The organism is Bacillus sp. BB081 (assembly GCF_008368895.1).
GTDB lineage: Bacteria > Bacillota > Bacilli > Bacillales > Bacillaceae_G > Bacillus_A > Bacillus_A wiedmannii.
In genome coordinates, this window is sequence record NZ_QOZX01000019.1 from 1 (window position 1) to 86,586 (window position 86,586).

At 35.6% G+C, this 86,586-nt stretch carries 100 protein-coding genes, 1 pseudogene, 3 riboswitches and 3 other annotated features; of the genes and pseudogenes, 70 read left to right on the forward strand and 31 right to left on the reverse strand.

All coding sequences use genetic code 11. From position 1 onward, the window contains the following. Positions 1 to 177: 177 nt before the first annotated feature. The 6 genes from DN394_RS11000 to DN394_RS11025 all read left to right on the forward strand — a co-directional run bounded on the left by DN394_RS11000 (position 178) and on the right by DN394_RS11025 (position 4,978). Entirely contained in the window at positions 178 to 558 is a 381-nt protein-coding gene (locus DN394_RS11000) for a GntR family transcriptional regulator (RefSeq protein ID WP_097918466.1), read from the forward strand. Then, positions 555 to 1,253, forward strand: coding sequence for an ABC transporter ATP-binding protein (locus tag DN394_RS11005; protein ID WP_046958220.1), 699 nt, complete (start codon positions 555 to 557; stop codon positions 1,251 to 1,253). Before DN394_RS11000 ends, DN394_RS11005 begins: the two co-directional genes overlap by 4 nt. Continuing rightward, on the forward strand, positions 1,250 to 2,044 hold the full coding sequence (locus DN394_RS11010) for an ABC transporter permease (RefSeq protein WP_149293792.1): 795 nt from the start codon (positions 1,250 to 1,252) through the stop codon (positions 2,042 to 2,044). The genes DN394_RS11005 and DN394_RS11010 overlap by 4 nt, the downstream gene beginning before the upstream one ends. A gap of 14 nt (positions 2,045 to 2,058) precedes the next feature. Continuing rightward, entirely contained in the window at positions 2,059 to 2,961 is a 903-nt protein-coding gene (locus DN394_RS11015) for an ABC transporter ATP-binding protein (protein WP_046958218.1), read from the forward strand. Next, a complete protein-coding gene (locus DN394_RS11020) occupies positions 2,961 to 3,737 on the forward strand; it encodes an ABC transporter permease (protein WP_097918465.1) in 777 nt (258 codons plus the stop codon). The genes DN394_RS11015 and DN394_RS11020 overlap by 1 nt, the downstream gene beginning before the upstream one ends. A gap of 227 nt (positions 3,738 to 3,964) precedes the next feature. Then, positions 3,965 to 4,978: a CPBP family intramembrane glutamic endopeptidase gene (locus DN394_RS11025; RefSeq protein WP_097993816.1), complete on the forward strand. Its 1,014-nt coding sequence runs from the start codon at positions 3,965 to 3,967 to the stop codon at positions 4,976 to 4,978. Between the two features lie 29 nt (positions 4,979 to 5,007). On the opposite strand, the gene DN394_RS11030 is transcribed toward DN394_RS11025, so the two are convergent. Continuing rightward, positions 5,008 to 5,190 (reverse strand): DUF3913 family protein, encoded by a 183-nt coding sequence (locus tag DN394_RS11030; protein ID WP_000707107.1) that lies wholly within the window; start codon positions 5,188 to 5,190, stop codon positions 5,008 to 5,010. 100 nt (positions 5,191 to 5,290) lie between these two features. After that, complete coding sequence (locus DN394_RS11035) at positions 5,291 to 5,743, reverse strand: Lrp/AsnC family transcriptional regulator (RefSeq protein ID WP_001175493.1); 453 nt, start codon at positions 5,741 to 5,743, stop codon at positions 5,291 to 5,293. Between the two features lie 63 nt (positions 5,744 to 5,806). Between DN394_RS11035 and DN394_RS11040 the strand changes: the two genes are divergently transcribed. After that, the gene (locus DN394_RS11040) at positions 5,807 to 6,298 is read left to right on the forward strand and encodes a carboxymuconolactone decarboxylase family protein (RefSeq protein WP_097993817.1); all 492 of its coding nucleotides are present in this window, start codon (positions 5,807 to 5,809) and stop codon (positions 6,296 to 6,298) included. Between the two features lie 182 nt (positions 6,299 to 6,480). Continuing rightward, positions 6,481 to 6,879, forward strand: a complete 399-nt coding sequence (locus tag DN394_RS11045; protein ID WP_000435198.1) for an SseB family protein — start codon at positions 6,481 to 6,483, stop codon at positions 6,877 to 6,879. A 27-nt stretch (positions 6,880 to 6,906) separates the two neighbouring features. Here DN394_RS11045 and DN394_RS11050 read toward each other — a convergent pair whose 3' ends face one another. Next, a complete protein-coding gene (locus DN394_RS11050; RefSeq protein ID WP_046957089.1) occupies positions 6,907 to 7,827 on the reverse strand; it encodes a S66 peptidase family protein in 921 nt (306 codons plus the stop codon). Between the two features lie 115 nt (positions 7,828 to 7,942). Here DN394_RS11050 and DN394_RS11055 point away from each other — a divergent pair, with 115 nt between their 5' ends. Next, positions 7,943 to 9,037: an NAD(P)H-dependent flavin oxidoreductase gene (locus tag DN394_RS11055; RefSeq protein ID WP_097993820.1), complete on the forward strand. Its 1,095-nt coding sequence runs from the start codon at positions 7,943 to 7,945 to the stop codon at positions 9,035 to 9,037. Between the two features lie 17 nt (positions 9,038 to 9,054). Here DN394_RS11055 and dltD read toward each other — a convergent pair whose 3' ends face one another. From dltD to DN394_RS11080, 5 genes are all read right to left on the reverse strand, one after another. After that, positions 9,055 to 10,230, reverse strand: a complete 1,176-nt coding sequence (gene dltD, locus DN394_RS11060; RefSeq protein WP_097993822.1) for a D-alanyl-lipoteichoic acid biosynthesis protein DltD — start codon at positions 10,228 to 10,230, stop codon at positions 9,055 to 9,057. After that, entirely contained in the window at positions 10,227 to 10,466 is a 240-nt protein-coding gene (dltC, locus tag DN394_RS11065; protein ID WP_000807310.1) for a D-alanine--poly(phosphoribitol) ligase subunit DltC, read from the reverse strand. Before dltC ends, dltD begins: the two co-directional genes overlap by 4 nt. 68 nt (positions 10,467 to 10,534) lie before the next feature. Then, positions 10,535 to 11,701, reverse strand: a complete 1,167-nt coding sequence (gene dltB, locus DN394_RS11070) for a D-alanyl-lipoteichoic acid biosynthesis protein DltB (RefSeq protein WP_000127922.1) — start codon at positions 11,699 to 11,701, stop codon at positions 10,535 to 10,537. Beyond that, positions 11,698 to 13,212: a D-alanine--poly(phosphoribitol) ligase subunit DltA gene (dltA, locus tag DN394_RS11075; RefSeq protein WP_097993824.1), complete on the reverse strand. Its 1,515-nt coding sequence runs from the start codon at positions 13,210 to 13,212 to the stop codon at positions 11,698 to 11,700. Before dltA ends, dltB begins: the two co-directional genes overlap by 4 nt. A gap of 12 nt (positions 13,213 to 13,224) precedes the next feature. After that, positions 13,225 to 13,371 (reverse strand): teichoic acid D-Ala incorporation-associated protein DltX, encoded by a 147-nt coding sequence (locus DN394_RS11080; RefSeq protein ID WP_000440293.1) that lies wholly within the window; start codon positions 13,369 to 13,371, stop codon positions 13,225 to 13,227. 328 nt (positions 13,372 to 13,699) lie between these two features. On the opposite strand from DN394_RS11080, the gene amaA reads away from it, so the two are divergent. From amaA to DN394_RS28930, 5 genes are all read left to right on the forward strand, one after another. Then, a complete protein-coding gene (gene amaA / locus DN394_RS11085) occupies positions 13,700 to 14,869 on the forward strand; it encodes an N-acyl-aliphatic-L-amino acid amidohydrolase (RefSeq protein ID WP_046958211.1) in 1,170 nt (389 codons plus the stop codon). Positions 14,870 to 15,101: 232 nt separating this feature from the next. After that, positions 15,102 to 15,272 (forward strand): hypothetical protein, encoded by a 171-nt coding sequence (locus tag DN394_RS28925; protein ID WP_165761941.1) that lies wholly within the window; start codon positions 15,102 to 15,104, stop codon positions 15,270 to 15,272. After that, a complete protein-coding gene (locus DN394_RS11090; protein ID WP_000041145.1) occupies positions 15,265 to 15,711 on the forward strand; it encodes a flavodoxin in 447 nt (148 codons plus the stop codon). Before DN394_RS28925 ends, DN394_RS11090 begins: the two co-directional genes overlap by 8 nt. A gap of 24 nt (positions 15,712 to 15,735) precedes the next feature. Next, complete coding sequence (locus DN394_RS11095) at positions 15,736 to 16,509, forward strand: hypothetical protein (RefSeq protein WP_064448970.1); 774 nt, start codon at positions 15,736 to 15,738, stop codon at positions 16,507 to 16,509. Positions 16,510 to 16,607: 98 nt separating this feature from the next. Continuing rightward, on the forward strand, positions 16,608 to 16,769 hold the full coding sequence (locus DN394_RS28930; protein WP_046958209.1) for a hypothetical protein: 162 nt from the start codon (positions 16,608 to 16,610) through the stop codon (positions 16,767 to 16,769). Here the strand turns inward: DN394_RS28930 and DN394_RS11100 are convergent. Beyond that, positions 16,766 to 17,674 carry an aminoglycoside phosphotransferase family protein gene (locus DN394_RS11100; RefSeq protein WP_046958208.1) on the reverse strand — a complete coding sequence of 303 codons (909 nt, stop codon included), beginning with the start codon at positions 17,672 to 17,674 and terminating at the stop codon, positions 16,766 to 16,768. The two genes, DN394_RS28930 and DN394_RS11100, sit on opposite strands and share 4 nt — an antisense overlap. A gap of 83 nt (positions 17,675 to 17,757) precedes the next feature. On the opposite strand from DN394_RS11100, the gene DN394_RS11105 reads away from it, so the two are divergent. Next, positions 17,758 to 18,276, forward strand: coding sequence for a hypothetical protein (locus DN394_RS11105; protein WP_046958207.1), 519 nt, complete (start codon positions 17,758 to 17,760; stop codon positions 18,274 to 18,276). 63 nt (positions 18,277 to 18,339) lie between these two features. Here the strand turns inward: DN394_RS11105 and DN394_RS28935 are convergent, their stop codons facing one another. The 3 genes from DN394_RS28935 to DN394_RS11115 all read right to left on the reverse strand — a co-directional run bounded on the left by DN394_RS28935 (position 18,340) and on the right by DN394_RS11115 (position 20,116). Then, entirely contained in the window at positions 18,340 to 18,489 is a 150-nt protein-coding gene (locus tag DN394_RS28935) for a hypothetical protein (protein ID WP_000743739.1), read from the reverse strand. An 18-nt stretch (positions 18,490 to 18,507) separates the two neighbouring features. Continuing rightward, complete coding sequence (locus tag DN394_RS11110; protein WP_046958206.1) at positions 18,508 to 18,681, reverse strand: 2-isopropylmalate synthase; 174 nt, start codon at positions 18,679 to 18,681, stop codon at positions 18,508 to 18,510. Between the two features lie 76 nt (positions 18,682 to 18,757). Next, on the reverse strand, positions 18,758 to 20,116 hold the full coding sequence (locus DN394_RS11115) for an MATE family efflux transporter (RefSeq protein WP_000665400.1): 1,359 nt from the start codon (positions 20,114 to 20,116) through the stop codon (positions 18,758 to 18,760). 180 nt (positions 20,117 to 20,296) lie between these two features. Here DN394_RS11115 and uppP point away from each other — a divergent pair, with 180 nt between their 5' ends. Continuing rightward, the gene (uppP, locus tag DN394_RS11120) at positions 20,297 to 21,091 is read left to right on the forward strand and encodes a bacitracin resistance undecaprenyl-diphosphatase (RefSeq protein ID WP_087979915.1); all 795 of its coding nucleotides are present in this window, start codon (positions 20,297 to 20,299) and stop codon (positions 21,089 to 21,091) included. Between the two features lie 28 nt (positions 21,092 to 21,119). Here the strand turns inward: uppP and DN394_RS11125 are convergent, their stop codons facing one another. Together DN394_RS11125 and DN394_RS11130 are read right to left on the reverse strand one after the other, a co-directional pair. Beyond that, positions 21,120 to 21,707 carry a thioredoxin family protein gene (locus DN394_RS11125; RefSeq protein ID WP_002070995.1) on the reverse strand — a complete coding sequence of 196 codons (588 nt, stop codon included), beginning with the start codon at positions 21,705 to 21,707 and terminating at the stop codon, positions 21,120 to 21,122. Positions 21,708 to 21,740: 33 nt separating this feature from the next. Then, entirely contained in the window at positions 21,741 to 22,172 is a 432-nt protein-coding gene (locus tag DN394_RS11130; protein WP_046958205.1) for a regulatory YrvL family protein, read from the reverse strand. Positions 22,173 to 22,334: 162 nt separating this feature from the next. Here DN394_RS11130 and DN394_RS11135 point away from each other — a divergent pair, with 162 nt between their 5' ends. Beyond that, a complete protein-coding gene (locus tag DN394_RS11135) occupies positions 22,335 to 22,754 on the forward strand; it encodes a MarR family winged helix-turn-helix transcriptional regulator (RefSeq protein WP_000081442.1) in 420 nt (139 codons plus the stop codon). A 136-nt stretch (positions 22,755 to 22,890) separates the two neighbouring features. Further along, entirely contained in the window at positions 22,891 to 23,046 is a 156-nt protein-coding gene (locus DN394_RS11140; RefSeq protein WP_000184933.1) for a hypothetical protein, read from the forward strand. A 22-nt stretch (positions 23,047 to 23,068) separates the two neighbouring features. Here DN394_RS11140 and DN394_RS11145 read toward each other — a convergent pair whose 3' ends face one another. Then, complete coding sequence (locus DN394_RS11145) at positions 23,069 to 24,304, reverse strand: dicarboxylate/amino acid:cation symporter (RefSeq protein WP_097993825.1); 1,236 nt, start codon at positions 24,302 to 24,304, stop codon at positions 23,069 to 23,071. A gap of 1,209 nt (positions 24,305 to 25,513) precedes the next feature. On the opposite strand from DN394_RS11145, the gene DN394_RS11150 reads away from it, so the two are divergent. Next, a complete protein-coding gene (locus tag DN394_RS11150) occupies positions 25,514 to 26,857 on the forward strand; it encodes a TrkH family potassium uptake protein (protein WP_000454122.1) in 1,344 nt (447 codons plus the stop codon). Positions 26,858 to 26,890: 33 nt separating this feature from the next. Here the strand turns inward: DN394_RS11150 and DN394_RS11155 are convergent, their stop codons facing one another. Next, positions 26,891 to 27,283, reverse strand: a complete 393-nt coding sequence (locus DN394_RS11155; RefSeq protein WP_002007169.1) for a hypothetical protein — start codon at positions 27,281 to 27,283, stop codon at positions 26,891 to 26,893. A 202-nt stretch (positions 27,284 to 27,485) separates the two neighbouring features. On the opposite strand from DN394_RS11155, the gene ytfJ reads away from it, so the two are divergent. Further along, the gene (gene ytfJ / locus DN394_RS11160) at positions 27,486 to 27,953 is read left to right on the forward strand and encodes a GerW family sporulation protein (protein WP_052767434.1); all 468 of its coding nucleotides are present in this window, start codon (positions 27,486 to 27,488) and stop codon (positions 27,951 to 27,953) included. Positions 27,954 to 28,061: 108 nt separating this feature from the next. Then, positions 28,062 to 28,151 (forward strand): hypothetical protein, encoded by a 90-nt coding sequence (locus DN394_RS11165; RefSeq protein WP_000608225.1) that lies wholly within the window; start codon positions 28,062 to 28,064, stop codon positions 28,149 to 28,151. A 363-nt stretch (positions 28,152 to 28,514) separates the two neighbouring features. Here DN394_RS11165 and DN394_RS11170 read toward each other — a convergent pair whose 3' ends face one another. Further along, positions 28,515 to 28,754, reverse strand: a complete 240-nt coding sequence (locus tag DN394_RS11170) for a YkuS family protein (protein WP_000101010.1) — start codon at positions 28,752 to 28,754, stop codon at positions 28,515 to 28,517. An 86-nt stretch (positions 28,755 to 28,840) separates the two neighbouring features. Further along, positions 28,841 to 29,080: a DUF3911 family protein gene (locus DN394_RS11175; RefSeq protein ID WP_000752504.1), complete on the reverse strand. Its 240-nt coding sequence runs from the start codon at positions 29,078 to 29,080 to the stop codon at positions 28,841 to 28,843. Positions 29,081 to 29,148: 68 nt separating this feature from the next. Here DN394_RS11175 and DN394_RS29795 point away from each other — a divergent pair. From DN394_RS29795 to DN394_RS11280, 21 genes and pseudogenes are all read left to right on the forward strand, one after another. Next, positions 29,149 to 29,377, forward strand: a pseudogene (locus DN394_RS29795) (hypothetical protein). A gap of 119 nt (positions 29,378 to 29,496) precedes the next feature. Next, on the forward strand, positions 29,497 to 30,393 hold the full coding sequence (gene ilvE / locus DN394_RS11185) for a branched-chain-amino-acid transaminase (RefSeq protein WP_001005497.1): 897 nt from the start codon (positions 29,497 to 29,499) through the stop codon (positions 30,391 to 30,393). A gap of 16 nt (positions 30,394 to 30,409) precedes the next feature. Next, positions 30,410 to 30,637 (forward strand) — a binding site (T-box leader). Between the two features lie 73 nt (positions 30,638 to 30,710). Continuing rightward, the gene (gene ilvB, locus DN394_RS11190; RefSeq protein WP_046958202.1) at positions 30,711 to 32,411 is read left to right on the forward strand and encodes an acetolactate synthase large subunit; all 1,701 of its coding nucleotides are present in this window, start codon (positions 30,711 to 30,713) and stop codon (positions 32,409 to 32,411) included. Further along, positions 32,408 to 32,917, forward strand: coding sequence for an acetolactate synthase small subunit (ilvN, locus tag DN394_RS11195; RefSeq protein WP_000822948.1), 510 nt, complete (start codon positions 32,408 to 32,410; stop codon positions 32,915 to 32,917). Before ilvB ends, ilvN begins: the two co-directional genes overlap by 4 nt. 20 nt (positions 32,918 to 32,937) lie before the next feature. Then, positions 32,938 to 33,954: a ketol-acid reductoisomerase gene (gene ilvC / locus DN394_RS11200; protein ID WP_002007167.1), complete on the forward strand. Its 1,017-nt coding sequence runs from the start codon at positions 32,938 to 32,940 to the stop codon at positions 33,952 to 33,954. Position 33,955: 1 nt separating this feature from the next. Then, positions 33,956 to 35,476 carry a 2-isopropylmalate synthase gene (gene leuA, locus DN394_RS11205; RefSeq protein WP_088091288.1) on the forward strand — a complete coding sequence of 507 codons (1,521 nt, stop codon included), beginning with the start codon at positions 33,956 to 33,958 and terminating at the stop codon, positions 35,474 to 35,476. 77 nt (positions 35,477 to 35,553) lie between these two features. Next, positions 35,554 to 36,618, forward strand: a complete 1,065-nt coding sequence (leuB, locus tag DN394_RS11210) for a 3-isopropylmalate dehydrogenase (protein ID WP_149293798.1) — start codon at positions 35,554 to 35,556, stop codon at positions 36,616 to 36,618. Next, positions 36,618 to 38,012 carry a 3-isopropylmalate dehydratase large subunit gene (leuC, locus tag DN394_RS11215; RefSeq protein WP_097917516.1) on the forward strand — a complete coding sequence of 465 codons (1,395 nt, stop codon included), beginning with the start codon at positions 36,618 to 36,620 and terminating at the stop codon, positions 38,010 to 38,012. The genes leuB and leuC overlap by 1 nt, the downstream gene beginning before the upstream one ends. Continuing rightward, positions 37,990 to 38,571: a 3-isopropylmalate dehydratase small subunit gene (gene leuD / locus DN394_RS11220; RefSeq protein WP_046958198.1), complete on the forward strand. Its 582-nt coding sequence runs from the start codon at positions 37,990 to 37,992 to the stop codon at positions 38,569 to 38,571. Before leuC ends, leuD begins: the two co-directional genes overlap by 23 nt. 308 nt (positions 38,572 to 38,879) lie before the next feature. Continuing rightward, positions 38,880 to 40,142, forward strand: a complete 1,263-nt coding sequence (gene hisZ / locus DN394_RS11225; protein ID WP_097993829.1) for an ATP phosphoribosyltransferase regulatory subunit — start codon at positions 38,880 to 38,882, stop codon at positions 40,140 to 40,142. Next, a complete protein-coding gene (hisG, locus tag DN394_RS11230) occupies positions 40,118 to 40,753 on the forward strand; it encodes an ATP phosphoribosyltransferase (RefSeq protein ID WP_001244476.1) in 636 nt (211 codons plus the stop codon). The genes hisZ and hisG overlap by 25 nt, the downstream gene beginning before the upstream one ends. Positions 40,754 to 40,764: 11 nt before the next feature. Then, positions 40,765 to 42,054: a histidinol dehydrogenase gene (gene hisD / locus DN394_RS11235; protein ID WP_097917514.1), complete on the forward strand. Its 1,290-nt coding sequence runs from the start codon at positions 40,765 to 40,767 to the stop codon at positions 42,052 to 42,054. After that, positions 42,054 to 42,638 (forward strand): imidazoleglycerol-phosphate dehydratase HisB, encoded by a 585-nt coding sequence (hisB, locus tag DN394_RS11240; protein ID WP_046958195.1) that lies wholly within the window; start codon positions 42,054 to 42,056, stop codon positions 42,636 to 42,638. The genes hisD and hisB overlap by 1 nt, the downstream gene beginning before the upstream one ends. Then, positions 42,639 to 43,268 (forward strand): imidazole glycerol phosphate synthase subunit HisH, encoded by a 630-nt coding sequence (hisH, locus tag DN394_RS11245; RefSeq protein WP_000560363.1) that lies wholly within the window; start codon positions 42,639 to 42,641, stop codon positions 43,266 to 43,268. It abuts the gene before it with no gap. Continuing rightward, positions 43,241 to 43,960 carry a 1-(5-phosphoribosyl)-5-[(5-phosphoribosylamino)methylideneamino]imidazole-4-carboxamide isomerase gene (hisA, locus tag DN394_RS11250; RefSeq protein WP_000402305.1) on the forward strand — a complete coding sequence of 240 codons (720 nt, stop codon included), beginning with the start codon at positions 43,241 to 43,243 and terminating at the stop codon, positions 43,958 to 43,960. Before hisH ends, hisA begins: the two co-directional genes overlap by 28 nt. Continuing rightward, positions 43,954 to 44,712 carry an imidazoleglycerol phosphate synthase cyclase subunit gene (gene hisF, locus DN394_RS11255; protein WP_046955256.1) on the forward strand — a complete coding sequence of 253 codons (759 nt, stop codon included), beginning with the start codon at positions 43,954 to 43,956 and terminating at the stop codon, positions 44,710 to 44,712. Before hisA ends, hisF begins: the two co-directional genes overlap by 7 nt. Further along, a complete protein-coding gene (gene hisI, locus DN394_RS11260) occupies positions 44,709 to 45,014 on the forward strand; it encodes a phosphoribosyl-AMP cyclohydrolase (RefSeq protein ID WP_000803982.1) in 306 nt (101 codons plus the stop codon). The genes hisF and hisI (DN394_RS11260) overlap by 4 nt, the downstream gene beginning before the upstream one ends. Positions 45,015 to 45,024: 10 nt before the next feature. Further along, a complete protein-coding gene (gene hisI, locus DN394_RS11265) occupies positions 45,025 to 45,348 on the forward strand; it encodes a phosphoribosyl-ATP pyrophosphatase (RefSeq protein WP_000426349.1) in 324 nt (107 codons plus the stop codon). A gap of 13 nt (positions 45,349 to 45,361) precedes the next feature. Further along, entirely contained in the window at positions 45,362 to 46,381 is a 1,020-nt protein-coding gene (locus tag DN394_RS11270; protein ID WP_098953626.1) for a histidinol phosphate phosphatase domain-containing protein, read from the forward strand. Positions 46,382 to 46,448: 67 nt separating this feature from the next. Further along, positions 46,449 to 46,616: a DUF4025 domain-containing protein gene (locus DN394_RS11275; protein WP_001118875.1), complete on the forward strand. Its 168-nt coding sequence runs from the start codon at positions 46,449 to 46,451 to the stop codon at positions 46,614 to 46,616. Positions 46,617 to 46,763: 147 nt separating this feature from the next. Beyond that, positions 46,764 to 47,735, forward strand: coding sequence for an NAD(P)-dependent oxidoreductase (locus DN394_RS11280; protein ID WP_001062817.1), 972 nt, complete (start codon positions 46,764 to 46,766; stop codon positions 47,733 to 47,735). A gap of 29 nt (positions 47,736 to 47,764) precedes the next feature. On the opposite strand, the gene pssA is transcribed toward DN394_RS11280, so the two are convergent. Next, complete coding sequence (gene pssA, locus DN394_RS11285; RefSeq protein WP_000285422.1) at positions 47,765 to 48,466, reverse strand: CDP-diacylglycerol--serine O-phosphatidyltransferase; 702 nt, start codon at positions 48,464 to 48,466, stop codon at positions 47,765 to 47,767. 182 nt (positions 48,467 to 48,648) lie between these two features. Beyond that, the gene (locus tag DN394_RS11290) at positions 48,649 to 50,535 is read right to left on the reverse strand and encodes an LTA synthase family protein (protein ID WP_046955254.1); all 1,887 of its coding nucleotides are present in this window, start codon (positions 50,533 to 50,535) and stop codon (positions 48,649 to 48,651) included. 254 nt (positions 50,536 to 50,789) lie between these two features. Between DN394_RS11290 and DN394_RS11295 the strand changes: the two genes are divergently transcribed. From DN394_RS11295 to DN394_RS11350, 12 genes are all read left to right on the forward strand, one after another. Continuing rightward, positions 50,790 to 51,185, forward strand: a complete 396-nt coding sequence (locus DN394_RS11295; RefSeq protein WP_046958193.1) for a DUF3888 domain-containing protein — start codon at positions 50,790 to 50,792, stop codon at positions 51,183 to 51,185. A gap of 89 nt (positions 51,186 to 51,274) precedes the next feature. Continuing rightward, positions 51,275 to 51,456: riboswitch (Lysine riboswitch) on the forward strand. Positions 51,457 to 51,636: 180 nt separating this feature from the next. After that, entirely contained in the window at positions 51,637 to 52,953 is a 1,317-nt protein-coding gene (lysA, locus tag DN394_RS11300; protein WP_000280662.1) for a diaminopimelate decarboxylase, read from the forward strand. Between the two features lie 116 nt (positions 52,954 to 53,069). Beyond that, positions 53,070 to 53,178: riboswitch (SAM riboswitch) on the forward strand. A 72-nt stretch (positions 53,179 to 53,250) separates the two neighbouring features. Beyond that, positions 53,251 to 53,394 carry a YezD family protein gene (locus DN394_RS11305; protein WP_000116163.1) on the forward strand — a complete coding sequence of 48 codons (144 nt, stop codon included), beginning with the start codon at positions 53,251 to 53,253 and terminating at the stop codon, positions 53,392 to 53,394. An 86-nt stretch (positions 53,395 to 53,480) separates the two neighbouring features. Then, on the forward strand, positions 53,481 to 54,185 hold the full coding sequence (locus DN394_RS11310) for a phosphoadenylyl-sulfate reductase (protein WP_098210500.1): 705 nt from the start codon (positions 53,481 to 53,483) through the stop codon (positions 54,183 to 54,185). Positions 54,186 to 54,223: 38 nt separating this feature from the next. Next, on the forward strand, positions 54,224 to 55,360 hold the full coding sequence (gene sat, locus DN394_RS11315) for a sulfate adenylyltransferase (RefSeq protein ID WP_046955252.1): 1,137 nt from the start codon (positions 54,224 to 54,226) through the stop codon (positions 55,358 to 55,360). Between the two features lie 12 nt (positions 55,361 to 55,372). Beyond that, positions 55,373 to 55,984 carry an adenylyl-sulfate kinase gene (gene cysC, locus DN394_RS11320; RefSeq protein WP_000380518.1) on the forward strand — a complete coding sequence of 204 codons (612 nt, stop codon included), beginning with the start codon at positions 55,373 to 55,375 and terminating at the stop codon, positions 55,982 to 55,984. 145 nt (positions 55,985 to 56,129) lie between these two features. Then, positions 56,130 to 57,752, forward strand: coding sequence for a nitrite/sulfite reductase (locus tag DN394_RS11325; protein ID WP_097993836.1), 1,623 nt, complete (start codon positions 56,130 to 56,132; stop codon positions 57,750 to 57,752). A gap of 10 nt (positions 57,753 to 57,762) precedes the next feature. Continuing rightward, positions 57,763 to 57,963 (forward strand): DUF3906 family protein, encoded by a 201-nt coding sequence (locus DN394_RS11330; RefSeq protein ID WP_000366913.1) that lies wholly within the window; start codon positions 57,763 to 57,765, stop codon positions 57,961 to 57,963. Positions 57,964 to 58,048: 85 nt separating this feature from the next. After that, positions 58,049 to 58,825, forward strand: coding sequence for a uroporphyrinogen-III C-methyltransferase (gene cobA, locus DN394_RS11335; RefSeq protein ID WP_000521292.1), 777 nt, complete (start codon positions 58,049 to 58,051; stop codon positions 58,823 to 58,825). Between the two features lies 1 nt (position 58,826). Further along, on the forward strand, positions 58,827 to 59,582 hold the full coding sequence (locus tag DN394_RS11340) for a sirohydrochlorin chelatase (RefSeq protein ID WP_097917504.1): 756 nt from the start codon (positions 58,827 to 58,829) through the stop codon (positions 59,580 to 59,582). Continuing rightward, on the forward strand, positions 59,557 to 60,174 hold the full coding sequence (locus DN394_RS11345; protein ID WP_149293793.1) for an NAD(P)-binding protein: 618 nt from the start codon (positions 59,557 to 59,559) through the stop codon (positions 60,172 to 60,174). Before DN394_RS11340 ends, DN394_RS11345 begins: the two co-directional genes overlap by 26 nt. Positions 60,175 to 60,235: 61 nt before the next feature. Beyond that, positions 60,236 to 60,483 (forward strand) — a binding site (T-box leader). Positions 60,484 to 60,594: 111 nt separating this feature from the next. Continuing rightward, positions 60,595 to 61,950: a sodium-dependent transporter gene (locus tag DN394_RS11350; protein WP_046958187.1), complete on the forward strand. Its 1,356-nt coding sequence runs from the start codon at positions 60,595 to 60,597 to the stop codon at positions 61,948 to 61,950. A gap of 30 nt (positions 61,951 to 61,980) precedes the next feature. On the opposite strand, the gene DN394_RS28940 is transcribed toward DN394_RS11350, so the two are convergent. Beyond that, the gene (locus DN394_RS28940; RefSeq protein ID WP_001096004.1) at positions 61,981 to 62,142 is read right to left on the reverse strand and encodes a hypothetical protein; all 162 of its coding nucleotides are present in this window, start codon (positions 62,140 to 62,142) and stop codon (positions 61,981 to 61,983) included. A gap of 102 nt (positions 62,143 to 62,244) precedes the next feature. Further along, entirely contained in the window at positions 62,245 to 63,516 is a 1,272-nt protein-coding gene (locus tag DN394_RS11355) for a murein hydrolase activator EnvC family protein (RefSeq protein WP_046955248.1), read from the reverse strand. 493 nt (positions 63,517 to 64,009) lie between these two features. Between DN394_RS11355 and gltP the strand changes: the two genes are divergently transcribed. From gltP to DN394_RS11400, 9 genes are all read left to right on the forward strand, one after another. Beyond that, complete coding sequence (gltP, locus tag DN394_RS11360; protein ID WP_000821144.1) at positions 64,010 to 65,284, forward strand: glutamate/aspartate:proton symporter GltP; 1,275 nt, start codon at positions 64,010 to 64,012, stop codon at positions 65,282 to 65,284. A gap of 66 nt (positions 65,285 to 65,350) precedes the next feature. Then, positions 65,351 to 65,869 (forward strand): ribonuclease FAU-1 family protein, encoded by a 519-nt coding sequence (locus DN394_RS11365; protein ID WP_149293794.1) that lies wholly within the window; start codon positions 65,351 to 65,353, stop codon positions 65,867 to 65,869. A gap of 120 nt (positions 65,870 to 65,989) precedes the next feature. Beyond that, positions 65,990 to 66,095, forward strand: a riboswitch (SAM riboswitch). A 94-nt stretch (positions 66,096 to 66,189) separates the two neighbouring features. After that, a complete protein-coding gene (locus DN394_RS11370; RefSeq protein WP_149293795.1) occupies positions 66,190 to 67,506 on the forward strand; it encodes a Na+/H+ antiporter NhaC family protein in 1,317 nt (438 codons plus the stop codon). A 230-nt stretch (positions 67,507 to 67,736) separates the two neighbouring features. After that, entirely contained in the window at positions 67,737 to 68,093 is a 357-nt protein-coding gene (locus DN394_RS11375; protein ID WP_000808634.1) for a lmo0954 family membrane protein, read from the forward strand. 56 nt (positions 68,094 to 68,149) lie between these two features. Then, positions 68,150 to 68,812: a PspA/IM30 family protein gene (locus tag DN394_RS11380; protein WP_098705359.1), complete on the forward strand. Its 663-nt coding sequence runs from the start codon at positions 68,150 to 68,152 to the stop codon at positions 68,810 to 68,812. 106 nt (positions 68,813 to 68,918) lie between these two features. Continuing rightward, positions 68,919 to 69,659 (forward strand): cell wall-active antibiotics response protein LiaF, encoded by a 741-nt coding sequence (gene liaF, locus DN394_RS11385; protein WP_000743885.1) that lies wholly within the window; start codon positions 68,919 to 68,921, stop codon positions 69,657 to 69,659. After that, the gene (locus DN394_RS11390) at positions 69,659 to 70,714 is read left to right on the forward strand and encodes a sensor histidine kinase (RefSeq protein WP_000744323.1); all 1,056 of its coding nucleotides are present in this window, start codon (positions 69,659 to 69,661) and stop codon (positions 70,712 to 70,714) included. Before liaF ends, DN394_RS11390 begins: the two co-directional genes overlap by 1 nt. Further along, a complete protein-coding gene (locus DN394_RS11395; RefSeq protein WP_000598709.1) occupies positions 70,711 to 71,343 on the forward strand; it encodes a response regulator in 633 nt (210 codons plus the stop codon). Before DN394_RS11390 ends, DN394_RS11395 begins: the two co-directional genes overlap by 4 nt. 56 nt (positions 71,344 to 71,399) lie before the next feature. Continuing rightward, positions 71,400 to 71,738: a DUF3922 domain-containing protein gene (locus DN394_RS11400; protein WP_149293796.1), complete on the forward strand. Its 339-nt coding sequence runs from the start codon at positions 71,400 to 71,402 to the stop codon at positions 71,736 to 71,738. Between the two features lie 22 nt (positions 71,739 to 71,760). On the opposite strand, the gene brnQ3 is transcribed toward DN394_RS11400, so the two are convergent. Further along, a complete protein-coding gene (gene brnQ3 / locus DN394_RS11405) occupies positions 71,761 to 73,116 on the reverse strand; it encodes a branched-chain amino acid transport system II carrier protein BrnQ3 (protein ID WP_097917500.1) in 1,356 nt (451 codons plus the stop codon). Positions 73,117 to 73,172: 56 nt separating this feature from the next. Continuing rightward, positions 73,173 to 73,431, reverse strand: a binding site (T-box leader). A gap of 271 nt (positions 73,432 to 73,702) precedes the next feature. On the opposite strand from brnQ3, the gene DN394_RS11410 reads away from it, so the two are divergent. Further along, on the forward strand, positions 73,703 to 73,912 hold the full coding sequence (locus DN394_RS11410) for a hypothetical protein (RefSeq protein ID WP_000880630.1): 210 nt from the start codon (positions 73,703 to 73,705) through the stop codon (positions 73,910 to 73,912). A 39-nt stretch (positions 73,913 to 73,951) separates the two neighbouring features. Here DN394_RS11410 and DN394_RS11415 read toward each other — a convergent pair whose 3' ends face one another. Beyond that, positions 73,952 to 74,728 (reverse strand): class I SAM-dependent methyltransferase, encoded by a 777-nt coding sequence (locus tag DN394_RS11415; protein WP_088083032.1) that lies wholly within the window; start codon positions 74,726 to 74,728, stop codon positions 73,952 to 73,954. 108 nt (positions 74,729 to 74,836) lie between these two features. On the opposite strand from DN394_RS11415, the gene DN394_RS11420 reads away from it, so the two are divergent. Continuing rightward, on the forward strand, positions 74,837 to 75,688 hold the full coding sequence (locus DN394_RS11420; RefSeq protein WP_000824712.1) for a YhfM domain-containing protein: 852 nt from the start codon (positions 74,837 to 74,839) through the stop codon (positions 75,686 to 75,688). A 107-nt stretch (positions 75,689 to 75,795) separates the two neighbouring features. Here DN394_RS11420 and DN394_RS11425 read toward each other — a convergent pair whose 3' ends face one another. Beyond that, positions 75,796 to 75,993 carry a hypothetical protein gene (locus tag DN394_RS11425; protein WP_001053356.1) on the reverse strand — a complete coding sequence of 66 codons (198 nt, stop codon included), beginning with the start codon at positions 75,991 to 75,993 and terminating at the stop codon, positions 75,796 to 75,798. Positions 75,994 to 76,149: 156 nt separating this feature from the next. Between DN394_RS11425 and DN394_RS11430 the strand changes: the two genes are divergently transcribed. From DN394_RS11430 to hmpA, 3 genes are all read left to right on the forward strand, one after another. Next, positions 76,150 to 77,247 carry a site-2 protease family protein gene (locus DN394_RS11430; protein WP_046958183.1) on the forward strand — a complete coding sequence of 366 codons (1,098 nt, stop codon included), beginning with the start codon at positions 76,150 to 76,152 and terminating at the stop codon, positions 77,245 to 77,247. A 114-nt stretch (positions 77,248 to 77,361) separates the two neighbouring features. Then, positions 77,362 to 77,880, forward strand: coding sequence for a hypothetical protein (locus DN394_RS11435; protein ID WP_000734814.1), 519 nt, complete (start codon positions 77,362 to 77,364; stop codon positions 77,878 to 77,880). Between the two features lie 159 nt (positions 77,881 to 78,039). Next, positions 78,040 to 79,248, forward strand: coding sequence for an NO-inducible flavohemoprotein (hmpA, locus tag DN394_RS11440; protein ID WP_046958182.1), 1,209 nt, complete (start codon positions 78,040 to 78,042; stop codon positions 79,246 to 79,248). A 31-nt stretch (positions 79,249 to 79,279) separates the two neighbouring features. Here hmpA and DN394_RS11445 read toward each other — a convergent pair whose 3' ends face one another. Next, positions 79,280 to 79,792: a Crp/Fnr family transcriptional regulator gene (locus DN394_RS11445; protein WP_000600574.1), complete on the reverse strand. Its 513-nt coding sequence runs from the start codon at positions 79,790 to 79,792 to the stop codon at positions 79,280 to 79,282. 169 nt (positions 79,793 to 79,961) lie between these two features. Between DN394_RS11445 and DN394_RS11450 the strand changes: the two genes are divergently transcribed. After that, the gene (locus tag DN394_RS11450) at positions 79,962 to 80,189 is read left to right on the forward strand and encodes a hypothetical protein (protein ID WP_000882907.1); all 228 of its coding nucleotides are present in this window, start codon (positions 79,962 to 79,964) and stop codon (positions 80,187 to 80,189) included. Positions 80,190 to 80,482: 293 nt separating this feature from the next. On the opposite strand, the gene DN394_RS11455 is transcribed toward DN394_RS11450, so the two are convergent. The 3 genes from DN394_RS11455 to DN394_RS11465 form a co-directional block, all read right to left on the reverse strand. Continuing rightward, complete coding sequence (locus tag DN394_RS11455; protein WP_000455764.1) at positions 80,483 to 81,283, reverse strand: sulfite exporter TauE/SafE family protein; 801 nt, start codon at positions 81,281 to 81,283, stop codon at positions 80,483 to 80,485. A gap of 117 nt (positions 81,284 to 81,400) precedes the next feature. Beyond that, positions 81,401 to 82,399: an inorganic phosphate transporter gene (locus DN394_RS11460; RefSeq protein WP_000380278.1), complete on the reverse strand. Its 999-nt coding sequence runs from the start codon at positions 82,397 to 82,399 to the stop codon at positions 81,401 to 81,403. 11 nt (positions 82,400 to 82,410) lie between these two features. Continuing rightward, positions 82,411 to 83,031 (reverse strand): DUF47 domain-containing protein, encoded by a 621-nt coding sequence (locus DN394_RS11465; RefSeq protein WP_000231446.1) that lies wholly within the window; start codon positions 83,029 to 83,031, stop codon positions 82,411 to 82,413. 312 nt (positions 83,032 to 83,343) lie between these two features. Here DN394_RS11465 and DN394_RS11470 point away from each other — a divergent pair, with 312 nt between their 5' ends. Beyond that, a complete protein-coding gene (locus tag DN394_RS11470) occupies positions 83,344 to 85,386 on the forward strand; it encodes a transglycosylase domain-containing protein (protein ID WP_097917496.1) in 2,043 nt (680 codons plus the stop codon). A 127-nt stretch (positions 85,387 to 85,513) separates the two neighbouring features. Here the strand turns inward: DN394_RS11470 and DN394_RS11475 are convergent, their stop codons facing one another. Further along, positions 85,514 to 85,942 carry a hypothetical protein gene (locus tag DN394_RS11475; protein WP_149293799.1) on the reverse strand — a complete coding sequence of 143 codons (429 nt, stop codon included), beginning with the start codon at positions 85,940 to 85,942 and terminating at the stop codon, positions 85,514 to 85,516. Positions 85,943 to 86,137: 195 nt separating this feature from the next. Then, positions 86,138 to 86,586, reverse strand: a 449-nt coding sequence (locus DN394_RS11480; RefSeq protein WP_149293797.1) for a Gly-Xaa-Xaa repeat protein, incomplete at its 5' end; no start/stop codon positions are given.

Sequence of the window (86,586 nt, forward strand, 5' to 3'; positions counted from 1 at the left end):
GACAGCTTTTCTTTATGAGTTTGTTTACATAACACTATTATTTTTGTATAACGATTTCTGTTTGGAAAGTTCTATCTGGCTAATGGATAGAACTTTTTTGTAATTAAATGGGTATTTACAATCCTTTTGTATCAGTGTATTATTTAACTAGTACACCAATACAAAAGGAGGGAAGAAATGAAAATAGAGTTTTCTCCAAATACACCAATTTACATTCAGGTAATGGAATACATAAAGAAAGAAATTGTAACAGGAAGTTTATTGCCTGGTGATAAAATTCCCTCTGTACGTGAATTAGCGAGTGAATTACAAGTAAATCCAAATACGATTCAGCGTACATTTCAAGAGTTAGAACGGGATGGGGTTGTTGTAACGCGTAGAGGAATGGGACGATATGTAACGAATGAAGGGGAGAAAATTATGGAGCTGCGAAAAGAGATGGCGAAAGAATTACTTCATTCTTTTATAGATGGAATGGACAATTTAGGTTTTTCAGAAGAAGAAATTCTTACAATCCTTCGCTCTTCATTACATGAGAAGAGGGAGGAGAGCGAATGACAGAGTTATTAAAAATAGAAAACTTATGGAAGAGATACGGGTTAAAAGCAGTGATCCGTGAATTAAACATAGAGATTACGGAAGGGAAAATTATAGGACTCGTTGGAGATAACGGGAGCGGGAAAACGACGTTATTGAAAATGATTGCCGGTCTGCAGCATCCTTCCGAAGGTAGTATTACAATCGCTGGTAAAAAGGTAGGATTAGAAACGAAAGAAATTGTTTCTTTTATGTCGGATAAACCAGTATTTGATGATTGGATGACGGTAAAAGATTCTTTATTTTTCTATCGAGATTTCTATAAAGACTTTGATATTCAAAAAGCGGTAGATACGATTGCGGAATTTAAAATACCGTTAGAAGAAAAAATTACAGCTTTATCAAAAGGTATGGTTGAAAAGCTACAAATTATTTTAACATTTTCGAGGAAAGCGAAGTTATACGTACTAGATGAACCGCTGGGTGGAATTGATCTTGTTTCTAGAGAACACGTATTAGAACTTATTTTACAGTTTTATCGCGAAGATTGTACCATTTTAATTGCAACACATTTAATTGGAGAAGTGGAAAATATTTTTGACGAAGTAATCTTTTTAAAAGATGGTGAAAGTGTACTGCATGAAAATGTAGAGGAATTACGTTTCCAACGAGGAAAAGCTGTTACGGATTTGTTTAAGGAGGTGTTTAGTAGATGAAGGCCAGTTTAATATATATGTACAATGCGAATAAAAAACAAATTTTTATTTCGTTATTGTCATTCATATTTATTGCAGCTGTCGCTTTTGTAAGTATGGGGAATTATATTAAACAAGAATCAGGAGAAGTAAGGCAAATGATTACAATTGCTTTAGTATTCTTAGTTTATTTAATTTTTGCGGTATTAGTATTTCTGCAGGCGATGTCTGCGTTTGGGAAAATGACTGAAAGTAAATTATTTCGGTTAACACCGATATCTGGTAAAAAAATTGTTTTAGCAATATTGTCATATGCAGCAATTAGCTTAATGTGTTTTGAATTAATAGGTGTTATGTTTTTCTATAGTATTTCGATGAAAGTAATAAAAGGTACAGAACTTTATGAATTGTTATTTACCGAAAGTACACTTACACTAGATATGGTAAAGCAGTTATTTAGTAGCGTGTTATATGTATTTAATTTATCAAGTGTATTGTTAGTTTTACTTTTTACAGTAGTTGGCGTTAAAGTATTTTCTTTGAAAAAGAAAAAAATGGAGTATGTAATTATTTTCTTCTTATTTTTACTAGTAACGAAAGTAATCAATATGATATATGAAATGCTGGGCCGACTTGCGCCTATACCTACTTTTATTAAAAAATTAGTTTATATAGATGAATCAGCGGATATGAATCTCATACTATATCCAGAAAGACTTATGAATTTATATAGTCTTACTTTTTCAATCGGTATATTTGTTCTACTTGTTTATATAACAGGTCGCATAATCGATAAAAAACTAGAAGTCTAAAGGAGGAATCAGAATTGGGAAATGTAGTAGTAAAGTTAGAGAATGTTCGAAAAAAGATTGGTGGGACGGAAATTATCCGTGGTTTATCATTTGAAGTTCGTGAAGGGGAAGTGTACGGGTTTCTTGGACCGAATGGTAGTGGTAAAACGACGACAATTCGTATGATGACAGGTCTTATATCAATGACAGAGGGCGATATTACAATTTGTGGTCATAGTATTCGCACGGAGCGTGAAAAGGCGCTAGAGCAAATTGGAGCGATTGTAGAAAATCCTGAACTATATGATTATATGACTGGAATGCAAAACTTAAAGCATTTTGCGAATATGGCAATTACACCAATTAGTAAAGAGCGCATTGCTGAGATTGTAAAGCTTGTTGAATTAGAACATGCAATTCATAAAAAGGTGAAAACATATTCACTTGGTATGAAACAACGTCTAGGAATTGCACAGGCATTACTTCATCAGCCGAAAATCTTAATTTTAGATGAGCCGACAAATGGATTAGATCCAGCTGGTATTCGCCAAATTCGTGATTATTTACAACGTTTAGCGAAAGAAGAGAATATTGCTGTAATCGTATCAAGTCACTTATTAAGTGAAATTGAACTAATGTGTGATCGCGTCGTTATTATTAAGCAAGGTGAGTTTGTGCAAGAGTACAACTTACATGAACAAGCGAAACACGATGAGACAGTAGTTGTAGCGTTTGAAGTAGATCAAGTACAGAAAGCAAATGAAATCATTAAAGGTAAGACGCAAGGAAATGTAATTGCAGTATCTGTAATGAAAGAAGAAATCCCACAACTTGTAAAAAAACTTGTAAATGACGATGTGCTTGTATACGGAGTTACTGTTCAAACTAAAACGTTAGAAGATGAGTTCTTAGCGATTACAGGGGGAGTGAAAGCGTAATGTTTAAATTAATTCAAAATGAATTTTTAAAGTTACATGCGAAAAAAGGTATGTATATTTTAATTGGTGTCATTGCAGTATTGGAGATTTTGGGAGTTTTAGCGATGCTGAAATGGGGAGACGGAAGTGAATTTAAAGGATCATATTTAGATTTTGCAAGTTCAGAGATTGGTTTAATTACTTTGTTTGCAACAATTTTTGGGATTACGATTGCTTCTCGTATGATTACTGATGAGTTCCAAAAAGGTACAATTAAGCAGTTATTAATCCGTCCAAGAAAACGAATGACAGTTTTATTCTCTAAATATATTACAGTGTTACTTACTATAGTATTTATCATATTTGCTAGCACGTTAATTGCAATGATTATTGGCGGCATTGTAATGGATGGTAGTAAAACAGAATTAACGGTAGGAATCGTAATGAAATCTACTTTATATCAAGTACTTTCGCCGTTCTTCTTTGCGACGCTTGCATTTTTCTTAGCAAACGTATTTAGAAAATCTGTATTACCATTAATTATTACGATGTTCCTCTTCTTTTTACAAGGACCAATTAATATGGTACTGATGATGTTTGCAAAAGGTGTAGCTAAATTTGTAGTGTTTTTCCATTTAAATTTAAGTGTGTACGATAGCAATAAACTAGTAAGTGGCGGAACGGAACCAACATTTACAGAGTTTACATTTACAACTTCATTATTACTTGTAGCTGCATACTTTGTTGTATTACTTGTAGCATCAAGTGCATTATTCCAAAAACGTGACGTATTATAATAAAAGAAATCCCCGCTTGTATAAACGGGGATTTTTATTACATAACTTTCTCCTATCTTTCAGCTTAAAGAAAAGCGATACGGTATATTAAATAAAATGATTACTATATATTTTAAGAGATATGCTATTTGAAAGTATATGAGAGAAATAGGAAGATTTTCAACTATATTCATATTATAATTTAGCTATCCAATCATTTATTTTTATTATCTTTGGGGGTGTTCTATATGCACTATGCATTTTCACGTATAAGGCTACGTAGCTTTTTTGGATGGATGATTATAGGATTGTTCCTTACGATGATCCCATTAGGTCTATCAAATGTTTCTGAGAATACGATGGAGGTTATTTCACAAATAACTGTATTTTTTGTATTTCCATTATTTTGGTTATACGTAAAAACCAATAAAAATAATGTTGTATTTAATAGTTTTTTTGATAAGCCAGGACGTTTACCGTGGGGATTAATTGTATTAGCAACGATAATGGGAATGATTTTTTCAGTCGGTATATCTCATATTCAATTTTACATATTAGCACATACGTTACCGAATTTCTTAGTTACTATGCTAGAAGACGGAAATGTTATTAATACGAGTAACATATATATGACGATATTTACTTTCATTTCAGCATGTGTATTAGCACCTATTATGGAAGAGGTTATTTTTAGGGGATTCTTTTTACAGCGAATGGCTCATAAATGGGGAATTAAAAAAGCTGTAATCATATCTTCACTTATTTTTGGTCTAGGACATTTTGATGTTATTGGTGCGTTCATGTTTGGTGTTGTAATGTGTCTTTTATACATAAAGACAAAAAATATATGGACGAATATCGCTGTACACGCTCTAAATAATTTGATTGCAACAAGTATGCAATTTGTCGGTGGAGAAGAGAGTAGTGCAATTTCAATTCTTGAATTACAAGCGCAAAGTAATTTATGGATCGGTATCGGTCTGACAGTTGTTGGATTACTTTGGTTAATTCCTTACGTTTGGAAGCAATGGCGTACAGTAAAAGAAGTAGGTGTGCCACCAGTACGTTTTTTAAATGAGGAAAAAGTGGTGAGTGCATTACAAGAAAATGAAGTGTATAGTCAAGTGATCGTAACAGATAGACTGATGGCTGTAGAGCTACCAGATGAAGCAGTAAATAAGCTTCGGTTAGAAGAAAATGATTATGTAACAGTATCTGTAGAAGAAGATAAAATCGTTATAAAGAAAGTGCATGATAGGTAATTAAAAAGTAGCTCCTTAAGAGCTACTTTTTAATTTGTAATAATTTCTACACGAAAATTATTACCGTTCTTTACATATTTAATATCTGTAACAGTGCGGACTGTTTTTAAAATCTCCACTTTTTCACCAATTCGAGGGATAGTGGGAACATTATCCCAAATGCCAAGTAAGTCATCTAATTGTGCCGTTTTTTCATAAAACCAGATTTTCAATGTAAAGCCCCTTTCCCGAACTTTATGTATTTTAATACATGATATATTATTTTTATTCTTAATGTAAGGGGTTTTTAAATGTTTTTTGAATAAAAATAAATTAATTTTCTGGGAATATATGTTCAATGTCCGGAGTAAGAGATACTTCTGATAATACGATATGAGAAACTGTCGTTGCATATGAAGAAACATCATTGATAAAATCTTCAAGTTCAACGAGTGAAGGAACAGAAATTTTTACAATGTAGCATAAGCTTCCTGTTACTCGGTAACAAAAACTTGCAGATGGATAAGACTGAATAAACTGTTGCATACGTGTTGTATCACCATTTTTTAAAGTGATTTCTAAAATACAATCTAAAACAAGTCCTGCTTTTTTATAATCGATATCAATTGTGTACTTTTGAATCACGCCTTCACTTTCAAGTTTGCGAACACGTTCTGCAGTAGACGGAGCAGATAAGTTTACTCGTTTCGCCAATTCACGCATGGAAAGGCGACTATCATTATATAATTCATTTAAAATCTTTCGATCGACACGGTCTAGTTGCATTTGTAAATATACCTCCAGTAAAATAATAATTTTTGTAAAGGAAAAATATAAATTAAGATTCATATGAAATGTAAAGTGAACTTTATTTATTTTACAATAAAACGGAAGGAAATAGGAGGGGAAATGATGGAGAGAATTTCATTATCAAATGTAGGAGTTACAAAGTTTCAAAAGTTATTAGGGTATAATCCAGATCTATTACATTCATGGAGTATGGTAGAGAATACACTGTATAGTAAAGGAACTCTGTCGGCAGAGCTAAAGGAGCAAGTAAGAAGAACATTAGCGTACGGGAATGAATGTCCGTACTGTATGGCAAAGGGAAGACCTGATGATATGCAAAAGGTAGAAGAAATGAGTGTAGCAGTTACTTTTGCACATACATTTGTTCATGATAAAAAGGCAATAGATGATAATATGTTTCATGCATTGAAACAATATTGGACGGAAAAAGAAATTGTAGAGCTTTGCGCTTATATTTGTTTTATCACTGCATCGCAACAACTTGGTTTTCTGTTTCAATTACAGCCGAATGAAGGAGAAAATGATGACTAATCAAATAGCACTTATTATAATTGATGTACAAAAGGCGTTTCAACATGAAGAATTTGCTACGATTGTGACGACAAAAGAAGCATTAAAATTATTTTAAGAAAATAATTGCGAATTATGTAGAAAAAAATAAGAATATTTCGTATAATCTAAGTACAATCATTTTGAAATAGGGGTGGCATCATATGGAGCAAATTCCGTTAAAGAGAATAGAAGAAGTACTTGTTGTAGCAGGGGACGATAAACAGAAGCAAAAGGAATTTTATGAATTGCTCTTATCTACTGAGTTTTATGTTGCTGGTTCACTAGAAGCAGAGGACGGGGCAACAGAAGGAATACTTCGTTTGCGTCATTTCCAAGGAGAGGGTAGATGGATTGTTCCGTTCTTTACGCAAATGGAATTTGTAAAAGACGTGTTGCCAGAAGGAACGCCCCTTATTACGATACGTGGAAAAGAATTATTTGGTAGCATTGAGAAAGATGCTACAGCAGTATTAAATGTTGGCACTGATATAAGTAAAACATTTATTCCAGAAGAAGTTGCAGATATCGCATCTGGACGAATTTTTAATTATTATAAATAAAAGGAAAAGCGGAATCGCTTTTCCTTTTTAATTTGAATACGGATTGGCTACGCCAGAAGAAATAGAGAGTGTTTTATTATTTGTATTTATTGTCGCTGTAGCTCCAAGAGGAATCCCGATGTTTGGGCTTATATGTCCAATCGGTAAACCGAATAGGACAGGTATATGATATGGTGCGAAATATTCATATAGTATTGTTTGCAATGATTGAGATGGTTTAGAAGGAGTGCAGTCGTGACAACTTGTAAAAATAACACCGCTACATTCATTAAACTTGCCAGATAAAAGCAGCTGATTTAACATACGGTCAATGCGATACGGTTCTTCCCCAATGTCTTCAAGCAATAAAAGTTTATTAGCCGTATTTATCTCATAGGGTGAGCCAATTATACTCGTTAATACAGTTAAATTTCCTCCCGCCAATGTGCCTGTAACTGTACATGGAGAGGTAGGTACGATACATTCTGAAGCAGATAAGATGGTTGAATACGGATGGAATAGTTGATTGAAAGAAGATAAAGAAAGAGAATCTACACCTTTACCTAGTTCTTCAACCATTGGACCATGAAAAGTAACAAGCTTTGCATAACGTGAAAAGGCCGTATGTAAAGCTGTAATATCGCTATATCCCCAAAAGATTTTTGGATTCTGCTGAATGATTTCATATTGAATGTGAGGGAGGAGACGAGCACTTCCGTAACCACCTCGTGCACAGAAAATGGCCTTTACTTCATTATTTGTAAATGCTTCATGTATATCATCGAGCCGAACTTGATCACTTCCAGCTAAATATCCATATTTCTCATAAACACTCTTCCCGATTACTACAGATAAACCCATTTCTTGTAATAGGGTTACCCCTTTTAATACATTTTCAATTGTTGGTGGGCCGGACGGTGCAATAACCATTACTGTATCACCTTGTTGTAACGCATTTGGATATATCATTGTTTTTAGCCTCCTTCCCTTTCAATATATTCGCTTCCTATGAAGTTCAACCCTTGTAAAAGAAGGGGAAAGTTTGTCAAATAAAGAAGATATAAGGGGAATAGGAGGGGAAATGATGTTTACAAGTCGCGTAATAGATCTATTACAAATTAAGTATCCCATCATTCAAGCAGGTATGGCAGGTGCAATTACGACGCCTGAGCTTGTTGCAGCTGTAAGTAATAGCGGAGGACTAGGAACGCTTGGAGCAGGCTATATGAGCCCTGAGCAAATTCGTGAAGCAATTAATAAAATAAGGGAACGAACTGATAAGCCTTTCGGTGTTAATTTACTGTTAACGAAAGAGATACAGATAGAAGAAGAGAAAGTAAACTTGGCAAAGGTATTACTTAGCGGAGTGAATAGAGAATTCGGTATAGAGGCAGAAGAGGCGATAAAGCTCCCCAAAAGCTATAAAGAACAATTACAAGTGTTAATAGAAGAAAACGTACCAGTCGTTAGCTTTGCATTTCAAACGTTAGAAAAAGAAGAAATAGGTGACTTAAAAAGAAGAGGAATAAAAGTCATCGGAACAGCTACTCATGTGAGAGAGGCGAGGGTGCTTGCTGAATTAGGAGTAGACATTATTGTTGGTCAAGGTAGTGAGGCAGGAGGGCATAGAGGAACGTTTATTGGGAAAGAACAGGACGCTATGATTGGGACGTTTGCATTAATTCCGCAGTTAGTAGCAGCAGTCCCGCATATCCCAATTGTTGCAGCAGGTGGTGTAATGAACGGACAAGGGCTTGTTGCGGCATTTACACTGGGGGCAGAAGCTGTTCAAATGGGATCAGCCTTTTTAACGAGTAAAGAAAGTATTACGCATGATGTGTATAAAGAAGCTGTGTTACATAGTACAGATACGAGTACAACTGTGACCCGTGCGTTTTCCGGGAAATATGCGCGGGGTATTCGTAATGAATTTATAGAGAGACATGAAGGGAAAGAAGAAGGGCTTCCGATGTATCCAGTGCAAAATGTATTAACCTCTAAAATACGCCAAGAAGCAGCAAAACAAAATAAAGGAGAATACATGTCGCTTTGGGCAGGGCAAGCGTCATCGTTAGCACGAATAGAATCAGCTCAGCATGTAGTGGAGCGAGTTATGAAAGAAGCAGAGAACGTAATCGAACAATTACAAAATATTTATAGAAAAAGACCACTTGAATAATTCAAGTGGTCTTTTCATTAGTTTGCTTTATAAAATTGTTGGATGGCCTCATCGATATAAACCCAGCCTTTCCAACCTAAGTGCATATGATCTTTTAAGAAGTATTTATCATACTCATGATTTGAGAAGTCGGCAATTGGATAGCCAGCTTTCTCAATTTGCTCATGAACTTTCTTGTAGTACAATTCGCGACGTTCTTTCGGGAAGCCAGCGTAATCGTACCAAGGACCTTTTACAGGAACAGAAATGAAGAGTGGTTTAGCGCCAGATTGTTTTAATAAATCAAGTACAATTTGTAAATCTTCATATTCTGGCGATTGATCATAAGCATCATTTTTTAAGTAGCCTTCACGTTGCTTCAATTTCTTCTTAATTTTGCTGTTGAAGTAATTATCTTCGATACCATATTCGTTAGAACCTGATTCTACTGTACCAGTTTGATCTGCATGTTTACGAGCTTCGTCCCAATTCATTTGTTTTAATGAAGGGTCAAGTTTTTCTTTATGCGGTTTAATATCAAACATTGCTGTAAATAAATCTTTACGATCTAAAATGTTACGATAAATATAAGCGAAAGGTTTAGCAGCAAGTGCTTTTACTTTATGCTTTGTATCATCATAAACGATACCTTCAAGCGAAATTTTTAGTAAAGTTTCTTTCTTGACGATTTCAAAGTTTAATAAACGTTTTGCAATTTGCTTTTTCATTTCAGGCTTTAAATCATCGTTGAAAATGAAGTGATAACCTTGTTGTTTTGAAAAGTTAGGTGCAAAGTGTGTTTCATCAATACCTTGTGGTACAAACCATTGCGGAGAAAGAACGAATACCATTTTCTTATCCTTCAATTGATCCATAGTAGATGCAAAGTTTAACACATGTACAAGGTCTTGTGTTCCTCCGCGTCCAAGTAAGAATGGTGTGAACCCTTCAGGCTTTACTTTGAAATAATTTGATGGATGGAAAGCATCCATACGTGCGAATTCCGATGAACCGTACATCGGAAGGTATTTCGGGTCTGCTAACATCTTTTGCTGTAATATCATACTTTGAATCTTTTCTTCTTTTAAAGAAGTCGCAGCTTGCTCTACTTTTTCATCACTTAAAAGTGGAAGTAGGAAGCGCGTTGGAATAAGTAAGAATACAGCAAAAAGGGCCAATGCTAAAAGCATCGGACCAAATTTTGCTTTGTTCATCGGATTTCTTCCAACTTCTTAATAACCATGTTTGGTGTAGCCCACTCGTCACGGTCAAAATCAGAAATAGAAACTTCAATATCTAAACGCTCTTGGAATTCAACTAATAAAGATACTACAGCGAAAGAATCAAGAATACCTTCTTCAAATAATTGAACATCTAAGTTTTCTTTCACAATATCGTTTTCACATACTTCTTCTAAAATATCTAATACTTGCTCTTTAAATTCTGCCATTTTTAAAATCTCCTTTATATCCGAAATATATTATATGTGCAACTTCTTAATAGTATAAGAAGGGTGCATTAAAAGTATCTGTTAAGGTGTCCAGAGAAAATTAGGAAACCGAAACATACAACGTGGAACGTAATTACAATCGCAAGGACATGTGTAAATTTATTGTTTGGCCAAAACTTATGCTTCTTGTTTTTTCGCTCGAAAATATCGAATAAAATAAACAGTGCGGCATGATATAGACCATAAATAACATACTGCGCAACAGCGCTTCCTTGGATGTGCCAAATTCCCATGATGAAGAAGTTTAAAAATGCACCGATATACGAAATTGTGTAGCGGTTTTTAATTAACTTTTTCTTCGTTGCAAAAAAGACGAAACGCATGTAAATAAAATCACGGAACCAGAATGATAAACTCATGTGCCAGCGGTTCCAGAAGTCTTTAATGTTACGACTAAGGAATGGCTTATTAAAGTTTTCAGGAGTTTTAATTCCCATCATGTAACTGATACCAATTACGAACGCACTATAACCTGCAAAGTCAAAGAATAATTGCATGCTAGTAGCGTACATAAAAATCGCATTAGATAAAAGTGTATCTTGATTGGCGAATACTGCCTTTACAAGATATGTTGTTATCAAGTGCGCAATTATAAATTTATACAGAAAACCTTGGAAAATACGGTTAAGCCCTGTATATAGTAACTTTTGATATTCCTCAGCGCTAGGTGGCTTTTGGATATCTTTTTGGAATCTACGGTAACGATCGATAGGTCCACTTGAAATCGCAGGGAAGAATAAAACGAATTCCCAGAAATTAAAGAAGGAAAGTTCTTTAATTAAATTATCACGAACCTCAAAGACCATTTGTACTGCTCTAAATGTTACGTAAGACATACCTGCGAAAACAATAAAATGTAATTCAGGCACAAATGGTGCGATTTTTGCCAAAATAAGTGGCAAAATCGATAAAATAACAGCTATACAAAACATGAATGTACTATTATTTTGTTTTCTTAAAATTAAATAGCCTTTAATTAGGGCATATTGCCAAATAATAAATGCGGCTAACATAATCGCTTGCTTCGGTTTATCCGAGAAGATAATAGCAATCATTACTAATGTTAAAACGGCATTATATTTACGCAACATTTTACCTTTTAATCCAGCTATGATAGTAGGTATTAATAAAATGCCCACTATAGCGAAAAAATAAAATGATCCATATGCGGTCATGCTGTAACCTCACTCAATAATTTTTTGCGATCTACCTTTCCATTTGGTGTCATTGGAATAGAAGATTGATACATGAATTTACGTGGAATCATGTAGTTTGGTAATCGCTCATTGAGTTCTTTTTTAATTGCAGATGTTAGTTTGAATTCTTTTTCAAATGAATGTTCGCCAGGAACAACAACCGCTAATAAATAATCGTATTTCTCACCTTTTTTAATTGGAACGATAACTGCACCTTCTACGTAAGAACACGCACGAAGGTGATGCTCAATTTCTTCTAATTCCATTCGATAACCATGCAGCTTAATTTGGAAATCAAGACGACCATTATAGAATAGAAGACCATTTTCAACATAGCCAGCATCACCTGTTTTATAGGCGCGCTCACCGTCAATCATAGTAAATGCTTTTTCTGTTAATTCAGGGCTTCCTAAATATCCAACGCTTACGCTTGGACCGACAATTACGATTTCACCTTTTTCACCATCAGGTGCAATCGTACCATCTTCTTTCATAATAAGAAGGCGGCAATCTGATTTACAGTAGCCAACTGGAAGTGATTTGTATTGATCAAGCACTTCTTCTGTAACGTGAATACCTGTTACAGCGACAGTAGCTTCTGTTGGACCGTACGTATTCATAATTGTCGCTTTCGGGAAACGCTCAATTAATTTTCTAGCTACTTCATTTGGTAACACTTCACCGCAGAATAAGAATGTTTTCATGTTCGGTAGCATAGTCTCAGAGAAAGATGCTTCCATTAAACACATTTCTGCGAAAGATGGTGTCGAAGTCCATACTTGTATATCCGATTGCTCTAAAGAAGCAAACAAGTCTTTTGGACGTGCAATCATATCTTTATCGATTGCCCAAAGTGTACCACCTGTTACTAATGATGGGTAAATATCCATGACAGATAAATCGAATGAGAAAGGTGCTTGGTTTAAGAATACTTGCCCTGTTTGTAAGTTGAAATCTTCTATAGCCCATTTTGTAAAGCTTACAAGGCAGTTATAAGTAATCTGAACCCCTTTCGGATTACCTGTGCTTCCTGATGTGTAAATAATGTAGAAGTTCTCATCACCTTTTACCGCATGTTCAGGATTTGGAGTGTTCCCTTTATGAGTAAAGAAAATATCTTTTAAGTTGTCTTCACTTACAATGCGAACTGGTAAATCAGTTACAGTTACTTCAGTTCCTGATAAAAGTAGTTTCGCACCAGAATTTTCAGCGATACGTTGTACACGATCAGCTGGGATAGATAAATCTACAGGAATATAAGCATGTCCAGCTTTTACACATCCTAAAAAGTTAATAATCATTTCAGGTTGCATATGGCCATACACCATAATTGGTGAACGATCATCTGGATACGCAGAAGAAATCCAATGTGCTAACGCATCAGAATCTTCCTTTAATTGTTTGTACGTAATTTTCGCATCTCGCCAAACAAAAGCAGTTTGATCAGGCGTTTCAATAGCCCACTTTTCAATTTGTTCTAATAACTTCATAACGTTCCCACCCTAAAATTCGTTGTAAATAAATGTACTTGTGTTTGTATCATGGAATCCATACAACCAAAGCAATGCAAATAAAATTGCAAGGTAATAAACCGTCTTTGCAACCCATTGTGTGAGTGGTCGAGACCATATCTCTTTTAATCTTTCCATGTCTTTCCCTCTCTTAATGAAATGATAGCTCTTTGTAGGTATCATGTCCTACATTATTGTGAAAAAAACAAAATTCCACATTTTAGGTAAAAATAAGTCAAAAGGCTCTTTTCTGATATTAGCACTAAATACTAAAAAAGAAAATCCCTAACTTAGCAATTATATTACATTCAGCATGAATTTGTAATGGGTTTGACATGTAAATAGGAAGTGGATTGTGTGAATGTATAAAAGTGATCTGGGAGAATGTATAGAAATGTAATATTTGTTTGAGTTTTTCATAGTTAATGTATGAATTGTTAAAGTTTCATAAGAGGAGGAATTTCTGATGAAGAGGATGTGGAAGGATCTTATTTCAGAAGAAAACATTATTAAATGGAGACAGCATTTTCATAAATATCCGGAATTATCATTTCATGAAAAAGAAACTTCACAATTTATATATGATACATTATGTTCATTTTCTTCTTTTGAAGTAACGAGACCGACGAAGTATAGTGTACTAGCAATTAAAAGAGGGACGGGACAAGGGAAAGTAGTTGCGATTCGAGCTGATATAGATGCTTTACCAATTCAAGAGGAGACAAGGAAATCTTATACGTCTGTGAATAAAGGAATGATGCATGCATGTGGGCATGATGCTCACGCAGCTATTTTGTTAAGTACAGCAGAGGTGCTATCAAATATAAAGGAAGATTTTGTAGGTGAGATTCGTCTCTTCTTTCAGCACGCAGAAGAGGTGTATCCTGGCGGGGGACAAGAAATGGTTGAGGCAGGCGTGATGGATGGTGTTGATTATGTAATAGGCTTACATGTTATGTCTGGATTGGAGAGCGGGAAAATCGGAATTGCGTATGGACCGATGATGGCGGCACCGGACGTATTTACAGTTGAAATTCAAGGGAAAGGAGGGCATGCGGCGAGGCCAGAAGAAACGATAGATCCTATTGCTATCGGAGCACAGATTATTACAAATTTACAACATATCGTATCAAGAAATACAAGTGCTTTCATGCAAAGGGTCGTTTCAGTTACGCAGTTTCATGGGGGAATAGCTGATAATATTATTCCTAGTGCAGCAACTTTAATGGGAACTGTGCGTTCTTTTAATCAAGCGTTAAGAATAGAAGCAGAAGAGAAAATTGAGCAAATCGTGAAAGGAATTACAAAGGCACATGGAGGAAAGTATACATATACGTATCGATATGGATATGATCCGGTTATTAATGATGAATATATTACGAAAGTAGTAGAAGAAAGTGCACTACATTTGTTTGGGAATGAGCGTGTTGTAAAGCTGGAACCTTCTATGGGAGGAGAAGATTTTTCAGCATATTTAAGAAAGGCACCGGGTTGCTTCATTAAATTGGGGACGGGGAATGAAAAGATAGATACTTGTTATCCACATCATCATCCAAAATTTGATGTAGACGAATCAGCTTTAATTTATGGAGTGGAATTATTTGTAGAGACAGCAATAAGACTACTAAAATCATAGAAAAGTATAAAAAAAGGCAACTGCGCTCTATCGCAGTTGCTTTTATTTCTTTCCGTCAGAGAGGGCTGAGAAAGAACTATGCTCATTTATAGTATATGAATAGCTAACGGACAAGCTTGTACATTTTAATCATTTTTTAAAAAATAGTTATTGACATTGATAATCACTGTCAATTAATCTAAAAGTAGTTGAAATTGATAATTATTATCAATAGAATGGATGCGACATGTTAATGAGAAAAAAATTTCACCTTCTGCGGAGGGGATTAAAAGATAAAAATAAAGATGTTGATCAGCATATGGAATGGCAACGAAATGTAATTCGATCTGAATATGTAGATGAGAAGAGTACACTTCCAACAGAAAAAGAGATACAAGGTAAAAGGAGAGATTCAGTTGAGTAAGTTAGTAATGATTTTTGCAAGTATGAGTGGAAATACAGAGGAAATGGCTGATCATATTGCGGGTGCAATTCGTGAAACAGAAAATGAAATTGAAGTGATCGATATTATGGACTCACCAGAAGCTTCTATACTAGAACAGTATGATGGAATTATTTTAGGTGCTTACACGTGGGGAGATGGTGACCTTCCTGATGATTTCTTAGATTTTTATGACGCAATGGATTCTATTGATTTAAATGGGAAAAAGGCCGCAGTATTCGGGTCATGTGATTCAGCTTATCCGAAATACGGCGTGGCGGTTGACATTTTAATCGAAAAGCTACAAGAGCGCGGAGCTGCAGTTGTGTTAGAAGGACTAAAAGTAGAATTAACGCCAGAAGATGAAGATGTAGAAAAATGTTTACAGTTTGGAGCTGAATTCGTGAAACACCTTTCTTAATGGCAGAAGGGAGATGAAGAGCAAGTGCACGAGAAAATCGCAATCAAAACGATGACAGATTATCATTTGTATGATTTTATGCGTTGTCCGCATAAATTTTATTTTCGTCATATAAAAAGAAGAGCACCTTCTTCATTTGAATGGCAACAAATTGCACAAATGATTGTGAATCAAATTATTAACGAGTATTACACACTACCCGCAGGCCAACAAACGAAAATCGTACTTTTAATATTAATAGAAAAGTATTGGAAAAGAGTAAGGATTAATATGTTCGCTTCGAAGACGGAGTATTATATTGTGTTAGCGAAGTTAACGGATCACTTATTACAGTTTGTTGAAAGAGATGATAGTCAGACACCGCCGTTATTTTTATATGAAAAATTTCAAACATATATGGAAGAGTTAGGCGTCCACATGTCATTGACATTAGAAGTTGGTGAGTGGAGTACTGAGTCGTTTGTAATTAAAAAGTATGTTGTCGATGCGGATGAGGAAATGCTTGCTCTTTGTCAAAAGTTAATGACAGTATTCAGTTATAAAGCTTTCGATATTCTTCCAGGAAAAATTGAAGTTATTAATTTAATAGAAGGAACTAAGTATGAGTACATTCCGAAACAGGAAGATATTATAACTGGCATGGCTGATTTATCTAGAATGAAAGAAATGTTGCAACAACCTGAGCATTATACAGAGCGTCATTTTCGTTCTGAGTGTATGAGTTGTGCGTTTCGTAGTGAATGCCAAAGGGAAGAAGTAAAGAAAGAAGCGAAGCAGAAGAAAAATATCGTACATTAAAGGATGCAATTTTGCATCCTTTTTTGTTATTGACATGAAAAGCTTTTCATCATTTAACGTATATTTATAGCAGATTTTAATAAAGGGAGGAATAATCAATGAAAGATGAAACGAAAGTATTTCAATGGTTAAAAGAACAGAATGCTCCTTTTGGAATTCAACTGCAAATTTTACAAGCGTTTCAACTGTATCAAATCATTGTTGAAATGGATAAAAAGTTAATGATGTATGAAGAGAGAGAATATCGGGAGAGAATTTAATCTCGGCCCTGTAGTATTACTTTCAGTTTTTCTGTACCTGCTAGAAATTCAAGTTCATTCTTTGTTTCAAAGTTATAAATCATATTATGTAATAAAGGACTGTATTGATAAAAGGTCGTGATGCGGTGAATGAGTAATGGATCATGGTGTGAAATAAGCGTACTGTATTGTTCATATACTGATGTAGTAAATTCATGTCCGAAATCATAATATAGCCCAGCAAAATCAAAAGCAGGATCACCAATTTGAGCATCACCGAAATCAATAACTCCTGAAATGGTTTTATTTTGGTTATCGAATAAAATATGATGATGTGTAAAATCAGCGTGAATAATTGTATTTTGAAAAATGGCTGTATCGATACATGTAAAGAAATTTTCGAATAAACGATTTAAAGATGATTGCTGGAACGAAGTAAGATTGTTAGTAACATACTGATTTAACTTAGCTTGTAGCTCTTTCCAGTAGGTAAGTGTTTTTTCTATAGGGAATTCTAATGCTTTCACACGCTTTAAAGGAATACTATGTAGAGCCACAAGGAAAGTTGCTAATTGTGTAATAAGTGCTTTTAGTTCTTTTTTCTCTAGCGTATTAACTATTTCTGTTTTTAACGGTTCACCATGAATGAGAGTATAGTAACTGCAAAGGGGGATAGTATCAGTATCCTTTTCATAGAATAGGTGGTACTTTGGAACCTCAATTTCATGTAGTGAACAAGAGAGAAGTGTGCATAGTTCTTTTTCTAACGGAATTCGCGTTGCATATTCCTGTTTTCGAGGGAAACGAAACAGTAGCTCCTCATTTACTATAACCGCTACATTGTCCCAGCCTTCTTCATTTTGTTTATATGAATGTATAGAAAGATTAGGCAAAGCTTCTTTTATATACTGTTTGTAAGAGTCCATAATTGTTCCTCGTTTCTAAGTTAAGTTGTTCTACCTTATGATATCAGAATTTTCTTTCTATATGTTAAAATATAACTATCATTATGGAGAAGGGTGGGAGTATTACGAAGAAAAGACTATTAATCATTGCTCTATGTATCGCTTTTGGCTTGTTTTGGTCATATAAAGAGGAGGTTTTTGCTACCTTTAAACTGATTGATCAGTACGGGTTAAATAAGGAATTAAAGAATAAAAGTATAGAAACTTTAACTCATAATGAAATGAAAAAGGTAGGAGAACATTTTGTGACAGAGCAATTATCAGTGTTTGAGTTTAATAATAAAGAAGATGTGAAACGAAAAGGTGAAGAACTATTTGTAAATAGAGAGTGTGAACAATTAATGAGAAATTATTATCCAAATCGCTTTCGGGATTTAGAGTATAAATTTACAGACGAGGAGATACGTGAAGAGACAGATGAGAGTTTTCGTTATCATGCTGTAGCGTACGTTGCGGGTACTGAAAATGGTAAGAGAAGCGAAATGAAATTGGATTATGAAATAAAAATTGTAAAGGTTAATAATATATTTAAGGTGTTAGAACAAAAACAGTATGTACAATAAAGTGAAACATGAATCAGTGCTACAAATAGCGGGTAAAAAAATCCCCCAGTTCTTTGAGGGATTCTAAAGGTTTTCATTTTGTTGACCAAGTTCTTTTTGAGCAATATATAAATTTCCTTGCTCGACTTGTTTCTGAGTAAGAACAGAATCACCTGCATACCCTTTTTCTGTTTTCACAGTTCTTTTTGAACGATTGGAATCTTGTTTCTTCATATAATATGTCACCTTTCCTTAAAAATAAACGAAAATGATGAGTACGAGTAACACGGCAGCAAAAATGGTAATGCCCATTAAAAACGAGGTGTTTTTATATTTAGGTGGCTTATGTACATCTTGCCGATATCCAGGTGAAATTTCAGGGGCGAATTCTTCATTGAATGCTTGCTTTTTTTCTTTTTCGTCCATATGTATCCACCTTTCTTTTTCATTATGTTATACGTTCAAAGAAAAAATATGCATGAAGAAAACAGCCGCTATATCATTAGCGGCTGTTTTGCGTTGTATATTTTCTCTGGACTTGAAAGAGACGGATAAGTAGGAAGCTAGCTCCAAATGCTAGACCGATAATAAGACCGATCCAATAACCTTTCGCTGCCCATTCCGTATAAGTTGCTAATATGTAGCCAAGAGGAAGACCGATTACCCAATAAGCAATTAGCGTCATAATTAAGGCGACATTGACATCTTTATAACCACGCAGTGCCCCTTGTACGGGAGTTGCAATTGCATCTGAAATTTGAAATAAAATCGCAAATATAAGAAATTCTTTTGCTAAATGATGAACTTGTATATCTGTCGTATAAATAGAAGCAATTTCATCATCAAAGAAGTAGAGAAGAATTGAATATAATAGGGCAAATGCAAGTGCTAAGCCAATCCCGATAAATCCATATTGTTTTGCGTTATTGTATCGCTTTGCTCCAACTTCAAATCCAACAGCGATGGTCATTGCCATTGCTAAACTTAAAGGAGTCATATATAACAAGGAAGCGAAGTTCATAGCTGCTTGATGAGCTGCGATTGTTGTCGTACTAAAATTACTCATCATAAGTGTCACTGCAGCAAAAATACTCGTTTCAAAAAAGATAGCAAATCCGATAGGGACGCCAAGTTTTAAGAATTCAGTCCAACTTGAAAGAGAAGGACGATATAATTGTTTAAATATATTGAAAGATGCGAAAGGCTCTTTCGTACGAATAATAATAACGGTAATAATTAAAATGCACCAATAGGTTGCTGCAGAAGCAATTGCCGCTCCAACACCACCGAGCTTTGGAAAACCGAAATGACCGAAAATTAATACATAATTTAATACTACGTTAATTGGTAATGATAGTAATGTAATAATCATCGTTGTGCGAGTTTTTCCTAATGCATCAATAAACCCGCGCAAAACAGTGTAAGTAAATAAAGGGATAATTCCAATTGCAATAATACTTAAAAATTGTGCCGCAATACGTTCCACAGGTTCTTCCAGGCGCATGCCGTTTAAAATAGGTGAAACAGCGAAGAAACCGATAAGGATGACCACGAAACTAGCACAAATTGCTAAATATACTGCTTGTATGACAACTTGGGGAACATCCTCTTTTTTCTTTGATCCAACGAGCTGCGCAACAATTGGAGTAGTAGCCATTAAAATTCCTGTTAATCCGGTACTAACGGGAAGCCATATACTTGTTCCGATAGCAACACCAGCTAAATCAATAGGACTTGCGTGCCCTGACATTGTCGTATCGAAAAAACTCATTGCAAATAATGACATTTGCGTTACGAAAATCGGGAAAAATAGTAATACAAATTGCTTTAATTTTTGTGAGAATGAATTAGTTTCCTTCATAAAATCCCCTTTCCGCTAAAAAAACAAACTCTTACTATCATACAATTTAATCAAAAAATAGAAAAGAAATACGCGCATACAACATGTACAATCAATAAAAAAAGATGCACTTTAAAAGGGGATAAGGTATTATGATAAGGTGTGAAAAATTACATATTCGTTATTAAGGAGGCACTACTCGTGGCTGATTGGTTAATTGGAATAATCATGGGGGCTGTTGAAGGTTTAACAGAGTTTTTACCAGTTTCATCAACAGGACATATGATTTTAACAGGTCATTTACTTGGATTTGACGACGAGAGAGCGAAAGTTTTCGAAGTTGTTATTCAATTGGGATCGATTTTAGCAGTTGTTGTTATATTTTGGAAGCGCCTATGGTCTTTAGTAGGTATAGGGAAAGTAACAGACGGACCATCGTTAAATTTATTACATATTATTATCGGGATGATTCCTGCCGGCGTACTTGGCGTATTGTTCCATAGTGCGATTAAAGAAGTTTTATTTGGGCCAGGCCCAGTTGTCATCAGTTTAGTGGCTGGTGGTATTTTAATGATTGTTGCTGAGAAGTTTTCGAAACCAAGTACAGCAAGAACATTAGATGAAATCACATATAAGCAAGCTTTTACAATTGGAATGTTCCAATGTTTAGCGCTTTGGCCAGGATTTTCTCGTTCTGGTTCTACAATAAGTGGTGGTTTATTAGCTCGCGTGTCACATACAGCGGCGGCTGAATATACATTTATTTTAGCAGTACCAATGATGGTAGCTGCAAGTGGTTTAGATTTAATTAAAAGCTGGGATATATTAAGTACGGCTGATATCCCATTATTTGCAACAGGATTTATTACAGCATTCGTTGTTGCGATGCTTGCAATTGTTTCATTCTTAAAATTATTAGCTCGTGTAAAACTAACACCGTTCGCTTACTACCGTTTCATTTTAGCTGCGGTATTCTATTTCTTCTTCATTATGTAATAAAAAAACTGCCGAGTTCGGCAGTTTTTTATTTTACTACTTTTTCCATCATGCTTTCCATTACATGTTCCCAAAGAGAAGTATCATCAGCTAATGTAGCACGGAAATTAGCGTACATTTCTTTTTGTTTCTCTTCGAATGTTGGATCTTCTTTTTCAGGCAATGTAGCGCGCATTGAAGTTACTAACTCTTGTACTTTTGGAGCGCGTGGTCCCCAAACGGCTTGTTCATTTCCATCTTTATCAATGAAAATAAAAATTGGAATGGCACGTGCTGTTCCATTTGTTAAATATTGATCCATTAATTCTAAGTTTTCATCGCGAATTAATAATCTCATATCAATATTTGCAACTTCAGAAATTCGTTTCATAACAGGTACGCATAAAAGAGCGTCACCACACCAATCAGCTGTTAATACGATAACACGCCAGCCATCATTTTGGCGTTCTTCTAATACAGGAAGTAATTCATTTGGAATTAAAAAGTTATTGTAAATGTGCAGTAGCTCGTATTGATTTACTTTCATTTCATTCACATATGTATCAAAGGACATACCTTTATCAGCCCATTGTTGTAAGTTCATAAGTAACACCTCTTTAGTATGATTTGTTTTCATTGTACCAATTTTTATATAGAAAAGCTTGTATTCTTACTCTTTCTTGTCACTTAATAATTGATTTAATAGGAAAAAGAATAGTACGACACATAATTCAGTAAGATTGGACAGTTGTACGCTCTCTATCCAATCATCGGCAGTATGAATGACGAACCAATCTAGCGTAATTTCAATGATTGCAAAAAGAGTAATAGCCAGCCAATTTGGCATGTTTTTTGTCATTGGATATAGCAACGCCTTGAGGAAACCGAAGATAAAGAATGTAATACCGTCTAAGAAAGTGATTAATAAAAAAAATAGAAGTAAAGCAGTGCGTGATCTATACTCTATACCTGTAATATGAAAGATTCCTACATATACAAAGAATATAAATGCAAAAGTTATAATGAGAAACAGAATAACAAAACCAATAATCAAAGTCTTATCTTTTAGATTGAGATTAGAAAATTTGTCTTCTTCACTCACTATTCCATCCCCTTTTTCTGGAAAATAAACTTTATTGTATCATGAAATATCTATTTAAAAACTACGAATTATGGGAAAATAAGGTGACAAAAAGTAAGATTTCATGTAAAATTATTAATAAGGTTTTTATTTAACTAAATGAAATAAAAGGGGCTGTCAAAGTTGTCTCAAAATCGAGAGCAATTAATGGAAGAACTATCGACAAATGTTTTTGCTATGTTCCGCACGTTGCGTAATGATATTGGAAAGATATTTGGTGGTTACATACCGTGGAATGAGTTCATTGTCCTTAGAATATTGAATCGTACGAATAAAGAAATGGTATCACGTGTAGCCAATGAGTTAAATGTGTCGAATAGTCATATTACAGCTGTTACAGAAAAATTAATTAATAAAGGTTTTGTAACTCGTTCACGTTCTACGTCAGATCGCAGAGTTGTATATTTGGAGATTACAGAACAAGGAAAAGATTTAGTTGCGAAAATGGAAGGGGAGAAAAAGAAATATTTACAAGAAAGATTCTCCGCGCTTTCAGAAGAAGAAATGAATATAATGATATCAATTTCTAAAAAACTTATTTAATTCATTACAAGTAAGAAAACGCTTACGTAATAAAGGAGAAGACCTTCCCTATGTGAGGAAGGTCTTCTTTCGTATGTAAAAGATTATAAAAAAGAAAATATGTAACATACTACTAGTAAAGGAAGGGGGCAGACATATGACAAATCGAAATGGTAGTAAAGGGAGCGGAAATCAAGGCTCACCGAAATCAGGGCAATTTCAGCAAGAGTTTAGTACTGAATTTGAGACTGGTAATGATAACAAAGGAAAAGAATATCGTTCGAAAAAAGGAAGTAAATCAAAAAAGGAGTGAAATAATTCACTCCTTTTTTGATTTAAGATGCTGCGGATTGATCCGTATTATATTTTTCTTCTGATTTTGCGACGATCATTGCGCAAATTGCATCACCGGAAATATTTACAGCTGTTCTTGACATATCTAAAATGCGATCAATACCGATAATTAAGGCAATACCTTCTACGGGTAGATTTACTTGATTTAAAACCATCGTAAGCATTACAAGTCCAACACCTGGTACACCAGCAGTACCGATACTAGCTAGTACAGCAGTTAATACGACGACAGCTAATTGGGACATAGTAAGCTCAACTCCGTATACTTGAGCGATAAATACAGTTGCTACACCTTGCATAATGGCAGTGCCATCCATATTGATAGTTGCCCCCAGTGGTTGTACAAAAGAACTTATCGCTTTTGGAACACCCAGTTTTTCTTGTGCTGTTTTCATTGCAAATGGAAGAGATGCATTAGAGCTAGATGTACTAAACCCAATTACCATTACCGGTCCGAAATGTTTAAAGAAACGGACAATACTTTCTTTTGCTAATACCTTTAATAATCCGCCATACACGAAGACGCCGTGAATAATAAGTACTAGCATAACGACAATCATATACTTGAACATCGCAGCGACGCCTGCAAGACCCATTTTACCAACGGATGAAGCAAGCAATCCAAATGTTCCGATTGGAGCTAATTTCATAACGAGATTAACAAGATACATCATTAATTCGTTGCCCTGTTCAAGTAATGAATGGATACCTTGAACCCGTTTTCCTAAAATAGCTATACCGAGTCCGATTAATACGGCAAAGGCAATAATTTGTAACATGTTTCCATCAGCCATCGCTTTTGCTGGGTTATCTGGTACGATATTTAGCAATGTATCGACGAAAGATGTTTCGGTTTTTGCCCCTTCATATTTAAGCCCTTCGGTTTTAAAGTTACCGCCAGATCCTGGTTGTATAATCAGTGCAAATGTAACTGCAATAGAGATGGCAACGGCTGTAGTTACAAGAAAGAATGAAATTGATTTTAAGCCGATTCTTCCAAGTTGTTTCGGGTCTCCAAGCCCAGCAGAACCAAGCACGATAGAAATGAATACAACAGGAACAACTAGCATTTTAATGAGGCGAATAAACAATTGACCAAGTGGATTGAACACATATTGATTTAATGGTTCAAAAATGGATGGTGCAGCTAAATTTAAAGTGAGTCCGACAACTAAACCGAGAAATAATGCGATTAAGATTGCTTTTGTTTGTTTCAATAAAACCCCCCCTTTATTTTTGTGAAATTACTTTCTACATTAATTGTACAAAAAAAACTACCTATTTTGACAGTGTTTTCTGAATATTTTGTATAAAAATATGTATTTAAATATAGATTGCTTTTGCTAAAGTAAGCAAAAAAGTTGGGGAATCTAGTTAGAAAACAAAGTAGACCATCACATAGGATGGTCTAGGGAAGGGGACAATTTATGTCAATTTAATTAGGGATGGAAGCTATTCAAAGACACTGGGGAATGTCTTATAAATTAGGGAGGAACAGCTTCGATACATATACTATAAAAGTTGGATGTGACCTTGGTGTGAATATAGAGTGAAAGAGAGAGGGAGTTTTAAATAAGAGGTAGAGTAAACAAAAAATAAGACCATCACAAATGATGGCCTAAGGAAGGGGACAATTTATGTCAATTTAATTAGGGATGGAAGTTGTTCAAGACACTGGGGAATGTCTTATAAATTAGGGAGGAACAACTTCGATACATATACTATAAAAGTTGGATGTGACCTTGGTGTGAACATAGAGTGAAAGAGAGAGGGAGTTTTACATAAAGGATAAAGTAAACAAAAAAATAAGACCATCACAAATGATGGCCTAAGGAAGGGGACAATTTATGTCAATTTAATTAGGGATGGAAGTTGTTCAAGACACTGGGGAATGTCTTATAAATTAGGGAGGAACAACTTCGATACATATACTATAAAAGTTGGATGTGACCCTGGTGTGAACATAGAGTGAAAGAGAGAGGGAGTTTTAAATAGAAGATAGAGTAAATAAAAAAATAAGACCATCGCATATGAGATGGTCAAAGGAAGGGGACAATTTATGTCAATTTAATTAGGGATGGAAAGCTGTTCAAGACACTGGGGAATGTCTTATAAATTAGGGAGGAACAGCTCCGATACATATACTATAAAAGTTGGATGTGACCTTGATGTGAACATAGAGTGAAAGGTATGAGAATTTGAGAAATGGTACATATAAAATGATTGTTGCGAGAGTTGTAGAGTACGAATAAATATAATAGAAAGTTTCTTGTCATAAAATGAAGTGGAGTTCGAGTATAAATAAAAGTTGAAATCTTTAAAAAAAAGGATTATGCTCAACTATATTATAAGAATATAAGGTTTATCCCGCTATGTAAGGTTTCTTATAAGCCTTTAGTTATGAGGGGAAAAGGGAGTTAGTGAATATGGAAGTAACAAAAAGACAAGGGCTGTATAATCGTTTTATACGATTAAATCCACCACAAATATTAGCACTAGGTTTTTTCTGCTTAATTGTGGTTGGCGGTTTGTTATTAAAGTTACCATTCGCAACGAAAGTACATATTAGTTGGGTAGATGCTTTCTTTACGGCAACGTCAGCAGCAACTGTAACGGGATTAGGAGTAGTAGATACTGCAAGTACGTTTACGATGTTTGGCGAGATTGTTATTATGTTTTTAATTCAAACAGGTGGTTTAGGTCTTATGACAATTGCCATTTTAATTGTTTGGGTATTAGGTAAAAAAATCGGGTTACGCCATCGATTATTAATCGGAGAGGCATTTAATCAGACAAATATAGGTGGTCTCGTAAAATTAGTAAAACGTGTCTTTATATTTTCAATTTGTATTGAGCTTATTGGAGTCATCTTTTTATCGTTTCGCTTTGTTCCAGAGTTTGGCTTTGGAAAAGGTGTATACTATAGTATTTTTCACGTTATTGCATCTTATAATAATGCTGGATTTGCTCTATGGCCGGATAATTTAACAAGGTATGTAGGAGATCCTATTATTAATATTGGGATTTGCTCTTTAATCGTAATAGGTGGTCTCGGTTTTACCGTAGTAATTGATATATGGTATAGTCGTAGCTTTCGAAAATTATCACTTCATTCTAAAATCATGATTGTTGGAACAGTAGCGTTAAATGTTATAGCAATGATTGTGATTTTTGTATTGGAATATAATAATGTGAAGACGTTAGGGAATTTACCTTTAAATGAAAAGTTATGGGCTTCTTTCTTCCAAGGAATTACTCCTCGTACTGCTGGATTTAATACAGTTGACTACGGGGGGATGGAAGAATCATCTATATTATTTACGATGGTTTTAATGTATATTGGTGCAGGAAGTGTATCAACAGGTGGAGGTATTAAATTAACAACGTTTGTTATTTTAGTTACATCCGTCCTTTCTTTCTTTAGAAAAAAAGAGGAAATCGTTTTATTTCAGCGCACGATAAAAATGTCAACAGTAACGAGAGCGTTAGCCATTGCTGTTGCCAGTCAAATCCTCATTTTTGCAGCAGTGTTTGTATTAATGCTTACAGAAAACTTTAGTTTTATTCAGTTGCTATTTGAAACAATTTCAGCATTCGGTACAGTAGGTTTAACGATGGGAATTACTGCTAAGTTATCAGCGTTTGGAAAATGTATTATTATGTTTGTTATGTTTTGTGGATTAATTGGACCGTTAACACTTGTGTTTTCTTTAGCGCGACCAGCAAAACAAAAAATTAAATATCCATCGGAAGATGTATTTACAGGATAAGGTATCCCGCATAAGCGAGATACCTTTTTCTTTTTAAAAAAGGGAGAACAATAATCCGACGAGTGCTACTCGGAATAAAATTGCAATGAGTGCAGCAATTCCGCCGACAATTGCAGCAATACCACCAGTTACAGTAGCTCCGCGATTATAAGCGTAAATTCCTAGTAATACAGAAACAAGACCAAATAATGTTGGGAAGGTAAAGAGTGATAAGATAGATAAGGCAAGAGCGATAAAGCCAGCAGTTGATCCAGCGGCGGACGATCTTACATCATCTTTATTATCTTTCTCATCGTAATCATAATCAATGCGCTGTGGTGCAACCTCAGCTGCATATTCTTCTTTATAGTCACTATAATCACTATCTATTCTATCTCTTTTTTTATACTCATCAAATTTCTCAGTCAAAGTCATGACTCCTTTCATAACAAGGTTCAATAGTAGTATGCATCTCTTTTTCTTTTTTATCCTGCTATTGTAGGCCGTAAACATCTGATTGCGGATGGCTAATAATCAGTGGGTGATGAACAAAGCCCTGCTGATTAAAGTTTCACTTTATCCGAGCGAGTACAAGGCGTAATTCCACTTAGAAGAGTAGAATTGTTTTTTTGAAATAGGAAAAGTTAGTATGACTTCCTCTATTTTGGAAAGTATAAAAAAGAATAATGAGGAAAGGGTGCAATACATAATGGAACATCCAATTGAAGATTTAATGAAAACAGCAATGACAAATTTAAAAGAGATGGTAGATGTAAATACGATTGTCGGAAGTCCAGTTTCAACAGCTGATGGAAATGTAGTATTAACAGTATCTCAAGTGGCTTTTGGTTTTGGTGCCGGCGGAAGTGACTTTAAAGGTGATTTTATTTCCGAAAAGCATAATAACGGACAAGGGAAGCATAAAGAGAACAAGCAAAGCCATCCATTTGGAGGCGGAAGCGGGGCTGGGGTTTCTATTAGCCCAGTTGCTTTTTTAGTAGTCGGTTCTAACGGTGTGCAAGTATTACACCTCAATAGTAGTACACATTTAATTGAAAAGGCTTTAAATACGGTACCAAGCACTGTAGATAAATTTGTAAATGGTCGCCAAAAGTGAACTTGCATTTTTTAGGAATTATGATATATTAGAAAAAGTGCGCTTTAAGATGATCGGAATAATTGAACTGTAAATATATATGATGTGTGGAATAAGGGAGAGGAATTTATGATTAATATCAAAAACTTAGTAGTTGGCTTATGTATGTTAGTAAGCGGTTTTGTTGTATATGTAATAAAAGAAAAAGCTCCATTCTAAAACAGACAAACCGTTACTGTCTGTTTTTAATTTGTGAAAAATGTTGACAAGTTATTGTATTGGTGTTAAAATTTTAATTCGTGTCTCGGTTACAGCTAGTGTAAAGTAAATAAATCTTATAAATATAATACGAAAAGTTTGCAAAAGATCGGGTAGTCTTACCAACAACTTTTGTGAACAAACCCTATAAATTATTATTGTAGGCTTTATATGTATACTAGTGAATCAAGGAGCGGTCAGTGGAACCGTAATGATGAGAGAGAGGTAGGGCTTTCATCCAGTATATGTTACTTTCCCGTTAGGTGAATATAAAAAAGAGGACTCCTTTTCAAAAGGAGTCCTCTTTCTTTTTGTATAATACATTTAAGTGCGGCTCTCAACTTGCTGACAAATTTCATCTGTTGTTAAACCATGAGCTGCAATTACCGATCCCTTAATTGATGCATCTGCAATACCCATCATATTAGAATCTTGCCCAGTTACAACACAACAATCGCACCCTTGTGCATCATGTTCGGAGCCCAGGGTAACAACTTCATGTCCCTGTTGCTGAAGAGCTTGTTGAACATCTGTTAATGAGTTTTCAACGCCAATTCTAGCCATAATTCTCACCTCCTACCATCTAGTTGCTAGTATGCCCAAGTCCACTGCATATATTTATGAAAAGACGGTAGGAAGTAAATCTTTGTTTAGTCGTTATATACACCAGTAAGCATTTGACTTACGAATTGATCGTTTAAAGTATCTTGGGCAGAAGAAGTATTTGAATGAATGTCAATTGAAGCAATAAAATTATTATGTTCTTTATTATTTGGTTCTACCTCTACATAATTATCGAATTTACAAAAACCTTTCGTATCCATTAGATCAAATAGTTGAAGCATTTCTACTACCTCTTGTCTCGTTCCTTTAATTTGTACACATGCCATATTGATTTCCTCCTTCATTTTGACAAATTGTTTTTTAAAAATAGGATTATGATTACGAAACGAAAAATATGAATGTTATTTTTAGACAGCTTTATTTTTATTATTTTCCCCCTTTTTCAGCAAAAGTCGTTGTATATTCCTGAATTTATAAAAACGGACGTCCGTTTATTGAATACAATAGATTCGTATCAATTGATGAAAATCCTTCTTTTAAACAAATATTTTTTTTAGTGAAAATTGGCGAAAAAAAAATTTTGACTTTTTGTAAACGTTAACAATGCTGTTAAATCAGTATAATCAAAGATGTACGTACGATTAAAAATTATAAATTTTCTAAAAATTCACTTGATTTATTTAGAAAGGAGAGTAAACTAGGAAACAATAAAAAATTCATAGAACATAGGAGGCGCTTTCCAGTGAACGAGCAATGGATTTTCTTAAATGGAGAATTTGTTCCAAAAGACGAGGCAAAAGTTTCAGTATATGATCATGGTTATTTATATGGCGATGGAGTATTTGAAGGAATTAGAGTATATAGCGGTAATGTTTTCCGTTTGAGAGAGCATCTTGTCCGGTTATATGAATCAGCAAAATCCATCATGTTAGAAATTCCATATTCTTTAGATGAAGTAACGAATATTGTTGTTGAGACGATTCGACAAAATAAATTATCTAATGGATACATTCGCCTTGTTGTATCGAGAGGAGCAGGAAATCTTGGATTAGATCCTGATTCTTGTAAGAAACCGAATGTAGTAGTAATTGCAGAACAACTATCTTTATTCCCGCAAGAATATTATGAAAAGGGGATTCCGGTTGTAACAGTTGCAACGCGCCGAAACCGTCCAGATGTTTTGTCGCCTCAAGTAAAATCTTTAAATTACTTAAACAATATTTTAGTTCGTATTGAAGCGAAATTAGCTGGAGTACAAGAAGCACTTATGTTAAATGATCAAGGATACGTAGCTGAAGGCTCAGGAGATAACGTGTTTATTGTAAAAGGAAATAAATTAATTACACCACCAAGTTCTGCTGGAGCGTTAGAAGGTATTACACGAAACGCTATTTTAGAAATCGGTGAAAAACTTGGATATGACGTTAGAGAAGAGTTATTTACAAGACATGATGTATATGTAGCTGATGAAGTATTTTTAACAGGAACGGCTGCTGAAGTAATTGCTGTTACGACAGTAGATGGTAGAACGATTGGTTTAGGGCAAACAGGTCCACATACGAATCGTTTATTAGAAGAATTCCGAAAGTTAGTTATAGAAGATGGAGAGAAGATTTACGAAGAAAATAAAGTTGGATAACAACTCTTTATAATATACGAAAGCGTTGAGAGGGAGGAGTAGTTGATTGTGAAGCCTCACAGAGAGTCGGTGGCTGCTGAAAACCGATGGTTCACGTCGACGAACATCGTCCTTGAGTGCTAAGCTGAAGCATTTGTCTAGGCTTAGACGGTAGCTCCGTTATTAGCTAGACTCATTTATGGGTCACTGAGGCAAGAGTATTCTTGCGAAGAAGGGTGGTACCGCGAAATCTTTCGTCCCTTCAGCACATAGCTGGAGTGTGGACGTAGGATTTTTTTTATTGATAAAAGTTTTCAAAAAGGGGGCTTATAAGAACAATGTCTTCAAAAACGGAAGAGAAACTGGCAACTGGTGCACAGCTATTGTTAGAAGCGTTAGAAAAGGAAGGAGTAGAAGTGATTTTCGGTTATCCTGGTGGTGCTGTTTTACCTCTTTATGATGCACTCTATGACTGTGAAATTCCGCATATTTTAACAAGGCATGAGCAAGGAGCTATTCACGCCGCGGAAGGGTATGCCAGAATTACTGGCAATCCAGGGGTTGTCATTGCAACGAGTGGGCCAGGTGCTACAAATGTTATTACTGGTCTAGCAGATGCGATGATTGATTCATTACCACTTGTTGTATTTACAGGGCAAGTAGCAACGACGTTAATTGGAAGTGATGCTTTCCAAGAAGCGGATATTATGGGGCTTACGATGCCTGTGACAAAACATAACTATCAAGTGCGAAAGGCTTCAGATTTACCTCGAATTATTAAAGAAGCATTTCATATTGCTAGAACAGGAAGACCAGGCCCAGTCGTTATTGACCTTCCGAAAGATATGGTAGTAGAGCAAGGAGAACGATGTAATGACGTACAAATGGATTTACCAGGATACAACCCTAATTATGAACCGAATTTACTCCAAATAAACAAATTATTACAAGCAATTAAGGCTGCAAACAAGCCGTTAATTTTAGCTGGAGCAGGTGTATTGCATGCGAAAGCTTCGAAAGAGTTAACAAGTTTTGCTCGTAAATATGAAATTCCTGTTGTGCATACATTACTTGGTCTTGGTGGGTTTCCGCCAGATGATGAACTTTTTCTAGGGATGGGAGGAATGCACGGTTCTTACACAGCCAATATGGCGTTATATGAATGCGACTTACTTATTAATATAGGTGCAAGATTTGATGATCGCCTTACTGGAAATTTGGCTTATTTTGCTAAAGAGGCGACTGTTGCGCATATTGATATTGATCCAGCAGAAATCGGAAAAAATGTGCCGACTGAAATTCCAATTGTTGCAAGTGCTAAGCGAGCGCTGGAAGTATTACTTCAACCAGAAGGAAGGAAAGAAAATCATCATAATTGGCTCTCTTTATTAAAGAGTAGAAAAGAAAAGTATCCACTATCTTATAAAAGGAATTCGGAAAGTATTAAGCCTCAATACGCAATTGACATGTTATATGAAATTACGAAAGGAGAAGCGATTGTAACAACAGATGTTGGGCAACATCAAATGTGGGCAGCCCAATATTATCCGCTCAAAACTCCTGATAAATGGGTAACTTCAGGAGGATTAGGAACGATGGGCTTCGGATTTCCAGCAGCAATTGGTGCGCAAATTGCAAAGCCTGAGGAACTAGTTATTGCAATTGTAGGTGACGCTGGATTTCAAATGACCTTGCAAGAATTAAGTGTGTTAAAAGAACACTCATTGCCTGTTAAAGTATTTATTTTAAATAATGAAGCTTTAGGAATGGTAAGACAATGGCAAGATGAATTTTATAATCAAAGATACTCGCATTCTTTACTGTCGTGTCAACCAGATTTCGTCGCTCTTGCGAATGCGTATGGCATAAAAGGAGTTCGTATAGATGATCCACTTCTTGCAAAGAAGCAAATACAGCAGGCGATTGAATTACAAGAACCAGTCGTAATTGATTGCCGTGTACTTCAATCAGAAAAGGTAATGCCGATGGTTGCGCCAGGGAAAGGTGTTCACCAAATGGAGGGAGTGGAAAAAAGGTGAAGAGAATTGTTACAGCGACAGTTCGAAATCAAAGTGGTGTGTTAAACCGAATTACGGGTGTTATGACACGAAGACATTTTAATATTGAAAGTATTTCAGTAGGTCATACGGAATCATCGGACATATCGCGGATGACGATTGTTGTACACGTTGAAAATGAACAGCAAGTGGAGCAGTTAATTAAACAACTTCATAAGCAAATTGATGTTCTGAAAGTATCAGATATTACAGAAGAAGCGATGATCGCAAGAGAACTTGCACTTATTAAAGTAGCAACATCAGTAGCAAGAGCAGAATTATATAGTTTAATTGAACCGTTTCGAGCCGCTGTAATAGATGTTGGGAAGGATTCCATAGTTGTGCAAGTAACTGGTACGCAGGAGAAAGTAGAAGCATTAATTGAATTACTTCGTCCGTATGGTTTGAAAGAGATTGCTAGAACAGGTGTAACAGCATTTACGCGTAGTATGAAAAAACAAGATAAGCAAGTTATGTTAATTCAATAATCATTTAAATATAGGGGGAAATGAAAATGACAAAAGTTTATTATGAAAAAGATGTAACGGTAAATGTATTAAAAGAAAAGAAAGTAGCAATCATTGGATATGGCTCGCAAGGTCATGCGCATGCGCAAAACTTACGTGATAACGGATTTGATGTAGTAGTAGGTTTAAGAAAAGGGAAGTCTTGGGATAAAGCGAAAGAAGATGGGTTTTCTGTATATACAGTAGCAGAAGCAGCGGAAAAAGCTGATGTAGTAATGATTCTACTACCAGATGAACTCCAGCCAGAAGTATATGAAGCGGAAATTGCGCCAAATTTAAAGGCAGGAAATTCTCTCGTTTTTGCACACGGATTTAATGTTCACTTTGATCAAGTGAAACCACCAGCTAATGTAGATGTATTTCTAGTAGCGCCAAAAGGTCCAGGGCATCTTGTGCGCCGTACATTTGCTGAAGGCGGAGCTGTTCCTGCATTATTTGCAGTATACCAAGATGCAACAGGAGTTGCGACTGAAAAGGCACTTTCTTATGCCGATGGAATTGGAGCGACGAGAGCTGGTGTACTAGAAACGACATTTAAAGAAGAAACAGAAACAGATTTATTTGGAGAGCAAGCTGTACTTTGCGGCGGAGTAACTGCGCTAGTAAAAGCTGGATTTGAAACGTTAGTTGAAGCTGGTTATCAACCGGAACTTGCATATTTTGAATGTTTACATGAACTAAAACTAATCGTTGACCTTATGTATGAAGGCGGACTTGAAAATATGAGATATTCAGTTTCAGATACAGCGCAGTGGGGCGACTTCGTATCAGGACCACGCGTTGTAACGGAAGATACGAAGAAAGCGATGGGTGCAGTGCTAGCAGAAATTCAAGATGGTACATTTGCAAGAGGCTGGATTGCAGAGCATAAAGCAGGAAAACCAAATTTCCATGCGACAAATGAGAAAGAGAATGAACACGAAATTGAAGTAGTTGGACGTAAATTACGTGAAATGATGCCGTTTGTACAGCCGCGAGTAAAGGCAGGGGTCAAATAATATGAAGCAGATTTTGTTCATGGATACAACGCTACGTGATGGCGAACAATCACCAGGAGTAAATTTAAATGAACAAGAGAAATTGCAAATTGCAAGGCAATTAGAGAGACTAGGTATTAATGTCATGGAAGCTGGTTTTGCAGCAGCTTCCGAAGGGGATTTTCAATCGGTAAAACGCATCGCAAATACCATTCAAAATGCTACAGTTATGAGTTTAGCTAGAGCGAAAGAAAGTGATATTCGAAGAGCATATGAAGCGGTGAAAGGTGCTGTATCTCCTCGTCTACACGTATTTTTAGCTACAAGTGATATTCATATGAAATATAAACTTTGTATGTCAAAAGAAGATGTATTAGATAGTATTCACCGCTCGGTTACACTCGGGAAATCATTATTTCCGACAGTACAATTTTCTGCAGAAGATGCGACAAGAACAGCAAGAGATTTTTTAGCTGAAGCAGTTGAAGTTGCGATTCGTGCAGGAGCGAATGTAATTAATATTCCAGATACAGTTGGATATACGAATCCAGAAGAATATTATTCTCTTTTTAAATACTTACAAGAATCCGTTCCTTCATATGAAAAAGCAATTTTCTCTTGTCATTGTCACGATGATCTTGGGATGGCAGTAGCAAATTCATTAGCTGCGGTTGAAGGCGGAGCGTTGCAAGTAGAAGGAACAATTAATGGAATTGGAGAAAGAGCAGGGAATGCGGCGCTAGAAGAGGTCGCAGTTGCTCTTCATATTAGAAAAGATCTCTATAAAGCGGAGTCTTCTATGACGCTAAAAGAGATTAAAGCGACGAGTACATTAGTAAGCAGATTAACAGGTATGGTTGTACCGAAAAATAAAGCGATTGTTGGAGCGAATGCATTTGCTCATGAATCCGGAATTCATCAAGATGGTGTTTTAAAAGAAGTGACAACATATGAAATTATTGAACCAGCGCTAATAGGCGAATCTCAAAATCTATTCGTACTTGGAAAACATTCTGGACGTCACGCGTTTACAGAAAAAATGAAAGAGCTTGGCTATGAATTTACAAAGGAAGAACGAGATGCGGTGTTTGAAGCCTTTAAAAAATTAGCTGATCGTAAGAAGGAAATTACTGAGGAAGATTTACGTGCACTTATGCTTGGGGAATCAGCATTTGCGGCTCAGCAATATAACATTACGCAACTACAAGTACATTTTGTCTCAAATAGTACACAATGCGCGACAGTTGTGCTAAAAGACGAAGAAGGAAATGTATACGAAGATGCAGCCACTGGTTCTGGTAGTATTGAAGCGATTTATAATGCAATCCAAAGAATTTTAGGATTAGAATGTGAATTGGCGGATTATCGCATACAATCTATTACACAAGGTCAAGATGCACTGGCTCATGTTCATGTTGAATTAAAAGAAGGAACGCATCAAGTATCAGGTTTTGGTGTTGCACAAGACGTATTGGAAGCTTCGGCGAGAGCATATGTCCATGCAGCAGGGAAATTGAAATCTTTTATCCAGCTTGTGAAATAAGTGTTTGATAGGTGAGAGAAGCTTTCCTCACCTATCAAAATAAAGTTATGAAAATTCAGTTAAAAGGAGTGTTGAAATTGGAAAAACGTATCGTTTGTTTAGCTGGTGATGGTGTTGGCCCGGAAGTTATGGAAAGTGCGAAGGAAGTATTGCATATGGTAGAGAGGTTATATGGGCATCATTTTCATTTGCAAGATGAGTATTTTGGCGGGAGTGCTATCGATTTAAATGGGCAACCATTACCGCAACGAACGCTTGCCGCTTGTTTAGCAAGTGATGCGGTTTTACTTGGAGCGGTTGGTGGACCAAGGTGGGATAGCGCGAAAGAAAGACCGGAGAAAGGATTATTAGCTCTAAGAAGAGGACTTGGAGTATTTGCAAATGTTCGCCCTGTAACGGTAGAAAGTGCAACGGCACATTTATCGCCATTAAAAAACGCTGATGAAATTGATTTCGTTGTTGTACGTGAATTAACAGGCGGAATTTATTTTTCTTATCCGAAAGAACGAACGGACGAAGTAGCAACAGATACACTTACGTATCATCGTCATGAAATTGAACGGATCGTTTCTTATGCCTTTCAATTAGCGAGTAAGCGGAAGAAAAAAGTAACATCTATTGATAAGGCGAATGTTTTAGAATCTAGTAAACTATGGAGAACTGTTACGGAAGAAGTAGCACTTCGTTATCCAGACGTTGAACTAGAACATATTTTAGTAGATGCAGCTGCGATGGAGTTAATTCGGAATCCAGGACGGTTTGATGTAATTGTAACGGAAAATTTATTTGGGGATATTTTGAGTGACGAGGCTTCAGTATTAGCGGGATCATTAGGAATGCTTCCATCAGCAAGTCACGCGGAAAAGGGGCCTTCATTATACGAACCTATTCACGGATCAGCACCGGATATTGCCGGGAAAAATAAGGCGAATCCAATTGCAATGATGCGCTCTGTTGCAATGATGCTTGGGCAATCATTTGAATTAACGAGAGAAGGGAATGCAATTGAATCTGCGATATCTGCAGTTCTTAAATTAGGAAAATGTACAGCAGATATCGGAGGAGATGAGACGACAACTTCATTTACGAAGGCAGTTATACAAGAGATGGAAGAGCAAGCGTTAGTAGGGAGAGGGAGATAATGGGAAAAAGGCTGCTAGATAAACTGTGGGAAAGACACGTAGTTACGACAAACGAAAATGGATTAGATTTATTATATATCGATCTTCATCTTGTTCATGAAGTAACGTCACCGCAAGCCTTTGAAGGCTTGCGGCTTACAAATCGAACGGTTCGCAGATCTGATTTAACATTCGCAACGATGGATCATAATATTCCGACGAAAGATGTTTGGAATATTACCGATCGCATTGCGAAGCAGCAACTAGATACACTCCGGGAAAATTGTAAACAATTTCAGGTGCCGTTAGCGGATATCGGAGATGAAGAGCAAGGGATTGTTCATGTTATCGGACCAGAACTTGGACTTACACAACCAGGAAAAACAATTGTTTGTGGTGATAGTCATACAGCAACGCATGGTGCGTTTGGCGCGCTAGCATTTGGCATTGGTACGAGTGAAGTGGAGCACGTATTGGCAACGCAAACGTTATGGCAACGAAAGCCGAAAGCGATGGGTATTGAGTTAAAAGGAAAATTACAGAAAGGTGTTTACGCAAAAGATATTATTTTGCATTTCCTTTCAAAGTATGGTGTAGCAGTTGGAACTGGATATGTAATGGAATTTTACGGAGATACGATTGAGGCTATGGAGATAGAAGAGAGAATGACGCTTTGTAATATGGCAATTGAAGGAGGAGCGAAGGCTGGTATTATAGCACCAGATGAAAAGACATTTGCTTATGTAAAAGGACGTAAATATGCACCGAAAGACTTTGAAACATTCGAGAAGAAATGGTCTGAACTTTATACAGATTCAGATGCAATTTATGATTTGCATATTTCGATAGATGTGACGGATTTAGCACCGTACGTTACATGGGGAACAAACCCGAGTATGGGTGTTCGTATTGATGAAAAATTGCCTGAAAAGCAGGATGCAAATGACGAAAGAGCATTTTCTTATATGGGATTAAGCCCTGGACAAAGCACGTATGACATTCCTGTTCAGCATGTTTTCATTGGATCTTGTACAAATTCCAGGCTTTCTGATTTAGAAATTGCTGCATCTGTTGTGAAAGGGAGAAAGGTAAAAGAAGGTGTGCGAGCGCTCGTTGTGCCTGGATCGAAAAGAGTAAGAGAAGCTGCGATGCAAAAAGGGCTACATCACATATTTGAAGAAGCTGGATTTGAATGGAGAGAACCTGGATGTTCAATGTGTCTTGGAATGAATCCAGATCAAGTACCTGAAGGAGAACATTGTGCTTCGACTTCAAATCGTAATTTTGAAGGAAGACAAGGAAAAGGGGCACGAACACATTTAGTTAGCCCAGCAATGGCGGCAGCAGCTGCGTTATACGGTCATTTTGTTGATACTAGAAAGGAGAGTTATGATGGAGCCATTTCGTATTCATAAAGGTACTGCTGCAGTACTGATGAATAATAACATTGATACAGATCAAATTATTCCGAAGCAATACTTAAAGAGAATTGAAAGGACGGGATTTGGAAAATATTTATTCGATGAATGGCGTTATGATAATAACCGCCATGAAAACCCTAATTTTCCGCTTAATGCACAAAATAGAAAAGGAGCAAGTATATTAATTACAGGTGATAATTTTGGTTGTGGTTCTTCAAGAGAACATGCTCCGTGGGCGCTTGCTGATTATGGTTTTCGCGTTATTATCGCCGGCGGGTTTGCAGATATTTTTTATATGAATTGTATGAAAAATGGTATGTTACCAATTGTAATGGATAAAGAAATGCGAGAACAACTTGCCAAAACGGATGCGAGAGAACAAATAGAAGTAGATTTAGAGAATGAGGTAATTAAAACAAGTACGCACAGATTTTATTTTACAATCGAGAAAATGTGGAAAGAGAAATTATTAAATGGTCTAGACGAAATTAGTATTACGATGCAATATCATCAAGAAATTGTAGAGTATGAAAGGAAAGTAGCTTTATATTAAGAAATAACGGAATGTTCAAAAAGTATTTACATTCAGAATTAAGTATTATATACTATGTAAAAATCAGAGGAGAAAGGGAGTAAGTATTATGAATATCATGCAATCTATTAAAATGCTTACACAATTACATCATCATACATAATGCCCTTGAACCTAGCGTGAAAACGTGTAGGCACAAGGGTTATTCCCGTTGTACCTACACTCTACTAAAGAGCCTTGTAGGTATTTTGTCTACAAGGCTCTTTTTATTTTCGGTTTAGGTGAATGAAATGGGCATACATTAGAAAGGGAAAGGTGTGAGAATTTAGATGACAAAATGGAAACGGGCAAACCCAAATGGAACGAGAGACTATTTATTCGAAGAATGTACGTTAATTGAAGAAGTGGAGCAAAAATTAAGACGTACTTTTTTAGGGCGAGGTTATGAGGAAATAAGGACACCTACAATTGAATTTTATGATGTTTTTGCCTTTCAAAATAGACCGATAGATGAAGAAAAGATGTATAAATTTTTTGATGAAAAGGGACGGATTATCGTGTTACGTCCAGATATGACAATTCCTTTAGCGAGAGTGATGGGAACGCAGAGGTGGGATACGCCGCTTAAACTGACGTATGGCGGGAATGTATTTCGGGCGAATGAGTCCCTTACTGGAAAATATAATGAAATTGTACAAAGTGGTATTGAAATTATAGGTATTGATAATGTAAGAGCTGAAATTGAATGCGTCATAAGCGTCATTCAATCACTTCAAAAGGTGGAGGTACAATCTTTTACAATAGAGATTGGGCAAGTGCAATTATATAAATGTATTGTAAAAAAACTCTCCATTCATGAGGAAGAAGAGAGAGTACTTAGGACATACATTGAAAGTAAAAATTATGCGGCTCTATCAAATTTTATTAGAGAAAAGAAATTAGATCGATGTGATGAAACAGTAAGATTACTTGAGAAGTTACCAAGGCTATTTGGGAACTTAGAAGTGATTGAGGAAGCAGAAAAACTCGCCTCAAGTAATGAAATGAAAATGGCGATTGCAAGAGTGAAAGAAATATATGAAGCAATTGAAAAACTAGGCTATGGATCTTACATATCAATTGATTTAGGTATGATCCAACATTTAGATTACTATACGGGAGTTATTTTCAAAGGGTATATATATGAAATAGGAGAAGAAATTGTTAGTGGCGGAAGATATGATGAGTTAATTGGAAATTTTGGAGAGATGCTGCCAGCTGTTGGACTCGCGGTGCAAGTCAATCAAATTGTGAAGGCGCTGCAAGAGCAACAAGAACCATATGAACGAAAGGGAATAGATATTATTATTCATTATGAGTTAAATAGATTAGCAGAAGCGGAAAGATTACGAAATTTACTTCAAAAGGAAGGGAAAAAAGTAGAGCTATCCTTATTCTCTAATGTAAAAGACACCTTTCAATTTGCAAGAAAAAATCAAATAGTAACGGTCGTTGAGGCAAAGAACGAATCATTAGTGGAATATGTATGGAAAGAGAAATGGGTAGTCCAGAAAGAAGGAGAAAATTCATGCGTAACATTCAAATTGCGTTAACGAAAGGAAGATTAGAAAAACATGTGATTCCGCTCTTTGAGCAGATTGGAATTGATTGTTCGGAGCTCAAAAATAAAGGACGAAAGCTTGTCTTTCAAAGTAAAAATACAGATATCTCATTTATTTTAGTGAAAGCAGTAGATGTTGCTACTTATGTAGAACATGGAGTAGCTGATATTGGGGTCGTTGGAAAAGATATTTTAATGGAAAACGAGAAAGATATTTATGAAATGTTAGATTTAGGAGTAGGTGTGTGTAAGTTTTGTGTTGCTTCTATTCCTACTTATAATCCGAAGAGCTACCGGAAGAAACGCATTGCGACGAAATATCCACATATTACTTCTAACTATTTTCATGATAAAGGGGAGGATGTAGAAATTATAAAAATAGAAGGTTCTGTAGAAATCGCTCCTATTCTTGGATTGGCAGATGCGATTGTTGATATTGTGGAAACAGGAAAAACATTACAAGAAAATGGGCTCATTGTATTTGAGGAAATGTGTTCTATATCTGCTCGAATGATTGTAAATAAGGCTGCATTAAAAACTAAAAAAGACGAAATATTCAGTATTGTAAATATGATGGAGCAAGAAATTTTGTCAGGAAAATAGGGGGACTTGTAATGGAGATAGTTTTTGAAGATTTTCAAAAGGCGTTATCGAAAATAAAATTGCTACGAGAAAACGCTAATATAATAGAAGAAACTGTTCAAAGAAGTGTAAGCGAAATTGTTCGTAATGTAAGGGAGAGTAGGGATGAGGCTCTATCTTTTTATACAAAAAAGTTTGATGGTGTGGAGATTAAAGAGTTTCGTGTAAGTGAGGAAGAAATAAAACGAGCGGGTATGTTTGTAGAGAATTCATTTTTAGAAGCGTTACAAGAGGCGAAGAAAAACATTATTTCTTATCACGAAAAGCAAAAAAGGCAATCCATGTTCGATTGCACGAGTGAAGGCATTATTAGAGGGCAAATCATTCGGCCGTTAGAAAATATAGGGGTATATGTGCCGGGTGGAACTGCTTCGTATCCTTCGTCAGTATTAATGAATGTATTGCCAGCAAAACTCGCTGGTGTGAAAAAGATTGTAATGGTAACACCACCAAGGCAAGGGGGGATTGATCCACATATTTTAGTTGCTGCAAGCCTTGCAGGGGTAGATGAAATTTATAAGATAGGTGGTGCGCAAGCAATTGCTGCTTTAGCATATGGGACGGAATCGATTCCAAAAGTGGATAAAATAGTTGGACCAGGAAATTTGTACGTCGCTCTGGCGAAACGAGAAGTATACGGAATAGTAAATATCGATATGATTGCTGGACCGTCAGAAATTGTAGTTATTGCTGATGAAACCGGTAATGCAAAATATATCGCTGCTGATTTATTATCACAAGCAGAACATGACGAGAGAGCAACAGCAATTTGTATTACAACGAATATAGAGTTAGCAAAAGAAGTAGAAAGAGAGATAGAAAGACAGTTAGAAACATTACCAAGAAGCGAAATTGCACGTGAATCGATAAATAGAAATGGAGCTATCTTTATCGTTCCTTCTTTAGATGAGGCGCTACAATTATCGAATGAAATCGCTCCAGAACATTTAGAGTTACATATAAAAGAACCGATGAATGCTCTAGCTTATGTGAAACATGCAGGATCTATCTTTCTTGGTCCATATGCACCGGAACCGCTCGGTGATTATTTAGCAGGACCGAATCACGTGTTACCGACAAGTGGAACGGCAAGGTTTTTCTCACCGTTATCAGTCGATGATTTCGTGAAAAAATCAAGCTTTCTGTCTTATACGGAGGAAGCGTTAAGAGATGTACAACATCATATTGTAGAACTTGCCAATAAAGAAGGGTTACATGCGCATGCGAGAGCAATTCAAATAAGATTTGAGGAGGAAGAATAATGCGTGAGTGCAGTCAAATACGCGAGACGACAGAAACAAAAATTAAATTAAATTTGCAGCTTGATGAAGGTAAGAACGTTTCTGTACAAACGGGAGTTGGATTTTTTGATCATATGCTAACTTTATTTGCAAGGCATGGAAGATTCGGTTTACAAGTGGAGGCGGAAGGCGACGTATTCGTTGATGCGCATCATACAGTTGAAGATGTTGGAATTGTACTCGGAAATTGTTTGAAAGAAGCATTGCAAAATAAAGAGGGGATTAACCGTTATGGCTCCGCATATGTACCGATGGATGAATCTTTAGGTTTTGTCGCAATTGATATTAGCGGGCGCTCATATATTGTATTTCAAGGAGAATTAACGAATCCGAAGCTAGGGGATTTTGATACAGAACTAACAGAAGAATTTTTTAGAGCAGTTGCTCATGCTGCCAATATTACATTACACGCTCGCATTTTATACGGAAGCAATACACATCACAAAGTTGAAGCGTTATTTAAAGCGTTTGGTAGAGCGCTTAGAGAAGCAGTCGAAAGAAATGCCAGCATTACTGGTGTAAATTCCACGAAAGGGATGTTGTAATTGATTGCTATTATAGATTATGGAATGGGAAATATTCGCAGTGTGGAACAAGCATTACAATATATTGGAGCAGAGTACATCGTAACGGGTGATAAAGAAAAGATTTTTAGAAGTGATGGAGTAATCTTACCAGGAGTAGGTGCATTTCCGAAAGCGATGGATGTATTGGAAGAAAAAAATTTAGTGCGTGTGTTAAAAGAAGTCGGGCGTTCAGGAAAACCGCTTCTGGGCATTTGCCTAGGGATGCAGCTTTTATTTGAAAAAAGTGAGGAACTACAAGACTGTAACGGATTAAGTTTATTGCCAGGTGTTATTCGAAAGTTAAAGGTTCCTTATAAAATTCCACATATGGGATGGAATGAGTTAAAGAAAGAGGGAGAAATAGCACTTTGGAATGGAGTAGAGGACGGTTCTTTCGTATATTATGTTCACTCTTATTATGCAGATTGTCCAAATGAAATTGTGTATGGGATAAGTGAATATGGAGTGAAAGTACCTGGTTTTGTAGCAAAAGGAAATATATACGGCGCACAGTTTCATCCTGAAAAAAGCGGTGACATTGGAATGCAAATGTTGAAAAATTTCAAAGGGGTGGTAGAGGCATGGAAATCTTCCCAGCTATCGATTTAAAAGAGGGGCGATGCGTTAGACTTTATCAAGGAGAGTTTAGTAAAGAAACAGTAATGAATGAAGATCCGGTTGCGCAAGCGATTATATTCGAAAAATTGGGAGCGAAAAAGTTGCACATTGTTGATTTAGATGGCGCAATTGCTGGCGAGTCAGTAAATTTGCTCGTTATTGAAAGAATTTGCAAGGCAGTACGTATTCCTGTGCAAGTTGGAGGAGGAATTCGATCACTTGTAGCGGTAGAGAAGTTATTGTCAGTAGGTGTAGATAAAGTGATTTTAGGAACAGCTGCTCTTTATGATAAGGAATTTTTAGAAGAAGCAGTTCTTCTATATAAAGAGAAAATCATTGTTGGAATTGATGCGAAAAATGGTTTCGTAGCAACGAGAGGCTGGCTTGATGTGTCTGAAATTTCTTACATTTATTTAGCAAAGCAAATGGAGAATGTAGGTGTTCAAACGATTGTGTTTACAGACATTTCGAAAGACGGGACACTTGCAGGACCGAATTTAGAGCAATTGGAGTTACTACAAAAAAGCGTGAGCATTCGTCTTATTGCTTCTGGAGGAGTGGCATCTATTCAAGATGTGAAAAAATTAAATGATATGAATATATACGGCGTCATAATTGGTAAGGCTCTTTATGAGAAAACGATTGATTTAGAAGAAGTGTTAGAGGTAACAAAGTTATGTTAGCGAAACGCATTATTCCATGTCTAGATGTGAAAGAGGGCCGAGTCGTAAAGGGTGTAAATTTTATAGGGTTACAAGACGTCGGTGATCCTGTTGAAATAGCCGCTTTATATAATGAAGCGGGAGCAGATGAGATTGTATTTTTAGATATTACAGCAACGCATGAAGGACGAAAAACAATTATAGATGTTGTAGAAAAAACAGCTTCGAAAGTATTTATTCCTCTTACAGTTGGCGGGGGGATTTCAAGTGTTAAAGATATGTACAATTTACTAAGAGCTGGAGCGGATAAAGTTTCAATCAACTCAGCGGCAGTGCGAAATCCAAAGCTAATTGAAGAAGGGGCAGAACACTTTGGCTCACAATGTATTGTCGTAGCAATTGATGCTAGAAAAGTAGCAGAAGAAAAGTGGAATGTTTATGTGAACGGCGGAAGAGTTGATACGGGTATGGATGCAATCGGGTGGGCAAAACGCGTTGCCGAGCTAGGGGCAGGCGAAATTTTGTTAACGAGTATGGATGCAGATGGAACGAAAAACGGGTATGATCTTCGTTTAACAGAAGAAATTTCAAAAAGCGTTTCCGTACCAGTCATCGCGTCAGGCGGATGTGGTCACGTTGATCACATTATAGAAGTTTTTCAAAAGACAACAGTTGATGCAGCACTTGCGGCATCCATCTTTCATTATGGTGAGGCGACAGTGCAGGACGTAAAGAGAAAATTAAGAAATGCAAATGTTGAGGTGCGGTTATGAAACCTAACTTTTCAAAAGGATTATTACCAGCAGTTGTAATTGAAGAAGGGACAAAAGAAGTTTTAATGCTAGCTTATATGAATGAAGGAGCATATGAAAAAACGCTAGAAACGAAAAGAACATGGTTTTATTCTCGTTCAAGACAATCGTTATGGAATAAAGGAGAAACATCAGGAAATGTCCAATATGTGCAATCTCTTTATTTAGATTGTGATCAAGATGCAATTGTTGTTGTCGTAAAGCAAGTGGGACCTGCTTGTCATACAGGAGAGAAAACATGTTTTCACTACCAAATTATATAGGGGGATACATATGGAAAATGCCTTTAAATTACTATTTGAAACAATTGAAGAACGAAAGGGAAATCCACTTCCTGAATCGTATACAAATTATTTATTTTCAAAAGGAGAAGATAAAATTTTAAAGAAAATTGGTGAAGAATGCACGGAAGTAATTATCGCATCTAAAAATAATGACAAAGAAGAATTAGTGAAAGAAATGGTTGATGTATTGTATCACTGCTTTGTTTTATTAGCTGAAAAAAATATATCATTAGAAGATGTTATGGAGGAAGTGACAGAAAGAAATGGGAAGCTTTCGCGAGTAGGGGACAGAAGTGAAATAGATACGTTATAAGGGGGAAATGTAGATGAAGGTGGATTATCACATTCATTTAGAAGAAGGGCCATATTCAATAGGATGGCTAGCTAAAATAAATGAAGTGTTACAACATTATGAACCACTTAAAGAAGAAAAACATTCTATGGAATGGCTTGTGAAAACACAAGAACGCCTGCAAAGACGTGTGAAAGAAGGGCCATTTACAACGAAATGGATTGATTTATATTTAGAAGAAGCTTTGCGAAAAGGTATAAAAGAAGTTGGTATTGTCGATCATTTATACCGTTTTTATGAAGCGAAAGAATACTATGAAAGATATGTCGATATAAGTGATTCAGGGCTTGGTCGTTTACAGAAGGGATGGTTAGACCAAGTAAGGGTAACGTCACTGCATGATTTTACAAAGGCAATTGAAGAGGCGAAAGAACGATGGAGTAAACGAGGCGTGACGCTAAAACTTGGAATTGAAGCGGATTATTTTATTGGTGGTGAACAAGAATTACAATCTTTACTCGCATTAGGAGATTTTGATTATGTAATTGGTTCTGTTCATTTTTTAAATGGATGGGGATTTGATAATCCAGATACGAAAGAATATTTTAAGGAACATGACTTATATGCTTTATATGATACGTTTTTCAAAACGGTTGAGTGTGCAGTTCGCTCTAATTTATTTGATATTATAGCTCATCTTGATAACATAAAAGTATTTAATTATCGATTAGATGAAAATGAACAACTTTCTTATTATAATGAAATTGCGCGTGCGTTAGTAGAAACAAATACGGCAACGGAAATAAATGCGGGATTGTACTATCGCTATCCTGTGCGCGAAATGTGTCCGAGTCCGCTATATTTACAAGTACTAGCTAAGCATGGCGTTCCGGTTACTCTCTCCTCAGATGCTCATTATCCAAATGATTTAGGAAAATATGTGGCAGAGAATATAAAGACGTTACGTAATCATGATATTTCTCACGTAGCTACATTTACGAAACGAGTAAGAACGATGAGATTACTGGAAGAAGAAGTAAGAATTTCAAAATGATCACGATTTTTTGATGAAAACCACCCTTTTTGTTCAAAATAAGAAAGAATAAAAAGGAGGGTAAGAAATGGCGAAACAACAAAATAAACAAAATGTACAAGATGCACAGCAACAAGCTTATACTTCTGAAACGAATGCTACATCTCAATCAGTTATTGAGGAACAAATTAGCGATACAGTTGCAGAAGGAACGATCGATGCAAAGCTTGGACAAGAATCGCAAGAGAAAGCGTAAGAAAAGGGGAGAGATGAATCTCCTCTTTTCTTATGGGGAAAAAATGTCGATTTTCAAAACTATGATCAAATTCCTTGGTTTTTATAGGTGGATTTCTTACAATGAAAGATAAGAGATATCTTATTTTTTATAGAAGAGGTGTTAGTAGTGGCAAAAATATTAGTAGCAGGGAAAATTCCAGCAATCGGATTAGAACTATTAAAGGATCATGATGTAGAAATGTACGATAAAGATGCGTTAATTTCTTTAGATGAATTAACAGATCGTGTAAAAGATAAAGATGCATTGTTAAGTCTACTTTCTACAAAGGTGACAAAAGAAGTTATTGATGCGGCACCTAATTTGAAAATTGTTGCAAACTACGGTGCTGGTTACGATAATATTGATTACTCGTATGCCGGAGAAAAAGGGATTGCGGTAACGAATACACCGAAAGTATCAACTGAAGCGACAGCAGAATTAACATTTGCACTTCTTTTAGCAGCTGCACGTAGAATTCCTGAAGGCGATACATTATGTCGTACAACTGGATTTAATGGATGGGCGCCATTATTTTTCTTAGGCCGTGAAGTACATGGTAAAACAATTGGAATTATTGGCCTTGGAGAAATCGGAAAGGCAGTTGCAAAGCGTGCGAAAGCGTTTGGAATGAATGTTTTATATACAGGTCCAAATCGAAAGCCTGAAGCTGAAAGTGAACTGGAAGCAACATATGTAACATTGGAAGAATTATTACAAACAGCAGACTTTATTACAATTAACTGTGCTTATAATCCGAAATTGCATCATATGATTGATGATGAACAGTTTAAAATGATGAAGAAAACAGCGTATATTGTAAATGCTTCACGTGGACCAATTATGAATGAAGCGGCACTTGCTCATGCATTAAAAACGAATGAAATTGAAGGAGCAGCTCTTGACGTGTTTGAATTTGAACCGAAAATTACAGAAGAGCTAAAAGGATTAAAGAATGTAGTACTTGCTCCTCACGTAGGAAATGCAACATTCGAAACTCGTGATGCGATGGCTGAAATGGCAGTAAGAAATATTTTAGCCGTATTAAACGGTGAAGAGCCTGTAACACCTGTAAATCAAAAAGTAGTAGTTACAAAATAAAAAGAAACCTTCCGGAATCGGAAGGTTTCTTATTTTTCTTTATTTGCTCTTTTAGATGGTCTTTGTCTAAGAAATTGAGATAGCATATACAAAATATATAGTGGAATAGCAATGAATAAGAAAACAGAAAAATTACCGAACCCTGTTTGGTACATTGTGATAATGATTCCGACTAGAAATAGTGTAATAATGATGCTATATCGTGGAATTGGTACATCTTTTAAACTTGGGATACGAATGCGGCTCACCATTAAAAATGCGAACGTTACAAATACTGTAATAAGAACGATTTTGGGAATGGTATGTGAAAATAATGTTAAGAAAGCAACAAGCCCTCCCGCTGCTGTAATCGGTACCCCAGTGAAATATTTCATTGAAGTAGAAGATGGTGTTACATTAAATCGTGCTAAACGGTATGCTCCGAAAAGAGGGAATAGTCCCGCTATGTATAGTCCGATGATTCCGTAATTGGAGAAAGATGTGTAATACATGAGAACAGCAGGTGCTGCACCAAATGTTACGACATCCGCCAGCGAGTCAAGCTCTTTTCCCATTTGTGAATCAACACGTAATAAACGAGCAACACGCCCATCAAGACTATCTAACATCATCCCGATAAGTACTAAAATAGCAGCTGATTTATAATATCCTAAAGATGCATAGCCGATTGACAAGAATCCACTATATAAATTTCCGAGCGTAAATAAGTTTGGAATAGCTGCTCTATACAAAATCTGATCCCTTGCTTTCTGTAATAAATTCTTAATTAGTTTATGAAATTTTACTTATTTTATCATACCATAAATTTCTTCTTCATACGAAAAAAATTCCCAATTTGTGAAAGATTTCATAGCGGAATGATTTGAAAAATAAGTAAAAAAAGAAGCAACTTTTATAAAAGTTGCTTCTGGCGCTATTCAAATTTCGTTGTCATTGTTCCGGTTTTATAACGATTGTTAGGGTCGAAACGTAATAAGTCTCCATAAATGAGTTTATCGGAGAGTTTCAATTCAGTTTTTGCTTTTTCAATATTTGGTTGACATAATGAAATGTCCGCTTCTTCACCTGTATTTCGTTTATAGCACATGTTTTTTGTATAAACATAGTTTTCCGAAACGAAGCTACCATCACGCATTACCATAAGTGGATCTTCTTCTTTAATAAATAGGTCAGTCCCAAATTCAACTGATTGATTTGTTTTAATACCAAGTAAATGAAGTAGCGTCGGTTTAATATCAATTTGACCAGATACTTTAGAAATGACTTTTCCTTCTTGACCAGGTACATGAATAATGAGAGGGACGCGTTGTAATTGCATAGAATCAAACGGTGTAATAGCGTCTTTCCCAAGGAACTGAGCCATAGCTGCATTATGGTTTTCAGAAATACCGTAATGATCTCCATAAATGACAATAACGGAATTATCATACAGTCCTTCCTCTTTTAATTGTTTAATAAATAGTTTAAGAGCTTCATCCGTGTAACGAACGGTTGGGAAGTAGCGGTTTACAACACCACTTTCCGAATTAAACTCATCAACATATTGATCTTCTGGATTTAGAAGAAATGGAAAATGATTTGTTAAAGTAATAAATTTTGTATAGAACGGTTGTGGTAAAGATTTTAGCTTTGGAATTGATTGTTCAAAGAACCCTTTATCTTTTAATCCCCAACCGACAGACATTTGTTCTGTGCCTACGTAATCATTTAAATTAAAGTAACGATCATATCCAAGTGCAGGATACATTACATCACGATTCCAAAACGTTTTATCGTTTGAATGGAAGACAGCAGAAGAATATCCGTATTTTTTTAATTGTTCTGGTGTAGCTGTATATTCATTTGTTGCGTGAGTAAAGAATACAGAACCGCGGTCTAGCGGATAAAGTGAATTTTCAACGATAAATTCAGCATCAGAAGTTTTACCTTGTCCCGTTTGATGATAGAAGTTATCGAAATAAAAACTATCTTTAATAAATTCATTTAAAAATGGAGTGATTTCTTTTCCATTTATTTTTTTATTAATAACAAAACTTTGTGTAGATTCCATTGAAATCAAAATTACATTTTTACCTTTTGCAGCTCCAAATAAGTTTTTATCAACTTGCTTATCTTTTGAGTCTGTATAGTTTTTAATTTCAGAGAACCCGTCACCACTTGCAAATACACGTTCAGCCGAAGATTTAGATTGAAGTGTAATATCAAATAGATGATATGTGTATAAACCTAAATTTTTCACGACAGTTTGACGATCAAATGAGCGTGAGAACATTTGTGGCTTATAAATAACTGAAACGACAATTTGTAATGCTAATAGAGCTGTTACACCGCTAAAGAAAGTTCGCTTCTCAGAGCGAGAAAGTGGCGTCTTGTCGCAAAATGCTGGGAATTTACGTGAAAGAAACATTAAAATAATTGCATCTGCAAATAAAAGTAATGTTTTGTACGTAAAGAGTTCTTTTATACTTGTCCCTAAATCAGCCATATTATTTGTTTGAAATAAAACTGGGAACGTAACGAAATCGTTATAAAACCCATAAAACATTGCATTTCCAAATAAAATAAAGGACAGTATAAAACTGATTCCAACTATAATGCGGTTTCGGTGTTTAGATGCAAGTAAAGCAAAACCGAAAAATAAAAGTAACGCAGCTAGTGGATTAATAAAAAGCATAAATTCTTCAAAGAAGTTATCAATTTTAATATCAAATGCTAGCTTGTACACAATATATGTTTTTATCCATAATAAAACGACTGCAACGAGTGCAAATCGCAGTTTTGGAAACAGACGTTGTAGCATAATATACTCCTCTCCTAAAAAGCATGACAGTTCTTGTGAGCCGGTTTGATTAGCGCCTCATTTTATATATACGAACAGTCCTTTGTTATTATGTTTATTATACTATGAGTATCATTATACGAAAATAAAAGAGAGTTGTGGACTTTTTTATAATAATTGAGTAGAAAAAGGGCAGTGGGAGACAATAAAACGGAGTTTCTATGTATGATAATTATCGTGCGCAGAAAGAATCGTGTAATAATACGGAGGTTATAATGCGAAAATTATTATATTTTATAGTATGCAGTAGTGTTATACTTTTTGCTTCACCGAGTGTGTCGGTAGCCCAATATGATGCACCTCTTATGGAAGATGCCCTTTATTCTGTTTTATTTCCGAAAATAAATAAAGCAATTGAAAAACAATATGGGAGCTTGAAGCCTTATCAATGTCCTAAAATTATTAGTTTAAAAAAAGTGTATAGCGGTACATATTTATTTCAAGCAAGTATTGAAGTAACGAAGTATGAACGAGTTGCTGGGAAAATTGCTCCACCATTTGAGAAGGTAACGATTACATTTAATAATGAAGAAGGGGAATGGGAAGTGTCAAAGATTTCAGTAAAGCGCTTACCAAGTGATACGAAATTAAACTGTAAAAAAACAATATAAAAAATTGTTTGACAAATAAAATGGTCCTTTGGTATTGTTAATAGCAACAATTAGATGTTTGAAAATTAAATAGACTTACCTCATCTACTCTCAAAGGTAGAGGCCGCGATAGGAAAGAGTAAGCTATGGGAGATTTAATGGAATCTGTGATCATAGGTTGAAAGGGACTATTGCCGAAATATACGAATAACCATCTTATTCATATATTGGGACTGCATTGAATAAATGTAGTACTGTCATAATATTTATTTTATGGAGAGCTATTTGGAGATGTTGATGCGGTTTCTTATTTTGAGGAGATAACAACTCGTTTATTTTTTCAATATATATTTTTCCTAATAAGAAACGCGTGTGAACATTGTTCCGCGCGTTTTTTGTCTATCTAAAAGCGTGCTGCAATGAATAGAAGATTGGGGTTATGAGTTTTAGAGGAAATAAGGGAGGAATTCAAATGTATTTACACGGCACAAGCCGAATCAATGGGCAAGGACACTTAGAAATTGGAGGGTGCGATACGACGCAGCTAGCAAAACAATACGGAACACCACTTTATGTATACGATGAAGAGTCAATTCGAGGAAAGTGTCGCGCGTTTCATCGTGCGTTTAAAGAAAGTGGTTTCTCTTATCAAGTAGCATATGCAAGCAAGGCGTTCTTGTGCATGGAGATGTGCCGAGTGGCTCGTGAAGAGAATATGTCATTAGATGTTGTTTCTGGAGGAGAATTATATACTGCGCTGCAAGCAGGATTTCCGGCATCACGCATTCATTTTCACGGCAATAATAAAACAGAAGAAGAAATTGTGATGGCTCTTCAGGCGAATATTGGTTGTTTTGTCGTAGATAATTTCTTGGAATTAGAAATTTTGCATGATTTAGCAGTGCAACATGGGAAATTTGTGAACATATTAATTCGTGTAACGCCCGGAGTAGAGGCGCACACACATGAATATATTACAACAGGCCAAGATGATTCGAAATTTGGATTTGGCGTGTCAAATGGTCAAGCGATGCAAGTGATTGAGATTGCTTTACAAAAATCAAATTATAATGTGTTAGGAATTCATTCACATATCGGATCACAAATATTTGAAACGGCCGGCTTTGTGCGAGCGATTGAAGTTCTTCGTCAATTTTTAGAACAAGTGAGAGAGCGAACAAACTATGTAGTAAAAGTGCTAAATGTAGGCGGAGGATTCGGAATACGCTACACAGAGTCAGATACACCATTAACTCTTGAGACATATGTGCGAGCTGTAACAAGTGCTGTGAGGGAACAATTTACAGTATGTAATTATCCCCTGCCAGAAATATGGGTTGAACCAGGCCGTAGTATTGTAGGGGATGCTGGAACAACAATTTATACAGTCGGATCTGTGAAAGACATTCCTGGTATTCGGAAATATGTATCAGTGGATGGTGGGATGACTGATAATTTAAGACCTGCTTTATATAACGCTCGTTATGAAGCGATGTTAGCGAATCGAGGGAATGATGAGAATGAGGAACTTGTTTCGATTGCTGGGAAGTGCTGTGAGAGTGGAGATATGTTAATTTGGGATATTACTCTACCGAAAGTTGCTTCTGCCGATTTACTAGCAATTTCTTGTACAGGGGCATACGGGTACTCGATGGCGAATAATTATAATCGGATTCGTAGACCAGCTGTCGTCTTCGCGAAAGGCGGCACATCACAAATTGTTGTAGAACGCGAAACATATGAAAATATTATTGGGAACGATCGCATACGTATTAAAGAACTTGTTTAAATAGAGAAAAGGAGTTGTTCGGATGGGCAATTCCTTTTTTATAAAATAAAATAATTAAAATATATCGGAAAACTAGGATTGAAAAAAATCAGAATTGTGATAAAATACAAATACAAAGCTTATCAAGAGAAGCGGAGGGAACTGGCCCGAAGAAGCTCGGCAACCTGCTTATAGAAAGCAAGGTGCTAAATCCAGCAAAATGGAATCCATTTTGAAAGATAAGGTAAAATATATTACCGAACAGTCTTTTCGAAATGGGAAAGATTTTTTTTATGAATAAAAAGGGGGGCTGTTCGCGTGAGTGTACGGGAACATTTTGAGGAAGTATCTGAGAAAATTCAAGCGATGCTTGCTGATATGAAATATGGTTCAATTACAATTGTTGTGCAAGATGGGAAAGTCATTCAATTAGAGAAAAGTGAAAAGGTACGTTTAAAGTAAAAAGCGCTGACTAGAAAAACTAGAGGCGGTTTTAACCTATTATATTAGGTTAAAACCGTCTTTTTGCTTTTACAGGGGGAAAGAACATGTTGACGTATGAAACGTGGGAAGAAAATAATGTTTCATTTTCAGAAGAAGATGAAACGAAAGGCGCGCTATCAGTATTAAGTTGGGCTTATAAAGAATATAAAAGTGAAATTGTATACGCATGTAGCTTCGGAGTGGAAGGGATGGTATTGCTGCATCTTATAAACCAAGTAAATCCATCTGCTAAAGTTGTATTTTTAGATACGAATGTTCATTTTCAAGAAACGTATGAATTAATTCAAAAAGTGCGGAAACGATTTCCTTCATTAAATATTATAGAAAAACAGCCGGAACTTACGCTTGATGAACAAGCGAAGTTGCATGGTGAGAAATTATGGGAAAGTAATCCGAACCTTTGTTGTAAAATTAGAAAAATTTTACCGTTAGAAAAATCATTAGCAGCAGAAAAAGCGTGGATATCGGGCTTAAGGAGGGAACAATCAGAAACGCGTAAGCATACAAAGTTTATAAATCAAGATCATCGCTTTCAATCTATTAAAGTTTGTCCACTTATTCATTGGACGTGGAAAGAAGTGTGGCGATATGTATACAAACATAGCTTGCCGTATAACCCGCTGCATGATGTTGGATATCCAAGTATTGGGTGTGAGAAATGTACGTTACCTGTAGGTGAGGGTGGCAATTCGAGAGATGGTAGGTGGTCTGGGAAAGTGAAAACAGAATGTGGTCTTCATTACCAATAAGATGAATTTGAAAATAAAGCTAAGAGAGGAAATAGAAAATGAGTACAAGAAACGAATTAATAAATCGTATAGACGAGACATACGACGTATCACAAATCGAAAAAGAAATTGAACTAGACAACATTGCGTTAAGTGATTTAGAGCTATTAGCGACAGGGGCATATAGCCCACTTACTGGTTTTTTAGGAAAGAAAGATTATGATTCGGTCGTAGAAACGCTTCGCTTAGCAAACGGGAGCGTATGGAGTATACCGATTACATTACCAGTAACAGAAGAAGTAGCAGAGAGTTTGAAAGCTGGAGAGGAAGTAAAACTTGTTAATGCTGAAAATGTATATGGTGTCATTCAAATAGAAGATATTTTTGTACCTGACAAGGAAAAAGAAGCGTTACTTGTGTATAAAACGACGGATGAGGCTCATCCAGGAGTGAAAAAATTATATGAACGACCGAACGTTTATGTCGGGGGAGCCATTATTCTTACAAAACGCTTTGAAAATAATCCGTTTCCTTCTTATCATTTAGATCCAATTGAAACGAGAGAAGAATTTAAAAAGCGTGGTTGGAAAACAGTGGTTGGATTTCAAACGAGAAATCCGGTACATCGTGCCCATGAATACATTCAAAAATCTGCCCTTGAAATTGTAGATGGTCTCTTTTTAAATCCACTCGTTGGGGAAACGAAGTCGGACGATATTCCTGCTGATGTAAGGATGGAAAGCTATGAAGTATTACTTCAAAACTATTATCCGAAAGATCGTGTCTTTTTAGGTGTATTTCCTGCAGCAATGCGTTACGCAGGACCGAGGGAAGCGATATTCCATGCATTAGTCAGAAAGAATTTTGGATGCACCCACTTTATTGTAGGGCGCGATCATGCAGGAGTAGGAGATTATTACGGGACTTATGAAGCACAAGAAATTTTTACAAACTTTACAGTGGAAGAGTTAGGGATTACACCGTTATTTTTTGAACATAGTTTTTACTGCACGAAATGTGAAGCGATGGCTTCGACGAAAACATGCCCACACGGAAAAGAGGATCATGTCATTTTATCAGGTACGAAAGTAAGAGAACTATTAAGAAACGGTGAGGTTCCGCCGAGTACATTTAGTCGTAAAGAAGTAGTGGAAGTGCTAATTAAAGGTTTGAAAAAAGAAGTAGTAACAGAATAGGGAGAGAATGACATGGATACGAATATTACTTGGCATACAGCATCTGTTTCAAAAGATGAGAGAAGAGTAAGAAATGGGCATCATAGTTTTGTAGTTTGGTTTACTGGTCTATCAGCTTCAGGTAAATCTACGGTGGCGAACGCGGTTGCTCGTAAACTATTTGAAAAGAATATTGGAAACTATGTACTAGATGGAGATAATGTACGCCACGGTTTAAATAAAGACTTAGGTTTTTCTGAAAGTGATCGTATGGAAAACATAAGACGGATTGGTGAAGTGGCGAAGCTATTTGTAGATCAAGGTACTGTTGTTCTTACAGCGTTTATTTCACCGTTTCGAGTAGACCGAAAACAAGTTAGAGATCTATTAGCAGCAGATGAGTTTATAGAAGTGTTTGTAAAATGTCCAATTGAAGAGTGTGAAAAACGTGATCCAAAAGGGTTATACAAAAAGGCAAGACAGGGTGATATTAAAGAGTTTACTGGTGTTGATTCACCGTATGAGGAGCCAGAGAAAGCAGAGTTAATTGTAGAAACGCACAAGTATTCTATTGAAGAATGTGCAGAACAAATCGTGAAGTACTTACAAGAGCGTAGTTTTACCCCGCTATTTGCCGGGAAGTAGAACTCCCATCTCAAAATTTGGCTAGGGCAAAGAAGTTAGGTGGGAGATGAACTGCCCGTTAATGCCCGATTGGTTCAACTAATAATCAGTGGGTATGGACACTTCCCACTGATTAAAGCTTCACTTTATATAGGGGGATTAAAAAATGAGTTATGAAAAAGTATGGGCTAACAATGAAAAATTAAATCAGACTGAGAAAAATAAATTAAAAAAAGATGGATTGGAAATCTTTAATGATATTCCTTACTATGCAGAAAATGGCTTCGAATCTATTCCGAAAGAAGAGTGGGACGCATTCAAATGGGCAGGGTTATATTTACAAAGACCGAAAGAAGCTGGATATTTTATGATGCGTGTAAATATTCCTTCAGGGATTATTACGAATGCACAGGCAGAAGTGCTTGCTTCTATCGCTGAGGATTATGGGCGTGACGTAATAGATATTACGACAAGACAGGCGATTCAGTTTCATTGGTTAGAAATTCATCAAATTCCAGATATTTTTAAAAGATTAGCAAGAGTTGGGTTATCTTCAGCGGGGGCGTGTGGTGATATAACGCGTAATATTACAGGGAATCCACTTGCTGGTATTGATGCAAATGAACTGTTTGATACAACGGGTATTGTGAAAGAGGTATATGATTATTTCCAACATAATGAAGAGTTTTCTAACTTACCGCGTAAATTTAAAATGTCTATTAGTTCTAACATTTATAATTCAGCAAACGCAGAGATTAACTGTGTTGCATTTACACCTGCTACGAAAGAAATAGATGGTGAGAAAAAAGTTGGTTTTCATATAAAAGTAGGCGGTGGATTATCAGCTCGTCCATATTTAGCTGATGAATTAGATGTATTCGTTTTACCAGAAGAAGTGAAGGGGGTAGCAATTGCGATTGCTACGATATTCCGTGATTTTGGATACCGCGAAAAACGTCATTTAGCCCGTTTGAAATTTCTAGTTGCAGAATGGGGAGCAGAGAAATTTAAAGAAAAACTAATAGAGTATATAGGACCATTGCAAAGTAAAGGAGAAAGTGCTCTCAAAGGATGGAATGCGGGATACTTTTATGGTGTTCAAGATCAAAAACAAGATGGACTAAAATATGTAGGTTTTAATGTGCCGGTAGGACGTCTACATGCAGAAGAAATGTTTGAGATTGCAAGAATTGCTAAGCAGTATGGAAATGGACAGATTCGTACATGTAATTCGCAAAACTTCATTATTCCGAATGTTCCGCCAGAAAATGTGACGGGTTTACTAAATGAGCCGTTGTTTGAAGCCATATCAGCAAGTCCAAAATCGTTTATTGGTCATGCAGTTTCCTGCACCGGTATTGAATATTGCAATCTTGCTTTAGTAGAAACGAAAGAAAGATTGCGAAAAATTGCCGAATACTTAGATACACAAATTGCACTCGATGTTCCGGTTCGTATTCATATGGTAGGGTGCCCGAATTCATGTGGTCAACGTCAAATTGCTGACATTGGATTACAAGGGGTGAAAATGAAAACGAAGGAAAAAGGAATTGTTGAAGCATTTGAAATATATGTAGGGGGAACGCTGTTAGATGGTGGTGCTTATAACCAAAAGTTAAAAGGGAAAATAGATGGCGAGGATCTACCTGATGTACTTGCATCATTTATAGGCTATTTCAAAGAGAATAAATTACCAGCTGAAACGTTTTATGATTTTGTCGGCCGTGTTGGTATAGAGACATTACAAATAGCGTTAAATACTGTGTTAGAAGAAGTAATAGCGTCTTAGGAGGGACAATATGGATTTATATCGATTTGAAGCTGTGTTAGTAAATAGTATTGTTCCGATTGTTGTTGTTGCTCAAAGTGAAGAACAGGCATTTAAGCTCGCGGAGATAGAGCTTGAAAAGCATTTTTTACCGTTACCAGAAGTAAAGGAGATTTCCCTATTTGAAAAAAAGAAGATTCGAAAAGGTGCAGCATTTGTTATTCATGAGTAGGGAAAAGGTAATACGAAATAATGAAAACTTCCATTCGTATATAAGGATGGAAGTTTCACTTTAATAGTAGAAATGAGGAGAGATGATGGGGAAGGTTTATATCGTTGGTGCAGGTCCTGGTGATCCAGAGTTAATTACTGTGAAAGGGTTGAAATGTATTGAGAAGGCAGACGTTATTTTATACGACCGTCTCGTGAATAAAGAGTTACTTTCATACGCAAAGCCTGAAGCAGATTTAATTTATTGCGGAAAACTACCAAATTATCACACGATGAAGCAAGAGACGATTAACACGTTTCTTATTAAATATGCGAAAAAGGGAAAAGTTGTAACGAGACTTAAGGGCGGCGATCCATTTGTATTTGGTAGAGGAGGAGAAGAAGCTGAAGCGTTAGCAAAGCAAGGTGTACCATTTGAAATCGTTCCTGGTATTTCAGCTGGAATAGCTGCTCCTGCTTATGCTGGCATTCCAGTGACACATCGTGATGCAAGTGCAAGTTTTGCTATTGTGACAGGGCATAGGAAAGAAGGTGCTGAAGAAGAAGTGAAGTGGGAAAATTTAGCGAAAGGTGTAGAGACTTTAGCTGTATATATGGGGGTTAGCAATTTACCCTACATAAGTGAACAACTGATGAAGCATGGAAAAGACAAAAGTACACCTGCTGCTATTATTGAACGGGGAACGACATCAATGCAGCGCACAGTTGTTGGGACGTTAGGAACAATTGTGGATGTTGCAAAAAAAGAACAAATTCAAAATCCGAGCATGATTGTAATTGGAGAAGTGGTCCGTTTTAGAGAAAAAATTCATTGGTTTGAGAAACAGACAGAAAGTACCTATCAAGTAAGTGGAGTGTTATAAAATGAAAGCCATCTTATATATATGCCATGGAAGTCGTTTGAAAGCAGCTAAAGAAGAAGCGGTTGCATTTATTACGTCATGCATGAACCGTGTAGAGGCAAGTATTCAAGAAGTTTGTTTTTTAGAGTTAGCGAGTCCAACGATTGATGAAGGGTTCCGTACATGTGTGAAGCGTGGTGCTACAGAGATTATTGTTATTCCAGTTTTTTTATTAGCGGCAGGTCATGTGAAAAAAGATATACCGTTTGAATTGGAAAAGTTAAATAATCAATTTTCGAATGTTAAAGTGACCTACGATAACCCGTTTGGTGTATCAGAAACACTTGTGAAATCGGTGTATAGCGGAAGTGGCATTGAACAGGAAGATAAGAATGAAGTGACGCTACTTCTCGTTGCAAGAGGGAGTAGTGATCCTGAAGTATTAAGAGATATAAACTGGATTGCTTCTTTATTTCAACATGAAGAGAAAATTAAAAAAGTAGAGGTTTGTTATTTAGCGGCTGCCGAGCCGAAATTTGAGGAGAAGTTAAAGGAAGTTGTTGAACGAAAAGAAAAGAATATCGTTGTACTGCCTTACTTATTATTTACAGGTTTACTTATGAAACATATTGAAAAAGAAGTGCGCCAATATGAGTTGGATGAGATAAAAATAAGTCCGTATTTAGGAAAGAATGAAGCATTTCAATATATGTTAATTCAGAAAACGAAGAAATTATTGAAGGGAGATCAATATGTATCCACTTACAGTGCGAGTTGAGAAGAAACGTGTTGTTGTCATTGGTGGAGGAAAAGTCGCGGGATTCAAAATTATTCCTTTACTAAAACAAGGTGCGGATATAGTTGTGATAAGTCCTGAATTGGATGCGAATTTAGTGAAACTAGTGGAAGAAAAGCAAATTCGTTGGTATCAAAGGGATTATGAAAAAAGTGATATTCAAGGTGCTTTTTTAGTTGTTGCAGCGAGTAGTGATGCCTTATTAAATGAACAAATTGCTGAAGATAGCACAGAGAATCAATTAGTAAATGTTATTACGAACCCGGAAAGTGGCAATGTTCATTTTCCGGCGGCGATTCATCGTGGATTATTGAATGTGGCTGTTTCTACTGGAGGAGCAAGTCCGAAACTGGCAAAAAAAATTCGTGATGATATCGCAAATAAATATGATGAGGCGTATGGATCGTATCTTGATTTTTTATACGAAGTTAGAATAAAAGTGAAAGAATTACAAATAGAGAAAAGAGAGAGAAATATATTGTTGCAAGAAGTATTAAAGTCGATATATGTTCAAAATGAACAAAAAAGAGAATTGTTTTTACAAGAATTAGAGAGAAGAGTTCATATAGGATAATGAATAAATTGTACTTTACAACTATAAAAATATAATTTATAATCACAAGTAACTTCAATAAATGAAATCGATGAGCAAGAAGAGTATGTATATTTGATACGTTCAGAGAGCTGGGGGAAGGTGTGAGCCCGGTACGATAAAATATACAGAATGGGCTTGCGAGAGGTATGTTGAACATTGTAGTAGGCAACCCGGGTTCCGCCGTTAAAAGGATAGAGTATCGGAATTTTCCTGTACTTGAACAAGTGGGATTTATCAATCCAATTGAGGTGGTACCACGGTATTTACATTACATATATCGTCCTCTACATGCATATTTGCGTGTAGGGGACTTTTTTATTTTCTAAAGGAGGTGTGCGAGTATGAAATGAAAGTGTATAATTAACAAAAGTTTAAATATTCAGAAAAGGAGAATTTATGATGAAAGAAACACAGCAATGGACGTCGAAAATAGGCTTTGTACTCGCAGCAGCCGGAGCCGCAGTAGGTCTTGGTGCCATATGGAAATTTCCGTATGTTGCAGGTAATGGTGGGGGAGGCGCATTCTTCCTTGTATTTTTACTATTAACTTTATTTATAGGTATGCCTCTTCTAATAGCGGAATTTGTCATTGGACGTAGCACCCAAAAAGAGGCAGTTACAGCTTATAAAGTACTAGTACCAAATAGTAAATTATATCCTTGGATTGGTCGTATGGGAGTTGTAACTTGTTTTAGTGTACTCTCTTTTTATAGTGTTGTAGGTGGATGGATTTTATTGTACTTATACTATAGTGTTACAGGAAGCTTTTGGAATGGTGTTGTTGATTATGGAAAATTATTTGGTGAAACGATTTCAAATCCAGTAAGTGCGATTGGAGCGCAATTTATCTTTATGCTTTGTACTATTTTTGTAGTAAGTAAAGGTGTAGAGAAGGGAATAGAAAAGGCAAGTAAGTATATGATGCCGCTATTATTTATTTTGTTTATTGCAATCATTATTCGTGCGTTAACACTCGATGGTGCTTTTGCTGGGGTAGAGTTCTTCTTAAAACCAGATTTTTCAAAGCTGACAGCAGATACGATTTTATACGCGATGGGACAATCGTTCTTCTCACTAACAGTAGGTGCCTCAGTAATGGTCACGTATAGTTCGTACTTGAAGAAAGAAGAACATTTAGCTAAATCAGCAACATCTATTGTAAGTTTAACTGTTTTTATTACAGTACTTGCAGGATTAGCAATTTTCCCGGCGATTTTCGCATTAGGCGTTAAGCCGACTGAAGGACCAGGACTACTGTTTATCGTCCTTCCAGCAGTATTTGCGAAAATACCATTTGGACAATTTTTCTTCATTATGTTTTTAGTTTTATTTTTCTTTGCAACTTTAACATCTGCGATTTCCATGCTTGAAATTGTAGTAGCATCTGTTGCGAAAGATAATGAGAAAAAGCGTCCGTCAGCATCATTATTAATTGGTATTCTTATTTTTGCAGTTGGAATCCCGTCAGCATTATCGTTTGGAATTATGAGTGATGTGAAAATATTTGGTAAGACATTTTTTGATTTCGTTGATTTTTCGGTAAGTAATGTATTACTGCCGCTCGGAGTACTAGCCATTTCGCTATTCGTACCAAATAAAATGAGTAAAGAAATGTTAATGAAAGAATTAGAAGTTACGGAAACGAAAGGGAAAACATTATTTAATATTTGGTTCTTCTTGCTTCGTTATGTTATTCCAGTAACGGTAATTATTGTATTTTTAAATGCGATAGGCGTATTTAAAATGTTTGCATAATAAAAAGACGGAGATTTCTCCGTCTTTTTATTATGTTGTAGGTGTATTCACTAAACGATTATACGCTTTATAGGCTGTGACGACTGCAATGAATGATCCGATTAAAAATAATGCTGAGCCGCCAAATGTAAATAACCGGCCAATGTAAGTTTCTCTAGCTTCTTCTATTTTCTGTTGTAATTGTGTATTCATATGATTCACCTCGTAAAATATAGGCATTTAGTTGTAGTCTATGTGGAATGCCTATATTGTGTGAAAAGTAAAGAAAAAACTCGGTGTGCACCGAGTTTTTTTCTATAATCCGATATAAGGAGATGGATCCACTGCGTTTGTCTTACCGACATTCCATTCTCCAAGGTGAAGTTCGAAGTGTAAATGCTGCCCGTATGATTGTCCAGTATTTCCCATGAATCCAAGTTGAGTGCCTTGTTTTACAGTTTGTCCATTTGATACAGAACGGCTACTCATATGAGCATATACTGTCGTATATGTTTTTCCGTTTATACGGTGAGATAAGTACACAACGTTTCCGTAACTAGATGATAATTCTGAGCGAATAACAACACCATCAGCAGCGGCAATAATTGGAACGGTTCCTGAGGCTGCGATATCGATTCCTTTATGGTTATCTATAGAGCGCACGCCAAACCCAGAAGTTTTTGATCCAGCTGCTGGCTTAATAAACCCACCAATATTTGTATCGTGTGGTGTTGGAGCTGCTTGAGCTGTTTGAGCAGATGTAGTAGCTTGTTTACGAGCTTCTTCCGCCTTGCGAGCTTCTTCAGCTTGACGAGCCTCTTCGGCACGTTTTTCTTCTTCAATTGCTTTTTGAACAGCTTGACGCTGATTTTCTAAAATGCCTTTAGATTCTTCTAATCCTTCAATCTCTGAATCTACTTTTGCTACTTTCGTATGTAGATCGCTAATAAAGGTTTGCTGCTGTTGTTGGTTATTTTGTAATTCTTGCTGTTTTTGTTCTAATTTTTGCTCGGATTCTTTCAGTTGTTGTTCTTTTTTCTCAACAGCCTCTTTTTCTTTCGCCACAGCATTTTGGTCAGTTGTTTGTTTTTTCACAATATCTGTATCATTGTTTAAAATTAAACTTACAGAGTACATATTATCAACAAGATCAGCAATGTTTGTAGAATTTGTTAATACCTCTGTAATGATGTTTGTACGAGGTTTTTCTTGCATAGATTGTAAACGTTGTTTAATAACTTCCTGACGCGTATCTATGTTTGTTTGTAATTGCTCTATATGTTTCTTTTTTTCAGTAATTATTTGTTGTGTTTTACTAATTTCTTTTTTTGTATCGTTTAATTCAGCTTCGTTTTTATTAATAGAAGTAGTTAAGTCATCAATTTTCTTTTGTAATTCTTGAATTTCTTTTTCTATTTGTTCTTTCTCAGCTGATTTATTTTGTAAGTCATTTTGTTTTCCTTCTAATTCAGATTGAATATTAGATAATTTATCTTGATTCGTTTCAGCGTATACGGGTGAAAGTAACGGAGAAACAAAAAGTGTTCCTGCTGCTAAAACACTAAACGCTGCAAATTTCTTTTTCATGGTTGTCTGGCTCCTTTCCCTATGAATGTTATATATCATAAGAAGAAGAGTGTCTATCGTTGTAACCATAATGTAAAGAAAATTTTATAAAGTTGCTAAGTTTTGTCGGAATTTATCATTTTTCAACAGTAGTTGTAATGGTAATTTTATTTTTTTAGTTTGTGCAACAAAGTTGTATTCTAGATTTTATCTGTAAAATAAAGGGAAACAATCGTGATTTTATATATTGAAATTCAAGTTGAAAACCCACTAAAATACTAGTGAGGAATCGTTCTCATGTTAGGTTTTCTGACATGGGTTTTATTTTTGTCAAGAAAATTATTTGTGTTCAGGAAAAGTTATTTTGTTGTCAGATTTAATTTTTTGATTTATGATTTTTAACAGGGACAAAATGTAGTGAATTGTCGAATAATATGTAATACTCTTAATTTCAAGTTTTATAGATATAGAATGAGAGGTAGAGTGACACATCAAAGAGGGGGTTACAACAAATATGAAAAGAATAGGACTTGCATGGCAAATTTTAATTGGACTTGCCCTAGGTATCGCGGTGGGGGCAATTTTTTATGGCGATAGCACAGTTGTAGGGTACCTAAAACCAATTGGTGATATTTTTATCCGATTAATTAAAATGATCGTTGTGCCGATTGTTGTAGCAAGTATTGTTGTTGGAGTTGCTGGTGTTGGCGATGTTAAAAAACTAGGCCGATTAGGCGGGAAAACAATTCTTTATTTTGAAATTATTACAACAATTGCAATTGTTGTTGGTCTACTGGTAGCGAATATTTTCCAACCAGGAAAAGGCGTGAATATGGATCAATTAACAAAGACTGATATTTCTAAATATGCAGAAACAACAGCTCAAGTACAAAGTCATTCGTTTGCAGATACATTTGTGAATATCGTTCCAACGAATATTATGAAATCATTGGTTGAGGGCGATATGCTTGCGATTATCTTCTTCTCTGTACTATTTGGTTTAGGAGTTGCGGCGATTGGTGAAAGAGGAAGACCGGTTCTTCAATTTTTCCAAGGTGTAGCAGATGCGATGTTTTACGTGACTAACCAAGTTATGAAATTTGCACCGTTTGGTGTATTCGCATTAATTGGTGTAACAGTTTCGACGTTCGGTTTATCTTCATTAATTCCATTAGGGAAATTAGTCATAGTTGTATATGGTGCGATGATTTTCTTCGTTGTAGTCATACTAGGACTTACAGCGAAAATATTTGGAATTAACATTTTCCAATTCTTTAAGATTTTAAAAGACGAACTGATCTTAGCATACTCTACAGCAAGTTCAGAAACAGTTTTACCGAAAATCATGGAGAAAATGGAGAAGTTCGGTTGTCCGAAGGCAATTACATCTTTCGTTATTCCGACAGGTTATTCATTTAACTTAGATGGATCAACTTTATATCAAGCAATTGCAGCTATTTTCTTAGCGCAAATGTACGGTATTGATTTATCCATTACACAACAAATTACATTATTACTAGTATTAATGGTTACATCAAAAGGTATTGCGGGTGTACCGGGCGTATCATTCGTTGTATTATTAGCGACACTTGGTACAGTAGGTATTCCAGCTGAAGGTTTAGCCTTCATCGCTGGTATTGACCGTATTTTAGATATGGCTCGTACAGCAGTTAACGTTGTAGGTAACTCTTTAGCAGCTGTAGTTATGTCTAAGTGGGAAGGTCAATATGACGCTGAAAAAGGACAAGCTTATTTGAAAGAGATTTCTGAAAAAGGTCAAGCAGCTTAATTATAATTTGAACAAGCTCTCACATAATATGTGGGGGCTTTTCTATATAGAAGGGGAGCGGACGTAATGAAACGTAAATATGGTGACGGTTCTTCGTGGAAGCGACTAATAGAGAAGGATTATACGGTTAAGCAAGTGGAAGAAGGAATGCTAGGAATATTAGAAATAAAAAAGGTAAGAGAACCTAGTTGTAAAGAATATGATGGTAAAGAACTTTATATCGCAGGGAATCAATATACGTGGATTCAATATTTCATAGACGGGAAAAACTTTGCGATTACAGCTATGTTAGATGATCAGAAAAAATTAGTGCAATATTATATCGATGTGGCGAAAGAATATGAAATAGATGAACGTGGTTTACCGTATTTTGATGATTTATATTTAGATGTAGTGTTATTACCGAACGGTAAGATGTATATATTGGATGAAGATGAGCTAGAGGATGCTTATAAAAGTGGCGATGTTACAAAAGAAGAGTATGAGTTAGCTTGGTACACTACGAAATGGATAATAGATGCAATAAAAAATAGCGAATTTTATTGGATTTCAATATTGGAAGAAGAAATCAAAAAGTTAAAATGATTGTTGTATTCAAATTTTTGTATAATTACCAAAAAAATCTATACAAAAAATAATTGACTTTTGTTTTGTAAGCGAGTAAAGTTAGGGAAGAAATTATTATTAAAAAATAAATATGAAACCTTCTTATAAAGAGAGGCGGAGGGACTGGCCCTACGATGCCTCGGCAGCGGACTCGATTTCAGAGTGCTGTGCCAAATCCAGCAAGCATGTGCTTGAAAGATGAGAAGAGCGTTCCTTATAGATGTATAAGACCTCTTCTCATTGGAAGAGGTCTTTTGTTATTCATTAGAAAAAGGTTGAAACTAGGGAGAGATGGTACTTTGAAAGAAACGAGAGGAAATGGTTTGGCTTTATTACCACTTGGGATATTTTTGGCGCTATTTATTGGTTCTGGAATTATTACAGGTGATTTCTATAAATTGCCGATACTTGTAGCAATTTCAATTGCTGTAGGAGTCGCTTTAGCAATGAATCGTAAAGAAAATTTTAATGTAAAAGTAGAACGATTCGCTAAAGGTGCAGGGAACCCGGATATTATGATTATGGTTTTAATTTTTGTACTGGCAGGAGCATTTTCTGAAACGGCAAAAGGGATGGGCGGCGTTGATTCTACAGTTAACTTAGCGTTATCCATTTTACCGCAAGGATTTATCGTAGCCGGAATTTTTGTTATAGGGGCATTTATTTCATTAGCAATGGGAACTTCAATGGGAACAATTGCTGCATTAGCACCAATTGCTGTAGGTATTAGTGGGCAAACTGATATCTCCATTGCACTTACGATGGCTACCGTTGTTGGCGGAGCGATGTTTGGTGATAATTTATCATTTATTTCAGATACAACAATCGCAGCTGTGCGCTCACAAGGAACAGAAATGAAAGATAAGTTTAAAACGAACTTTTTAATTGTATTACCGGCAGCTATTATTACAATTGTACTATTAGTAATCATTACTTTAGGGAGCGATACGCAGATTAAAGCGCATAGCTTTGACTGGATAAAGATTTTACCGTATGCAGGAGTACTTATTACAGCATTACTTGGTTGGAATGTACTTATTGTGTTAACTGGTGGAACTGTACTATCTGGCGTTATCGGTCTTTTAGATGGGAGTTACACATTAGAGAGTTTCTTTAAAAGTGTAACGGCTGGAATGGGCGGTATGATGGAGTTAGTATTACTTGCTATTTTAATTGGCGGTATGGTCGAACTGATTCAATATAATGGTGGCATTCAATATTTAATGAATATTTTAACGCGTAACATTCGTTCAAAAAAAGGAGCAGAGTTCGGTATCGCTGGCTTAGTGAGTATGACGAATATGTGTACAGCAAATAATACGATTTCTATTATTTTTACAGGCCCGCTTGCGAAAAACATTGCAGATCAATATGAAATTGATCCTCGTAAATCAGCGAGTGTATTAGATCTTTTCTCATGCTGTGTGCAAGGATTAATTCCGTATGGTGCGCAAATGTTAACGGCAGCAGGATTTGCGGCGTTATCTCCGATTGAATTGTTACCATATGCGTTTTATCCGATCTTAGTTGGAGTATGTGGAATTATTTCTATATTAATTGGTTTCCCGAGGTTTTCTAAAGTAGCGGGAAAGAAAGAGTATCATAAAACAGCATAATTTAAAATGAAGTTTATGAATAGTAACGAAAGCCGTATAGAGAATGTTCTCTGTACGGCTTTTTATGTGCGATAAAAGAGTGAATCATCCTATCCCTACCGCATATTTTTACAAAAGGCTGAATGCAACTCAGTCTTAAGTCTGAGTCGAAAACGGTTCTTAAGCTCGTTATGGAAAAGTGAAAAAATAGTTAAGATAAGAGTATCAAATCGAAGGGAGGCAAGCACAAGATGAAACAATTTCTAGCGTTTATCGCGGCTGGTATTTTAGCTTTAATTGCTCTTGGCAGTCTTGCTGGTATTATAGGATTCGCAATTGGAGCAGGAGTTGTGTACTGGAGCTATAAATCATTTGTGCGAGCACAATCATTTTTTGGAAAGTTAGCTTGGGGTATTGTTGGTTTGATCGGCTTGTCCATCGCCCTTTCTCATTCCCCAGCATTAATCGGTATCGCAGCATTAGTAGTTTTATACTACGGATACCGTGAGTGGAAAAAAGAAAAAAATGTAGTTGTTGATTCTGCACCAGAAAGTTCTAAACCATATAGCAACTTTGAAGATGAGTGGAACAAGTTAATGAAAAACTAATAAAAAATTAATAAAAACCAAATTAAATTGATAAAGTAGAAGAGAGGAAGATTATAATGAAACAATCTTTATTCGGACGTGTACGCGAGGCAATTTTAGCAGATTTTCATAATGTGTTAGATGAGAAAGAAAGAAAAAATCCAATCGCGATGTTAAACCAATATTTACGCGATAGTGAGCGTGAAATAACAAAAATTGAGAAGTTAATTGAGCGCCACAAAACATTAAAATCTAATTTCGCTCGTGAGCTTGAGCAAGCACGTTATTTCGTTAATAAAAGATCAAAGCAAGCGATCGTCGCTCAAGAAGTAGGCGAATTACAACTACATGAGCGTGCGTTACAAGAAGTAGCGTATTATGAAGGGCAAGTAACTCGATTAGAAGAAATGTATGCAGGTGTTGTAGATCAAATTGATGAGTTAGAGCGTCGTCTTGCTGAGATGAAAAATAAATTAAAAGAAATGCACGCAAAACGTATGGAATTAATGGCACGTGAAAATATGGCACATGCAAATCGTCGTATGAATACAGCGATGCATAAAATGGATGAAAATAATCCGTTCTTACGCTTTGAAGAAATTGAAGATCATATTCGCGACTTAGAATCTCGTATAAATGAGGAGCATGAACGTGACACATTTGATATGAAGATTGCAAAGCTTGAGCGTGAAATGAAAGAGAAGAATGATGTATCGTTAACGAAAGAGTTAACAAAATAATAGTAGTATATTATAAAACAGGCTTATGATATAGTGATAGGAGAAAAGGTGTTGGAAAGCAATGCCTTTTCTTCTATGTATATGTAACAAGAAGGGGGGAGCTGAAATGAAGAAACAATTTTCAAAAACACAATTAATGGGGATGCTCCTCATCATATTTGGATTCGGTCTTTTTCTTGATATGATACTTGGACATTTTGAACCAGGTGGTCTCATTTTTGCATTTATTATGCTTATGTTTGGAAGGCATTATCGTAAGAAGAATCGTTATGTAAGGGGAAATGTCTTTTTATTTGTTGGTGGTATCGTATTTTTATTCTTCTTATTTTCATCAGCAGCATTTGTTCTTGTCGTCTTTGCTTGTTTAGCTTTAATTGGTTATCAATTGATTCAACAAGGACATCAGAAAAAAGCAATGAAGGTTGAAATTAAAGAAAAAGGATATATAGATGAAGAGAAGCAAATTTATCGTACAGAACCATATTTAAAAAACATGTTTGTAGGTAATGTGCGAATGATGGATCATATTTATGAACTTGAGGATATTAATGTTCAATATGGTGCTTGTGATGTGGAAATAGATTTAACAACTGCTATGATTCCAGAAGGAGAAACGGTAATTGTTATCCGAGGTATCGTTGGTAATATTCGTTTATACGTGCCATATGATATTGAGCTGTCTTTAAATCATTCTGTTATTGTCGGACGTGTGCTCCTGCCAGGACATGAAGAGACAGGATTTAATCGTAATGTTACATTTAGAACAGAGCAGTATAAAGAAGCTCCTCGTCGTATTAAAATTATTTCTTCGCTTGTCGTAGGCGATACGGAAGTGAGGAAAGTATAATGAAGAAACAAAAAAATATTTCGTGGATGTATATTCGTTATTCTATGTTGTCTTCTGTTAGTATCGCACTCATTTGTACAATTGTATATGTATGGAAAAGCGAGCAACAAGTGTATGATTTATTATGGAAGGAATCCATCGCTTCTGTTCCAATTGGCTTGTTTATTATGACTACAAGTTTACTTATCGGGGGAATTGTAGGGTATGCAATCGGTTACTATATAGAGCAGCGTATACAAGGATTAAATACTTTTCTATTTGAAGTGGAGCGAGGGAATTTTCCGAGCGATGTTTCGTTTACTGCAGATGATGAATTTCATGAAGTAGAACGAAAAGTAATCGGTCTTGCTCGTCGATTAGAGGAGCAAGCTGGACTCTTTCAAAAAGTAACGAATGAACGAGCTCATTGGAATGAAGAGATGAGACAAGAAGCGATATCCCAAGAAAGGCATCGATTGGCGAGGGAGCTGCATGATTCTGTAAGTCAGCAGCTTTTTGCAATGTCGATGATGATGTCGGCTATTAATGAACAAGTAGCTGAAATTCCAGAAACGACAAACAAGCAGTTGCAGCTCGTTGAAAATATGGTTGTAAATGCGCAATCAGAAATGAGAGCATTGCTTCTTCATTTACGGCCTGTACAATTAGAAGGTAAGAAACTGACACAAGGTATAGAGGAATTATTGACGGAATTATCGCGAAAGCAACATATGAAAATTGAATGGCTAATCGAGCCAATAGAATTGAAAAAAGGTGTAGAAGATCATTTATTTCGTATTGTGCAAGAAGCTTTATCCAATACTTTACGACATGCGAAAGCGAAGAAAACGGAAGTACGTCTTCGGAAAATTGATCAATATGCAATTCTAAAAATTATTGATGATGGCGTTGGATTTGAAGTCGGAGTGAATAAGGCTGGTTCATATGGTTTAAGATCAATGCAAGAGCGTGTTCATGAAATTGGTGGGACATTAAAAGTACTTAGTTTCCCCGCTAAAGGGACGCAAATAGAAGTAAAAGTACCGATTATGATTGAGAGAGGGGGAGAATCATGATAAAAGTGTTACTTGTCGATGATCATGAAATGGTTCGAATGGGTGTATCAGCATATTTATCAACGCAGCCAGATATCGAAGTAGTTGGAGAAGCTGAAAATGGAAGAAAAGGTTCAGAGTTAGCACTGCAATTAAGACCAGATATTATTTTGATGGACCTTGTCATGGATGAGATGGATGGGGTTGAAGCAACACGTGCTATTATTCAGGAATGGCCAGAAGCGAAAATTGTAGTTGTAACGAGCTTTTTAGATGATGAGAAATTGTACCCTGTTATTGAGGCTGGAGCTACAAGTTATTTATTAAAAACATCAAGAGCAAGTGATATAGCAGACGCTGTACGAGCTACTTATGATGGAGAAACGGTATTAGAGCCAAAAGTTACTGGTAAAATGATGTCTCGTATGCGTCAGAAGAAAGAACAACCTTTGCATGAGGAGTTAACAGAAAGAGAGTCTGAAATTTTGTTATTAATTGCAGAGGGGAAAAGTAATCAAGAGATTGCAGATGAATTGTTTATTGCCCTCAAAACAGTAAAGACACATGTGAGTAATATTTTAAATAAGCTAAATGTAAGTGACCGGACACAGGCAGTTATTTATGCGTTTAGACATCAATTGACGAAATGATAAAGTGAAACTTTAATCAGTGGGGGGCTATTCCACTGATTATTAGTTTACGCCAAATCTTTTTATTGACGTTAATAAATGTAAGCGTTATCATTGGGTTGTTAACAATACATACAAAGGGGAGAGAGCGTATGTTAGTTCAAACGATATTTGGCATGGATAAGTCTAAAAAATTAGGGGATTATGTGAACGCATTACAAGCGCTTTGTGAACAATATAATGTTGAAACAGATAAAATTGCAATTGTTGAGGCGACAGAAGAGTACTATTTATTTTTAGTAAAGCAAGAAGATTGCTACGATGTTGTCAAAGTAGAAACAGTGGATACAAATATCGAATATTATACGAAAGCATATAAAATAAGCAGTTTTAATCATACTGCTTATCAAAAGTAAAAAACTCCCTTTCGGGAGTTTTTTAGGATGCTTTTACTTCGCGGGAATCGGTTATTAAGGGAACTTTTTTCGCACCGCTTAACTTAGCGATTGTAAGGCCGATAATAGCCCCGGATAATGCTGGTATTAGCCAGCCAATTCCTTCATTATATAAAGGGATAAATTCAAAATATGGTGTGATAAATGAAACTGAAATGCCACCTTGTTTTAATCCGTCAAATACGCTTACGATTGCTGCTCCAATTAAAGCACCTACATAAACAGAGCGATATCCACCGAAATATTTATGAAGTAACGATAGTAGAACGAGCACAATTGCAACTGGATATACAACAAGTAGAATTGGAACAGAGATGGCAATAATTTTCGTTAAACCTAAGTTGGCAACTAATAATCCTAATGCACAAATGATACTCGCGAATATTTTGTATGAAAATTTAGTCAATAATGTTGAGAAATATTGACTACACGCAGATACAAGTCCAACACAAGTTGTTAGACAAGCGAGTGTAACGATTAGAGATAATAGAAGTAAACCGTATGGACCGAATAATTGCTGTACGATAACAGTAAGTAATTGTCCGCCATTTTGTGCATATCCGAGCGAGACGCTAGTTGCACCGAGCCAGCCAAGTGCACCATATACAAGTACGAGACCAGTAGCGGCAATAAGTCCTGCTTTCGCTGTTGCGATGGCAATGGATTTACGATCTTTCACACCTTTAGAGCGAATGGCATTTACAACGATAATTCCAAATGCAAGCGCAGAAATGGTATCCATCGTTAAGTATCCTTCCATAAAGCCTTTGAAGATTGGAGAAGTTTGATACTCTTGCATTGCTGGTCCTGATTGCCCGAGTGGTGTAAATACACTTTTAACAAATAGTAAGAGAATAGAGAGTAATAAAATAGGTGTTAAAATATTTCCGATGCGATCGACAAGTTTAGATGGATTTAAACTAAGCCAAAATACGATAGCGAAGAAGACGACTGTGTATAAAAATAGTGCTAGGTTACTAGAACGAATTGTTTCTGGTAAGAAAGAACTAACACCCATTTCATAAGCGACATTTGCAACGCGTGGAATTCCCATAGAAGGACCGATTGCGATGTATACAACTACAGTAAAGAAAATTCCGAATAATGGGTGAACATGACTTGCGAGTTGTTGCATGCCGTTTCCTGATAAAGAAATTGCAATAACAGTTAATAATGGTAAACCGACTCCTGTTAGTAAAAATCCAATCATTGCCGGCCAAAAGTTTTCACCTGCATTTTGTCCAAGCATGGGAGGGAAAATTAAATTACCTGCCCCAAAAAATAAAGAAAATAGCATAAGACCCGTGAAAAAAATATGTTTTTTTGATACAGTGTTCATTGTTTTTCCTCCTTTTTTAAATTCATTTGTAAGAACACAAAAAACTCGTCCCTAAAGAAAGGGACGAGTTATATTTACCCGCGATACCACCCTAATTTATACATGTAGAAATGAGTCTATATGTATACGGCTTTACAACGTACAACATGATACGTGTTCCTTGTAACGGGGGACAGCCGGTAAGAACTTACTGTAACATTCGGTTCTACTTCTCGGAGATGATTTTCGGTTACGCACTGAACGTTGGCTTTCAGCAAATCGCCAACTCTCTGGGGGACAGTCCTATAACGTACTCGTTCTCGTCAATGAATTTTTATTCAAGTATTCTGACAGTATTGTCACATGTTTTTTTTTGAAAGTCAACATTTTTTTGAAAGATATATTTATATATGGAGATATCGAATGTGATATTCGTTATTGTAAAGGGAATGGTGAATTGTAAAACGGGAGTAAAAATTTGTAGAGAATTGTAAAACTTATAGAGAAAGTTGATATTTATAGGAGTAAAGAAGGTATTGTTTGAATTTACAGAGAATAATACAACAATCCACTTGCTGGAAAGAACAAACCAAAAGAGGTGACTGGAATGCTTGCGATGGGAGTATTATTTGGCATTATTGCTATAATTGGTTTTATGTGGTTATATTATTCGCGTTCGTTTAAACAAGCAGAAGTTTTACTCTTTCAAAAAGGTAGTTTGTTGACAAATCAGTCTAGATATTTAGTATGTCCGAAGTGTGGAAGTGCACAGGCCAGAAGTGGAGGATATCAAGAGTGTTGCAAAATTAGATTATGAAAGAAGGAAGCCTCACATTATGTTGTGAGGCTTCCTTCCTTACAATTTCATGGCGCTCCAAATTGTCCACCGATCTCTTTCGATAATAGGAGAGATACTTTGTAATGCGGTCTGGATCTGTTGTAGAAGTTGAGAAAGTTCATGATCTGTTAATTCATATAGAATGGATCGACCTGTTCGAGGTGATAAATCTTGTAGCAATGCTTCTACAGAATCATGTATTTTTCGTACTTCCCATTGTGTTTGAGAGGGGAACACGTGAAGAAAATGTTTTTGTAATTCTTGCTGTATCGTGGTGGTTTTTGGCCGCCTTTTTGATTCTATTTCAATGAGTTTTGGAAAGGTAGAGAAAAAATATCCACGAATGTGTTCGGGGCTTCCAGGAATTGTACAATCTTCAATAGTTCGGTCTTGTACAATAAGTACACCGTTTTTCTTTAATATACGAGAAGCTTCACGTAGAAATGTAGGAATGTCTTGTAAATGATGAATCACTGCGCGCGAAATAACAATGTCGAATGTATCATTAGGATATGGGACGCTATGTGCATCACCGTGAATGAATGAAATATTTGGAAAGCCGCTACAATTTTCTTTTGCAGCTTGTAATATTTCTTTTGAAAAATCAAGTCCAATGACATTTTTGGCCCCCATAAGAGCAAGTTCTTTCGTATAAATCCCGCCACCACAGCCGATATCAATTATTTGCTTGTTTTGTACATTTGTAATACTTTTTATCATTTCTCCCCAAGAAATATGGGCGTTTCGCTGTGCGTATGTGTATTTATTATTTGCATCGTGAAAATTAATGGACATGAAAAAGACCTCCTTTCAATACTTAGTATAGCGTATTTTATAGTGTGTCACGTTTTTGTTTTTTATATGAAGAGTATAAGAATTTCTTATTGTAAAAGGAGGATTAAGTTGAAAAGGAAATATGTATTGTTGTTATTTGCTATGTTACTAGCGTCTTGTGGTCAAGTAGAGCAAAAAAAAGAAACAAAAAAAGTGGAAGAGACGGTGAATGAAGTGAAAGAAACGATAGGGGTAACCGTTATACAAAAAAAACATAAAGAGAAAAAGTTACAGGAATCAGAAGCTAAGTTAGTAATAGACATTATAGATAAAACGGAAAAACAAGAAGTAACAGGTAGTTTTGGTGAACCGGAATATGAAATACAAATTAATAGGGGTGGAAAAAAAGAAACATATTATGCATGGCTAAGAGGAGAAGACAGAAGAGGATGGATACAATATAAAAAAGCTATGTATATGCTGAATAAAAAAGATACAGAAAAGCTTTTGGCTATATTTCCAAATGTTTTAGAACAAAAAGAAGATGAGATGCAGGTAGGTCCTTTAACGGAAGTAACAAAAAAAGATTTGCAGATTACTGCGTTTCATATTAAAGCAGGCGATCAAAAAGTGAATTATACGGTGCGGTATACGATTTCACAATCACTATACAACAAGTTAGAGAAGGAACAAGAGTATTATTTACAAGTCGTTTTCCCAGAAAAAGTTCAAAAATTAATTGGAGCAAAAGAGAGTGAAAAAATTTCAGGTGAAAAGGTAAAGGAAGGGTATAAACAATATGAATTGCATGCTACTGTTCCGGTAAAAGATGCTTCAGAATCACAATTAAAGTCATTAGAAACATATTATGAAAATTATGATTTGAAAATATTAAATAGCAAAAAAGAAAAAATAGGTGTTTTTCAAAATATCATTCAAATTGTTAAAGAGTATGGTGAAAAAATGGATTTACAAAGATAAAATGAAACTTTAATTAGCCCTTACGGATCGGGATGAAGGTAATTAGTAAAGTTTATATGGCCTTTCCTAGGAAATGATAATAGAGAGGGGGAAAAACCCCCTCTCTATTACTTTGCTTTTGCAGATGGCTCATTCATTGATTTTCGTGTAATAAGAAAAGAAATCATAAGAGCGGAAAGGATGACAAGGGCAATAAATACGTGATTGGGCAACAAATCTAATAATAATACGTAACTAACGGTATAAAAAATAAGAGTTGAAGCTAAAAACGATAGAGCGCCTATTATGAGAGATTGTAAATTCATTTGCAAACACCTCCTTATATTTATATTTATATTTTTGGCTAAAAATGGATTAAATAAACATTATTTCTAACGATAGAAAAAAATATGTCATAATAGAGAAAAGAATAGTTTTGATGAATAAATATGATTCATTAATGAGAGATAAAGGAGAGGAATATGAAAAATAATAAAAAAGGATTATGGGGAATTATTGTTGCAATAGGGCTATTTTTACTTTCTAAGTTAAAGTGGGTATTTGCAATTTTTAAACTAGCAAAGTTTTCAACGGTATTTAGTATGTTTCTATCACTTGGTGCATACGCGGTTATATATGGTTGGAAATTTGGGGTAGCGCTCATTTATTTGTTGTTTATTCATGAAATGGGCCATTTATGGGCTGCGAAAAAAAAAGGTATACCAACATCGCCAGCAATATTTATTCCATTTATGGGCGCTCTTATTGGGATGAAAGAGATGCCGAAAAATGCAAAAGATGAAGCTTACATCGCCTTCATGGGACCTCTTTTCGGATTGTTGTCATTTTTACCTGCGATTCCACTTTATATAATAACGAAAGAGCCATTTTGGGCATTAATTATTTTACTTGGAAGTATGATTAACTTCTTTAACTTGATTCCGGTTTCTCCATTAGATGGTGGACGAATTATCTCAGTTGTAAGTACAAAGATTTGGGGAGCGGGTCTTATTGTATTGCTCGGTTATGCCATTTACTTTAAAAGTATTTTGGGAGGATTTATTTTTATTATCGGCTGTATGGAATTATATAGAGTAATAAAGAGAGATGAGCCAATTAAGGAATTAGGATATAGAATTGATGGAATGAAAGAATATGTTGCAAGACTTGAAGAGGAGTTAAAAGAAACAGGTGCGGTGCATCGAAATATATATATGATGCAACATGAAATAAATATATTAAGGCAAAAAGAAAGAGAGAAAGAATTAAAAGTAGGAGAACTTCAAAAGATTGAAGTGTTAGAGCATCTTTTACCAAAGTTTGAGCCGCTTGATTACGTTCCATATGAAGATGAAAAAGAAACGCATACAATTCATATAAGAGAAGCATTTGAAATGTCAGAAAGAAAATTACAGGAATGGGAGACAGAAAAGAGACAACAGGAAAACTATTATAAAGTTGATATGAAAACAAAATGGACAGTCTTTGCTTGTTATATCGGATTAATGGCTATACTCGGTTACACAGCTTATGAAGGGTACATTGTTTTACAAGAACATTTACCAACGAGAAATGTATAGAAAAATATTGTCGAAATGATAGGAAGAATTTATACAGGAATTATATTTCTACGAGAGAATGTTACAAGTATAGTCATACATTGTAATATCTTTAGTAGAGAAGGAGTTCTGTATATGAAGAAATTGTTAATTGTATTCGGGATTATTATCGTAATGATCATTGCGAGCTATAGTCTTATGAAATTGCTATTACATTATGCGAATAAGCCTGCTGAGGTAAGTACAATAGCTCAAATAGAAGATGTGCAAGAAGAGACAAAAGTGCTAGATTTTATTCGTATGACGCATGAAAGTTATAATAATTTCTTAAATTACGGTAAAGCAGAGAATTATACAGAAGGGGACTGGAACCAATTTAAACAATGGTTTCAACAACAAGAATCATCTTTAAAAAATATACATACAGAAATAAAGAATGAAAAAATAAAACGTGATGTAAATAGAAGCTATGAAATTGTAAAAAAAGGTGTGGAACTTCAAAATATTGAGTATGTAGTTTATGCACATCGTGTATACCATGACTTAGATATTATAGTAAATAAATATAGAGGTGAAACGAACATCTGGGGGTATACAGAGTTTGGAGATGGAAAAGATATAAGGGTAATTGAACAAGCTATACAGTCCAAATAATAAGCTAGCTAGAATTCTAGTTGGCTTATTTTCTTTTGTAAGTGCAATGTTCATATATTATTCACAAAAACACCGTGTTAATAGTGATTAAAATCACAATATGTACTATACAATTCAGTTAAACTAAAAACAGTTAAGGAAATAGAGGAGTGGGATACAATGTTAAGTGCAAAAACAATTGAAATCGTAAAGTCAACAGTACCATTATTACAAGAAAAAGGCGTTGAAATTACAACGCGATTTTATCAAATTTTATTTTCGGAACATCCGGAGTTATTAAATATTTTCAACCATACAAATCAGAAAAAGGGAAGACAACAACAAGCGCTAGCGAATGCTGTTTATGCAGCTGCAACGTATATTGATAATTTAGAAGCTATTATTCCGGTTGTAAAACAAATTGGTCATAAGCATAGAAGTTTAGGTATTAAAGCAGAGCATTACCCGATTGTAGGTACATGTTTACTACGTGCAATTAAAGAGGTTGCAGGTGCACCTGATGAAGTTTTAAATGCATGGGGAGAAGCTTATGGTGTCATTGCTGATGCATTCATTAGCATTGAAACAGAGATGTATGAAGAAGCGGCGAATAAAGAAGGTGGATGGAAAGATTTCCGTAACTTTGTGGTTGTTAAAAAAGTTACGGAAAGCGACGTTATTACATCATTTTATTTAAAACCTGAAGATGGAGGGCAAGTTTCTTCATTCATCCCAGGACAATATGTAACGATTCAAATAAATATAGAAGGTGAAACGTATACACATAATCGTCAATATAGTTTATCAGATGCTCCTGGAAAAGAATATTATCGTATTAGTGTAAAGAAAGAAAAAGGTGTAGATACACCGGACGGTAAAGTATCTAATTACTTACACGATCATGTAGAAGAAGGGGATATGTTACCAGTAAGTGCACCAGCAGGAGATTTCGTATTAAATATGGATTCAACATTACCAGTTGTGCTAATTAGTGGTGGAGTAGGTATTACACCAATGATGAGTATGCTAAATACGTTAATTGAACAAAACTCAAAACGTAATGTATGTTTTGTTCATGCAGCGATAAATAGTAATACACATGCAATGAAAGAACACGTTGAGGCAGTAGATAATGAATACGAACAAGTTAAAGCATACACTTGCTATTCTGCACCAACTGAAAAAGATTTGGAAATGAAGAACTTTGATAAAGAAGGTTTCATTGAAGCTGAATGGTTACAAACTATTATTCCGACAACTGAAGCAGAATTTTATTTCTGTGGTCCCGTACCATTTATGAAGCATATAAATGCTGCACTAACTAATTTAGGTGTGGAACAAGAGCATATTCATTATGAATTTTTCGGTCCAGCAGCAAGCTTACAATAGATGAAGTTTGAAATAAGTAAAAAACGAGGTATTATTTTACCTCGTTTTTTATTTGTTCTCGTAACAGCCGATTTACCGTTTCACGGCGTATACCTATGAGTTGACCGATTTCAGTTTGTGTTAATATTTCATATATAGGAATGTCACCTAAATATAGTGTGAACCATTCTTGTAAACGATGTAGACGTTCTTTCGGAGAGACGGTTGTCAATTGATCGATACGCTGTTGCATCATTCTTAATTTTGATTGTAGTTGCATAGCAATATTTGCATATGATGCAGGATTTGCCTGAAGTTGATCGTACCATTCATTACTAATTATAGGTTCAACTTCTGTTTTCATTAAAGCGATTGCTGTACCGTGATATTCCTTCGGTGAAATTAAAGAATGGTGAGGTATCGTTTCACCTGGAACGATAATGTTGAATAGAAATGGTGTTCCATCTTCTTCTATCCGTACTACTTTTAATAAACCTGTTTTTATAAAATATAAAGGACCGTCCTCGCCTTGACGGAATAGTACATCTCCTTTGTGTAGAATCAATGTTAGCCCCCCATTTAAACATTTCTATTTCTTCTATTTTAGCGTATATGTATAAAGACAATATGCTTTTAAATAGCAATTTCATTGACGAAATATATGCTATTACAGTAGTATACTATTTAGTGTGTAATAGTACTAGCAATGAATACGCTGTAGGGGGTTTAGTATATTGTTAGATGCGATAAAAATGACGGATATGAGAATTCCGGCGAATGCTATCATTCATGTAGAAGAGATGAAAGGTGGAGTCGTGTTATCCGTTGAAGTAGACGGCCAAATTATTTATACGATGGCTTATGATGAAGAAACAGATAGTTATGCTGAATTATATGATCGAAACGATAAGAGGGCGTGCCAAGTACATGAGGATTTTATGGGATGGTCACTTCTTCACTAAAAAAGATGTCAATATGACATCTTTTTTTATTAAAACGATAGAATATACAAAGAAATGAAATATAAGGATAAAATTTGTAATAAATGATTTTGCATTGTTAGCACTTTGTAACTGCAAGTGAATTATTTTTTCGCTATCATAAAGATAACAGTCGCAGTTATAGGAGTGGTCAACTTGAAGAAAGTACATATTTCCAACTATATGTTATTATGTGTTTGTTTAATTTTATTTGTTCTCTTAGGAGGATTTTTATATTCATGTGTATAAGAAAAACGCATTCTAAAAAGAACGCGTTATAAAAAAGAAGTAATGATTAATCTAGTTCCGAGAATAATTAATGTGATACGTAATAAATTAATTACGGCATTACCACTTAATTTTGTATTAATATAAGCCCCGATTTTCCCGCCAATCCATGCACCAGGAATAAGAATTAATGCGTAAACCCAGCTGACATTTCCAAGGGAGATGTGAGTTGCAGAACTTACAATTGCTGATAAAAATACGATAAACATCGAAGTTGCTACAGCAATATGTGCTGGGAATGCAAAAAGTAGCATCATTGCTGGAACAAGTAAGGCACCGCCGCCAATTCCAAATAATCCAGATATAAAACCAACTATAAAGGCGATAAAGATTGCGAGAAGCGGTGGAAATTGATAGTGTACAGTGTTTCCTTCGTTATCTGTAAAAGAACGCTTAATTACCGTCATATTTGATAAAGAAAGGGGGTTTAATTTGTCTCGTAACATAAGAAGAATGGAGACAAAAATAAGGAAAATCCCAAAATATAAAGAAAATGTATCTTGGTTTAAAAATTTGTTTGCCCACGAGCCGATGATACCACCAGGGCCACTCCCGATAAATAAAATAAGTCCACTTTTGTAATCTACTCGTTTATGCTTCATATAAGTAAGGGTGGAAGATAGTCCTGTAAAAACGACTGTTACCATTGAAGTTCCTACTGCAAGTTGTGGTGATAGACTGTGTAATCCGATTAATAACGGAACAATAATAATTCCGCCACCAAGCCCGACTAGACTCCCGACTGTCCCGGCGATTAACCCGATGAAAAGTAACATGATGTATTCCAAAATTGCCAACTCCTCTATATAACTTATCCACCAATTATTATACACGCTTTTTAATAAGAAAAAGGTTTGTTCACAAAAAAGTCGTCTTCCTAGAAAAATAAGGAAGACGACTTTTAATTAAAAGATTAAGTGTAATAAAGCGAAAAATAATGCAGCTAACGAAGCTGAAATAGGAAGTGTAATAACCCATGTAATTAACATGCGTTTTGCAGTTCCCCATTTTACACCTTTCACACGATGTGAAGCACCAACCCCTAAAATAGAAGAAGAGATAACGTGCGTTGTACTAACCGGTAAGTGAATGAATGTTGCGCCGAAAATAACAAGTGATGATGATAAATCAGCAGCTACACCATTTACAGGACGAATTTTCATAATTTGTCCACCGACAGTTTTAATAATTTTCCATCCGCCAACAGAAGTACCAAGACCCATTGCGATTGCACAACATAATTGTACCCAGAACGGGATGTCGTCAGAAGTATGATAGTTATTGGCCATAAGAGCCATCGTAATGATTCCCATTGCTTTTTGTGCATCATTCGTACCATGTGTATAAGCTTGTAATGCTGCAGTGAAAATTTGGAATAAACGGAAGTTTTTGTTCGTTTTCGTTAAATTAAAGTTTTTAAAGACCACTTTAAAAATACTGTATACGATATAACCAATAACAAAAGCGATAATCGGTGAAATGATTAAAGCTTCAAGAATTTTTATGAACCCTTTAAGATTTAACGAGCTAATACCGGCAGCAGCGATAGCTGCACCTGCGATTGAGCCGATAATTGCATGCGAAGAACTACTTGGAATACCGTAGTACCAAGTAATTAAATTCCAAGCTATTGCCGCAAGCAAAGCAGCTAAAATTACAAGAGAACCATTTTGCAAGGCAAATGGATCAACGATATCTTTTGTAATCGTTTTTGCTACACCTGTAAATGTCATCGCACCTAAAAAGTTCATAATAGCTGCCATAATAATTGCATGTCTAGGCTTTAGAGCTTTCGTTGAAACAGCCGTTGCAATAGCGTTTGCTGTATCGTGAAATCCATTGATAAAGTCAAAAGCTAAAGCGCAAATGACTACTAAAACGGTCAGTATCAAGAGTGTATCCATGATCAAACTCCTTACGCGTTCTTCATAATAATTGTTTCTAATACGTTTGCAACGCTTTGGCAGCTATCCGCTACTTCTTCAAGCTCTTCGTAAATCTCTTTGTATTGAATGATCTTAATCGGATCTTTCTCACGAGAGAATAAGTGCTTAATTGCATGACGGCGAATATCATCACATTGTGATTCGTAATCCTTAATCTTAATCGCGTTCGTACGAATGTCGACTAACTTCTTTTTAGACAGTAGTTCAACAGAATTTGCAATCTCAATCGCACATTGATTAATTGCTTCAACGAATTTAATCATGTATTCATCAGCTTCTGTAATAGAATACATTTCGAATAGACCAGCACTATGATCTAATCCGTCTAATACATCATCCATACTCATTGCAAGTTGTAGGATGTCCTCACGTTCAATTGGAGTAATAAACGCTTTGTTTAGCTCCATAATGATTTCGTGAATAAATGAGTCACCTTTTGACTCATACTCTTTCATGCGCATAGAAAACTCTTTTAAATCGCTAGCATTTTTAATTTTATACTCCACGAAAAACTGCGCGCCTTCTTTTAAATTTTCTGAAACATTCATTAACATTTCAGAAAATTTATCTTTTTTTGATTTAAATACCATTATTAGTTACCCCCACAAAAGTAATATATGTAAAATATATTGGCTAATCAATTCTAACAAAAAACTGTCGTTTTTTAAAACATTTTATCGAAAAGTTTACAAAAACTTAACATAACTCTCATTGTTGTATTAATAATATTAATAATCAATAGTGAATATCTTACTTGTAGAATGTCCTTTTCTTGCAAAAAGTATGAATGTGAAAGAAAAGCTTTACACTATAGGAACGACTACGTTATTATAATAAATTTAAAAGGAGGTATATTCTTCCTTTTGAAAAGAAGAGTGTAAACAAACGAAGGAAGTGAACGAATGAAATTGAAGAACACTCACTTAAAAAAAATGCAGGAGTGGTTCAACAAGAGGAAGAAACTTCGTAATTCATTAATTGTATTAGGGAGTTTACTCGCTACTCTATTTATTGCTATAAATATAATAATTTCCATTCAAGACATATCTGAATTAAAACAAGCTGTTCCGCAACCGACCTTAATTTATGATGCAAATAATGAAGTTGCGACTAAATTAGCTTCTTCTAAAACAGAAGGTGTTAAAAGGAAAGATATTCCTGACATTATGGTTCAGGCAATTGTTGCAGTAGAAGATAAGGGGTTTTTTAACCATCACGGTATTTATTATAGTGGAATTATAAGTGCAGTTTTTAAAAATATTACAGCAGGAGAAGTTGTAGCAGGGGGAAGTACAATTACGCAACAACTTGCGAAAAATGTATTTCTGACACAAGACCGCACGTTCTCGCGTAAAATAAAGGAATATTTTTTAACAAAAAAAATAGAACGTACGTATACGAAAGATGAAATTATCGAAATGTATATGAATCAAATTTATTTCGGTGAAGGTGCTTGGGGCATAAAAAGAGCAGCTAAGTCTTATTTCGATAAAGATGTAAAAGATTTAACAATTTCAGAGGCTGCAACGATTGCTGGCTTGATTAAAGCACCGTCTGCGTATTCGCCTTATAAAAACTTTAATAAATCAATCGAACGACGTAATGTTGTATTAAGTTTAATGAAAGAGCAAGGATATATTTCTGACGAACAATATAATAAAGAAAAAGAGAGCGGTCTTGTGTTAAAACGTGGTGTTGATGATAAATACAAGGGAAAATACTCTCAATATGTAGACTATATTGTTAGAGAAGCAATGGACAAGTATGAATTAACACAAAATGAAATTTTAGCAGGTGGTTATCGTATTTATACAGAGCTTGATCCGAAAAAACAACAGGCTGTAGAAGACGTTGTGAATAATGAGAGTTATTTCAAAGATAATGGCTCAGACCAGCTTATGCAAACGGGTGTAGTTCTTATGAATCCAAAAACAGGTGGTGTACCAGCTTTAGTTGGAGGTAGAGGACCGTATCAGTTTTTACAGTTTAACCATGCAACCCAATTAAAAAGACAACCTGGCTCAACGTTAAAGCCTCTGGCTGTATATGTACCAGCGTTAGAGCAAGGGTATGAAGTATACGATATATTAAAAGATGAACCATTTAATATTAAAGAATATAAACCGCAAAATAGTGATCATACTTTTCACGGTGATGTGACAATGTATGAAGCTGTGGCAAAGTCGTACAATGTTTCGGCTGTTTGGCTATTAGAACAAATTGGATTAGATAAAGGATTAAAATCTTTAGAGCGATTTGGTATTCCATTAGTGCCAGAAGATCGTACGTATCCGATCGCTTTAGGCGGTATGCATGTGGGGACCTCTCCATTTGTAATGGCTCAAGCGTATAGTACATTTGCAAATGACGGTGTCCAAGTGGAAGCTCATGCGATTAGAGAGATACAAAATGCTGAAGGTGAAACAATTGGAAAGTGGTATAAGAAAGAGACACGAGTGACGAGCGAGAAAATTGCTCAAAAGATGACATATTTATTAAAAGGTGTTGTCGAAAAGGGAACGGGCGAAAAGGCGAAAGTTAATAATATTGATACGGCAGGTAAGACAGGAACGACTCAAATTGTAAATGGACCAAGCGCCGGTGCAAAGGATTCATGGTTTGTTGGATATACACCAGATTTAGTAGGTGCGATTTGGGTAGGATATGATAAAACAGATAGTGATCATTATGTGCCGGGAGGAAGTCAAATTACGACGACAATGTTCCGGGATATTATGAAAAAAGCGAATGCCAATCCAGCTCAAAAAGCATTCCAGTTATCGCTCATATCTGAGGCTGATTATAAAAAACAATTGAATACAATAGAAGAGGAAAAACGAAGAAAAGAAGAAGAGAAGAGAAGAAAAGAAGAGGAACAACAAAGAAAAAAAGAGCAACAAGAGTGGATTGATAAAGTGAAAGAATGGATTCCTTCATTTTGGTAAAAGAAAGAGGCGAATAACGAAATTCGCCTCTTTTTCGTATGAGAAATTAAGTGAACTTTTAATCGGTGGGGAGGAGCTGAATCTATCTCTACGAGTTGTTAGCCCATATTAATTGGGATAAATAGTATTACTCGTTAAGTGTAACATTTGTACTGCCAAAGGATTGAGAATCGTATGTGACTAGTATTTTCCCTTTACTAATAGGTTCGTAAGGTAATTCTTCTTCGAAATTACCATTATTTTCATTGTGGATAGAAAGTGTGATTTCATCGATTTTTTTATTTGTATACTGATCTTTAATCGTTTCAGCAATTTGAAGTAACGCTTCGGAACTAGAAGCTTGCGTAATAAGCATTCCTTTTATAACCTTTTTTTCATTCTTTGTGGTATTGGAATAAGGGATGTTGCTTTGTTTTGTATACAAAAGTTTGTATGGAACAGTTTTTCTCTCTGCTTTTGATATAGTAGAATATTTTAGAGTTAAAAAAAATCCTACACATAAAATAATGCATACCATAAGAGCAAACCAAATGCGTATTAGTGACATAACTCTCATTTTCATCCCTCTTTCATATCTTTGACTTCACTATTTATCATACAAAATGAGGATTAAGACAGAGTAAATTTGAGGTAAAGAAACGTAAAGAAGGAGCACTTATCCTCCCAAATAAGTGCTCCTTTCTATATAAAGAGAGATTTAATGCACGGTTAAACGATACATATTATTATAAATATACTTATTGATTGAAAATTAGTAAATTCGGAATACGGATAGTGTTGCAGTTGTATCACCTGTGTTAGGAATAGAAATAGTGTTTGCTGTAGGCTGTACAGCAATCGTTGTACCAGCTTGTAAAGTAACGATTGTAGAGAAAGAAACAGCACTACCGATAACGTTAGTTGAGAAGTTACGATTAGGTGGTTGGCCATTGAATGAAATACCGAATCCAAATGGTGAAGATCCTGGGAAAGTTGTAGACGCTGAGAAACTAATATCATATACGCCTGTTTCTAAAATTGTTAAAGTATCTGCAGTGTCATTAAAATTAATGTTATTTATTTCAAAAACTTGATTAAATTGGATGTTTGTTCCAGGTGATATAGTTTGTGCGTTTGAGTTTCCGATTGCTGCGATAGTTACAGGAATTGGAGTACCCGCTGGTCCTGTTGCGCCAGCCGGGCCTTGAGCACCAGTAGCAC

Coding starts and splice junctions, on each gene's coding strand:
- DN394_RS11000 (WP_097918466.1), top strand. CDS start 178: ATGAAAATAGAGTTTTCTCCAAATACACCAATTTACATTCAGGTAATG.
- DN394_RS11005 (WP_046958220.1), top strand. CDS start 555: ATGACAGAGTTATTAAAAATAGAAAACTTATGGAAGAGATACGGGTTA.
- DN394_RS11010 (WP_149293792.1), top strand. CDS start 1,250: ATGAAGGCCAGTTTAATATATATGTACAATGCGAATAAAAAACAAATT.
- DN394_RS11020 (WP_097918465.1), top strand. CDS start 2,961: ATGTTTAAATTAATTCAAAATGAATTTTTAAAGTTACATGCGAAAAAA.
- DN394_RS11025 (WP_097993816.1), top strand. CDS start 3,965: ATGCACTATGCATTTTCACGTATAAGGCTACGTAGCTTTTTTGGATGG.
- DN394_RS11035 (WP_001175493.1), bottom strand. CDS start 5,743: ATGCAACTAGACCGTGTCGATCGAAAGATTTTAAATGAATTATATAAT.
- DN394_RS11040 (WP_097993817.1), top strand. CDS start 5,807: ATGAAATGTAAAGTGAACTTTATTTATTTTACAATAAAACGGAAGGAA.
- DN394_RS11045 (WP_000435198.1), top strand. CDS start 6,481: ATGGAGCAAATTCCGTTAAAGAGAATAGAAGAAGTACTTGTTGTAGCA.
- DN394_RS11050 (WP_046957089.1), bottom strand. CDS start 7,827: ATGATATATCCAAATGCGTTACAACAAGGTGATACAGTAATGGTTATT.
- DN394_RS11055 (WP_097993820.1), top strand. CDS start 7,943: ATGTTTACAAGTCGCGTAATAGATCTATTACAAATTAAGTATCCCATC.
- dltD (WP_097993822.1), bottom strand. CDS start 10,230: ATGAACAAAGCAAAATTTGGTCCGATGCTTTTAGCATTGGCCCTTTTT.
- dltC (WP_000807310.1), bottom strand. CDS start 10,466: ATGGCAGAATTTAAAGAGCAAGTATTAGATATTTTAGAAGAAGTATGT.
- dltB (WP_000127922.1), bottom strand. CDS start 11,701: ATGACCGCATATGGATCATTTTATTTTTTCGCTATAGTGGGCATTTTA.
- dltA (WP_097993824.1), bottom strand. CDS start 13,212: ATGAAGTTATTAGAACAAATTGAAAAGTGGGCTATTGAAACGCCTGAT.
- DN394_RS11080 (WP_000440293.1), bottom strand. CDS start 13,371: ATGGAAAGATTAAAAGAGATATGGTCTCGACCACTCACACAATGGGTT.
- amaA (WP_046958211.1), top strand. CDS start 13,700: ATGAAGAGGATGTGGAAGGATCTTATTTCAGAAGAAAACATTATTAAA.
- DN394_RS28925 (WP_165761941.1), top strand. CDS start 15,102: ATGAGAAAAAAATTTCACCTTCTGCGGAGGGGATTAAAAGATAAAAAT.
- DN394_RS28930 (WP_046958209.1), top strand. CDS start 16,608: ATGAAAGATGAAACGAAAGTATTTCAATGGTTAAAAGAACAGAATGCT.
- DN394_RS11100 (WP_046958208.1), bottom strand. CDS start 17,674: ATGGACTCTTACAAACAGTATATAAAAGAAGCTTTGCCTAATCTTTCT.
- DN394_RS11105 (WP_046958207.1), top strand. CDS start 17,758: ATGGAGAAGGGTGGGAGTATTACGAAGAAAAGACTATTAATCATTGCT.
- DN394_RS28935 (WP_000743739.1), bottom strand. CDS start 18,489: ATGAAGAAACAAGATTCCAATCGTTCAAAAAGAACTGTGAAAACAGAA.
- DN394_RS11110 (WP_046958206.1), bottom strand. CDS start 18,681: ATGGACGAAAAAGAAAAAAAGCAAGCATTCAATGAAGAATTCGCCCCT.
- DN394_RS11115 (WP_000665400.1), bottom strand. CDS start 20,116: ATGAAGGAAACTAATTCATTCTCACAAAAATTAAAGCAATTTGTATTA.
- DN394_RS11125 (WP_002070995.1), bottom strand. CDS start 21,707: ATGAAAACAAATCATACTAAAGAGGTGTTACTTATGAACTTACAACAA.
- DN394_RS11140 (WP_000184933.1), top strand. CDS start 22,891: ATGACAAATCGAAATGGTAGTAAAGGGAGCGGAAATCAAGGCTCACCG.
- DN394_RS11150 (WP_000454122.1), top strand. CDS start 25,514: ATGGAAGTAACAAAAAGACAAGGGCTGTATAATCGTTTTATACGATTA.
- DN394_RS11155 (WP_002007169.1), bottom strand. CDS start 27,283: ATGAAAGGAGTCATGACTTTGACTGAGAAATTTGATGAGTATAAAAAA.
- ytfJ (WP_052767434.1), top strand. CDS start 27,486: ATGACTTCCTCTATTTTGGAAAGTATAAAAAAGAATAATGAGGAAAGG.
- DN394_RS11165 (WP_000608225.1), top strand. CDS start 28,062: ATGATTAATATCAAAAACTTAGTAGTTGGCTTATGTATGTTAGTAAGC.
- DN394_RS11170 (WP_000101010.1), bottom strand. CDS start 28,754: ATGGCTAGAATTGGCGTTGAAAACTCATTAACAGATGTTCAACAAGCT.
- DN394_RS11175 (WP_000752504.1), bottom strand. CDS start 29,080: ATGGCATGTGTACAAATTAAAGGAACGAGACAAGAGGTAGTAGAAATG.
- ilvB (WP_046958202.1), top strand. CDS start 30,711: ATGTCTTCAAAAACGGAAGAGAAACTGGCAACTGGTGCACAGCTATTG.
- ilvC (WP_002007167.1), top strand. CDS start 32,938: ATGAAAATGACAAAAGTTTATTATGAAAAAGATGTAACGGTAAATGTA.
- leuA (WP_088091288.1), top strand. CDS start 33,956: ATGAAGCAGATTTTGTTCATGGATACAACGCTACGTGATGGCGAACAA.
- leuC (WP_097917516.1), top strand. CDS start 36,618: ATGGGAAAAAGGCTGCTAGATAAACTGTGGGAAAGACACGTAGTTACG.
- leuD (WP_046958198.1), top strand. CDS start 37,990: ATGGAGCCATTTCGTATTCATAAAGGTACTGCTGCAGTACTGATGAAT.
- hisZ (WP_097993829.1), top strand. CDS start 38,880: ATGACAAAATGGAAACGGGCAAACCCAAATGGAACGAGAGACTATTTA.
- hisG (WP_001244476.1), top strand. CDS start 40,118: ATGCGTAACATTCAAATTGCGTTAACGAAAGGAAGATTAGAAAAACAT.
- hisD (WP_097917514.1), top strand. CDS start 40,765: ATGGAGATAGTTTTTGAAGATTTTCAAAAGGCGTTATCGAAAATAAAA.
- hisB (WP_046958195.1), top strand. CDS start 42,054: ATGCGTGAGTGCAGTCAAATACGCGAGACGACAGAAACAAAAATTAAA.
- hisA (WP_000402305.1), top strand. CDS start 43,241: ATGGAAATCTTCCCAGCTATCGATTTAAAAGAGGGGCGATGCGTTAGA.
- hisF (WP_046955256.1), top strand. CDS start 43,954: ATGTTAGCGAAACGCATTATTCCATGTCTAGATGTGAAAGAGGGCCGA.
- hisI (WP_000803982.1), top strand. CDS start 44,709: ATGAAACCTAACTTTTCAAAAGGATTATTACCAGCAGTTGTAATTGAA.
- hisI (WP_000426349.1), top strand. CDS start 45,025: ATGGAAAATGCCTTTAAATTACTATTTGAAACAATTGAAGAACGAAAG.
- DN394_RS11270 (WP_098953626.1), top strand. CDS start 45,362: ATGAAGGTGGATTATCACATTCATTTAGAAGAAGGGCCATATTCAATA.
- DN394_RS11275 (WP_001118875.1), top strand. CDS start 46,449: ATGGCGAAACAACAAAATAAACAAAATGTACAAGATGCACAGCAACAA.
- DN394_RS11290 (WP_046955254.1), bottom strand. CDS start 50,535: ATGCTACAACGTCTGTTTCCAAAACTGCGATTTGCACTCGTTGCAGTC.
- DN394_RS11295 (WP_046958193.1), top strand. CDS start 50,790: ATGCGAAAATTATTATATTTTATAGTATGCAGTAGTGTTATACTTTTT.
- lysA (WP_000280662.1), top strand. CDS start 51,637: ATGTATTTACACGGCACAAGCCGAATCAATGGGCAAGGACACTTAGAA.
- DN394_RS11310 (WP_098210500.1), top strand. CDS start 53,481: ATGTTGACGTATGAAACGTGGGAAGAAAATAATGTTTCATTTTCAGAA.
- sat (WP_046955252.1), top strand. CDS start 54,224: ATGAGTACAAGAAACGAATTAATAAATCGTATAGACGAGACATACGAC.
- cysC (WP_000380518.1), top strand. CDS start 55,373: ATGGATACGAATATTACTTGGCATACAGCATCTGTTTCAAAAGATGAG.
- DN394_RS11325 (WP_097993836.1), top strand. CDS start 56,130: ATGAGTTATGAAAAAGTATGGGCTAACAATGAAAAATTAAATCAGACT.
- DN394_RS11330 (WP_000366913.1), top strand. CDS start 57,763: ATGGATTTATATCGATTTGAAGCTGTGTTAGTAAATAGTATTGTTCCG.
- cobA (WP_000521292.1), top strand. CDS start 58,049: ATGGGGAAGGTTTATATCGTTGGTGCAGGTCCTGGTGATCCAGAGTTA.
- DN394_RS11340 (WP_097917504.1), top strand. CDS start 58,827: ATGAAAGCCATCTTATATATATGCCATGGAAGTCGTTTGAAAGCAGCT.
- DN394_RS11345 (WP_149293793.1), top strand. CDS start 59,557: ATGTATCCACTTACAGTGCGAGTTGAGAAGAAACGTGTTGTTGTCATT.
- DN394_RS11350 (WP_046958187.1), top strand. CDS start 60,595: ATGAAAGAAACACAGCAATGGACGTCGAAAATAGGCTTTGTACTCGCA.
- DN394_RS28940 (WP_001096004.1), bottom strand. CDS start 62,142: ATGAATACACAATTACAACAGAAAATAGAAGAAGCTAGAGAAACTTAC.
- DN394_RS11355 (WP_046955248.1), bottom strand. CDS start 63,516: ATGAAAAAGAAATTTGCAGCGTTTAGTGTTTTAGCAGCAGGAACACTT.
- gltP (WP_000821144.1), top strand. CDS start 64,010: ATGAAAAGAATAGGACTTGCATGGCAAATTTTAATTGGACTTGCCCTA.
- DN394_RS11365 (WP_149293794.1), top strand. CDS start 65,351: ATGAAACGTAAATATGGTGACGGTTCTTCGTGGAAGCGACTAATAGAG.
- DN394_RS11375 (WP_000808634.1), top strand. CDS start 67,737: ATGAAACAATTTCTAGCGTTTATCGCGGCTGGTATTTTAGCTTTAATT.
- DN394_RS11380 (WP_098705359.1), top strand. CDS start 68,150: ATGAAACAATCTTTATTCGGACGTGTACGCGAGGCAATTTTAGCAGAT.
- liaF (WP_000743885.1), top strand. CDS start 68,919: ATGAAGAAACAATTTTCAAAAACACAATTAATGGGGATGCTCCTCATC.
- DN394_RS11390 (WP_000744323.1), top strand. CDS start 69,659: ATGAAGAAACAAAAAAATATTTCGTGGATGTATATTCGTTATTCTATG.
- DN394_RS11395 (WP_000598709.1), top strand. CDS start 70,711: ATGATAAAAGTGTTACTTGTCGATGATCATGAAATGGTTCGAATGGGT.
- brnQ3 (WP_097917500.1), bottom strand. CDS start 73,116: ATGAACACTGTATCAAAAAAACATATTTTTTTCACGGGTCTTATGCTA.
- DN394_RS11410 (WP_000880630.1), top strand. CDS start 73,703: ATGCTTGCGATGGGAGTATTATTTGGCATTATTGCTATAATTGGTTTT.
- DN394_RS11415 (WP_088083032.1), bottom strand. CDS start 74,728: ATGTCCATTAATTTTCACGATGCAAATAATAAATACACATACGCACAG.
- DN394_RS11425 (WP_001053356.1), bottom strand. CDS start 75,993: ATGAATTTACAATCTCTCATAATAGGCGCTCTATCGTTTTTAGCTTCA.
- DN394_RS11430 (WP_046958183.1), top strand. CDS start 76,150: ATGAAAAATAATAAAAAAGGATTATGGGGAATTATTGTTGCAATAGGG.
- DN394_RS11435 (WP_000734814.1), top strand. CDS start 77,362: ATGAAGAAATTGTTAATTGTATTCGGGATTATTATCGTAATGATCATT.
- hmpA (WP_046958182.1), top strand. CDS start 78,040: ATGTTAAGTGCAAAAACAATTGAAATCGTAAAGTCAACAGTACCATTA.
- DN394_RS11460 (WP_000380278.1), bottom strand. CDS start 82,399: ATGGATACACTCTTGATACTGACCGTTTTAGTAGTCATTTGCGCTTTA.
- DN394_RS11465 (WP_000231446.1), bottom strand. CDS start 83,031: ATGGTATTTAAATCAAAAAAAGATAAATTTTCTGAAATGTTAATGAAT.
- DN394_RS11470 (WP_097917496.1), top strand. CDS start 83,344: ATGAAATTGAAGAACACTCACTTAAAAAAAATGCAGGAGTGGTTCAAC.
- DN394_RS11475 (WP_149293799.1), bottom strand. CDS start 85,942: ATGAGAGTTATGTCACTAATACGCATTTGGTTTGCTCTTATGGTATGC.